Source organism: Pseudoduganella sp. R-31 (assembly GCF_049913235.1).
In the GTDB taxonomy this organism is placed as follows: domain Bacteria; phylum Pseudomonadota; class Gammaproteobacteria; order Burkholderiales; family Burkholderiaceae_D; genus Rugamonas.
Genome location: NZ_CP183986.1, coordinates 1241405 through 1356747 on the forward strand (window position 1 = coordinate 1241405; position 115343 = coordinate 1356747).

Consider the following 115343-nt stretch of genomic DNA (forward strand, 5'->3'; position numbering starts at 1 on the left):
AAGAACGTCACCGACTTCGCCCTCAACTACAACCTGATGCCGAACGTGACCGTGTCGTTCAACGTCAACAACGTGTTCAACACCACCCCTGAGTGGGAGTTCAAGGCCCTGAACGCCGAAGGCCAGAAGATCATCGACGACCCGAACGCCAAGGCCATCCAGCGCAACCTGATCACCTTCAACGGCCGCTACGACATGGTGACCTACGACGGTTCGCATTTCAGCCAGCTTGGCCGCACCTATGCCGCATCGCTGAACTACCGCTTCTAAGCCGCAATCCGCTTGCTGCGAAAACCGCCCCCCTGGGGCGGTTTTTTTATTGTAAAGTGGATAATCAACGGTGAGGGGGAAACCATGCTTTCGATGCGGCGGGCAATCACAAGCGGCGCGCAGCACGTAAGGCCCGTTATTGACGACGCTGTGCTTGCCCGTTACGTCGAAAACGGCCTGGCGGTGCGCGAAGCGTTCCGCAAGAAGGAGCTGCGCGACACCCTGATCGCGCGCCTGAAGCCGCATCGGCGCCTGATTGCAGGCTGCGTACCGGCAGGCATCCAGCAGCACGGCATGCTGCCGGAGCGAGCGCCTTCGCACGGGCTGGCCGAGATCTCCGACGCGGATCTGGCGCAATGGCTGGTCGACGATGGCCGCCTGATTTACGGCGAATTCACGCAGCAGGAACTCGACAACTATTTCGAAGCGGTGGCACCCTGGCTGCCCCTGCACGGCCATTTCATCGACCTTGGCAGCGGCCTTGGCAAGGTCGTCCTGAGTGCGGCGCTGGCCTTGCCCGGCATGCGCTGCACGGGCGTCGAGCTGCTTGGCTACCGCAATGACATGGCGCAGGTGCGGCTGGCGCAGATGCTGGCGGCCGGCGTGGCGGAAGATCCCGCGGCGGCGGCCAGGGTTGCGGCCCGCGTGCGGCTGCTGCACCAGGACATGTTTGAAGCCGATGTCTCGGACGCGAGCATGGTCTATATCTACAGCACCTGTTTCGCGCCAATGATGGACCGGCTCGCCGGCAAGCTGGCGCGGGAGTTGCCGGAAGGGGCCCTGGTAACGACGGTCACGTTTCCGATGCCGCACCCGGCCTTCGAACTGGTGAAGCAATTCGCGCCGCCCAGCGTGGCTTGGACGACGGTGTTCCTGTATCGACGGCGTAGCGCGCTGGAAGCGGCGACGCCGGCGGCGGCCAACTTCCTGTACGAACAGGATAGCGCTGCATGGGAATATGCAGTGCGGGCCGCGTTTGCGGCTTACGATGCGGAGGATGGAGCCTGATATGGATATTCGTGCGATGACCCTGCCCGAGCTGGAAATGGTGCTCGATTGGGCCGCATCTGAGGGATGGAATCCCGGACTGCAGGATGCAGGCAGCTTTTATGCCGCCGACCCGGACGGCTTCCTTCTCGGCAAGATCGATGGCGAGCCGGTGGCCAGCATCTTCGCGGTGCGCTACGGCGCCGGATTTGGTTTTATCGGCGGCTATATCGTGCGGCCGGAGTTTCGTGGCAAGGGCCATGGCATGGCGCTTTGGCGCGCCGGCATGGCGCGACTCGAAGGGCGCAACGTGGGACTGGACGGCGTGCCGGCCCAGCAGGCCAACTACGCGCGTTCCGGTTTCAGGCTGGCGCACCGCAATGTGCGCTATGAAGGCCGGGGCAGCGACGTTCCCGCTGCCGATCGCGTGCTGCCGCTGGGACCGCACGATATGCGCGATGTGCTGGCGTATGATCGCGTCTTCTTTCCCGCCGACCGTGAGCAATTCATGCGCTGCTGGTTGCAGCAGGAAGGCAGCGTGGCGTTCGGCGTGCGTGAAACTGGCGGCGCGCTGCTTGGCTATGCCGTGCTGCGGCCGTGCCGCGCGGGCTTCAAGATCGGCCCGCTGTGCGCAGCGTCGCCGGAAGTGGCCGAGGAATTGATGCAGGCGCTGCGTGGCCGCGTGCCGGCCGGGGAACCGGTATTCCTCGACGTGCCCGAGCCGAATGCCGCAGCCGTGGCGCTGGCGGAGCGGCACGGCATGCATGCCTGCTTTGAAACGGCGCGCATGTACACTGGCGAAGACCCTGGCTTGCCGCTGGCGCAGCAGTACGGCATAACAACTTTCGAACTGGGATGAAAAAGTGCTTGACCATGACGTCGCGTCAACCTTGAGGATGGCTGCATGTTCACCGTAAAACAGCTCTCCGACATCACCGGCGTCACCGGCCGCACGCTGCGCTACTACGACAGCATCGGCCTGCTCAAGCCTTCGCGCATTGGCGACAACGGCTACCGCTATTACAACGAAGCAGACCTGCTGCGGCTGCAGCAAGTCCTGTTCTACCGGGAGATGGACGTGCCGCTGGCCGCCATCTGCGACATCATGTCGCAACCTGGCTTCGACGTCCTGGCGGCGCTGCAAAGCCACAAGCAGGCACTGGCTGCCCGGCTGCAGGAATTGCAAGGGCTGATTTCCACGGTGGACAAGACCATCCTCCACCTGAAAGGAAAACACAGCATGAAACCAGTACAGCTCTTCGACGGCCTGCGTGACAAGCACGACAAGCACCAGTTGGAAGCGGAACAGAAATTCGGCAAGGAAGTCGTGCAGGATTCGGCCCGCCAATGGCAGGGCTACGGCGACGGCAAGCAACAAGCCCTGATCGATGAAGGCAACGCCATCTACGCCGAGCTGGCGGTCGCCATGCCGCAAGGCGCCGGCAGCGGTGCAGTGCAGGCCCTGGCGGCGCGCTGGCACGAACACATGCGCCACTTCTGGCCCGCCGAGCGCGAACACCTGCCGAGCCTCGCCGCCACGTATCGCGACGACCCACGCTTCCGCGTCAACTTCGACAAGATCCACCCCGACCTCGCACCTTTCATGGTCGAAGCCGTGAGCATCTACGCCGCCTGAGCACAACGCTTGCCCAAGCGCAAAACGCGCCGCCTGGTGCGGCGCTACTCTCGCTTTTGTGCGACGCTACCGGCTGCGGGGATTCGGTGATGAAAGATCAGCTCTTGCTTTTGATATCAGCCATTGCCTGCGCGTTTGGCGCGTGGGCATTTTGGCACTACCTGGATGCAGACGCGGTAGTCGCGTTGATGACGCTTGCATTGGTGTCGTCTGTGGCGGATAACCTGCGTTTGCGACGCAAGTTGCGCGAAACGGAGCGGCGCGGTTGACAGGGCGGCGCGGCGGCGCGGAGAATGGCCCTTCCACAACCCTGCTGGATAAGGAGGAAGCCATGAAGCTCCGTCGTGTCGCGCAGTACCTGGTTGTTGTTGCAGGATTCACCCTGGCCGGCGCCGCCCTCAGCGCTGCACCGGAAAAGAAAAAGGCCGCTGCGCCGCCTGACGACAAGGCGGCAATGGAGGCGATGAATAAAGCCGCCATGCCTGGCGAAGCACACAAGAAGCTCGATGCATTGGCCGGCAAGTTCACGGTCAAGTCGAAAATGTGGATGGACCCATCCAAACCTCCGGAGGAAACTGAAGGCTCCACAGAACGCAAGTGGATCATGGGTAACCGCTACCTGCAGGAAAACTACCAAGGCAAGTTCATGGGTCAGCCTTTCGACGGAATGGGCATCCAGGGCTATGACAACGTGACGAAGAAGTATTTCGGCAGCTGGATCGATTCCGGCAGCACCGGCATGACCCTGTCGCATGGCAGCATGAACGGCAATACCATCAAGTACAAGGGCATGATGTCCGATCCCATGAGCGGCAAGGAGGTGCCTTACACGATGAGCGTGGCCATCACCGACAACGACAACCACAAGCTGGAAATGTGGGGGCCGGGGCCGAACGGCAAGGACATGAAGTGGATGGAGATGAGCTATACCCGCATCAAGTAAGGAAAGGCCCCGCGAGGGGCCGGCGCACCGGCGCTACGCCACGCGCAGTGGCGCGCGGTGCGCAACCTCCAGCAAGATTCCCCAATCAGTGCGGCAATAGAAGCCCGGGCCGCCGCGCATCTCCTGCAACGGTGACAGCCCGTTCACGTCCGCGGCCTCCAGCTCCGCATGCTTGGCGCTGACGGCGGCTGCATCGCCGACGAGGAAGCCGATGTGGAAAGTCTTGGGATAGCTGGGCTCAGCGTGGCGGGTCAGCACGAGTACCACGCCGCCGTCGCCGGCCAGCACGGCCATGCCATGGTTGCCTTTGGTTTGCAGCAAGGTAAAGCCGAAATGGCGGGACAGGAAAGCGGAAGCCGCAGCCACGTCGGGCACGGACAGGTCGAGATGATTCAATTGCATGTGAACTCCATGGTTGGTGGGCCCAACGGGAGTGCCAGCGAAGATCGATCGGCCACGCCCAGACGAGCCCGAGACGCACGTGCGCCGGGATCGTCGTGGGTTCTCATGCAAGACTGCACATGGAGCAGAGCTCTCCGGAGAGGAGAGGGACTGGGCTTACCTTGAACCGGTCCTGCCTTTTTCGACAGGCGGGATCATAGCACGATATCAGCTGCGGCCAAGGCGCGGCGTGCGCCGCCCGGGTACGGCGGACGGTTCGGCATCGACGCGGAACACGCCAACGGCCTGCAGCAGTGCTGCCGATTGCTGCTGCATGCTGGCTGCAGCGGCGGCAGCCTGTTCGACCAGTGCGGCGTTCTGCTGCGTAACTGCATCCATTTGCGAAATCGCTTCGTTGACCTGGGCGATGCCCGCGCTCTGTTCGTTGGAAGCGGTGCTGATCTCGTTGATGACCTGGCGCACACGGTGCACGCTTTCCACCACTTCCTGCATGGTGCTGCCGGCCTGCGCCACCAGGGAATTGCCGACGCCGACCGTTTCAACAGAGGCGCCGATCAGGTCCTTGATCTCCTTGGCCGCCGCTGCACTGCGCTGCGCCAGGTTGCGCACTTCCGATGCCACGACCGCGAAGCCGCGGCCCTGTTCACCGGCACGCGCCGCTTCCACCGCCGCATTCAGCGCCAGGATATTGGTCTGGAACGCGATGCCATCGATCACGCTGATGATGTCGACGATCTTGCGCGAAGAGCTGTCGATCGAGGCCATGGTCTCGACCACTTGCGACACCACGGCGCCGCCTTTCTGCGCCACTTCCGAGGCATTGGCCGCCAGCTCGTTGGCGGTACGCGCATTGTCCGCATTCTGGCGCACGGTGGACGTCAGTTCTTCCATCGACGCCGCGGTTTCTTCCAGCGAGCTGGCCTGGCTTTCGGTGCGGGCCGAGAGGTCGCTGTTGCCGGCGGCGATCTCGCTTGAAGCGGTGGCAATGGTATCGGTTGCGTTGCGCACCGAGCTGACGATGCGCGCCAGGTCGTCGCGCATGCCCTTCAGCGCGTTGACCATGCTGCTGTGGTCATCGCGCTTGACGTCGATCGGCACGGTCAGGTCGCCGCCGGCGATGCTGCGGGCGATCGAGGAAGCGTAATCGGGTTCGCCGCCCAGCTGGCGCAGCATGCCGCGTGCGATGAACACGCCGATGCCGAGCAGCACGGCAGCCAGTACCACGGCGCCCGCGGCGAAGGTGACGGCGCGTCCGCGCACGGTGGCGTCGACGGTGTCGACGTACACGCCGGAGCCGAGGATCCAGCCCCAGGGCTCGAAGCCCTTGACGTAGGATACCTTCTGCACCGGCTTGTCGCTGCCTGGCTTCGGCCACATGTAATCGACCGGTCCGGCGCCTGCCTTCTTGACCATGTTGACGAATTCGACAAACAGGAATTTGCCGGTCGGGTCCTTGTTGCTGCTGAGGTCTTTGTTGTCGAGCTCAGGTTTGATCGGGTGCATGATCATCTTTGGCTGCATGTCGTTCAGCCAGAAGTATTCGTTGTTGCCGTATCGCAACACCTTGATCGCGTCCATTGCCTTCTTCTGCGCTTCCGCGCGCGGCAGGGCGCCGCTGGCTTCCTGCTTCTGGTAATAGTCGAGCACGCCGTAGGCCGTTTCGACAGCCTGTCGCACATTGCTGGTTCTTTCCTCCAGGATGAGGGTGCGCTCGGAAATGAGGAAGATGGCTGTAAGGATGATGATGCCGAGGATGGCGCCGGCATTCAGCACTGCGAGTTTCTTGGCAATGCTCATCGACTGCGTGAAGTTCATGGTTTGTCTCCAGCTAAAACGATCCTTTTTGTGAAGCCAGCATGGCACGCCTCGCAGAAAAAGAAAAGGCCCTCCGTGGAGAGCCTTGACTTGAGTTTGCCTTTTTATTTAGATCGTTTTGCTGCGCTTTGGTCGCGTACCGTGCGGAATTCGGAGTCGCTCGACCAGTTCGGCCAGTCCTTCGATTCGGCCAGGTCGCGGCCAAGGCCGTACAGGACACCCAGGTCGCGCGCCATGCCGGTGAAGGGCCACTTGGCATCCCACTCGTCCGAAGGCTGGTGGTAGTTGTTGTTGGTGTAAGCTTCCTGCGCTGCCTTGCCGGCAGCGACGCCGCCTTGTTCCCAATCCTCGCCGGAATCGAGCGAGAACGCAGGCACGCCGCGCTTGGCCATCGGGAAGTGGTCGGAGCGGAAGAAGTAGCCGGCTTCGGTGTGCGGGTCAGGCGTGTAGCTCACGTTGATCGCCTTGAACCTGCTGACCAGCATATCCAGCAAGTCCAGCTTGGCGCTGCCGGAAATCGTGAAGTTGCGCGCCGGGCCGTACGGGCTCAGTGCATCCATATTGATCATGCCGACGGTGGTGGCCAGCGGATAGACCGGATTGGCTGCATAGTACTCGGAGCCGAGCAAGCCTTTTTCTTCAGCCGTCACCGCCAGGAACACCACGCTGCGCTTGGGCGCTGGCGCCTTGCCGTAGGCGCGCCCCAGTTCCAGCAGGGCGGCGATGCCGGTGCCGTTGTCGATGGCGCCGTTGTAGATCTTGTCGCCCTTGGCGTCAGGCAGGCCAACGCCGAGGTGGTCCCAGTGGCCGCTGTAGATCACGGTTTCGTCTGGCGCCGTCGTGCCTTCGCGCATTGCAATCACGTTTTTCGACTTGATCACTTGCGCGTCGACCGCGTAGTGGGCCGACAGGCTAACGCCTTTCAGCTCCACCGGCTTGAACTCGCGCGTTTGCGCCTGCTTCTTGAGCGCGTCGAAATCAAGGCCGGCGCGCTTGAACAGGTCGGCCGCCACGTCGCGCTGGATCCATGCTTCCATCGGCGCGTGCGATTTGCCTGGTTCCTTGCGCACGATGTCGTACATCACGTTGGTATTGGAGTTCTTCACCGTCGCCCAGCCGTAGGAGGCCGGTGCGGTTTCGTGCACGATCAGCGTGCCAATGGCGCCCTGGCGTGCCATCTCCTCGTACTTGTAGGTCCAGCGGCCGTAGTAGGTCATGGCCTTGCCGCCGAAATCGCCTTCGCCGGTTTCGAAGTCCGGATCGTTGATCAGCACCACCGCCAGCTTGCCCTTCAGGTTGACGCCCTTGAAGTCGCTCCACTTGCGCTCAGGCGCGGTCACGCCGTAGCCGACGAAGACCAGCGGCGCCTTGTCGAAGTCGACCCGCTTGGCGCCATTCATCGCGGCGCGCACCGCCAGCTGTTCGCCTTGCGCGAACGGGATGCTGTCCTTGCCGGCGTGCGCGTTCAGTACTACCGGACCCTTGATCTCGAAGCGCCCCAGCGGCACTTCCTGGTACCAGCTGCGCTTGCCTTTCACCAGGTCGCCGCCGGGCTTCAGTCCGGCTGCTTCGAATTGCTTGGCGATGTATTCGACGGTCTTTACTTCGCCGGCGGTGTTGGGGCCGCGGCCTTCGAATTCATCGGATGCCAAAGTTTTAACGTCCTGCGACAAGCGCTGCGGATCGATCTTCGGCACGTCCTGCGCTTGCGCTGCGGCTGCAGCCAGCAGCACGGTGGCCAGCATGGAATGTTTCACTGGTTACCTCCTGGTTGGGGTGAATGGATCTAAAACCCGGCAAGTATCGGTCTTGCAGGGCTGCAGGTCAATTGCCTGGCCCGTATGTAACTTAGTGTTGCTCGCTGGGCTGCGGCGGCCACGCGCAGAGCTGGCTGCGGCATACTGCCGTAAGCATTTTTTTCACCGGAGTCATCACATGAAACGCACAATTCTCGGCGGCCTGATTTTTGGCCTGGCATGTTCGCACGCCTTTGCGGCGGACCTGGGTTCAGGCATCGACGCTGCAGGCATCGACCAGCAGGTTCGCGCGCAGGACGATTTTTTCCGCTATTCACAGGGCAAGTGGCTGAGCGGCGTCGAGATCCCGGCCGATCGTTCGAGCTGGGGAGCGTTCAATGTGGCGCAGGAAAACGTGGAAGGCCAAGTGAAATCCATCATCGAAAGCGCGGAACGCGACAAGTCGCGCAAGGCAGGTTCCGATGCGCAAAAGATCGGCGATTACTACGCCAGCTTCATGGATGAAGCGCGCCGCAACGCCCTGGGCCTGAAGCCGCTGAGGGCGGAGCAGGCGCGCATTGCCGCCCTGTCCGGCAAGCAGGGCATTGCTGCCCTGGTGGCGCACCTGAACCGCATCGACGCTGGCGGCCCGCTCGACATGAGCGTGCGCCAGGATGCCAGGGACTCGACGCGCTATGTGCTTGGCATCCGCCAGGCCGGCCTGGGCTTGCCGAACCGCGACTACTTCTTGTCCGATAAGGATGCGCGCCTGAGCGAGATCCGCACCAGGTACCAGCTGCACGTGGAGAAAATGCTGGCGCTGGCCGGCCATGCGCAAGCGGCGCAGGAAGCGGCGCAGATCGTGGCGCTGGAAACCGGGATCGCCCGTGCCCACTGGACTGCCGTGGACAACCGCGATCCGGTGAAGACCTACAACAAGCTGTCGCTGGCAGAACTGAAAGCGCTGATGCCGGGCTTCGACTGGGACGCCTACCTGAAGGGCGTTGGCGTGGCAGGCAAGATCGATTCCGTGATCGTCAGCCAGCCAAGCTACCTGTCCGCGCTGGACAAGCTGATCGAAGCGACGCCGCTGCCGGTGTGGAAGGCCTACTTCGAGTTCCACATGATCAGCTCTTTCGCGCCGTACCTGTCGCAGCCTTTGGTCGACGAGGACTTCGCCTTCCGCGGCGCGGTGCTGGCTGGCACCAGGGAAAACCGTTCGCTGCAAAAACGCGCGATCGCGGAGGTGAATCGCGCGCTGGGCGAAATGGTGGGCAAGGCGTACGTGAAGGAGTACTTCCCCGCTGAACGCAAGCAGCAGGTGGCCGAGATGGCGCAGAACTTCATCGCCGCTTTCCGTGAAGGTATCGACACGCTCGACTGGATGAGCCCTGAGACCAAACTGCAGGCGCAGGCCAAGTTGGCCAGGATCAACGTCAAGATTGGCTATCCGGACAAATGGCGCGATTACTCCAGCCTGAAAGTGGCGCGCGACGACCTGGCGGGCAACGTGCTGCGCTCGCGCGAATTCGCGCACAACTTCAGCATCGACAAACTGGGCAAGCCGGTGGACCGCTCGGCATGGAGCATGACCCCGCAAACCGTCAACGCCTATTACAGCCCGTCGCTGAACGAAGTGGTCTTCCCGGCGGCGCGCCTGCAGTATCCGCTATACGACGCCAAGGCGGAGCCGGCGGTCAATTACGGAGCAGTCGGCATCTCCATCGGTCACGAAATCAGCCACGCCTTCGACGACAAGGGTTCGCAGTACGACGGCGACGGCAACCTGCGCAACTGGTGGACCAGGGAAGACGGCGAACAGTTCGCCGCGCGCGGCAAGATGCTGGTGGCGCAGTACAACGGCTACAGCCCGGTGCCGGGCTATCGCGTAAACGGCGAGCTGACCTTGGGCGAGAACATTGCCGACAACGCAGGCCTGATCATGGCCACGCGCGCCTACAGGATCTACATGAAAGGCCAGCCTGGCCCGGTGATCGACGGCTATACCGCCGAACAGCGCATCTTCATGGGCATGGCGCAGGCACGCCGCGGCAAGGGCCGCGAAGCGTTCCTGATCCAGCAGGTGAAATCCGACCCGCACTCGCCATCCGAATTCCGCGTGAACGGCAGCCTGAAAAACCACCCGGGCTTCTACGATGCCTTCGGCGTGAAGGAAGGCGACAAGATGTACCTGCCTCCCGAACAGCGCGTGATCTTCTGGTGATTTATTTGCGCCCGGGTGTTGTATTTTGGTTGGAAAGAAAGAAACTGTGAGAATTTGAAAATGTTTATTGCCATACCATAAGCCCTTTTTCCTGAGGGTTTTGTTATGCATCCAATCATTCGGGCTACCGCGCCCCTGCTGATGGCGCTGGCCTTGGCTGCTTGTGGCGGCGGTGGCGGTAGTCCGGGCGCAAGCTCGAGCGGTAACTCAAGCGGTAGCTCCGGCGGAACTGTCACGAACCCGGACGGCAATTGGCTCTCCTTCACGCCAAATCCGGTCCAGGTATCGGGCTACGAAGGAGAGTCGATTCCGTTCAAGATCACTGCGACTTCCAGCCGCACGTTTACCAAACCGTTCAACGTCGCCATCGTCGACACATCGGGCACGATTACTACCGACGTACAGATATCGGCCCTGAACGAGATGACCTATCAAGCTAGCCTGAGCACCTCACCCAAGCTTCCCGCAGGTCTCACCCAGGTCAATCTTGAAGTCCGCTTGTGCGAAGATGCGCCGCTGACCTGCAGCAAGCCGCTGCCTGGATCGCCATGGAAAGTACCGCTGAAAGTCAACGTGAAGTCGACGACGGAGGCGGCTAAGCGTCTTGCACTGTCGGCGCAATCACTGCAGGCAGTAACCTATGCTGGCGAACAGGTTCAACTGAACCTGGATGGCACATTCACGGGCGACCTGCTGGGTACGCAATTCCTGGTTGGCGTGTACGAGAAGGGTGGCTTGAGTAATGTCAGCTATACGCAAAGCGCGCAAGGCTTCAATGCAACGCTGAAATCAGCTGCCACCTTGCAGCCGGGTGAATACAACAGCAATGTGGAAGTTCGCTTGTGCCGCGACGATCCGGCAACCTGCCGCCTGCCGATACCTGGTTCTCCCTGGATAATCCCTCTGAAATTGACGGTCAAGAATGCAAGCAACCTGACCACGCTTTTGCGTGTGCCGGGTGTTGGCGCCTGGTCTAGCTTCCAGGGCAACGCTTCGCACAGCGGATTCATTGACGCAACGTTTGACGCGACTAAGTTCTCGCGGCGTTTCAGCTTACCGGCCAGCGCTGTGACTGAATCCACGAATAGTGTCGCCACCGATAATGGCAAGGTGTTCATGACTCTTGGCAAGAGCTTCGACAGCGAATTTGAACTGCTTGCCATCAGCGAAGCCGACGGAAGTATCTTGTGGCGCAGCAGCCTGGGCAAAGTCAATCGCGCCAACTCGCCGGCTGTCGGCAATGGGTTTGTGTTCGTGGTCACTGTCGATGTGCAGAGCAACCTTTGGGTATTTGACCAGCAGAACGGCAACCTGGTCTCCAAAACCGCATTTGGCTCGAATACGGGTTCCCGCGCACCGACTGTAGCTGGCACCGACGTGTTTTCGATGGATGGTTATGACTATGACCGCAGCATGACAGCATTCTCATCCTCGCTCTTGAGCAAGCGTTGGTCCTCTCCCATGCCAAGCGTGATGCGTTCGAGCCCTACGCCGGCTGTAGACCTTGAAAATGTTTATGTCTTCCTGGACGGGAAACTTCGCGTGCTCGATACCAGTAATGGCAATCTGAAGTGGGCGGTGTCCGGTCCCGACGCCAATACCTTGGGCGGACAGAGTGTTACGTTGTCCGGCAACCTGGCCTTGACCTACGGTTCGGTCATCAGCGCTTATGACCTTACCTTGCGCACAGTCGCCTGGTCGGTGGCGAACAGCAATGTCGTCGATATGGCTGTGGGTAACAGCATGGTGTATTCCGTAGCCGGCATGAGCACTGTGCTGGAAGCACGCTCATTGTCTGACGGCAAGCTGCAGTGGACTTCAGAAAGCCTGGGGCAGGATAACTTCCGGAGCGTAGTCGTAGTACGCAACCTGGCTTTCGTCAGCGGCAGGCTGAGGACGGTAGCGGTTGACCTCGCGACCCATAAAGTAGTGTGGAGCTACCCGCGCGGCGGCAATCTTTCGATCTCCAGCAACGGCGTGCTTTACATTATGGAAGACAACCGCTCTGTATCGGCGATCAACCTGCAGTAATCAAAGATAGCGCGACAGCAGTGCGCCATCCAGCCCTTCTTCGAGCTGGATGCGCACGATGTGGCCGCTGCCGGGCGCGATCGTGATCTCGCTGCCATCGTCCGCCAGCATGCGGGCGATGGTGATATCGCGGTTGCCGCGCGGGTGCATGACTTCAATGCGGTCGCCCACCGCGAAATGGTTCTTCACATCGACGCGGGCCCAGCCGCCGTCGATTCCCAGCACATCCCCCACATACTGGCTGCGGTCGGTCTCCGAGGCACCGCGCATGTAGTTCTGGTGCTCCTGCGTGTGGTGGCGCTGGTAGAAACCATCCGTGTAGCCGCGATTGGCCAGGCCCTGCAGCTGGCCGAGCAGGCTTTCGTCGAACGGGCGTCCGGCCACCGCGTCGTCAATGGCCTGGCGATATACCTGCGCCGTGCGCGCTGCGTAATAGGCCGACTTGGTGCGGCCTTCCACCTTGAGCGAGGTGACGCCGATCTTCACCAGGCGCTCGACGTGCTCCACCGCGCGCAGGTCTTTCGAGTTCATGATGTAGGTGCCGTGTTCATCTTCGAAGATCGGCATCAGTTGGCCCGGGCGCCCGGCTTCTTCCAGCAGGTAGGTCTGGTTGGCCAGCGGGTGGCGCGGCTGCTGGTGCAGCACCGAGATGTCGCCGATCGCGTCCTGGCAGCCTTCGCCCACCTTGTAGTCCCAGCGGCAGGCATTGGTGCAGGTGCCCTGGTTGGCATCGCGGTGGTTGAAGTAGCCTGACAGCAGGCAGCGGCCGGAGTAGGCCATGCACAGCGCGCCATGCACGAAGACTTCCAGTTCCATGTCGGGACAGCGCTGGCGGATCTCCTCGATCTCGTCGAGCGACAGCTCGCGCGACAGGATCACGCGCGTCAGCCCCATGCGTTGCCAGAACTTGACGTCGGCCCAGTTGACGGCATTGGCCTGCACCGACAGGTGGACCGTCATGTCCGGCCATTCTTCGCGCACCATCATGATCAGGCCAGGGTCGGCCATGATCAATGCGTCGGGTTTCATGGCGATGACGGGCGCCATATCGCGCAGGTAGGTCTTGAGCTTGGCGTTGTGGGCGAAGATATTGCTGGCGACGAAGAACTGCTTGCCGCGCGCATGGGCGCCGTCGATGCCTTCCTGCAGCGCCTGCAGGGTGGAGAAGTCGTTGTTCCGCACGCGCAGGCTGTAGCGCGGCTGGCCCGCATACACGGCGTCGGCGCCGTAGTCGAATGCGGCATTCATTTTCGCCAGGGAGCCGGCGGGCAGGAGGAGTTCGGGGGCGGTCAGCATGGCAGGCAAAATCCGCCAGCGTAGCCAAGCCGCCGCTGTCCGGCCATGATCTGGATCAAGTCTCGCGTATGATGTCGGCCATGATGATCGACTGGTTCTCGCCGGCGCAGTGCGTCGGCTACGTAGCGTTCGTGCTGGGCGTGGGTTGTTTCCTGCAGTCCGACGACCGGCGCTTCAAGCTGTTCATGGCGGGCGAATGCCTGGCCTACATCGTGCATTTTGCCTTGCTGGGCAATCCCACGGCGGTGGCCAGCACCTCGGTTTCCCTGTTGCGCTCCTTGCTGGCGCTGCGTACCCGCTCGCTGTGGGTGGTGGCGCTGGTGATTGCGCTGAACGTTGGCCTTGGCCTCGCCTTTGCGCGGCAGCCGGGCGATTGGCTGCCGCTGGCCGCATCTTGCCTGGGGACGCTGGCCCTGTTCCTGTTGCAGGGCATTCCAATGCGGCTGGTGATGCTGTGCGGGACCTGCCTCTGGATCGTCAATAACATCAGCGCCGGCTCCATCGGCGGCACGGCGCTGGAAGTGATCGTCGCCGGCGTGAATATCGCGACGATCCTGCGCTTACGCCGCGTGCAGCTCGCCGTATAGGGCGAGGAACTCCTGGCTCAGCTTGTGGCTGCGATCGAGGTGGATCATCGGAAGGTTGCGCTCGTGCGATTCGCGGATGCGGATCGAGCTTGAGAGCTTGTTTTCAAACACCGGCAAGCCTTCTTCCTTGAGCTGGTCCACCATGCGCTGCGGCAGCAGGGCGCGCGGCTGGAACTGGTTGACCACGATGCCTTCGATCTGCAGCGCGGGATTGTGGTCGGCCTTGATCTCTTTGACGTTGTTGACCAAGGTGTAGAGGGCCTGGCGCGAGAAGTCGTCGCAGTCGAACGGGATCAGGCAGCTGTCGGCCGCGATCAGGGCCGACTGGGTGAAGAAGTTGTAGGCCGGGGGCGTGTCGACGTAGATCTCGTCGTATTCCTTTTCCAGCTCGTTGAGCGTGTCGCGCAGCTTGTAGATCTTGTGGCGCGATTCCAGCTTCGATTGCAGGTCGCCCAGTTCGGGATGGGCCAGCATGATGGACAGGTTGGCGAACGGCGTGGCATGCACGTATTCGCCGGCCGGCCTGGCGAACATGCTGAAACTGAGCATTTGCTCGAAGTAGGCGCCGAGGGTAGGCGCCAGGCCTTGGGTTGCCGCGCCGAGCAGGTAGCGGCTGCTGTTGCATTGCGGGTCGATATCGATCAACAGTGTGCGTTTGCCATGGTGCGCCGCGATGGCCGCCAGGTTTACCGCAATGGTCGATTTACCGACGCCGCCCTTCTGGTTGAAGATTACGCGTTTCATTTGCTGGCCCCCGCTGTGGCTAAGATTGCAACGATTCTAGCATGATGCGGCGCAGCAAAAGCAAGCGTTTATGCGTGTTTATGCCTTCATGCAGGCATTTGAATCCATGAGGCCGCGCAGGTAGCCACGGCGGACCTTGCCTGCCAGGATCGCGCTTTGCGCTTTCCTCGATTGGCGCTCGGCGCCGCTCAGCTTGCGCAGCCAGCCGCGGAAGGGAATCGCGCCTTCCACCGTGCGCGCCAGGGCGCCGGTGGCCGCGTCACCGATGGCTTCCTTGGAGGCGTCCAAATGGCTCTGCTTTTCTTCGGGAACGTCGAAGTCCGGGCCCAGCTCTTCATCGAGGTCTGCAACTTGCGCCAGCAGGGCCGGGCAGCTCTTGTCGGAAGGCGCCTTGTACGGGTTGCCCATGGCGTCGCGCAGGACGTCCGGGATTTCGACCTTGGCGATATTCAGGTCGCGCAGAGGGGTGGTCGAAATTTCCTGGATGCGGTTTTGATCCTTGGTAGCGCACGCGCTCAGGGCCAGCGCGGCAATGGCCAGTAACACTCGTTGCATAGCTTTTGCGGTTAAAAAAAATGCAAGTATAACTAAGTCGGCGCGATTCGTTCCACAATTGTTTTGCGGTAGCGGCGGCTCATGCGCAGGTGCTGGCCGCCTGCCAGCACGACTGCATACTCGCCGTCTTCGCGCATTTCGAGCGAGCGCACGCTTTCCAGATTGACGATGGCGGAGCGGTGGATGCGCTGGAAACCGTAGGGCGCCAACTCCCCCTCGAGCTCGGACAGGCTGCGGCGCAGCATATGCGCCCGGCCGGCGGCGTGCACGGTGGCGTAGTAGTCGCTGGCCTCGATCCAGTCGATGTCGACAAATTTCACCACGTCCAGGGTATTGCCGTTCCTGATGATGAAGCGGCGCGTTTCTCCCGGCACGCGCAGGCGCTCTTTCACGCGTTGCAGCACGTGCTCGAAGCGCTGGTCGTCGAAGGGCTTGAGCAGGTAGTCGAGCGCGCCGACTTCGAAGGCGCGCAGCGCAAACTGGTGGTGGGCGGTGACGAAGACGATGGCAAACGGCGGTGCTGTGCCCAGGCGTTCGAGCAGCCCGAAGCCGTCGCATTCCGGCATTTCCACGTCGAGGAAGACCAGGTCGGGCCGGGCCGCCGGCAGCGCCGCCAGCGCTTCTTCCGCCGAGCCGCACTGTCCGACCACCGTGATTGCTGGATCGCGCGCCAGCAGCAGGGCGACATTGCTGCGGGCCAGGGGTTCGTCGTCGATGATCATTGCGCGCAGCATCAATGCTCCCGGTAGGGCAGGGTGAGCGTGGCCTGCACGCCATGCTCCATGTCATGCAGCGCCAGCGACTGCCGCTCGCCGTACAGCGCTTGCAGGCGCTGGCGGGTGTTGGACAGGCCGACGCCTTCACGCAGTTGCGCCGCCAGTGCCGGACCTTCGTTGGCAACGGACAGCACCAGCATTTCGCCCTCCCTGGCTGCCGTCACGCGTAGCGTCCCGCCCTTGGCGCGCTTGGCGATGCCGTGCTTGATGGCGTTTTCCACCAGCGGCTGCAAGACAAGGTCCGGCACCTGTGCGGCCGCGATTTCGGCCGGTATGTCGAGCTGCCAGCGCAGGCGCTCGCCGAAGCGCACCTGCTGGACTTCCAGGTATTTGCGCTGGAAATCAGCTTCGCTTGCCAGCGGCACGAGCTGGCGTTCGGAGCGGTCCGTCACCCGGCGCAACAGGTCGCCGAGGGCGGCAATGGTGGCGATCGCTTCGCTGTCCTTCTTCTCGCGAATCAGGCCGCTGACGGCGTTCAGGGCATTGAAAATGAAATGCGGCTCGAGTTGCAGCCGCAGTGCCGCCAGTTGCGCCTGCGCCAGCAGTTCGCGCTGCTGCGACAGGCGCTTGCGGGTGGCGAAGGTGACGCTGAGCGCGGCAATCGCGCCGTACAGGATCACGTCGCCCACCAGGTTGCCGATGAACTTCGATTTCCACAGCGGCAGGAAAGGATCGGGGCCCTTGGGATAGGCGAAAGGATTGAAGGCATGTTCCAGCATGGCCGCCCAACAGGTCCAGGCGGCACCGATCGCCAGGCAGGCGCAGGCATGCACGGCCCAATTGCCCGCAGCGCGGGACGGCAGGGGAAAGCGCCGCAGCAATGCAAGCGCTACCGGCGTCGCGGCTGCCCACGCGCCCCACGACGCGACGATCACGAAGAACAGCGTCCACCAGTCATGCTGCATGCCCATGGCGTGCATGGAGACCACGGTCTGGGTGGCATCGAACAAAGCCAGTGCCAGCCAGGCGAGGAAGGGGGCGATTGCGGTCATGGCCGCAATGATAGGGGAATTCAGGGCGCCGGGCGATGGCTTTGCAGCGAAACCACGGCGCGCTGCAGCGAACTGCATCGCGCCGGGCAATGGGGCGATGGGAGACTACAAGCCTTGACAATCCAACGAGGCGAGACCATGAAAAGACGAGAGCTGTTCCGCATTTCCACCGCAATGGGCCTGGGCGCCGCGCTGCCCGCGCTGGCCGGGACCAAGGTGCCCCAAGCTGGTGCGCCGGCACCCGCGGCGCCACTGAAACCGCCGCCGGAAGGCAGCATTCCAGTGGCCTTCCTGCTGTCCGATAACGCCGTGGTCATCGATTTTGGCGGACCATGGGAGGTGTTCGCCAACGCCAGCGTGCAGGGAAGGTCGGGTGAAGCGGCGTTCCAGCTGTATACGGTTGGCGCGACGGCGGCGCCGGTCACGGCATACGGCGGCATGAAGATCGTGCCGAACTACACCATCGCCAACGCGCCCCCGCCGAAGGTAATTGTGGTCCCGGCGCAAACCGTGGGCGATCCTGCCGTGCTGGAGTGGCTGCGCCAGACCTCGCGCACGGCAGACTTGACAATGTCGGTCTGCACCGGTGCGTTCATCCTGGCCCATGCCGGCCTGTTGGACGGAAAGTCGGCAGTCACCCACCACGGCGCCTTCAAGGAATTCGCCATGAAGTTCCCGCGCGTTCGCCTCAAGCGCGGTGCGCGTTTTGTCGAAGAGGGCAATATCGCCACTGCCGGCGGGCTGTCCTCCGGCATCGACCTCGCCCTGCGCGTGGTGGAGCGCTATTTCGGCCGCGCTGTGGCAAGCAGCACGGCCTATACCATGGAGTACCAGGGCCAGGGCTGGCTGGACCCGAACTCCAACAGCATTTACGCCATAACGCGCCGCTCAACCGAGCAGCATCCGCTGTGCCCTGTTTGCGAAATGGACGTCGACAAGTCGGCCTCCTTGTCCACCACTTACCGCAAGCGCAACTATTACTTCTGCATGGAGGAGCACAAGAAATTGTTTGATGCGAACCCGGCGGGCTTTATTGCGTCGCTTCCCTGAGCAGCCAGTCGCGGAAGGCCGACGTCGGGGGCAGGCCCGCGCAATCGGCACGGTGCATCATGTAACTGTTGTTGGACGAATGAGGGTATATCATGCACTTAGTTTCAACGATTGGACTATGCATGCTTATAGCGACTCACAGCGGCAAGTTCCACGCAGACGACGCGTGGGCTGTCGCTGTATTAAATGTTTTATATCCCGGCGCCGACATCATCCGCACGCGCGACCAGGCCATCATCGATACGGCTGACTTTGCAGTCGACGTGGGCGGTGTGTGGGATCCGGCCGCGGGCCGCTTCGACCATCATCAAAAAGGCTTCGATGTGGCGCGGCAGAGTGGCGTGCCTTATGCCAGCGCCGGCCTGGTATGGCGCGAGCATGGCGCGCGCTGCGTGGCTGCGCTGGCCCTTGCCCATACCGGGCAGCAGCTGGCGGAAGCGCAGGCACGCGAAATTGCTTATGCCATCGATGCGGACGTGGTGCAGTACCTCGACCTGTCGGATGTGGGCGCCGCGAAGAGCGCGCCGGGCAGCTATGGCTTGTCGGCGGTGATTTCCGGCTACAACAGCAACTGGCTCGACGAGCAAAGGCTCGGCTATGGCGGGCCATCGGATGAATTCCGGCTGTCGCAGTTCCGCCGGGCGATGGACGTGCTGACTGACGTCATGGTCAATGCCGTCAAGTACCGGGTCGGCGCCTTGCTGGCCGTGGAGCAGGTGCGACAGGCAGAAGTGCTGGAGGGCGGCAAGGTCCTGTTCCTGAAAAATGGCGCGCTGCCGTGGAGCCAGGTGGTGCGCAAGGAGATGCCCAAGGTGCTGTTCGTGATCAGCTACAGCATCGCCGAGCAGCGCCACCTGCTGCATACGGTTCCGCTCAGTACCGAAAATTTCGATGCGCGGGCAGACTTGCCGGAGTCCTGGGCGGGCTTGCGCGATGCCGAACTGGCGGCAGTCACCGGCGTGCCGGACGCCGGTTTTTGCCACAACGGCAGGTTTATCGCCTCCGCCAGGTCGTACGAGGGAATCCGCGCCATGGCATCCCTCGCCCTGCAAGCCCTGAACCCCGCCTAGTTGTTGCAGCCCATGCTATGGAGGCGGTCATAGGCGGCCTTGGCTTGCACCAGGCCATAACCGTAGTACGGGTCGCGGCCGGCCGCGCCCAGGTCAAGCGCGGTCTTGTCCAGCGTGCTGCGGATCTGGGCCGCGCTGCATTTCGGGAAGTAGCTCCACACCAGCGCTGCCACTGCCGACACGTGCGGGGTTGCCATTGAGGTGCCGTTGAAGAGCGCGTAACTGCTTGCGTTCACTTGCAGCACCGCCGGCTGGCCCAGTTGCTGCAGCAGGCTGGCGCCCACCGTATCCGATACGCCGACCGAAGGAATGCTGGTGGCCGATCCACCCAGCGTGCCATTCAGCTCGCCCGCCACGTTGTTGTACACGACCGCGCCAATGCCGCCGCTGGCCTGGCAGTTGGTGACCTTGGCCGCGAACGAGACCGAGCCGCGCTGGATCAGGCAGATCTTGCCGGCCATGGCGCCATCGACCGCCGTGCCGAGCCCGAAGTTGGCCAGCATGCCCGAGGCGGTGCCGGGCGGCGTGCCATCCATCGGAATCGGCGTGTAGACGACATCGCTCACCTGCAGGGTGGCGCTGCGGCCGCTGCCCATCGGCACCGTCGACAGCACGCTGACGCCCGGCGCCGACAGTTCAACCTTTGGCGTGAACTGGGAGAAGCTGGCGACCTGCCGGTTTTCGTCCAGGGCGCCGATCGACATCACGCTGCTGTAGCCGGCTGGGTAGGACTGGGTATTGTTGCCGTCATTGCCGGCGGCGGCAATCGATAGCACGCCGCGCTTGGCCAGCCCGGCGAAGGCGAGTTCTTCGGCGATGCTCGGGTCGCCGCCGCCAAGCGACATGCTGATCACATTGGCGCCGGCCGCGCCGCACTTGTTGGCGGCGCCGATCAGGGTCGAGGTATAAGTCCATTCGTCGGCACTGAACACCTTGACGATGTGGATGTTCAGCTGGCGGCCTGGATTCACGCCGACCACGCCGACGCCGGCATTGTTGATGGCGGCGATGGTGCCGGCGACGTGGGTACCGTGATGCAGTTCGTCGGTGCTCCAGTTACCGGTGCCGGGATTGCTGTTGCCGGTGAGGCGGTTGCCGTTCAGGTCTTCATGTGCCCGGTCGATGCCGGAGTCGATGATGCATACGGTGCGGTTGCTGGCATAGGTGTCGGGCAACTGGTCGGCCTGGACCATGCTGATGCCATACGGGACCTGCTGGCCCAGCAAATAGGGGCTGCCGGTGGACGGCGTGCTGACGGCGAAGGGATAGCGTTTCCTGTCCTCTTCCACGAATTCGATCTGTGCGTTCTTGCGCAGCGTGGCCACTTCGCTGCCGGGAACCTCGGCTGCCGTGGCGTTAATCTCCGCCAGGTCCTGTACCACCTTGCCTCGCGCTGCCGCGATCGCTGCTTTGGCGCCTGACGCGCCGCCGGCCTTGAAGCCGATGATGACGCGCACGTCGCCGGTCGCGGCGCCGGCAATGGAGAACTGGGCACTGACGGCCGCCGCCAGCACGGTCATGGCGAACCTGGCGCGGGAATTTCTGCTCTGTTTTTTGAACATGATGAGTCCTGGGATCGAGTGTTGAATGAGTGGCCTTGGACAACAGAAAAAGACAGCCGCTGGTGGCGGCTATCGAAAGTGATGCTAGGTTGCTTCAATCGCAAGGTCAACCGGAATACTGGCTTTCTTCGCAAAACTGACCTGGAAACCACACAAATTCCATGCAGAAACAGGCAAAAAAAAACGCCACCCGAAGGTGGCGTTCAGCCTCAGGAGGAAGCTTAGAACTGGTTCATGGTGTTGTCTTTGCCGGCCGCTTTCAGGGCAGCCTCGCCGCTGAAGTATTCCTTGTGGTCGTCGCCGATGTCGGAACCGGACATGTTCTGGTGCTTGACGCAGGCGATGCCCTGGCGGATTTCCTTGCGCTGCACGCCGGCCACATAGCCCAGCATGCCCTGGTCGCCGAAGTATTCCTTGGCCAGGTTGTCGGTCGACAGGGCCGCGGTGTGGTAGGTCGGCAGTGTGATCAGGTGGTGGAAGATACCGGCTTCGCGGGCTGCATCAGCCTGGAAGGTGCGGATCTTCTCGTCGGCTTCGATCGCCAGCGGGGTGCCATCGTATTCAACGCTCATCAGGGCGGCGCGGTCGTAGGCCGACACGTCCTTGCCTTCCGCTTTCATGCGGTCGTAGGCTTGCTGGCGGAAGTTCAGGGTCCAGTTGAACGATGGGCTGTTGTTGTACACCAGCTTGGCGTTCGGGATTACCTTGCGGATTTCGCTGACCATGCCGCCGATCTGGGCAATATGCGGTTTCTCGGTTTCGATCCACAGCAGGTCGGCGCCGTTCTGCAGCGAGGTGATGCAGTCGAGCACGCAACGCGCTTCGCCGGTGCCGGAGCGGAACTGGAACAGGTTGGAAGGCAGGCGCTTTGGACGCAGCAGCTTGCCGTCGCGCTTGATGATCACGTCGCCGTTGCCCAGGGCGTCGGCCGACACTTCGTCGCAATCCAGGAAGGAGTTGTATTGGTCGCCCAGGTCACCCGGTTCCTTGGTGACGGCGATCTGCTTGGTCAGGCCGGCGCCCAGCGAGTCGGTACGGGCCACGATGATGCCGTCGTCCACGCCCAGTTCCAGGAAGGCGTAGCGTACCGCGCGGATCTTGGCCAGGAAGTCTTCATGCGGCACGGTGACTTTGCCGTCCTGGTGGCCGCACTGCTTCTCGTCGGATACCTGGTTTTCGATCTGGATGCAGCAGGCACCGGCTTCGATGAACTGCTTGGCCAGCAGATAGGTCGCTTCGGCGTTACCGAAACCGGCGTCGATGTCGGCGATGATTGGCACCACGTGGGTCACGTGGTTGTCGATCTTGTCCTGGATGGCTTTCTTGGCGTCGCCGGTGGCGGCGTCCAGTTGGCGGAACAGGCCGCCCAGTTCACGCGCGTCAGCCTGGCGCAGGAAGGTGTACAGCTCCTTGATCAGGGCCGACACGGCGGTCTTTTCGTGCATCGACTGGTCAGGCAGCGGGCCGAACTCGGAGCGCAGCGCGGCGACCATCCAGCCCGACAGGTAGAGGTAGCGGCGGTCGGTGCTGTTGAAGTGCTTCTTAATCGAGATCATTTTTTGCTGGCCGATGAAACCGTGCCAGCAGCCCAGGGACTGGGTGTACTGGGACGGGTCGGCATCGTAGCGGGCCATGTCGGCGCGCATGATCTTGGCGGTGTAGCGGGCAATGTCCAGGCCGGTCTTGAATTTGTTCTGGGCGCGCATGCGGGCGGCCGCTTCAGGGCTGATGGCGTTCCAGGCGCTGCCGTTGCGTTCCTTCAGGGCTGCGATGGCTTGAATGTCGTCTTGGTAGTGGGACATGGTCTATTCCTAGCAAAAAAGCGGATTAAAAAAGGCGAAGCACTTGGAATAATGATAGGCCGTTCTTTTGCGTCGCACCATGTCTTATATAAGACATATAAGCTATATTTTTTCCTTTTTATTCAAATAGTTAATTTTAATTTGTCATGATATGAAATCGCTTTTCGCAAAATGAACTGTTCGGTATGGTGCGCCGCCAAGCAATTTTCTACGATATGAGATCTGGTTTTCGCAATGTGGAATATGCTCACTTGGGCAGCACGGGCATCACGCCATCCTGGTGCTCGCCTTCCTCGACGTTACCGAAATGGACGTTGAGGTCCTTGGCCGGGCGGAAGTTCGCCAGGCGCACTTGGTAGGTGAGCGCGTTGATCTTCTTGAACGTGCCGGGGAAGCACAGGCTGACCAATTCATCCGGCTTGCGCTTGATGATGTTGAGGGTGAAATCCTCGATCCCGTTCTTCCAGGTGTTTCCCGTCTTGAGGATGTAGGACACGTTATGGGTATTGACGTAGCCATTGCTGCGCGCCGCGACCTTGGCACGGGCATTCAGGTAGCCCTGGTCGGTGCAATAGGTCGCCGCGAAGCCGTCGTACATGGCCGTCGCACCGGGGCCGCCTTCGAAAAAGGGGCGGTAGTCGTGGTGAACGCGCACGATCTTATTGGCCGGGAATTTCTGGTGCCAGACGTAATTGACTTCCACCGTCCAGGTCGGGTCCCGGCTCTCCTCATCCAGCAGGCCCAGCTTGATCAACTGCCTGGCTTGCTGCTCGGTGAAGGCAGCGACCTTGCCGGAGGTTTCTGCAAACGCTGGCGTGTAGGCGATCTCTTTGTTGCTGAAACCGAGTTTCTTCAGCTGCGCGGTGACGTCCTCGCCTTCGGGCGAGCGGGCCACCAGCCTGCTCTGGAAGGTAACAGGTTTGCCGTCAACGCGGATGGAAAATCCGTCCGGCTGGCCATAATACGTGTCACTGCCCTGCATTGCGGCAGGGTAGGGCGGCAGGGGAAACACAATGGTTTCCTCGACATCGTTAGCCGACTCATTCAGGAATTCGTAGTCGACGCTGATCAGGTCATGGCTGATGTTCAGCACTTCCTTTTTCATCGCAATGGCGTCGGTTTTGCCGAACACAATGCCGCCAACGCTGACCGAGGCAATGCCGTCGTTGGCCAGGACCGTCGCTGGAATCGTGCATGCCGCAAAGGCGAACTGGAAGATTCTTTTCATGGATTAATTACCTATTGGAAACTCAGAGAAGTGCGGCATATTATATTGATAACGCGCGGTGGGGCGTACGCAACACCGGCCAACCGCTTCGATTGCCGTACGGCATTTGTGTTACATCTCTGTGGTAATCTGTTTGCACTTGCCGCGCTCGCGGCCTTCGGTCCCCGACCGTATCGTTTCCCCTTCCTCGCCCCCGAAGGTCCGTTTTTCACATAGATCAAGGGAAATCATGATTTCTCTCTTTGCCAGGACACGCACAATACTGGCCCGGCTTGGCCTGCCCGCCGCAGTTTTTGTGGGCGGGGTGCTGGCGTCAGCTTACCTGTATGTCGCAACCGTCCAGCATAGCCAGGAGGAGCAGCTCGCTGACTTGCAGGAAAGCGCCAGGTATTACGAGGCACTGTTGCGACATCGACTGGGGCAGTACATGGACGCTAGCCGTTCGATGGGTGCGTTCTTCAGTGCATCGGGCCGCGTCGACCCGGAAGAGTTTGAGAAGTACATGGCAGCCAGCCGCTTGTTCGAACGGCTGGAAGGCAGCAGTTCCTTCGGTTACCTGCCGCGGGTGGAGGCTTCCCAGCTTCAGCGCTTCGAGGCCGAGACGGCGCAGACGTTTGCCGGCTTCCGCGTTTCCAGTCCGCGCTACGGTGCCGATGCTTTTTATCCCCTGCTGTATGGCCAACATGCGACGGATGCAAATCGCGCAGACCGCTTGCGCGGCTTTGACTTCTCGTCGGTCCCGGACCGTTGGCAAGCGATGCGCGAAGCGGATATGCGCGATGCACCGGTGGCCAGCAGCCGCCATTCGGCTCTGCAGCATGCCGGAAGGGCCCAGGTTGTCATGCTGTTTACGCCTGTCCGGGGCGCGCGCGCCGGAACGAGCGCGAAGCCTGGCGCCGACCTGAAGGGATTCGTCTTTTCATCCATGTACGTCGATCGCCTGTTCCAGGGTTTCGACCATGGACGCCTTGCCCAGCTCTTCGACCTCGAGGTGTTTGAAGACCGCGTGGCCGAGAGCACGGTGTTGTTCGACGCCGACCAGGTGCCGCACGTGCTGCAGCCTGAATCGGCCCACGTGCTGGCACACCGGGTGGAATTGCAGTTTGCAAACCGCAATTGGTTGATCTTTTTCTATGCCAAAAAGGCTGTGCTCAACCCGAAAGCGACGCAGGCGGGGGCGCAAATGTTTGCCATCGGCCTGCTGCTCTCCCTGGTCGCCAGCTATGTCGCGGCTGCGTGGCCGCGTTACCTGGTGCGCAAGCGCGCGAGGCGCGACTTCAGCGAACGCTTCGCCGGCTTTTTCGAAGGCCATCCTTTCGCCGTGTATGCGCTGGACACCGAACGGCGCATCATCCACGCGAACCAGCAGCTGGCGCGAGAACTCGGCGTGAGCCGCGAAGCCCTGGTCGGGGCCTCTGTGGACAGCTTCATCGTGGACGAAAGCCGCGCAGTCGCGGCAAGGCGTTTCGAGGAAGTCCTTGCCGGCAACGCCGTGGCCTATACCAGCCGGGTCGTTGCGCCCGATGGCCGCAGCTCGGACATGTCGATCGTGCTGATACCGATGAGTGCAGGCGGCACCTTGACCCATGTACTGGGCTTTGCAGAAAACATCACTGAGCGCAAACAGGCGGAACTGGCCCTGCACGAGTCGCGCCAGATGCTGCGCCACATCATCGACAATATTCCACAGAGCGTATTCTGGAAGGACCTCGACAGCGTCTTCCTTGGCGGGAACCGGTCCTTGCTCGAGGATGCCGGCCTGGACAACGTGGACGAGCTGGTTGGCAAGACCGATGCCGACTTGCGCTGGAAGGACCAGGCCGAGCACTTCAGGCAGGTGGACCTCGACGTGATGCGCTCCGGCCTGCCACGCCTGAAAATGCAGGCAACCGATCATCGTCGCGACGGCTCGCCGTGCTGGATCGAAACCAGCAAGATCCCGCTCAAGGACGAGCAGGGCAAAGTGGTCGGGGTGCTGGCAGTGACCGAGGACATCACCGCGCGCAAATACATGGAGCAGGAGTTGTTCCGTCGCGCGAATTACGACATCTTGACCGGCCTGCCGAACCGGGGCTTTTTCGATAGCCACCTGGGCGAGGCTGTCAAGCGGGCACAGCGGCAACCAGGGCTGGCGCTGATGTACTTCGACATTGATCGTTTCAAGCACATCAACGACAACTATGGACACGATGTCGGGGACGAGGTGATCCGTATGTTTGCCAGCCGCACGCGTGCGGTGCTGCGCGAGTCGGACTTTATCGCTCGTCTTGGCGGTGACGAATTCGTGCTCGTGATCGAAGGCCTGGCCGAAAGGGAAGATGCCGCCGTGATTGCGGAAAAGCTGGTTCTTGCAATGGTGCCGCCGTTCCTTTTGCCTGGCGCGCAACTGCAGGTGAGTACCAGCATCGGCGTGGCCTATTACGAAGCCGGCATGGCGGCCGAAACCTTGGTCAAGGCCGCCGACCAGGCCATGTACCAGGCCAAGCGCGCCGGCAGGAATTGCTTCCGGCAGGCAGAAGCCCAGCGTGCCTGAGACGCGCCAGGAAGTGGCGCTCAGGGGCGCGCAAGCCGAGGTCGGCAAGTTGCAGCGCAATAGGACGGGGAACGGTAACGCCGCCTTATGGCATTTGGCGCTACATTGACCGGGTCCCGCGCCAAGCGGATTCTTGATGAAGGAGCCCGGCCATGACTATCAAAGGACGTTGCCACTGTGGCGCCGTTGCGTTCGAGATCGATGGCGAAATTCCCGCCCAGCTCACACGCTGCACCTGTTCGTTTTGCGCCAAGCGCGGCGCTTTGCTCGCCTATTTTTCGCCTGACCAGTTCCAGCTGGTGCCGGCGCCGTCGGGCGATAGCGCCTACCGCTGGAAAACCAGGGCGGTAGCGCACCATTTCTGCCCCTTGTGTGGCTGCGCGACCTTTTCCGATTCACCAGCCTTCGAGATGGATGGCAGTTGGGATGGCCATACCCGCCGCATAGGTGTCAATGCGCGCCTGTTCGACGATTTCGACGCCGCCACGGCCGACGTCACGGTGATCGACGGCAAGCACTTATGGTGATGCGCGGGCGGCCGACTTAAAAAAATCATCACGGCAAGTTCCGGTTATATAATTTATAACCTTTATGTTTATATAGGATCTACCCAGAGTGAAGCTACTTACCGCCATCATGCTCAGCGCAGGGATCCTGTCGCCAGCGTTCGCCGCTGCGCCAGCCATCCCCGTCAAACCTGCCGCAAGCAAGGCTGCCGCAGTCGAGGTCACCTCGGTCGAGGGGATTACCGAATACCGCCTGGCCAACGGCCTGCGCGTGCTGCTGTTCCCCGACGCGAGCAAGCCGACCCTGACCACCAACATCGTCTACATGGTGGGTTCGCGCCACGAGAACTATGGCGAGACCGGCATGGCGCACTTGCTGGAACACCTGCTGTTCAAGCCGACCGCCAACTTCGGCATCAAGAAAGGCAGCAAGACTCCGGTGGAAGTGCTGAACCAGACCGGTGGCCGCTTCAACGGCACGACCTGGTACGACCGCACCAATTACTTCTCGACCTTCCCGGCCAACGACGACAACCTCAAGCTGATGCTGGAGCTGGAAGCCGACCGCATGGTCAACTCGCCGATCAGCCAGGACGACCTGTGGAACAACAAGACCCAGAAAGGGGAGATGACGGTCGTACGTAACGAATTCGAACGCGGTGAAAGCGATCCGTTCCGCGTCACGCTCGAGCGCACCATGTCGGTCGCCTTCGACTGGCACAACTACGGCAAGTCGACCATCGGCGCCCGTTCCGACATCGAAGGCGTGAACATCGAGCGCCTGCGCGCGTTCTACCAGCGCTACTACCAGCCCGACAACGCGATCCTGATGGTGGCCGGCCGCTTCGACGAAGCCAAGGTGCTGGCCCAGATCAACGAACTGTTCGGCAAGATCCCCAAGCCAAGCCGCGTGCTGGCCCCGACCTATACCGCCGAACCGACGCAGGACGGCGAGCGTGCGGTCACCATACGCCGTAGCGGCGGCACCCAGATCGTGGCTGCCGGCTACCACGTTGCCCCGGCCAGCCATCCGGATGCGGCGGCCCTGCAGGTGCTGGGCCGCATCCTGTCCGAGGCCCCAAGCGGTCGCCTGCACAAGACCCTGGTGGATGCCAAGCTGGCGTCGTCCGTGATGGATCTCGACTTCAACCAGATGGAACCGGGCTACCACCTGTTTGCTGCCGTGGTGCCGAAGGACGGCCAGACCATGGCGGTGGAAGAGGCGATGCTGAAAGCGCTGGAAGACATCAAGTCCAATCCGGTCACCGAAGCTGAAGTGGAGCGCGCCAAAGCCTCGATCGCCAAGGACATCGACCAGACTGTCAACGACACTGCCCGCTTTACCATCGCCCTGACCTCGGCGCAAGCGGCGGGCGACTGGCGCCTGTTCCACCAGCGGCGCGACCAGGTTGAGAAAATCGACGTGGCGGCCGTGCAGGCCGCGGCACTGAAATACCTGAAACCTGCAAACCGTACGCTGGCACGCTTCATCCCGACTGACGCTGCCGACCGTACCGAGGTGCCGAAGACGCCGGACGTCGCCGCACTGGTCAAGGACTACAAGGGCCGCGCGGCAATCGCACAGGGCGAAGTGTTCGATCCCAGCCCCGACAATATTGAAAAACGCACCCAGCGTTCGGTGCTGGCCAACGGCATGAAGCTGGCGCTGCTGCCAAAGAGCACCAAGGGCAACACCGTCAGCGCGTCGCTGCAACTGCGCATGGGAACGGCCGAGAACCTGATGGGCAAGGCCGTCATCGGTGACCTGGCCGCCTCGTTGCTGTTGAGCGGTACCGAGCGCCTGTCGCGCCAGGAAGTCAAGGATGCCCTCGACAAGTTGAAGGCAAATGTGAACGTCAACGGCGGCGCCGAAGGCGTGACTGTCAACGTGACCACCACGCGCGACAAGCTGGCGGCAGTACTGGACCTGCTGGGTGAATCGCTGGTCAAGCCGGCATTCACGGCAAAGGACTTCTCCGAGCGCCAGCGCGAGATGATCTCCGGTACCGAACAGCAAATGACCGAGCCGCAACCATTGGCCGGCAACGCCATGCAACGCCTGACCAATACTTTCCCGGCGGGCCACGTGCGCTACACCATGACCTTGCCGGAGCAGCTGGCGGAACAAAAAGCCGCGACCCTGGAGCAAGTCAAAGCCTTCCACAAAGCCTACTACGGCGCGGGCAACGCGAGCCTGTCCGTGGTGGGTGATTTCGACGCCGCTGCCGTGCAGGCGCAGGCTGCCAAGCTGTTCGGCAACTGGAAGGCGGAGCAGCCCTACGTCCGCATCGCCAGCGAACTGAAACAGGTGGCGGGCCAGAGCATTTCGCTGGAGACACCGGACAAGGCCAACTCGGTCCTGTTCGCGATCCAGCCGGTGCCGATGAAAGACGACGCTGCAGCCTACCCGGCCCTGTTGATGGGTAACTACATGCTCGGCGGCGGCGCCCTGCGCAGCCGCCTGGCCGACCGCATTCGCCAGAAGGAAGGCCTGTCCTATGGGGTGGGCTCGCAACTGTCCGTGCCGGCACGCGATCCGGCCGGCTTGTGGCTGGCCTTCGCGATCAGCGCTCCGCAAAACACCGTCAAGGTGGAGGCCGCGCTGCGTGAAGAGCTGAACAAGGCGCTCAAGGAAGGCTTCACGGAAACCGAACTGGCCGACGCCAAGAAAGCCTGGCTGCAATCGCAGCAAGTGGGCCGTACCGGTGACGCGGGCCTGGCTGGCCGCCTGGCCAACTACCTGAGCTTCGACCGCACCATGGCCTTCGAAAAGGACCTGGAAGCCAAAGTCAGCGCGCTGACCGTGGCCCAGGTCAACGAAGCACTGCGTGCGAACCTGAAGCCGGAAGCCGTGTCGGTCATCAAAGCCGGTGACTTTGCCAAGGCAGCGGCGGGCGCGGCTGGTGTAACGCCAGCCTCCAAGCCGTAAGTGATGCCACCCCCGCCGCGCTGCGCGGCGGGGCTTCCGTCAAGCGCTGAGCAGCGCTTCCAGCTTGTCAAAGGACCCGCTCCATCCCTGCGTCATGCTGGCACGGTGTTCAAGGAAGGCTGCCAATTCTGCCGCCGTGGCTTTGCCTTCCACTTCCCACGTCACGGTAACCCTGGTGCGCTCAGGGGTTTCGGCAGCGAATTGCACCGTGGTGCGCATGGTTTCCGGCCATACCGGCGCCATCGGGTGGCGTGCGATCTTCTCGTTCTCGTCGCAGAATTGCTGGGTGTAGACCAGCAGGTTGGGGCGGCGGATTTCCTTGTAATGGGCGCGGCCATACATGGTGATGGCCGCATTGCTCATGCAGTAAAGCGACTCGCCTCCGGTGCGGATGTCTGCGCGCAGGAAGCGCATTTCCATGCCGGTTGGCGGAAGCCAGCGGGCCAGGTGCTCTGGCCTGGTCCACATGTCGAATACAGTCTCCAGTGGCGCTTCGAAGCTGCGATTGATGACGAACTTGTCTTCGTCCGCCAGGCGCTTGCCCAGGTATTCCGCCAGCCGGTCCCAGGTCGAATCGCCGTTGGCGTGCCTGATGAACTGGCGGGTCTGGGCGGCGGCTTCCGCATCGGCCAGGGCCATGGTCATGTCCATGCGGGTCCTGCCATCGACCTCGGCGAACAGCACCGTGACGCGGAACAGCGGCGGCGTGTCGTCCGTGGCGCCGTGGTCGTAGACCAGCTTGTGCAGCGGCTCCACCACATGGTAGGTGGTCTTGTTCGGGAAATCGGTACCGTCCGGGCCGTGCATGGTGTAGCGCCACGTGCCGCCGACGCGCAAGTCCTTGCTGTGCGTGGTCAGCGTAAAGCCGCGCGGCCCCCACCATTGCGCGACCTGGGCCGGATCGGTCCACGCATCCCATACCGCCTGCACCGGCGCGTCATAGGTGCGGATAATGCGAATCTCATTCGGGGCGCTGAATTCAGCCATTTTCGTCTCCTTTAGGTGGGTTTTTTGCGGTAACGGTTTTCAGGTAGGCATCGAGGCGGTCGAAACTCTCTTCCCAGAACACGCGGTATGGCTCCATCCAGTCGGCGGCATCCTTCAGGCCATCGCCATTGATTTTGCAGGAGCGCCACTGCGCCTTGCGCGTCTTGGTAATGAGGCCGGCTTTTTCCAGTACCTGCAAATGCTTGGTAATGGCGGGCAAGCTCATCTCGTCCAGGAAGGGCTGGGCCAGGTCGGAAACGTTGGCCTCACCCTGCGACAGCCGCGCCAGCATGGCACGCCGTGTCGGGTCTGCCAGGGCAGAAAAAGTTTGGCTGAGCGCGTCTTGCATCGAATTTCACCAATCATTTAATTAACCTATTGGTTTAATATAAGTCGGAGAGCGGGCGCCGTCAAGAAAGAAAAACGCCGATCGCGAGGATCGGCGTTTTCAAGGAGCGTTCAGCTTACTTGCGAGGCTTGCGGCGCGAAACGGCGATTCCCGCCAAGCCCAGGGATAGCAGCAGCATGCTGGCTGGCTCTGGTACGTCATTCGGCGTCGTGGTGTTGGTGAAGGAGAAGCTCAGGTCGTTGAACTCGAACGGACCGTTGTCCAAGTCTTCGAAGCTCACCAGCGTGGTGTTGGGAAGCCAGTTGCCCTGGACGCGCGCATGCAGCGCGCCGTCCGGATTGCGGCTGGCCAGGCCCGTGAAAAAATCCGTGTTGGTATTGTTGACGTGCAAGCGGAAGACGAGTTCGCTACCCGTGGCAAAGCTGCCCAGGTTCACAGTCGCGCCAACGGCGGAGCCATGATTGTTGAACAGGAAAATGTCATTGCCGGCGATGCCGTCGTCGGTAAAGAGGTAGAGGTCGTTGCTGTAAGAAGCGGAATTGCCTTCGTACCGGGCGATGATGTTGGCAGTATTGCCGACCAGCACAGGATTGCCCTCGGTACCGGAAGCTGCAATCGGGAGAGCAAAGGCGGAAAGTGGGGCAATCAGTGCGATGGCAGCCAGGAGCTGACGAACAGGTTTCATATTGAGTCCAAAAAGTTAAAAAAGACTCAACAGGCTTAGCACATATCGCGCCATAACAACAACATTACCGTTTTCACTTGTAGTTACAAGCGGTCACGATTTGTTTTACTCGTGAAATTCGTTGCTTTACAGTTAATGTGTAAAGTTTTCCGACACCTTCGCCCACGCTCGCGGACCGGGGCGATTCGCGAGTGATGGGCGAATGCCGATTCACATCAGAAGTAGTAGTTGCCCGAAATGCCAACGTGGTTGGCTTTCACTTCAACTTTGTTGTAGCGGTTCTTGACTTCAAATTTCTCATTCACGTAACGCAGTTTGATGCTGATGTGCGGCGTGAACAGGTACTCCCCTTCCACCACAGCGCTCAGGGTGTTGTCGAACTTCACGTCCTCGATTTCGGCCGCGCCGCTGCCGCTCAGCTTGGCGCCAGTGACGTAGCGCAGGCCGGTGCCAATCTTCCATTGCGGGTCGATATGGTAGAAAGCCAGGGCTTCGATCGGGAAGCGGTTGAAGTGCAGGTCGCCGTTGCGCGCAGACTGGTTATCCACGTGGAAGTTGACGCTGGTTTGCGCCGAAAACTGCTCATTGATGCGGAAGTCCAGGCCGCCGGTGAAATAGACGCCGGAGCCGGCACGGATGCTGGCGGTATCGCCATTGGTGTACTCGGCAGTGGCCAGTTTGTCGCCGCCAGCGCTGGCGCCGAGGCCGACGAAGGGACGCACGGTTTGAGCCGGGGCAGCAGCGTCCTGGGCGTAGGAGGAGGAGGCGATTGCCAGTGCGGCGAGGGCGAATACAGCTTGTTTCATGCTAAAGATCTCTTGTTTTGAAAGTGTGGGAAAAGGCATTACCCAGGGGTACTGAGGTAGCTTGCCATCCGGCATATCGGTCATATTATTTGCCGGGAGGAAAGTAAGCGCGAGATAGTATCATGTTGATACCTTTGGAAAATGCGCTAATTCTCACAAAGTCAAAAGGCGGGCGCACAAAACGAAAACGCCGACCACTAGGGTCGGCGTTTTCACTTTTTATTCTTGGTGGCCCGGGGCGGAATCGAACCACCGACACAAGGATTTTCAGTCCTCTGCTCTACCAACTGAGCTACCAGGCCAAGAGGCAGCATTATAGCAGGGAATCCTTGGTTTGCAATAGCCTTTTTCCATTGAGGGAAAGCTATAATGCGCGGATGAACAAGCCCACGCATCACCATGTGCAGACCGCGGTCTGCATCGTCGGCAATGGCGCCATAGCCAAGACGGCAGCCCTTGCGTTTGCCCAGTCCGGATTGAGCGTAACTGTGCTTGGCCCACCCCCGGCGCCGATGCGCCCGGACGAGGCGAGCTGGGACGTCCGCGTGTTCGCCCTCAACCATACTGCCCACCGCCTGCTCGATTCGCTGAAAGTATGGGGAGCGATGGATCAGTCGCGCATCGCCCCGGTCGACGCCATGCTGGTCAATGGCGACGGCAGCAAGGCCGGCGCGCTGAACTTCGATGCCTACGGCGCCCACACCGGCACCCTGTGCTGGATCGTGGAAGACCGCAACCTGAACCAGGCCCTGGATGCAGCGCTGCGTTTCGCGCAGAACGTGCATTTCGTGCAAGGCAAGGCCGTCGCGCTGAAGCATGACGAGCAGGGCGCCGTGATCACCCTGGACGATGGTTCCCACCTTGGCGCTTCGCTGGTGGTTGGCGCCGACGGCGCCCAGTCCTGGGTGCGCGGCCAGTGCGATATCGGCCTGGATTACCGTCCTTATAACCAGAGCGGCGTGGTGTCCAACTTTGCCTGCGAATTGCCGCATCACGGTGTCGCACACCAGTGGTTCACCGGCGAGCAGGGCATTGTCGCCTTGCTGCCGCTGCCGGGCAGGCAGGTCTCGCTGGTATGGTCGGCGCCGGACATGCTGGCCGATTCCCTGTGCCGCGAAGGTGCTACAGCGCTGGCCGAAAGGCTGGCTGCTTTTGCGCAGGAGAAGCTGGGCAAGCTGACCCCGCTGCAGCCGGAAGTCGTCAAGGCCTTCCCTTTGCGCTTGATGCGCCCCCATGCGATGGTGGCGCCGCGCGTGGCCCTGGTGGGGGACGCCGCCCACGTGGTGCACCCGCTGGCCGGGCATGGCATGAACCTGGGCTTCGGCGACGTGCAGGAACTGGTCAAGGCCGTGGCGGAGCGGGAAGAACACCGCTCCATCGGCGATGACCGCGTGCTGGCGCGTTATGCCCGCGCACGCAAGGAAGAAGTGAGCCTGATGCTGGCCACCACGGATGGCCTGGAGCGCCTGTTCGGCACCGATCTCGAACCGGTGCGCGCAGTGCGCAATTTCGGGCTAAACTTGCTGGATAAATTGCCGGGCGTAAAGCGCCGGCTGATTTCACATGCCCTCGGAAAGCTGTAAAGCGGAGAACTTAATGAATAAGAGTAAGCTGGTATTGGCATTGGCTTCGGTCATGCTGATGTCCTGTGCGGATGCGCAGAACGCAAAAGAAGAAGCGCAACTGCGCAAAGCCCTGGCCGAGCGCCTGAACGGCGTCAAGATCGACTCCGTCAAGAAGTCTCCGATCCCTGGGATGTACGAAGTCGCCATCGGCAATGAGGTGCGCTACGCGGACCCGACCGGGCGCTACCTGGTGGAAGGGCATATCCTTGACCTGCAGACCCGGACCGACCTGACCCAGGCCCGCATCGATGACCTGAACAAGATCAAGTTCGACGACCTGCCGTTCGAACTGGCGCTGAAGACCGTCAAGGGCAACGGCAAGCGCGTGATGGCGATCTTCGAAGACCCGAACTGCGGCTATTGCAAGCGCTTCCGCCAGACCACGCTGGCCAATATGGACAATGTGACCGTCTACACCTTCCTGTACAACATCCTGTCGCCGGATTCATTTGCCAAATCGCAGAACATCTGGTGCTCGGCCGACCGCAACAAGGCGTGGGATGACTGGATGTTGAACGGCAAGGCCGCGCCGGTTGCGCCGAACGGCTGCACCGCGCCGAACGACAAGGTACTGGCCCTGGGCCAGAAAATGAGCATCAATGGCACGCCTGCGATCTTCTTCGCCGACGGCAGCCGCATTGCAGGAGCAGTTGACCAGCGTACGCTGGAAGCAAAGTTCGCCACCATCAAGTAAAAACGCGGGCTCGGGTCCGGCAACCGGACCTGTACCCGGAGATACCTTAACTAGGGAGCTGGCATGGTCACATTGAACATCAACGGGCGCGACGTGCAAGTCGACGCCGACCCTTCTACGCCTATCCTGTGGGCCTTGCGCGACAACCTCAATATGACCGGCACCAAGTTCGGCTGCGGCATGGCGATGTGCGGTGCGTGCACAGTGCATCTGGAAGGCCAGGCAATCCGCTCCTGCGTGACGCCGATTTCGGCGGCGGTGGGCCAGAAGATCACCACCATTGAAGCCATGTCTGCCGACAAGGTGGGCAAGGCGGTGCAGGATGCCTGGGTCAAGCACGATGTACCGCAATGTGGCTACTGCCAGAGCGGCCAGGTGATGAGCGCAACGGCGCTGCTGCGCACCAACAAGGCGCCGACTGACAGCGATATCGACAATGCCATGTCGGGCAATATCTGCCGCTGTGGTACCTATCAACGGATCCGCGCCGCCATCAAGGACGCCGCGAAATCCATCGCTTGAGGGAGACGGCCATGCGCAAAGAATGGTTCATGGCAGCTCAAGCGGACGGCGTGGCTTCTGAAGGAGTGTCGCGCCGTACTTTCCTCAAGGCCGGCAGTGGCCTGATCCTCGGCTTCTACGTGGCCAGCAACGGCGGGCGCTTTGCCCGGGCACTGGCCGCCGATGCCCCGGCCAAGCCGCCAGTGGCGCCCAACGCCTTCCTGCATATCGCACCGGATAATACCGTCACCATCCAGGTCAACCGGCTCGAATTCGGCCAGGGCGTGCATACGGCGCTGCCGATGCTGATCGCCGAGGAGCTGGATGCGGACTGGTCGCAGGTGCGCTCTTCGCTGGCGCCAGCCGGCGACCCCTATAAAGACCCCAACTTCGGCATCCAGATGACGGGCGGTTCCACCGCCGTCAAGCATTCCTGGCAGCAGCACCGTGAAATCGGCGCCCGTGCGCGCGCCATGCTGGTTGCCGCGGCGGCCGAGCAGTGGAAAGTGCCAGTTTCGCAGGTACGCGCGTCGAAAGGCTTGCTGACCGGACCATCCGGCCAGAGCGCGACGTATGGCGCGATGGCCGATGCGGCGATGAAGCAGCCGGTGCCGACCGAAGTCAAGCTGAAAGACCAGAAGGACTTCACCATCATCGGCAAGCCGACGCCGCGCCTGGATGCGCGCGCGAAGTCGACCGGCACGCAGCAATTTGGCATGGACTTCAAGCCGGAAGGCACCAAGGTTGTGGTGGTGGCGCGTCCGCCTGTCTTTGGGGGCAAGGTGAAGAAGTTCGATGCGGCCAAGGCCAAGGCCATTCCGGGCGTGATCGACGTGATCAAGGTCGATACCGACCGTGGCGGCAGCGGCCTGGCCGTGGTGGCGAATGGCTACTGGCCGGCCAGGCAGGGGCGCGAGGCCCTGGTGGTCGAATGGGATACCGAGGGCCTGGAAAAAGTCAGCAGCAAGAAGCAGCTGGCCGAGTACAAGGCCCTGGCGAAGAAGGCCGGAATGCCGGTGAAGAAGGCCGATATTGCGGCCATCGCCAAGGCGCCGAAAAAGATCAGCGCGACCTATGAATTCCCTTACCTGGCGCACGCGCCGATGGAGCCTTTGAACTGCGTGGTCGACCTGAAGGGCGACTCCTGCACCATCTGGGCTGGCAGCCAGTTCCAGACGCTGGACGCGGTGGCAGCGGCCAAGGCGGCCGGCCTGACGCCGGACAAGGTCACGTTGAACACCATGATGGCCGGCGGCGGTTTCGGCCGCCGCGCGGTGCCGACTTCCGACTACATCGTGGAAGCCGTGAACGTGGCCAAGGCTTGGGGCAAGGGTCCGGTCAAGCTGATCTGGAGCCGCGAGGACGATATCAAGGGCGGCTACTACCGTCCTTCGCATGTGCACCAAGCCGATATCGGCTTCGACGCCAAGGGCAATATCGTGGGCTGGAATCATGTGATCGTTGGCCAGTCCATCATTACCGGCACGCCGTTCGAGCCGATGATGGTCAAGGACGGCGTGGACGCGACGATGGTCGAGGGCATGGGCGATCCGTACTCGGTGCCGATGAACCTGAGCGTGCATAACGTGAAGGCCAATGTGCCGGTGCTGTGGTGGCGCTCCGTGGGCTCGACCCACACCGCCTTCGTGATGGAGACGCTGATTGACGAAGCGGCGCATGTCGCCAAAATGGACCCGGTGGAGTATCGCCGCAAGCTGATCGATCCCAAGCATGCGCGCCAGTTGGCGGCGCTGAACCTGGCGGTCGAGAAGTCGGGCTACGGCAAGACCAAATTGCCGAAAGGCCAGGCCTGGGGCGTGGCGCTGCATGAATCGTTCGAAACCTCGGTGGCCTACGTCGTGGTGGCGTCCATCAGGAATGGCCAGCCCAAGGTGCACAAGGTGACAGCAGGCGTGCATTGCAACCTGCCGGTGAACCCGATGACCATCGAAGCGCAGGTGCAGGGCGCCGCGCTGATGGGACTGGGCACCACCTTGCCTGGCGCGGCGATCACGCTGAAGGATGGCCTGGTCGAGCAGTCGAATTTCAGCGACTACACGGTAGCGCGCATGACGGACATGCCGGTGGTGGAAGTGTTCACCGTCGCATCGACCGACAATCCTACCGGCATGGGCGAACCGGGCTTGCCGCCGCTGGCGCCGGCGCTGGCCAACGCAGTGTTCAAGCTGACCGGCAAACGCGTACGCAAGCTGCCGTTCGACCTGGCCAAGGCGTAAGGCAGGCATAGCACGTGGCCGCTCCCGACCCCGCCCACGCGTCCGCCGCTGCTGCGGACGCTGGCGCTGGCGCCGTTGCAGGCATCTTGCTGGCTGCAGGCCGCGGCAGCCGTTTCGATCCGACCGGCGAGCGCTATAAGCTGCTGCAGGCGCTGCCGAATGGCGAGCCGGTCGTCGTGGCCAGTGCCCGCGCCTTGCAGGCCGCGGTGCCGCGCGTAATAGCGGTAGTTCGCGCGGAAGACGCGGCCACGGCCAATCTTTTACGCGGCCTTGGCTGCGAAGTTGCCGTTTGCGAAAACGCGGGCGAGGGCATGGCCGCCTCGCTGGCATGCGGCGTGCGGCGCGCGCAGGACGCCGGGGGCTGGCTGATTGCGCTGGCCGACATGCCTTATGTGCAGCCGGCCACGATGGCGGCGCTGGCGGATGCCGTGACAACCGCAACGACGATCGCAGCGCCGGTGCACGATGGCCAACGCGGCAACCCGGTTGCCTTCGGCCGCGTCCACCTGCATGCCTTGCTGGCGCTGGCCGGAGACCAGGGCGCCCGCAGCATCTTGAAGAACAACCCGGTTAACGAACTGATGGTGGACGATCCCGGCATCCTGCAGGACATCGACACGCCATCCGACATCCAATGAAAAACAAAAAAATCAGCTACACCATCGCCGCCAAAGACCCGGCAACCCATATGTTCCAGGTCACGATGACCATTGAAGCGCCAGCGGCGGAAGGCCAGGTCCTGGTGCTGCCAGCTTGGATCCCCGGCAGCTACATGATCCGCGAATTCTCGCGCAACATCGTGCAGATCCGCGCCGAGGCAGGCGGCCAGCCGGTCGAACTGTCGAAGCTGGACAAGCACTCGTGGCAAGCCGAGCCCTGCAAGGGCAAGCTTACCGTGCATTACGAAGTCTATGCCTGGGACCTTTCGGTGCGCGCCGCCCACCTTGACCAAACGCACGGCTTCTTCAACGGCACCAGCGTGTTCCTGCGCGCCCTTGGTCAGGAAGGCGAGCCGCACGTGGTCGACATCCAGCGGCCTGCCCATGAAGCAGCGTCCAAATGGCGGGTTGCCACCGCATTGAAGGAATTGAAAGCCAGGCGCTACGGCTTTGGCACTTACGTCGCGCAGGACTACGACGAATTGATCGACAGCCCGGTGGAAATGGGCACGTTCGAGATGGCCAGCTTCAAGGCGCTAGGCGTGCAGCACGACGTGGTGTTCACCGGACGCGTGCCAAACCTCGACATTGCCCGCGTTTGCGCCGACCTGAAGCAGATCTGCGAGACGCAGATCGCCTTCTTCGAGCCACGCACGAAGAAGGCGCCGATGGACCGCTACGTGTTCATGACGATGGTGGTGGGCGACGGCTACGGCGGCCTGGAACACCGCGCCTCCACGGCGCTGTTCTGCTCCCGTGCCGACTTGCCCACCACAGCGCAGAAAGGCAAGGAGCCGAGCGAAGGCTATATGAAGTTCCTGGGCCTGTGCAGCCACGAATACTTCCACACCTGGAACGTCAAGCGCATCAAGCCGGCGGTGTTTGCTCCTTACGATTACCAGGCAGAGAACTACACTCCGCTGCTCTGGCTGTTCGAAGGGTTTACCAGCTACTACGACGACCTGTTGCTGGTGCGTGCCGGCCTGCTGTCGGAAGAAGGCTACTTCAAGATGCTGGGCAAGACTGTCGGCGCCGTGCTGCGCGGCAGCGGCCGCACCAAGCAAAGCGTGGCCGATTCCAGCTTCGACGCCTGGGGCAAGTACTACCGCCAGGACGAGAACTCGCCGAATGCCATCGTCAGCTACTACGCCAAGGGCTCGCTGATCGGCCTGGGCCTGGACCTGACCATTCGTGCCAAGACTAATGGCAAGCGCTCGCTGGACGACATCATGCGCGCGCTGTGGCAGAAGTTCGGCCGGGATTTCTACAACGGCAAGCCGCGCGGCGTGACGCCGGAAGAAGTGGAAGCGCTGTTCGACAACGTGGCTGGCTTCAAGCTGAAGACTTTCTTCGACAAATACATCCGCGGCACCGAAGACGTGCCGCTGGCCAAGCTGCTGCCTCAATTCGGCGTGGGCTACAAGGACGAACGCAAGGCGTCCAAGCCTGGCCTGGACGTCAACCTCGGCCGCGAGGGCACCGACTGCAAGCTGAGTGCCGTGCATGATGGCGGCGCCGCGCAGAAGGCCGGCCTGTCGGCCAACGACCTGCTGGTGGCCATCGACGGCCTGCGCGTCAGCGGAAACCCGTCCAACGTGGATGGCCTGCTGTCGCGCTACAAGGTCGGCGAAACCGTGCAGGTGCATGCCTTCCGCCGCGACGAGCTGATGGCCTTCGACGTGGTGCTGCAAGGCGATCGCGTGCCGGGCATCACCATCGCCGTGGAGCAGCAGAAAACCAGCCTGCGCCGCCCGACCGCCTGATGGCGCCGTGACGTTCGCGCTGGATCCGTTCACCATCCTGTTCACCACCACGCTGGCCTGCGCGTGCTGGCGGTAGGCATGGTATTCCATGCTTGCGAGCTTCCGGCGCGAGGTCGCCGGCGTTGGGCACTGGGCCTGCGGGCTGCTTTGCATGGTTGGCGCAGGTGGGCTGTTCCTGTCGCGCGGCATGCTGCCCGACGAAGCGGTACTGCCTGCGGCCAATACCTTCCTGATGTGGGGCATCGGCTTGTCGATGGTGGGGACGCGGCGCTTTTTCGGCGAGCCGCCGGGATGGACGATATTCCACGCGGCGTGGCGGCCATGTTAATCAGCGGCCAGGCGGCGGACCCAGTCGCAATTGCAGGAATGTTAACAGCCGGGATTTCCAAATTGCACAATCAGCATCGGTATTGCCAGCCAGCAAACTTTGGGTGAGTCCCTTGACAGCTTGTCGTCGCGCGCCGACGCCGCCCTGTACCGCGCCAAGGCAAACGGGCGCAACCGTACTGAAATCGCGGCCCCTACACCTTTGGCGGCCTGACTGTCGCCACGTTGGCGGCTGTCGTTTTCATGCCGCACAGACTATTCTTTTGCTCGCCGGTAATTTACCATCACTCATTACGAGTTTGGCTACGTTTAATTTATGACTTATCTACTGCACATCGTCGCGCGCGAAGTTCCCGCCAACGATGCGGAAGTTCTCCCATTCCTGGAACAGATTGCCGGCGCAACCATCAGTATTGCGCCATCCCAGCAGTTGAAGAGTTTTCGCGACGCCATCCTGAAGCTGTTCCCCTGCCTGACCAGCTATGGCGCCGGGGACAAGGCCGTTGAGAACTGCCCCTGGGCGGACGGCCCGCTGGCAGACAATTTCAAAGGCGGTTATGGCAGCGTGGCGATCTCGCGCCGCCATGACGAAGTGATTCCTCACGTGCTGCGTATCGCCAGCGACCTGGGCGTGACCGTGGTGGACGAGCAAAACGGTGCGGTGCACCGCCCGCAGGCTTACCAGGTCGTGCTGGAAGGTCCGCTGGAGGGCGTGGAAGTCGAAACCGCCGCGACCCAGCTTGCGGAGTTGATGAACCAGCCGCTCCCGCAGATGGTGCTGCTGCTGCATTCGCGCCGCCGCACCCTGGTCAAGAAGGGCCTCACCCGCGCACAGGCCGAAGTCTATGTGACCGCCTTGCGCGAGCGCGCCAGCTGCCGTGCCACGGTTTCGGCGGAGCCGCGCAAGGCCGCGGTCAAGTCCGTTCACAAGGCCCCGGGTCACGTTGCCTCGAGGGCGCCAAGTCCGCCGCCGGCGCGCGTGGCGCAAGTGCCTCAGGCGCCCACCTTCGACCAGCCGGAAATCGTCGGCATCGAGCCTGACGAGCAAATGTTCCAGGCCGCCGAATCCCAGCGCATGGCCGCCGCATCGCTGGTTGGCAGCATGGTCCTGCTTGTGCTGGTCATGGTCCTTCGCATCAAGTCGCCGTTCATGATGTCGTTCGCGCTGGCGATGAGCGCGCTGGGCGCCATTGCGGTGGTCCGGCTTGCCCAGGCGATCGGTTCCGGCCTGCTTCGCACCCTGGTGTTTGCGATGCTGGCATTCGTACCGGGCCCGGGCACCCTGATGGTCGCGTGGACCTATTTCCGCGCGGCGGGTGTCTTGAAAGAGAATGGCCTTACTACCCGCAACTCCTTGCTGGATGCGGACGAGGTGCGTGAGCTGGGCGGCCGTGACGGCATGCTGCCTTCCACCAAATTACTGCTCGCACTGCTGGTTCTCGCAGCAGTTGGGGGCTACGCCTTCATCAACCAGATTCTTTGAGATCGCGGTGGCTGGCCAGCGTTACGCGGCCAGCCGTTCCTGCTTTCGCAGCGCATGAGTTACCAGATTCAACTGGCGTCGGTCGCCACCCCGGAAGCGGACCAGGACGTTTTTCCCTTCATGAACAGGTTGCGGCAAGAAAGCGGTGAGCAGCCGCCATCCGCCTTGTTGAAGCGCTTTCACGACAAGCTGACAGCCCTTTTTCCGGACACGCCCTGGTCGGATTGTCATTTCGCCGGTGATACCGGCCGCTTGACCGTGGACTACCGCAAGCAGGAAGTTGTTCCGCATGTGCTTTACCTTGCCGGCGAATTGGGCCTGACCGTGGTGGACAACCAGTCTGGCGCAGTGCATCGTCCCCCGACTTACCAGGTAGTGCTGGAAGGGCCCGCGCCGGGCGTGGCGCTGGGCGAAGCTGCCAATCGCCTTGCCGCTTTGATGCAAAAGCCGGTAACGGAAATGCTGGCGCTGTTGTCCGGAGGACGGCGCAAGATCGTCAAAAAAGGGGTACTGCGAGCCCAGGCCCAATACTATGTGCTTGCGCTGAAGGAGCGCGCTGGCTGCCAGGCGACGATGGCGCTTGAGCATGACCGCGTGGTGCATCCTGAACCCCCGCCGCCAAGCGCGCCCCCGGCGCGGCCTGCCGCTGCAGGGAAAGCTGCGGCAGCGCCGGGCGTATCCCTGGCACCGGTCGACGTCAGGCCGGCCATGCCGCCGCGATCGCGCCGCGAGCCGGAACCGGAGCCGGAAACCTGTTCCTTGGCCGGCGCCGACCCGCGCCTCTTCATGCTGGCCGATGGCCTGCGCCTGACGGTGTACGCGACCGTGCTATACCTTGTCACGGGATACTTTTTCCGCGACCTGGCCGGTTGGCCGAAGCTCTTGCTGGCGCTGGGCGTTACCGCCCTGGCAATGGCTGCCGTCTACCGCCTGGCCAAGGGAGCAGGGTCGAATATCGTGATGCGGATCCTGGCGATGGTCCTGATCATCATCCCGCTCGCCAATATCCTCGTGCTGCTGCTGATGATACGGCGCGGTAAAGTGGCCTTGCGTGAAAATGAAATCGGGGCCGGCTGGTTTGGCGCCGCCTACGACGACATGGTCCGCTTGCGCGGCGGAGACAGCGGCTTGCTGCCGTCGACCATGACCGGCCTGCTCGCCGCTTTGGGCGTGGCTGGCTTGATCGGCGCCGGGAAGCAGGCGGCTGAAAAATATATCGACGCGGCGCTTGGCAGCCATCCGCAGCCTTGCGCTATCGTCGGCATATGGGAGTCCAGCAAACTTGGCCCGAATGGCAGGGTGGTGATGCGGGATGACGGCAACTATTCCGTTCTGCCGCTGCAAGGCCAGGAGGACAAGGTCAAGCAGGAGCAGGGCGAATGGGCTGTGCGCAACCGCAGTTTTGTTTGGCAGGTGCCACTGGCGGACAAGCCCTGGATGAAGGTTGAGCACATCGAGACCTTCAAGCTCAGTCTCGATGGCCAGACCCTTACCATTTTCGAGCCAAGGTCGATGGGCCTGTTTACTGAATGGCGCCGCGCGGGCGCCATGAAATCGCAGCGTTGCGGCTTTAATTGAACAGCTTGCGCAGCTCGGCTCCCGGATCGGGCGCGCGCATGAAGGCTTCGCCGACCAGGAAGGCGTGCACGTTGCGTTCGCGCATGCGCTGCACGTCGGCTGGCGTCATGATGCCGGATTCGGTGATGACCATGCGTTCTTGCGGAATACGCGACAGCAGGTCGAGCGTGGTGTCCAGCGTCACGTCGAAGGTGCGCAGGTTGCGGTTGTTGATGCCGATCAGGCGGCTCTTGAGGTCCAGCGCCGCGGCCAGCTCGTCGCCATCGTGCGATTCGATCAGAACGTCCATGCCCAATTCGTGGGAGCAGGCTTCCATTTCCGCCATCAGGCCATGGTCCAGCGCGGACACGATCAGCAGGATGCAGTCGGCGCCCATGGCACGCGCTTCATAGATCTGGTACATGTCGACCATGAAGTCCTTGCGCAGGACGGGAATGTCGCAGGCAGCGCGCGCCTGTTTTAGGTATTCGTTCGAGCCCTGGAAGAAATTCACGTCGGTCAGTACCGACAGGCAGGCCGCGCCGGCACTGGCGTAGCTGCCGGCGATTTCGGCTGGGCGGAAGTCTGGGCGCAGCACGCCTTTCGATGGCGATGCTTTCTTCACCTCGGCGATCACGCCGGCCTGGCCGGCTTCGATCTTGCTGCGCAGGCTGGCTTCAAAGCCGCGCAGGCCGGCGCGCAGTTCCTTGTCGCCTTCGACTTCGTCGCGCAGGGATTGCAGGCTGCGGTGCTTCTTGGCCGCCGCTACTTCGTCGGCCTTCACGGCAAGGATTTTGTTCAGGATGTCGGACATGATGATTCTTTAATGTTGTTCGGCCAGGGCCAGGCGCGCGCCAAGCGCGATGAACAGGCTGCCGGTCGCGCGGTTCAGCCACAGCGCCACCAGTGGTTTGACCTTCAGCCGCGCGCTTGCGAAGGCGGTGAAGATGGCAAGGCTGTTACACCACAGCATGCCGTTGAAATTGAAGATGCAGCCAAGGACCAGGAAGGCCAGCGGCTTGTTGGCCGCGTCCACGTCGATAAACTGCGGCACGAATGCCAGGAAGAACAACGCGACTTTCGGGTTCAGGACATTGGTCAGGAAGCCTTGCGCGAAGATTTTGCGGTAGGGCAGATTCGCCTGCGGCGCAAACCGGTAGGGCGGTGTCTGACCCAATGGGTCAGACACCGGTGTGCCGGTTTTATCGGCCTTAAGCCGCGCCCGCAGCATGCCGATGCCGCACCAGACGATATACGCCGCGCCCACCCATTTGACAACGGTGAAGGCGGTGGCGGAGGTAGCCAGCAGGGCCGACAGGCCAAGCGCTGCCGCGCCGATGTGCAGCATGGTGCCCGCGCCGACCCCCAGCGCCGCAGCGCAACCAGCACGCCAGCCCTGGCTAGCGCTGCGCGCCATGATCAGCAGCGAATCCGGTCCCGGCATGATGTTCAGCAGCAGACCGGAGATCACAAACAGCGTCAGGTCATGGATGCCGAACATCGCTTAACCCTCCCGGCCGAGTTCCTGCGTGACGCGAACGAACTGTTCCAGCTTGGCCACCGCGGCGCCGGACGACACAGCCGTTCGTGCCCGCGCCAGCCCGTCCTCGATGGACGAGGCTACGCCGGCCGCATACAAGGCGGTGCCAGCATTCAGCGCCACGATATCCGACGCAGGCCCCGGTTCGCCGTGCAGGGCTTCCATCACGCGCGCCTTCGATTCGGTGGCATCCGCCACCTTGAGGTTGCGCGAAGCGATCATCGACAGGCCGAAATCTTCAGGATGGATTTCATACTCGCGGATTTCGCCGTTGACCAGTTCACCCACCATGGTGCCTGCGCCCAGCGACACTTCATCCATATTGTCGCGGCCATAGACGACCACCGCATGCTGCGCGCCCAAACGCTGCAGCACGCGCACCTGGATACCCACCAGGTCCGGGTGGAACACGCCCATCAGGATGTTCGGGGCGCCGGCTGGATTGGTCAGCGGGCCAAGGATATTGAAGATGGAGCGCACGCCCAGTTCGCGGCGCACCGGCGCCACATGCTTCATCGCAGCGTGGTGATTTGGCGCGAACATGAAGCCGATGCCGGTCTGCGCGATCGACTGCGCGATCTGTTCCGGCTTCAGGTTGATGTTCGCGCCCAGCGATTCGATCAGGTCGGCGCTGCCCGAGGAGGACGACACGGAGCGTCCGCCATGCTTGGCCACGCGCGCACCGGCGGCAGCGGCGACAAACATCGAAGCGGAAGAAATATTGAACGTGTGCGCGCCATCGCCGCCGGTGCCGACGATATCCACCAGGTTGGTGGTATCGGCCATCGGGACCTTGGTCGAGAACTCGCGCATGACCTGTGCCGCAGCGGTGATCTCGCCGATGGTTTCCTTCTTGACGCGCAAGCCCATGGTCAGGGCAGCCACCATGACTGGCGACATTTCGCCCGACATGATCTGGCGGAACAGGTACAGCATCTCGTCGTGGAAAATCTCACGGTGTTCGATGCAGCGAACCAGTGCTTCTTGATGCGTGATAGGCATGATGCTTCCTTCTCTTATTTGCGATCGAGGAAATTCTTCAGCAAGGCGTGGCCGTGCTCGGACAGGATGGACTCGGGGTGGAACTGCACGCCCTCGATGTCGTATTCCTTGTGCCGCACGCCCATGATTTCGCCGTCGTCGGTCCAGGCTGTGACTTCCAGGCAGGAAGGCAGCGAGGATCGCTCGATTGCCAAAGAGTGGTAGCGGATTACCGTGAACGGGCTGGATAAGCCCTGGAACACGCCCACACCCGTATGCGCGATAAGAGAAGTTTTGCCATGCATGACTTGCTTGGCGCGGATAACTTTGCCGCCAAAGGCTTCGCCGATGGCCTGGTGTCCCAGGCAGACGCCCAGGATAGGTTTCTTGCCCGCGAAGTGCTTCAGCACTTCCAGCGAAATGCCCGCCTGCGACGGGTCTTTCGGACCCGGCGAGATGCAGATGCGGTCGGGATTCAATGCTTCGATTTCGGCGATGGTGATTTCGTCGTTGCGGTGCACGCGCACGTCTTCGCCCAGCTCGCCGAAATACTGCACGATGTTGTAGGTGAAGGAGTCGTAGTTGTCGATCATCAGCAGCATTTCAGAACTCCCCATCCAGGCCATCTTGCACTTGCTCGGCCGCGCGCAGCACGGCGCGCGCCTTGTTTTCAGTTTCCTGCCATTCCATTTCCGGTATCGAGTCGGCGACGATGCCGGCGGCGGCCTGCACGTACAGCATGCCGTCCTTGATCACGCCGGTGCGGATCGCAATTGCCACGTCCATTTCGCCGCCGAAGGACAGGTAGCCGCAGGCGCCGCCGTAGATGCCGCGCTTGCAGATTTCCAGTTCGTCGATGATTTCCATCGCACGCACTTTCGGCGCACCGGTCAGGGTGCCGGCAGGGAAGGTGGCGCGCAGCACGTCGAGGTTGGACATGCCTTTCTTCAGCTTGCCCTCCACGTTGGAGACGATGTGCTGCACGTGCGAGTACTTCTCGATCACCATCTTGTCGGTCAGCTTCACGCTGCCGGTTTCGGAGATGCGGCCCAGGTCATTGCGGGCCAGGTCGATCAGCATCACGTGTTCCGCCACTTCCTTCGGATCGTTCAGCAGTTCTTCGGCCAGCGCCGCATCGCGTTCCGGCGTATTGCCGCGCGGGCGGGTGCCGGCGATCGGGCGCAGCGTGACTTTCTTTTCGCCGTCAGCCAGGGTCTCGTTGCGCACCAGGATTTCCGGCGACGCACCAACGATCTGCATGTCGCCGAAATTGTAGAAGTACATGTACGGCGACGGGTTCAGCGAACGCAGGGAGCGGTACAGCGTGAGCGGCGAATCCACGTATGGCTTGCGGATGCGCTGGCCGATCTGCACCTGCATCAGGTCGCCCGCCAGGATATATTCGTGTGCCTTGGCGACGGCCTTCAGGTAATCCTCTTTGGCGAAGTCGCGGATGGTCTCGGTGCGTACCGACGGCGTGGTGACCGGCGCATCGACACCGCGCCGCAGCAGGGCGCGCAGGTCTTTGAGGCGCTGGCGGGCCTTGGCGAAGGCTTCCGGCTGCTGCGGATCGGCGTAGACGATCAGGTACAACTTGCCGGACAGGTTGTCGATGACGGCCAGTTCCTCGGTCACCATCAACTGGATTTCCGGCAGGCCCAGGTCGTCCTTCGGCTGCGTCCTGGCCAGGGTCTTTTCAATATGGCGCACGGTGTCGTAGCCGAAGTAGCCGGCCAGGCCGCCGCAGAAGCGCGGCATGCCGGGACGCACGGCTACTTTGAAGCGCGCCTGGTATTGCTCAATGAATTCGAGGGGATTGCCCTCGTGGGTCTCGATCACCTGGCCGTTCTTGACGATCTCGGTCAGCTTGCCGGTGCTGCGCAGCAGGGTATTGGCAGGCAGGCCGATGAAGGAGTAGCGGCCGAAACGCTCGCCGCCCACCACCGACTCCAGCAGGAAGGTGTTCTTGCCGTAGTTCTGGGTCTGGGCCAGCTTGAGGTACAGGGTGAGCGGGGTTTCCAGGTCGGCGAAAGCTTCCGCGATCAAAGGAATACGGTTGTAGCCTTCCGCGGCCAGGGATTTGAATTCGAGTTCGGTCATGTTTCTCTCCATTCCGCCATGGATGTGGTGGTGGCGGTTCGGTTACAAAAAACCTGCCGGAGCAGTGACACGCACGTGCGCCGACAGCAATCGGGACTAAGTCAGGATTGCCAGCGTCGCCACAGCCAGGCCTCAATCGAGCCCCGGTGGGTTACATTGTGTCTTTTGTTGAGAAACATTTCGGTCAGATAGCGTCGTTTTGCGTGCTAATCAAGGCAGCTGCATGAAGCAGCGTGTCAACTATACCATCGGAATCTGTTTCGTGTATACCCACGCCGTGGTTATATCCATATGGCACAGTCAGCACAGGACAGCCAGCCGCGCGGGCCGCTTCGGCGTCGTTCGAGGAGTCGCCAATCGCCACCACCTGCGCCGGCGGCAAGTCGAAAAATTCGCAGGCCTTCAGCAAGGGCAGGGGGTGGGGTTTCTTCTTTTCGAAGGAATCGCCGCCGAACAGCACTTCGAAGTAGCCGTCCAGGCCCTTCAGCGCAAGCAGCGGCTCGGCGAATGCCACCGGCTTATTGGTCACGCAGGCCAGGCGCAGCCCGTCCGCACGCATGCGCTCCAGGCCCGCCACCACGTCGGCATATACTTCGCTGTGCCGGCCATTGATGACCAGGTAGTGGCGCTGGTAGGCTTCCATCGCGGCCGGGAAGTGCTGCTCGACGCCGGCATCGTCGTGGTCCAGTGCGAGCACGCGCCGCACCAGGTTCTCCGACCCTTTGCCGACCATCAGTTCGATCTGCGCGACCGTAATGGGCGCCAGCCCCAGTTCTTCGCGCATCAGGTTGATGGCCACTTCGAAGTCCGGCATCGTGTCGAGCATCGTGCCGTCGAGGTCAATGATGGCGGCCCTTACGCCGCGCAGGACCGCCGCCATTCTTACAGCGAAGCCAGTTGGCCGCGCATCGCGTCAATCACGGCCTTGTAGTCAGGCTGGCCGAAGATCGCGGAACCAGCCACGAAGGTGTCGGCGCCGGCTTCTGCCGCGGCCTTGATGTTGTCGATCTTGATGCCGCCGTCGACTTCCAGCATGATGTCGCGGCCGGATTCGTCGATGCGGCGGCGCGCTTCGGCGATCTTCTTCAGCGCCTGCGGGATGAAGGACTGGCCGCCGAAGCCCGGGTTCACCGACATGATCAGGATCATGTCGATCTTGTCCATCACGTGATCCAGGTAGCTCAGTGGGGTGGCAGGATTGAACACCAGGCCAGCCTTGCAGCCGTTGTCGCGGATCAGTTGCAGCGAACGGTCGATGTGGTCGGACGCTTCCGGATGGAAGGTGATGATGTTGGCGCCAGCCTTGGCGAAATCAGGGATGATGCGGTCGACCGGCTTGACCATCAGGTGCACGTCGATCGGCACTTGCACGTGCGGGCGGATCGCCTGGCAGACCAGCGGGCCGACGGTGAGGTTAGGCACGTAGTGGTTGTCCATGACGTCGAAGTGGATGATGTCGGCGCCAGCGGCAACTACGTTGCGAACCTCTTCACCCAGGCGGGCGAAGTCGGCGGACAGGATGCTCGGAGCGATACGGAAAGTGGTCATGGCTGGTCGGCTGAGAAAAAAAGATGCGTTATTTTACGCTGCTGTGCGGACGCTGTCCGATTGCTTGGACTAGAATTGCCCAATTGTTATGAAGGAAACCCTTATGGCCCAGTATGAGTTTGCGGTCGAGGTACGCACGCAGTACCTGCCGGAACAGTCCAATCCGGACCGCACCAATTTCGTGTTCACTTACACGATCACCATCAAGAACACCGGCACCGTGCCGGCCCAGCTGATCTCCCGTCACTGGGTGATCACCGATGCGAACAACCATATTGAAGAAGTACGCGGCCTGGGCGTCGTCGGCCATCAGCCATTGCTGGCGCCGGGCGAGGTGTTCGAGTACACCAGCGGCACGCAGTTGCGCACGCCGCAGGGCTCCATGTATGGGGAATATTTCTGCGTGGCTGAAGACGGCCACCAGTTTGAAACCAAGATTCCTGAATTCGTGCTGTCCTTGCCGCGAACCCTGCACTAGTTACTTCTCGCCGTCCTTCTTCTTTTTGTTGGGCGGCAGCGTCCACCAGACGATGAATACCAGAAGGAAGAGCGCCACCAGCGCTTCAAGCATCAGATAAATCATAGACAACACCTCATGTTTTTGACACGCCGTAGTTTACCCGTTTGCGCCACCGCCGTCGCGTTAGTGCTGGCCGGTTGCGTCACTCCACCACCGCCGCCTGCCAAACCGTCGCAGCCTGCCCCTGTCACGCCGACTGCGCCTGCCACGCCGGCCCAGCCGCCGGTCCAACCCACCGTGCCGGCCGCACCGACCCCGCCTGCCAAAGCGGAATTCATTCCCGCCCGCTTCTCCGACTTGCCGGGCTGGGATCGTGACGACCTGCGCGCTGCATGGCCGGCCTTCATGCTGTCCTGCTCCAAGCTGGCAAGCGGAGCAGACTGGAAGGAACCCTGCGCGATCGCCAAGACCGTGGACGCCAATAGCCAGGCTGCCATCCGCCTGTTCTTTGAATCCTTCTTCGACCCGCACCAAGTGGTCGCGCCGGATGGCAGCAATACCGGCCTGATTACCGGCTATTACGAACCGCTGCTGCGCGGCGCCCGCAAGAAGGGCGGCCCTTACCAGACACCGTTGTACAAGGTGCCGGACGATATGGTCATCATCGATGTCGGCTCGGTCTATCCCGAACTGGCGGGCAAGCGTGTACGCGGCCGCCTGAAAGGCAAGCGCGTCGTGCCCTATCCGGCGCGAGAAGAAATCAGCCGTACGGGCTTGCCGGGCAACGAGCTGCTGTGGGTGGACGATTCGGTCGAGGCCTTCTTCCTGGAAGTGCAGGGTTCCGGCCGTGTGCAACTGCCTGACGGCGATACCGTGCGCGTTGCCTATGCCGACCAGAATGGCCGGCCGTACCAGTCGATCGGCAAATGGCTGGTGCAGAAGGGTGAGCTGACCGCTGAACAAGCCACTGCGCAAGGCATCAAGGCCTGGATCGACGGCCACCCGACGCGCCAGCAGGAGCTGTTCAATGCCAATCCAAGCTACGTCTTCTTCAAGGAAGAAAAGCTGCCCGACCCGAAGGTCGGCCCGAAAGGGACGCTGAACGTGCCGCTGACGCCGCAGCGTTCCGTGGCGATCGACCGCAGCCAGCTTCCGCTGGGAGCCCCGGTCTACCTGAATACCACGCTGCCTGGCGACGATGAGCTGCCGCTGCAAAGGCTGATGCTGGCGCAGGATACCGGCGGCGCCATCAAGGGCGCCATCCGTCTTGACCTGTTCTTCGGCTTTGGTTCGGAAGCTGCCGATTTCGCCGGCCGCATGAAACAGCGCGGCAGTATCTGGGTGCTGTTGCCCAAGCTCGCCCGCTAACGCTTGCCCTGCGCATCGGGCACATTCAGCGCGCGCATGATCTTGCCGATATCGGCAGCATACATGCGCGCGCTTGCCTGGTAGGGAGAGCGGCAGGGAACGGGCAGCGTAGCGCCGTCCTTCAAACCCAGCACCACTTCATGCCGCGCGGCGCATGCCTGCGAGATGGCCGGCAAGGCCTGCATGCCGCCAAACAGCGGCTTTCTCTCGACCTGCACCACTTCCACATCCTGGCGCAAGGTCGTGCACGAAGGCAGGGTATCGACCAGGATGCTGGTGCTGGTGGGCGTCATGCTGCGCTTGCCCTTGCAGTCTTCGCGCACCAGCTTGGTCAGCGCCCGCAGCATCATCGCGTCGGTCTGGCGCTGCGTCGGCGCCACCGGCTTGGCCAACCCTGTCTGATCGAGCACGCGCGACCATTCGTCGCGCATTGCGCCGGAGCCATCCAGCACTGCCGGGAGCACCATTGCCTTGCAGGCCTGGCTTCCGCATTCCATTGCCTGGGCCAGGTCCGGCTTGGCGCCATTGCGAAGCTGGCGGTAAAAGTCGTCGATGCGCGCGACGGCGTCACCCTTGCCCTGGCGTGCCGCCAAGGCGTAAACAAAGGCCGGCAGGCCACATTCGTACTCCAGGCGCGTGCCGCCGATCTCCGCGGGGGAGATAGCATGCCAGCGGCGGTCGTCGGCGATCAGCATGCAGGCGGCGAGAGCATCATCCAGTTCGTTCGCGGCTTCCTGCGGCGTCAACCAGCCTTCGTGCACGGACACCAGCCAGCGCAGGAATTCGCCGATACCCTCGTTGATCAGGCGCGAATCGTCGTAGATGTCCACGGCGTCGCGGATCTGGAAGCGGTGGCTCATTTCATGCGCCACCAGCTTGTTGGCAAGGCGGGATACCTCCGGCGATGGCTCGGCAGGCCAGTTGAACAGCGCCAGATGGAGGATGTCGCCGGCGCTTCCGTCAATATTCGGTCCGCCCGGCTCCTTTGCCATGGTGGCAGCAATGATCGGGCGCCTGAACTGTGCTCCCGGCATGCGGTTGTTCAGCCACTTCGCAGTGCGGTCGGCCCGCTCGCGCAATTGCGTCACAGTGGCGGGCGGCAGCGCCGGATCGTAGTAGTCGAGGCTCGTGCCTGCCGCCGGCAAGCGGGCCGGGAACAGCAGTGCCGGCGCATCGGCGTGGGCAGTTGCGCTTCCTTCGTGCCGCGCCAAACCTGTCAGTATGCTGCCGGGCGCAGCAAAGCGGTAAATCACCGCTCCACAGGCCTCGGTGACAGCATAGTTCGACATATGCGCGTAGATACCTTCGCCGGTAGGGAAGGAACCGGGATATCCCTCGACCTTGTTGGTCGTGGCAGGGATGAGGAAGGCGAGCGCCTTGCAATTGTTGGCGCCGCGCGCCAGTGCGTCACCGCCAGCTTTGCCGCACTCGCCGACAGCTTGCCAGTGCGAGCGTATCTCGGCAGCGCCGGCGCCAGTCTTCAGGAACGGCAGTTGCGTGCAGGCGGCGGGCAGCTCGTAGCTGACTTCCAATGCGTCGGGAGCCGCCAGGCGGACAGTGACGTGTACGTTTTCGGCAGCGGCGCCAGACATCGCCAGTGCCAGCCCTGCCAGTAAGCCGAGGTGCTTCATTCTGACCCTTGATCAAGTTGTGAATTCGATAAATATTACCAAATTCGCAATAAGATCAGGGGTCAGCGTAGAACGAGCACCGGCAAATGCGTATGTGCGAGAACCTTCTGGGTTTCGCTTCCAAGGAATAGTTTATTCAGGCCCTTGCGGCCATGGGACGCCATCAGGATGATGTCGCAATGCCGCTCTTCCGCGGTCTTGACGATGACCTCGTAGGGGTTGATTGCCTCGCCCAGCACGGCATCGCACTCGATGCCGGCTGCGGTGGCTGCCGCAAGCACCTTATCCAGGCCAGCCTGGACATTGCTCCGTACTTCGCGGTCAAAGACGCCGGGGTCTGGCAGCACGGCCGCATCGGCCAAGGGTACGAAGGGGAGGGGCTGGACCACGGAGACCGCAGTGATGCGCGCGCCATGGATCTTTGCGAATTCGATCGCAGTCTGGGTGGCCCGTTCCGAAAGTTGCGAGCCGTCGGTGGGCAGCAAAATCGATTTGAACATGGCAGTTCTCCTGACAAATTCTCCAGTCCAGTGTAGGTCTACCCCTGATTCATCGGCGCGCGCTTCGTGCACAACAGCTACAATTGCCCGATAGCTAACCGACTGGAGGAGAATAAATGGAATACCAGGACCTGCTCGTAGAAGTTCACGACAAAGTGGCGCTGATCCGCCTGAACCGTCCCAAGGCCCTCAACGCCCTGAACGACAATATGATGAATGAGCTGGGCGAGGCTTTCGCCAAGTTCGAAAAAGACCCGGCGATCCACGTGATCGTACTGACCGGCAGCGAAAAGGCCTTTGCCGCCGGCGCAGACATCGCTGCGATGAAGGATTACACCTACCAGGACACCCACCGCGACAACTATATTGGGCGCAACTGGGAGCACATCCTGAAAGTGCGCAAGCCGGTGATCGGCGCCGTGGCCGGCTTCGCGCTGGGTGGCGGTTGCGAACTGGCCATGATGTGCGATTTCCTGGTTGCAGCCGACACCGCCAAGTTCGGCCAGCCTGAAATCAAGGTCGGCGTTACTCCGGGCGCCGGCGGCACCCAGCGCCTGCCGCGCACCATTGGTAAGGCGAAAGCGATGGATATGCTGCTGACCACCCGCATGATCGATGCGGCCGAAGCGGAGCGCATTGGCCTGGTCTCGCGCGTAGTCCCGGCCGACAAGCTGATCGAATCCGTGCTGGAGATCGCCCAGGGCATCGCCCAGATGCCGGTTTCCGTCGCCATGCAAATCAAGGACTGCGTGAACCGCGCCTTTGAGACCACGTTGTCGGAAGGCGTGAATTACGAGCGCCGCCTGTTCCACGCAGGCTTCGGCACGCCGGCCCAGCGCGAAGGCATGTATGCCTTCCTCGAAAAGCGCTTGCCAAACTTCGAGGGGCTTTGATATAGTTCGGTCCCTCGCAACGCAGCGTACTTAACGCAACGAAGCGAGAGAAGAAAAAGAGGGGTTGACGAGTTGCACGCTGTACCGCATAATCTCGCTTCTCTGCTGCTGACAAACACAACGCTTTGTCAACGATAAGGCAGCGATCTTTAAAAATCAACAGTCGATAAGTGTGGGCGTTTGACGATATGCCCGAGCCTTCGGGCTCGATGCTCAAAATATACGTTATAACGCTCGCACAAAATTAAACGTAAATCTCTTTATGAGATTTCGTCAGTATTTTGAGTGAGTGACCTGCCGCAGAAATGCGGCAAAAACAGAGATTGAACTGAAGAGTTTGATCCTGGCTCAGATTGAACGCTGGCGGCATGCTTTACACATGCAAGTCGAACGGCAGCGCGGGCTTCGGCCTGGCGGCGAGTGGCGAACGGGTGAGTAATATATCGGAACGTACCCAAGAGTGGGGGATAACGTAGCGAAAGTTACGCTAATACCGCATACGATCTAAGGATGAAAGCAGGGGACCGCAAGGCCTTGTGCTCCTGGAGCGGCCGATATCTGATTAGCTAGTTGGTGAGGTAAAGGCTCACCAAGGCAACGATCAGTAGCTGGTCTGAGAGGACGACCAGCCACACTGGAACTGAGACACGGTCCAGACTCCTACGGGAGGCAGCAGTGGGGAATTTTGGACAATGGGGGCAACCCTGATCCAGCAATGCCGCGTGAGTGAAGAAGGCCTTCGGGTTGTAAAGCTCTTTTGTCAGGGAAGAAAAGGGTCTGGCTAATATCCAGATCTGCTGACGGTACCTGAAGAATAAGCACCGGCTAACTACGTGCCAGCAGCCGCGGTAATACGTAGGGTGCAAGCGTTAATCGGAATTACTGGGCGTAAAGCGTGCGCAGGCGGTTTCGTAAGTCTGTCGTGAAATCCCCGGGCTTAACCTGGGAATGGCGATGGAGACTGCGAGGCTAGAGTTTGGCAGAGGGGGGTAGAATTCCACGTGTAGCAGTGAAATGCGTAGAGATGTGGAGGAACACCGATGGCGAAGGCAGCCCCCTGGGTCAAAACTGACGCTCATGCACGAAAGCGTGGGGAGCAAACAGGATTAGATACCCTGGTAGTCCACGCCCTAAACGATGTCTACTAGTTGTTGGGTCTTAATTGACTTAGTAACGCAGCTAACGCGTGAAGTAGACCGCCTGGGGAGTACGGTCGCAAGATTAAAACTCAAAGGAATTGACGGGGACCCGCACAAGCGGTGGATGATGTGGATTAATTCGATGCAACGCGAAAAACCTTACCTACCCTTGACATGGCAGGAATCCTGGAGAGATCCGGGAGTGCTCGAAAGAGAACCTGCACACAGGTGCTGCATGGCTGTCGTCAGCTCGTGTCGTGAGATGTTGGGTTAAGTCCCGCAACGAGCGCAACCCTTGTCATTAGTTGCTACGCAAGAGCACTCTAATGAGACTGCCGGTGACAAACCGGAGGAAGGTGGGGATGACGTCAAGTCCTCATGGCCCTTATGGGTAGGGCTTCACACGTCATACAATGGTACATACAGAGGGCCGCCAACCCGCGAGGGGGAGCTAATCCCAGAAAGTGTATCGTAGTCCGGATTGTAGTCTGCAACTCGACTACATGAAGTTGGAATCGCTAGTAATCGCGGATCAGCATGTCGCGGTGAATACGTTCCCGGGTCTTGTACACACCGCCCGTCACACCATGGGAGCGGGTTTTACCAGAAGTAGGTAGCTTAACCGCAAGGAGGGCGCTTACCACGGTAGGATTCGTGACTGGGGTGAAGTCGTAACAAGGTAGCCGTATCGGAAGGTGCGGCTGGATCACCTCCTTTCTAGAGTCGGCATCAGACTCAAACGTTCACACTTATCGACTGTTGTAATACGAAGAACAGCAATGTTGGGGCTGTAGCTCAGCTGGTTAGAGCACCGTGTTGATAACGCGGGGGTCGTTGGTTCGAGCCCAACCAGCCCTACCAAACCAATGGGGGATTAGCTCAGCTGGGAGAGCACCTGCTTTGCAAGCAGGGGGTCGTCGGTTCGATCCCGTCATCCTCCACCAAGTTTTCAAACGTAAGCGTAGCCGCTTAGGTTTGAACGCTTAAATGTTCATCGTTCTTTAACAATCTGGAAGAAGTAAAAGTTTTATTAAGCGATATCGAAAGATATTACTTAGGGTAGTAGTAAAACTCATCAAACACAGTAGTAAGTGCTTGAACCTGTAGCCGTCAAGGTTATAGGGACAAGTGAATAAGTGCACATGGCGGATGCCTTGGCGATTACAGGCGATGAAGGACGTAGAAGTCTGCGATAAGCTTCGGGGAGCTGACAAACAAGCTTTGATCCGAAGATTTCCGAATGGGGAAACCCGGCCTTATAGGTCATCACTCACTGAATACATAGGTGTGTGAAGCGAACGCGGCGAACTGAAACATCTAAGTAGCTGCAGGAAAAGAAATCAACCGAGATTCCCAAAGTAGTGGCGAGCGAAATGGGAAGAGCCTGTACGTGATAGTCGTTTGGATAATGGAACAGATTGGAAACTCTGGCCATAGCGGGTGATAGCCCCGTACATGAAATCCAAGCGGTGGTACTAAGCGTACGACAAGTAGGGCGGGACACGAGAAATCCTGTCTGAACATGGGGGGACCATCCTCCAAGGCTAAATACTCGTAATCGACCGATAGTGAACCAGTACCGTGAGGGAAAGGCGAAAAGAACCCCGGGAGGGGAGTGAAATAGATCCTGAAACCGTGTGCATACAAACAGTCGGAGCCTCGTAAGGGGTGACGGCGTACCTTTTGTATAATGGGTCAGCGACTTACATTCAGTGGCGAGGTTAACCAGATAGGGGAGCCGTAGAGAAATCGAGTCCGAACAGGGCGCCAGTCGCTGGGTGTAGACCCGAAACCAAGTGATCTATCCATGGCCAGGTTGAAGGTGCGGTAACACGCACTGGAGGACCGAACCCACTAATGTTGAAAAATTAGGGGATGAGCTGTGGATAGGGGTGAAAGGCTAAACAAACTTGGAAATAGCTGGTTCTCTCCGAAAACTATTTAGGTAGTGCCTCAAGTATCACCGACGGGGGTAGAGCACTGTTATGGCTAGGGGGTCATCGCGACTTACCAAACCATTGCAAACTCCGAATACCGTTGAGTGCGAGCTTGGGAGACAGACATCGGGTGCTAACGTCCGGTGTCAAGAGGGAAACAACCCAGACCGCCAGCTAAGGTCCCAAAGATTGGCTAAGTGGAAAACGAAGTGGGAAGGCTAAAACAGTCAGGATGTTGGCTTAGAAGCAGCCATCATTTAAAGAAAGCGTAATAGCTCACTGATCGAGTCGTCCTGCGCGGAAGATGTAACGGGGCTAAGCCAGTCACCGAAGCTGCGGATATCCGCAAGGATATGGTAGGAGAGCGTTCTGTAAGCCTGCGAAGGTGTCTTGTAAAGGATGCTGGAGGTATCAGAAGTGCGAATGCTGACATGAGTAGCGATAATGCGGGTGAAAAGCCCGCACGCCGTAAGCCCAAGGTTTCCTGTTCAACGTTCATCGGAGCAGGGTGAGTCGGCCCCTAAGGCGAGGCAGAGATGCGTAGCTGATGGGAAGCAGGTTAATATTCCTGCACCGTCGTATGATGCGATGGGGGGACGGATCGCGGAAGGTTGTCTGCCTGTTGGAATAGGCAGTTTCTGGTTCATAGAAGGCGCTTAGGCAAATCCGGGCGCGTAATTCAAGGGACTGGGACGAGCGAGCTTGCTCGCGAAGCAATCGGAAGTGGTTCCAAGAAAAGCCTCTAAGCTTCAGTCATACGAGACCGTACCGCAAACCGACACAGGTGGGCGAGATGAGTATTCTAAGGCGCTTGAGAGAACTCGGGAGAAGGAACTCGGCAAATTGGTACCGTAACTTCGGGATAAGGTACGCCTCGGTAGCTTGACCACTTTACTGTGGAAGGGCGAAAAGGTTGCAATAAACTGGTGGCTGCGACTGTTTAATAAAAACACAGCACTCTGCAAACACGAAAGTGGACGTATAGGGTGTGACGCCTGCCCGGTGCTGGAAGATTAAATGATGGGGTGCAAGCTCTTGATTGAAGTCCCAGTAAACGGCGGCCGTAACTATAACGGTCCTAAGGTAGCGAAATTCCTTGTCGGGTAAGTTCCGACCTGCACGAATGGCGTAACGATGGCCACACTGTCTCCTCCCGAGACTCAGCGAAGTTGAAGTGTTTGTGATGATGCAATCTACCCGCGGCTAGACGGAAAGACCCCATGAACCTTTACTGTAGCTTTGCATTGGACTTTGAACCAATCTGTGTAGGATAGGTGGGAGGCTTTGAAGTAGGGACGCCAGTTCCTATGGAGCCATCCTTGAAATACCACCCTGGTTTGTTTGAGGTTCTAACCTTGGTCCGTAATCCGGATCGGGGACAGTGCATGGTAGGCAGTTTGACTGGGGCGGTCTCCTCCCAAACGGTAACGGAGGAGTTCGAAGGTACGCTAGGTACGGTCGGACATCGTGCTAATAGTGCAATGGCATAAGCGTGCTTAACTGCGAGACCGACAAGTCGAGCAGGTACGAAAGTAGGACATAGTGATCCGGTGGTTCTGTATGGAAGGGCCATCGCTCAACGGATAAAAGGTACTCTGGGGATAACAGGCTGATTCCTCCCAAGAGTTCATATCGACGGGGGAGTTTGGCACCTCGATGTCGGCTCATCACATCCTGGGGCTGTAGCCGGTCCCAAGGGTATGGCTGTTCGCCATTTAAAGTGGTACGTGAGCTGGGTTTAAAACGTCGTGAGACAGTTTGGTCCCTATCTGCCGTGGGCGTTGGAAATTTGAAGGGGGCTGCTCCTAGTACGAGAGGACCGGAGTGGACGAACCTCTGGTGTACCGGTTGTCACGCCAGTGGCATTGCCGGGTAGCTAAGTTCGGAAGAGATAACCGCTGAAAGCATCTAAGCGGGAAACTTGCCTTAAGATGAGATTTCCCGGAGCCTTGAGCTCCTTGAAGGGTCGTTCGAGACCAGGACGTTGATAGGTCAGGTGTGGAAGTGCAGTAATGCATTAAGCTAACTGATACTAATTGCCCGTACGGCTTGTCCCTATAACCTTGACGGTTATGTAGCACTTACCGTGTTTGAGAACACTACCCCAACTTTACTTCTTCCACGATTGTTGACAAGTCATGCCTGATGACCATAGCAAGTCGGTCCCACCCCTTCCCATCCCGAACAGGACCGTGAAACGACTCTGCGCCGATGATAGTGCTGCAACCAGTGTGAAAGTAGGTTATCGTCAGGCTCTTATTAGAAAAGCCCGCCAGGCATGAATGCCGGCGGGCTTTTTGCTTTTCTACTTCAGGCTCCCGCATGCAGCGTCAGTGTGAACTCGACGCCGCCAGCCACATTGCGCACAGCTACTGTGCCGCCCATCTTGGCCATATAAGTCTTGACGACGAACAGGCCTTGGCCGCGATTGGCGCCTTCTTCCTGGCCCGATACGCCATACTCGAATACCTTGTCGATCAGCGCCGGCGCGATCGAGGCGCCTTTGTTATGGATTGCCAGGCTGGCTGTGCGCTGGTCTGACGTCAACGTCATCGTGATCGGGGTGCCCGGCGTTCGGTGGCGGTTAGCGTTGTTCAAGATGTGGGTCACCACATCTTCCAGCGAATAAGGATCGGCGCGAACCATGGCGGGCGTTCCGCCCTGGTAGCTTACGTCGGCAATGCCGACACAAGGTGCGTTGGCTGCCACATCGCGCAGGAAGGCGTCGAGGTCCAGGGTTTCCAGCTGCAGGGTGGTCGACTGAAATGCCTCGCTGGGTGATGCTTGTCCATAAAGTACACGTACTGCCTGCTGCATGCGGTGAATATAGCGCCCACTTGGGTCATGCTCGCCACCGTGCAGCGCCATCAGCGACTGTAGCGGCGACATGATTTCGTGGCCGACTGCGTGCCACATGTCTCGCTCCTGCTCGGCGCGAATCGCTTCCTTCTCCACGTCCTCGCGCACTCGCCGCAGCAGGTCGTGCAGGCAGTTGGCCAGCACACCCAATTCGTCGCGGCCGCGCAGGTCGGACAAGTCAAATTCATCGAGCGCTCCGGCAGTCTTGACTGAGCGTGCTACTTTGTCGGCGCGTTTGGTCAGGATGCTGATTGGGCGGATGATGCCAGCTTCCACTACAAGCCAAGCCACCAGCAATGCACCAAGGATGGCGCCGACAAACCAGGACACACGGGTGGCCACCACGCTCAAGGTGTCGCTGACGCTGCGCGCATCTCCGCTCAATTCAATTTCGAAATTGCCAAGCGGTGTAGGCACGCTGGCGTGGGTTTGCAGTGCCTTGACGGTGGTGTCGACTGGCAGGTGGCGCACCAGGGTAAGCAGGGCGTGCCAGCTCTGGTCGCCACTGCTGCTGGCTGCCGAAAGGGTCAACACTTCCTTGCCTTGCTCGGTGCGGATGCGCAGGGTTTCACCTGGCAAAAGCAGCGACTGCAGGTCGCGCAGGGAAAACAGCGGCGTGGCCTGGTCGCGTGTCGTGTCCAGCAGCGCAGGGCCATCGCCTGGCGGCAGTACTGCCAAGTCAACGTTGATGTTGGCCAAGTCCGCTGGCGGCCAGGCTGGCCGGGGCTTGGCAAAAAGGGCGTCTTGCAGCACCCCGACCGGCAGCCGGACAGAGAAGAACGTGCTGTGCGCGCAGCCAGGCGTGCCTTCAGGTGCGCAAATCGGGCTTTGCCAGATCCAGCCGCGGAAATCCTTGACCGGACGGGCATGCGGCTGGCCTGCATCGGCCGCTGTGTAGCCGGTCAGGCGGCCGCGTATGCCGCCGTTTGCCGGGTCGCCGGTCTGTTCGAAAGGAGCGATCCAGTGGTACTCCTGGCCACGCAAGCTTACCTTCACGTCGACGCGGTGAGCCCCTTCGATTGACTCTTCGCGTATCGGGTGGGCCGCAAGCAGTGGAGCATGGAAGGTCCCGGCGACGTAGATAAAGCCGCCTGCCCAGGGATTGTTCCCGATGCCGACACAAAGCGTGCCCTTGTCGCTGCGCGGTGCAGCGCAGCCGGCCATGGAGATCGCTTGCTGCACCTTGGCCTGGTCGTCGAAATCCAATGCGGCATAAGGCAACAGTACCGGATGAAGGCCGGGGTTCTGACCCACAGTTGGATTCAGCAGGGCGAGCTGCCCGGTTGGATGGCGCAGCGTAGCGGCGATCTGCTCGCGTGTCTTGTGGAAGGAGTGCTCGTAAGCCTGGTAGCTGAGCTGCTTCTCCTGCTGCAGCACGGATACCGCCAGGCCGACTGTGGCGACTCCCAGTAGCGGAAAGGCCATGCGCAATACGATGCGCAGTCGGTATGGCGTCAGCAGGGAAATGGGGTTCATGCCTGGTCGGTCCAGCGGAAACCGCGCATCGGGATGTTCTCGATGCACTCGAAGTCCGGATCGATTTCGCGGAAGGCGTCGCGAATGGTGCTCACATGCTTGCGGATATTGTCGCGGTTGCGCCCACTTTTCACCACTTCAAACAGGTCTTCGTAGGACACCACCTGGCCGCGCCGCTCGAACAGTGCTGAGAGGATGCGCTGCGCCGTCAGCGGCAGGTTGATGCGTTGTCCGCGCCAGGTGGGCGTGCGCTGGCGCAGCGGATCCATCGCAAGCTCGCTGGCCGGGGCGGCGGGCTTGCTGTCTTTTGCAGCGCGCAGGATCTCCAGGAAGGTTTCGATGAAGTCGGCTTCTTCGAAAGTGGTTTTTTGCAGGTAATCCCAGGCGTCCAGCGCTTTCATGATCGAGCGGTAGATAGCTGCCGGCATGGCCGACACCACCAACACCGGCGTCGCATGGCGCTTGTTGATGGCGTTGATGACGGCGACGCCGGCGTGGCGCTCGCGTCCCAGTTCAATGTCCAGTACCACCAGGTCATAGCGTTCACGGGCGATGGCTGCCTCGGCGTCGTCGCGGTTGAACCACTGGTCGACCTGGATGCCGGGGCGGGCCGCGGCAATCCAGCCGGCAAGCTGGTTGCTGGTGGGGAGATCGTCTTCAATGATGGCTACGCGTGTCATGCAGGAAGTATTACCCAAAAGCCCGGCCGCCGGCGTGAATTTTTCTTCACAGGCCGGAAGGGAGTGGGCAGGCGGCAGCATTGAACGTTCGCGGCCTGCGGCCGGAAGATTGCTGCACCGGCGCGGTGCCGGGCCAACCAACCAGAAAGGCAATCATCATGAACAACCGGATCAGTACGATGCTGCAGGCGATTCGCTCGACGCTCGGCCGTGCTGCCAGCAGCATTCATTTCCCTTCCGGCGCCCGCAAGGGCGTCGTGCTGCTCGCCGTGACCGGCGCCGCCGCTTACGGTTTGTACCAAGTCCCTCCAATGCGCACGGTTGGCCGCGGCGAAGTGGCGGTGCGTACCAACCACCTGACCGGCGATACGTCGATTGTGCGCGAAGGCCTGGCGCTGGACCTGCCCGGCATCCATGAATTGCGCCTGCTGTCGCTGCGCGACCAGACCTATCGCCCGGCTGCTGCCGGCGAGACGCCCTTCCAGTCCGGGGAAGGCCTGTCTCTGGGCCTGGACATGTCCGTGCGCTATGGCCTGGACCAGGCCCGCCTTGAGCAATTCGCATCCAAACTGCCGGCCGATATCTCGCGCGACGTGGTAGCGCCCGATGTCGAAGGCGTGATCTACAAGATACTGACGCGCTACACGGTGCGTGAAATCTTCTCTTCCAAGCGCGCCGAAATCCAGCAGGCCATCGAGGCTGAACTGAAGCCCAAGCTGGCTGCTGACGGCCTTGTGCTGCGCAGCGTCACCATCGGCAAGGTCGTGTTGCCGGAAGACTTCAAGGCCGGCATGGAGAAACTGCTGGCCGAAGAGCTGGCGTCAGAAAAAATGCGCTACACGTTGGAACTGAAAGAAAAGCAGGTGCGCCAGACCGCGCTCGAAGCCGAGGCTGAAAAAGTGGCGCGCGAAAAGGCCGCCGAAGCTGCCGCTTCCGAACAGGTGATCGCCGCCAGGGCCCAGGAAGAAGCCATGCGCCACGTGCTGCCGTTCAAGGAAAAGCAAGTCAAGCAACGTGAACTGGAGGCAGAGGCTGAAAAGACGGCCCGCATCAAGACTTCGGAGGGCAATGCCCAGGCCCGCATCATCGAAGCTGCCGGCGAAGCGGATTCGCGCCGCAAGCTGGCCGACGCCGAAGCCTATCGCCAGGAACTGGTGGGCAAGATCGCCAGCGCCCAGATGGAGCGCGACGGCGAGCTGCTGAGCAAGCATCCGCTGCTGATCCAGAAGACCATGGCCGATAAGCTGTCGGACAAGGTGTCGGTCATCATCGCGCCGCCGCCGGCCGATGGCGGCTTCATTGGCTCGACGCTGGTGGGTGCGCCGAAGACCGCGCACGCCGAGCGTATTGCTGCCACCGCTGGAGAATAAGCATGGCCGCCTCAATGCTTGCCGCCACCCTGGCCTTGGCCATCGTCGCCCAGGACCAACTCCCGCTGCGTGCGGCGCCGCGCGAATCAGCCCAGGCCCAGGCCGTGCTGTGGCAGGGCGACGCGCTGGAAGTGCGCGGCACCCGCGGCGATTTCCTGCAGGTGTACGACCATCGCCGCGAGCGGGCCGGCTATGTGCGCGCGAGCCGCGTGCGGCAAGTCGGCTTGCAGCCTGCTGCCGCGCCGGAGCTGCTGTCGGTGCTGCGCTTCCTGCGCGATACGCCGGGTTCCGAGGCGCTGGGCATCAGCTACGGTGCTGCCTACCTGAAGGCCGCCGCACCGCAAGCCATCGATGCTGAACCGTTTGATGCGATCGGCAGCATGGCGGAGCGGCTGGCGGCGCGTGCTTCTTCCAAACTGGCGCCGCAGGCCGAGACGGCGCTGGCCGCCCACCTGGAAGTGGTGGCCAGCTATGGCGTGGCGATGCGCAGCTACGAGAATGACGGCAAGATGCGGGTCTGCTACGACGGCGACGCTTTTCGCCGCGTGCTGGCGGTCGCCGCCAGTGCCGAGCAACGCTACCGCGCGGCGCTGGCGTTGAGCAACGGCGCCTGCATCGATCCAGCGCTGGGCGTCGTGCAGCGCGCCGAGCATGACCGCTGGCGCGCCGAACTGCTCTCCACGGTGGACCTGGCGCGCCTGCCGGAACACATGAAGAACCGCATCCATATGCGGCGCGCGGCAGTCTGGTCGAGCGTGGCGTTCCAGCGCGCGCGCAAGGGCGAGGATGCGTCGCAGGCAGCCGGCCGCGCGGAGCAGGCGCTGGCGGCAGTCAACAAGTCGGAACTGGCGGACGAAGACAATGCTGCGTATGCGGAAGCCGGCGTGCGGGTCGGCGCGGTGCGCTGGGCGCTGGAACCCACCCCGGCGCCGGCGCAGGGCAAGACGGCGCCCCAGCTGGCAGTGACTTCCGCCGCGGGCCGGCCGGGCGAAACTTGCGTCAGCTTGCAAGGCGGCGGCAAGCAGCTCGCGAGCCGCTGTACCTGGGGTGTGGCGTGGATGGCGTCGGCGCGCGTACATCCGCAAGGCACGGCGTTGGCATTGGCGGTGCAGCCGCTCGATGGCTGGCGCGAAATGTGGCTGTTTCGCCGCCAGGGCGAGAGTTGGGTGATCGACGTGCTGCCGCCGGCCTCCAGCGATCCGGACATCGGCTACGCGGAATTCGCGGGCTGGGTGCCGGGCACCGCCAAGATGCTGGCGGCGCGGGAAGTGCGCGCCGAGGGCAAGTTCCGCCGCAGCTTCGAGCTGCTGGACATGGCCACGCTGGCAACTGAACGCGGCGCCGACAGGCCGGAATCGCTGTCCACTTTCTACAAGTGGCAGGACCCGGCCTGGAAACGCCAGACGGTCAGCCTGCGCTGATTACTGCGGACGGTAAGTCACCTTCAGGTTATAGGTCCCGGCGCTGTAGCCGTTCAACATGACGTAGACGTCGCCATTGGCCGTGACACTGGTGCTGCAGGTCTCGGTCGCAGTGGAGCCGTCCGACTTGCAGCTGTAGCTGCTGGTGGTCGGCAGCGAACCTTTGCGGACATACAGGTCGATGTCGCCGGTGCCAGTGGTTTCAGCCTTGAAGGTGCCAACGCCTGCCTTGAACGGGCCGAAGGTTTTCTTCTGGTTCAGGGTCAGGCTGCCGCTGAAGGTTTCGACCGTGTCCGGCTGAACGATGACAGGACCGTCGCTGCCAAGTTCCACCGCAAAAGCGGCAGCCAGCTTGGCGAACTTCAGCGCATGGTCGGCCTGGTTGCCTGAATTGGCGTAGGTGTCGTTGGACGTATGGATGTAGGGGTTATCTTCACCCATCAGCGTTTCGAACGGTATCGAGGCCGGGAAGCCCTGATTCTGCCAGGAGGCATGGTCGGAGCAAGCGTAACCGCAGGAGCTGTAGCCCACGGTGACGCTCGGCTGGTAGGTCGACATCAGCGAGGCCAGGAATGTGTTCTGCTGGCTGTCCGTGTAGTCGGTGTAGATCCAGACGTCCTTGGCCGAACCGCGGTAGTTGGTCATATCCAGCTGCAGCACGCCGACCACGTTGACGTTGTTGGCCTTGAAGTTCGCCGCGATATCCTTGGAGCCGAGCAGGCCGGCTTCTTCCGCCGCATAACCCATGATCTTGATGGTACGGCGCGGCTTGTAGCCGGCGGCGATCATGGCGCGCACCGCTTCGGTCAGGCTGGCGATGCCGGAAGCGTCATCGTCGGCGCCGGGCGAGCGTGAGGTCTCGCCATTGCCGCTCATGTTGATGCTATCCAGGTGGCCGCCCATGACAATGACTTCGGAAGCATTGTCAGTGCCGTTGATGGTCATGATCACGGACTTCTGGTTATAGCCCGAGTGCGTGTACTGGCTCACGCTGATGTCGCTGCGGCCTGCAGCCATGCTGGTCCACTTCTGCGCCAGCCAGTTGGAGGCATTGGCGCCATTGGTGGTGCGGTAGTAGCGGTTCGCGAAGTTCGACATGTCGATGATAGTCTGCGCAATGTTCGAGGCCTGCATCGTCGGCAGAATCCCGTTGACGGCGGTCTGGTTATCGATGGCGTAGCTTGGGCGGCTGACGGCCAATGCCAGCGGCTGCACGGTGCCTGCCTTGACCAACGCCTGGCGGCCTTCCTCCTCACTGGCATGCACGATGAAACCACCGCAGCGCTTCAATTCCTTGTGGATGGCGGCCGACAGTTTCAGCATGGTTTCTTCGTCGATTTGCACCAGATGGACTTTCTCCTTGCCCTGGCCTTGCTTGCTCTGCTTCGCAACGGCTTGCGGCGCGGCGGCTTGCAACTTGGCGTAAGCGGCGTCGCCGAGGGTAATCCAGGTGGGGGCTGCATTTGCTGCGCTGGCTGCAAAGAGTCCTGCGGCCAGTACGACTGGGGTGAATCTCTTCATGTCTGCTCCTTTGCGCAAAAAAAAATGCACCCGGGGCGGGTGCATTTGTCAAAAATCTTAGCAGATTATTGGTTTCGCACGATTGTGTACCAATTTGATTTGCCTCAACTGTCGCAGAAATGCCGCGCACATCATGGAAGCGTGCACTTTTCTGACGGGGGAGGCAGACCATGAAAGCGCAACTGCTGGCCGCATGTGCGGCCATATTCCTCACTGCCTGCAGTGGCAAGGGCAGTAACGGCGGCACGCCGGCACCACAGTTTGCCGCGGAAGTCACCCGTACCAGCTATGGCGTGGCGCATATCCAGGCCAAGGATTTCGCAGGCGTCGGCTATGGCCTGGCCTATTCTTTTGCCGAAGACAATATCTGCATGTTGGCCGACAGCTTCCTGACGGTGCGCGGCGAGCGCTCGCGCTACTTCGGACCGGATGCCCACGCGACAAAGCCCCTCAACGGCGAATATGGCGCCGCCCTTGATTTCATGGATTTGCGCAACGAAGATAGCGACTTCTTTTTCAAAGGCTACCTGGATATCGAGAAGCTACGGGCCGGCTATGCCGCCGGTTCGAGCGAAATCCAGCAACTGCTGCGCGGCTATGCCGCCGGCTACAACCGCTATCTGCGCGAGCATGGTGCGCGCCTGCCCGAGGCCTGCAGGAATGCGGCCTGGGTCAAGCCGATCAGCTTTGACGACGTGATGCTCCTGATCGCGGAGAAGGCATTGCATGCCACGGGTGAAGTGTTTGCCGCCGAAATCGTGGCCGCAGCGCGCGATGTAGGCGGCAACGTTACCCTGGCTTTGCAGGAAGGCCCGGTGGATGCGCCACCATCGGGCGAGCCGTACGTCATGCCAACCCAGGGCGCGATGGCCAGCAACGCACTGGCAATCGGCAGGGAAGCCAGCAGCAACGGCCGCGGCATCCTGTTGGGGAATCCACATTATCCATGGACCAGCACCGACCGTTTCTACCAGCTGCACGTCACGGTGCCGGGCAGCTACGATGCAATGGGCGTGAGCCTGGGCGGCCTGCCGCTGGTGGTCATCGGCTTCAACAAGGACCTGGCCTGGACCCATACCGTGACCAAGGCGGTGCATTTCACCACTTTCCGCCTGCCCCGCGACGGCGCCGATCCCATGCGCTACGTGATCGACGGCGTGCCGCAATGGCTGGAGACCCGCACGGCGGCAATCGATGTGCTGCAGCCGGATGGCAGCTTGCTGAAAAAGAGCAAAGCCTTCTACTTCAGCAAACTGGGCGCCGTGCTGGCGGTGCCTGGCAGTCCGCAGGGGCAGGGCGGCCTGCTGGTGCTGGGCGACCCAAATCGCAACAACACGCGCTTGATGGAGCAATGGCTCGCCATCGGTCGCGCCAGCAGCGTGCAGGACTTGCAAAAACAGCTCGGGCGGCTGGTCGGCCTGCCTTGGGTGAACACGGTGGCCGCAGACAGGAACGGCGGTGCTTTCTATGCCGATGCCAGCGTCGTGCCGCACCAGGGCGCCGATCAGTTCAGCGGCGATTGCCTGTTGCTGGCGACACTGCTGATGTTCGACGGGGCGCGCTCATCCTGCGCCTGGGGGCACGATGACGATGGCACGCCGGACGGCATATTCGGCGGCGCCAATGCACCAAGCATGCTGCGCGCAGACTATGTGGCAAATTCCAACGACGGCTATTGGGTCACCAATGCGCGGCAATTGCTGGTCGGGCCGACGCCGCTTGGGTATTCTCCCTTGTATGGCCCTGTGGGTGTGGCGCAGCACCTGCGCACGCGCAGCGGCTTTATCGGCATCGAGGACATGCTGGCGCAGCGCGGCCATGTCGGGCAGGAGGACCTGCAGGCGCTGATGTTCGCCAATCGCGTGCTGGCGGCGGAACTGGTGCTGCCGGAACTGGTCCCGGCCTGCATGGCCAGTACCGACGACTTGCTGCTGCAAGCTTGCACCGCGCTGGCGACATGGGACCGCAAGGCGGAGCTGGACAGCCGCGGCGCCGTGCTGTTCCGCGAATTCTGGAACAGCGCCGCCAAGCTGCCGGCGATATGGTCGCAGGCATTCGATGCAACCGATCCGCTGCACTCGCCGCGCGGCGTGGCGCCGGCAGCAATACCTGCCATGCTGGCGGCGCTGAAGGACGCCGCTGTGCGATTGCGGCAGCTTGGCGTGCCGTTTGACGGGCGCCTGGCCGATTTCCAGGTAGAGCCGCGCAACGGCCAGCGCTTCCCCATCCACGGCGCGATTGGCGATATCGACGGCAGTTACAACTCCATCCATATGGCCGGCGTGCTGGGAACTTCGGGCTACGAGCGGGTGACCTGGGGCACCAGCTATATCCACCTGGTCAGCTTCGACGAAGATGGGCCGCAGGCGCGCGGCCTGCTGGTCTACGGGCAGTCCACCGACCCGCGCTCGGCGCATTATGCCGACCAGCTGCCGCTTTACGCCGAAAAGCGCCTGCCCCTGCTGCCCTTCACGGCAGCCGCCATCGCCGCCGACCCGGCGCGCCGCGTCAGGCAATTGCGAGAATAGTGACTTAGTGCAACTCCGCACACCGGGCTTGCCAGTCACCGGGCATGGGCATACGATGGGCGCATGAGCCCACAGCGCATCGAGCCGCCGGCGCTGCTCTTCATCGAGGGCGACCTCACGATCCGGCGCGTGCAGGAAATGAAGGACGTGCTCCTGGCACGCCTTGCCCAGTCACAGGCGCTGGAAGTGGACCTGGCTGGCGTGACGGAGATCGACACGGCCGGCGCCCAGCTGTTGCTGATGGCGCGCCGCGCCGCTCAAGCCAGCCGGAAGGAGCTGCGGCTGGTCGCGCACAGTCCCGCTGTCGTCGCGCTGTTCGAGCTGCTGCGCATCCAATAGGAAGGCACCCCCATGGACCTGGACGAGGGCTTGCTGGCGTTTGTCACCGAGGCGGGGGAGTTGCTGGCCGAGATGGAAGCCGGCTTGCTGAAGCTGGGCGAGCCTGCCGTGCAGGAGGAAGCCGTCAATGCCATTTTTCGCGCGGCTCACACCATCAAGGGAACGGCGGGACTGTTTGGACTGGATTACGTCGTGCTGTTCACGCATGCAGTGGAAAGCGTGCTGGAAGAAGTGCGCAACGGTGCCCAACCGCTCGATGGCGAACTGGTAGCGCTGCTGCTGGAATGCGCCGACCAGATTGGCGCGATGGTGCGCGATGTCGAGCGAGGCGGACGGGGCGAGCTGGGCGAACGGTGCCGCCCGCAGCTCGATGCACTGCATGCCTATCTTGCCCCGGCGCCCGCCCTGTTGCCGATGGCGGCGTCCTTCGGCGCCGCGGCCGATATTGGTGAAAGCGGCCGCTGGCTGGTGTCGCTGGAGTTCGGGCGCGATGTCTTCCGGCAGGGCATGGACCCGGCTTCCTTCATCGCCTATCTCGGCCGCCTGGGGCGAATCGTGGCGCTGGCCACGGTCGATGGCGGTTTGCCCCCGCCGGGGCAGATGGACCCGCAAAGCTGCTACCTTGGTTTCGAGATCGTGCTGGAAACGGCGGCAAACGCCGAACAAATCAGCAAGGTGTTCGAGTTCCTGCACGATGAATGTATTTTGCGGCTTCTGCCGCCCGGCAGCGGCAATGAGGACTTCCAGCGCCTGGCCAATATCTTGCCGCTGCACGGCGCCGCCATCGCGGAAGTGCTGCAGGCCAGCGCCCTCGGGACGGTGGCGCCGCCGGTTGCAGCGCCACCGGCGGCGCCTGGCGTTGCCGCAGCAGCGGCGGGGCCGCGAGAAAGCCGTACCATCCGCGTCGACGCCGAGCGTCTCGGCCAGCTGATTACGCTGGTGGGAGAGTTGATCATTGCCAGCGCACGCACCCAGATGATAGGCGGCCGCTTCAAGGACGCCGACCTGCAGGACAGTACTTCCGCGCTGGCTGGCCTGGTGGAGCAGGTGCGCGACAGCGCCCTGCAATTGCGCATGGTGAAGATCGGCGCCACGTTCAACCGTTTCCAGCGGGTGGTGCACGATGTGGCGCGCGAAATCGGCAAGGATATTCGCCTGGTCCTGGGCGGCGAGGACGTGGAGCTGGACAAGACGCTGGTGGAGCGCATCGGCGACCCGCTGACCCACCTGGTGCGCAACGCCATCGACCACGGCATAGAGGCGCCCGAAGTACGGCGCCTGCGTGGCAAGCCTTTGCAGGGGACCGTGTTCCTGAACGCCTTTCACGACTCGGGCAGCATCGTGATCGAAGTCGGCGACGATGGCGGCGGCCTGCAGCGCGAACGCATCATTGCCAGCGCCATCGAGCGCGGCCTGCTCGGTCCGGAGCAAAGACCCGGCGACAGCGAAGTGTTCGCGCTGATATTCGAGCCGGGCTTCTCGACCGCCAGTGCGGTGACCAGCCTGTCGGGGCGTGGCGTCGGGATGGATGTGGTCAAGCGCAATATCGAAGCGCTGCGCGGCAGCATCGCCATCGACAGCGAAGCTGGCCGCGGCACCACGGTACGGGTGCGCTTGCCGCTGACGCTGGCCATCATGGACTGCATGCTGGTGACGGTTGGCAGCTCGCGCTTCGCCATCCCGCTCGGCACGATCGAGGAATGCGTGGAGCATGAGCGTGGGGAACGGCGCGGCTTCGTCGACTTGCGCGGCGAGGTGCTGCCAACGGTGGCCCTGCGCCGGTTATTTCGCCTGCAAGGCGTAGCTCCCTGCCGCGAAAGCGTGCTGGTGGTGCGGCACGCCGGCCAGCGCGCCGGGCTGGTCGTCGATAGCCTGCAGGGACAATGCCAGGCGGTGATCAAGCCCCTCAGCCCAGTGTTCAGCGCCATCTCCTGCCTCAGCGGGTCGACCGTGCTGGGCAGCGGCGACGTGGCATTGATCCTGGACATACCGGCCCTGCTCAAGCAACTGCAGGCAAGGCAAGCTGGAAACCTGGCGGCATAGGAGCACGACGATGCGGCGAAAACTGACGGTGGGTATGCGCCTTGGCTTGCTGGTCGGGGTGCTGGTGATGATGATGGCGGGCATCGGCTACGCCGGCATGCGCGGCATTGAGTTCAGCAATGCCCGCCTGAAAACAACTTATGAGGACCGGACGGTGGCATTGATCTACCTTGGCAAGGTCAATGAATACATGCTGCGCACCCGCCACCGCATGGTGATGACCGCCGCGGCCGCCAGCCCGGCCGAGGTGGAGGCTGCCCAGCAGGGCGATGCCTCGCACCAGGAGTTGATCCGCAAGAACTGGAGCGCGTACATGGCTACCTCGCTGACGCAGCAGGAGCAGCAGCTGGCGGCGCAGTACACGGTAGCCTGGAGCGGCTGGCAGAACATGCGCAGCGCCATCATCCAGAAGGCGCGCGCCGGCAAGCATAAGGATGCGCTGGAGGATGCGCGCGGCGCCGACGTGCAGTTCCGCGCCGTGCTGGCAGCCATGGGCAAACTGATCGACTTGCAGGAGCGGGTAGCGCGCGAAGAATACGAGTCGGCCATGGCGCAGGCCAAGGCCACCATGCGCACCAACGCCATGCTGTTGGGCGGCGGCCTGCTGGCGGGCATCGTGCTGTCGGTGTGGATGATACGGGGCCTGTTGCGCCAACTGGGCGGCGAGCCGGATTACGCGGCCCACATCGTGCAGGAGGTCGCCGAGGGCAACCTGGCAGTGCAAATCAAGCTGCGGAAAGGGGACAAGGCCAGCCTGCTCGCGTCCATGAAACAGATGGTCGACAAGCTGTCCGGCGTCGCCTCGGAAGTGAGCAACGGTGCGCTGGCGCTTGCAGCGGCGTCGGAGCAAGTCAGCGCCACGGCGCAATCCCTGTCGCAGGCGGCCAGCCAGCAAGCGGCCAGCGTGGAGGAAACCAGCGCTTCGGTGGAAGAAATGAGCGCCTCCATCGGCCAGAACACGGACAATGCGCGCCTGACCGACACTACTGCCTCCAGGGCGGCTGGCGAGGCGGGAGAAAGCGGCGAGGCGGTGCGCAGCACGGTGAGCGCCATGCGCGATATCGCCAAACGCATCGTGATCATTGACGATATCGCTTACCAGACCAATTTGCTGGCGCTGAATGCCGCCATCGAAGCGGCGCGCGCCGGCGAGCATGGGCGGGGCTTTGCCGTTGTCGCGGCGGAAGTGCGCAAGCTGGCGGAGCGCAGCCAGGTGGCGGCGCAGGAAATCGGCGACCTGGCCAGCGGCAGCGTACAGGTGGCGGAACGGGCCGGCGGCCTGCTCGACGCCATGGTGCCGGCCATCCAGCAGACTTCGCGCCTGGTGCAGGAAATCGCCGCCGCTTCGATCGAACAGGCGACGGGGGTGGGCCAGATCAACATGGCAATGGGGCAGTTGAACCAGTCGACGCAGCAGAATGCCGCCGGAGCGGAGGAGCTGGCGTCCACCGCAGAAGAAATGAGCAGCCAGGCGGAGGAGTTGCAGCAGCTGGTGCGCTTCTTCCGCGTCGCCCATGACGAAGCGCCGCGCCGCACTGTTGAGACGAAGCCCCCGGCCGGCCAGCGGGCGCCGCAGCGCCGGCTGGCGCGGGTGCCGCCGCTGGATGAAAGCAACTTCACGCGATTCTGAGGGCAGGGCATGGAAGCAGAACACCAGTACTTGAGTTTCCGCCTTGGCGAGGAAACGTTCGGGCTGGGGATCCTCGGCGTGCGCGAGATCATCGAGTACGGCGGCGTGACCGACGTGCCGATGATGCCGTCCTGCGTGCGCGGCGTGATCAACCTGCGTGGCGCCGTGGTGCCGGTGCTGGACCTGGCCGCGCGCTTCGGGCTCGCCCCGTGCACAACAGGACGGCGGAGCTGCATCGTCATCGTCGAATGCGGGCAGGCGCCGGAGCAGCAGGTGCTTGGCCTGCTGGTCGACGCGGTGAATGCGGTGCTCGACATCGACGCAGGGCAAATCGAACCTGCGCCCGGCTTCGGAGCGGGGCTGCGCAACGACTTCATCACTGGCATCGGCAAAGTCGATGGTAAATTCGTCATCCTGGTCAACCTGGAGGCCGTGCTGAACGTGCCGGAGATCGCCGCAATGGCGGGAGATGTGAATTGATGCAGACAGTTGCTCCCCTGACGGATCGCGAATTCGTGCAATTCCAGCGCTTCATCCACGAAGCGGCCGGGATTTCGCTGTCGGAGGCCAAGAAGCCGCTGGTGTCGGGACGCCTCGCCAAGCGCCTGCAGCACCTGCAGTTCGATAGCTACGGCTCCTATTTCGCGTTCATCGCCAGCGGAACGGCGCCGGAGGAAACCCAGATCGCGATCGACCTCCTGACCACCAATGAGACTTACTTCTTCCGCGAAGCCCGCCATTTCGAGCATTTGCGCACCGTGCTGAAGGAACGCCGGCAGGACGGGGCGCCGTTCCGGGTCTGGAGCGCAGCCTGCTCCACAGGGGAGGAGCCGTATTCGATCGCCATGGTGCTGGCCGACCTGCTGCCGCCACAAGGCTGGGAGGTGCTCGCTTCCGACGTCAGCGCGCGCGTGCTGGAGACGGCGCGCCGGGGCCACTACCCGATGACGCGCGCCGCCCATGTTCCGCCGGAATACCTGCGCCGCTTCTGCCTGAAGGGCATCGACGTCGAAGACGGTACGCTTCTTGTTTCACGCGTGCTGCGCGAATGCGTGGAATTCGCCCAGATCAACCTGAATGCGGCGCGCCTGCCGGCGCTGGGCAGGTTCGAGGTGGTATTCCTGCGCAATGTGCTGATCTACTTTGACGGCGAAACCAAGCGGCGCGTGGTGCTGCGCGTGCTCGATTACCTGCGCCCGGGCGGCTACCTGTACATCGGCCACTCAGAGAGCCTGCACGATATGGGGCTGCCGGTACGCGGCGTTTCCCCGGCAATTTATTGCAAGGAATGAGATGAAAACGGGCGCCGGCTTCGAGGTCTACCTGCTGCCCGGCGAGTACTTCGTCGGCGATGCGCGTTACCGCATCCGTACCGTGCTGGGCTCCTGCGTGTCGATCACCTTGTGGCACCGGCGCTTGCGCATCGGCGCCATGTCGCACTTCCTGCTGTCGGAGCGCGAAGCGGGGGCGGACGGCGAGCCGGAAGCTGGCTTGAGCGGCCGCTATGGCAAGGACGCGATGACGTTGATGGTGGCCCAGCTCAAGGAGCGCGGCGTGCCCGCGCGGGAATGCGAGGCGAAGGTATTCGGCGGCGGCACCATGTTTCCATCGATCGAAGCGGGCCGGCAAATGGGAATCGGGCACCGCAACGGTGTCGCGGCGGAAAAGCTGTTGGCTGAGTACGGCATTCCCGTGGTGTCGGAAAGCCTGTTCGGCACGGGCCACCGGCATATCCTGTTCGACGTGGCCACCGGCGATGTCTGGGTGCGCCAGGGAGAGCTGGCGGAAAAGGGCGAGGCATGAAGCAGATCAAGGTCATGGTGGTGGACGATTCGGCCGTGGTGCGGCAAGTGCTGAGCGGCCTGCTCGGCCGCGAGCCGGACATGCAGGTCACGCACGCCGTGGCCGACCCGATCCTGGCCGGGGAGCGCATGCGCCTGCAGTGGCCGGATGTGGTGGTGCTGGATGTCGAAATGCCGCGCATGGATGGCATCACCTTCCTGCGCAAGATCATGGCCGAACGCCCGACGCCGGTTGTCATCTGCTCCTCGCTGACGGAGAAGAGCACCCGCATATCGATGGAGGCGCTGGCTGCCGGCGCCGTTGCGGTAGTCGGCAAGCCCCGGCTGGACCTGCGCCAGTCGCCGCACGAGGGCTGCGACGATCTGGTAGCTGCGGTGCGCAGCGCGGCCCAGGCCAGGCTGCAAGCTCTTCCCGCCGTCCGCCTGTCGGCGCCGCCCCAGGTACCGCCGGCCAAGCTGAGCGCGGACGCCATCCTGTCCCCGATGGGCGAGCGAGAACTGCCCGCGCGTGGCAATGAGCGCGTCGTGGCCCTCGGCACGTCGACCGGCGGCACGCAAGCGCTGGAACGCGTATTGAGCGAGCTTACGCCGGCTGCGCCGGGCATCGTCATTGTGCAGCACATGCCGGAACAGTTCACCGCTGCTTTCGCCGAGCGCCTGGACGGCCTGTGCCAGATCGAGGTCAGGGAAGCTCGCAATAACGACCCCGTGCGTCCGGGCCAAGCATTGATTGCTCCAGGCGGCCGCCATATGCTGCTGCGGCGCGGGCCATCCGAATACTTCGTCGAAGTGGTCGATGGACCGTTGGTTAACCGTCACCGACCCTCGGTCGACGTGCTATTCAGGTCCGTGGCAAAGTGTGCCGGCGCGAGTGCGCTCGGCATTATCATGACCGGAATGGGCGACGATGGCGCTGTCGGCCTGCTGGAAATGCGCCAGGCCGGCGCCCGCACGCTGGCGCAGGACGAACAGAGTTGCGTGGTTTACGGCATGCCGCGGGAAGCGGTGAAGCGCGGCGCGGCGGAGCGCAGTGTCGCGCTGGGTGCAATAAGCCGCGAAATCCTGCAATATGGAGGTGTCGAACGGAGGGCGAATGAAGGACTTTAGCGCAAGCACGGCCTTGATCGTCGAGGACAGCGCAGTGCAACGCGAGCACGTAGCAGCGTTGCTGCGCCAGATTGGCTTTGGCACTGTCCTGGTCGCGAACGACGGGATCAATGCCTTGCTCACGCTGGAGCAGCGCGCCGCCCCGGTGGACCTGGTATTGACGGACCTCGACATGCCTGGCATGGACGGCGTGGAGTTGATCCAGCAACTGGCCAAGCGGCGTTGGGCGGCCAACCTGATCGCCGCATCGGCCAACCAGCCGCGCCTGATGGAAGCGGCAAGCAGCCTGCCTGCAGGCAGTGCGATGCGCCTGCTGTCCACCATGCCCAAGCCGGTGCGGCTGGAAGCGCTGCAGGCACTGCTGCACGACGCATCGATGCTGGCGCTGGCCGAGCTGGAACAGGACGTCGCGCCGGAAGTTCCCAACTTCATGGAGATTGAGGCCGGCCTGGCGGCCGGAGAATTCATATCTTTATATGCGCCGCGCGTCGCCCTCGATAGCGGCCGGATGGTGGGCATCGCGGTGCAGGGCACTTGGCGCCGCCCGGGGCGTACTGCAATCGATGTCGCCCGCCTGCTTCCTGCGCTGGCGGGCGACAGTGAAACCATCGGCGCCATCTTGCTGGCGCTGGCAACCCAGTCCGCAGCAGACTTGCACGGTTGGCAGGAAATGGGGCTGTCAGCGATCAAGCTGTCGCTTCCGCTGCCGGCCGAACTCCTGGAAGACCTGGGAGAGCTGGGGCGGCTGGTGGCCGGCATCCAGGCGCAGGACGTCAAGCCGGGCAGCGTTTGCTGGGAGATTAGCGAGGCGGTGATTGCAGCCTGTGAGCCGGAAGCGCTGCACAATATAGGCCGCCTGAGCTTGCGCGGCTACGGCGTCGGGGCAGTCCACTGCGGGCGCTATGAGGCAAAAACGCGCGACTTTGCCTGCTTCCCGCTGGCGGAGATTTCGATCGCCCCCTTGTTCGTGCACGAGGCGGCGCAGCGCAGCCATCGCAGGCCGTTGTTCGAGGGCCTGCTGGCCATGGCCGGCAAGCTTGGCGTGCCGGCTTGCGCCGACGGCATCGAAAACGTCGAAGACTGGGCGCTCATGAGGGAGATGGGCTGCAGCACTGGACAAGGCCCGTTGATTGCCGCCCCGATGGAGGGAGGCGAATTCGTCGAGTGGTACAAGGACAGCCGCCAGCGATTGCGCGACTGCGCGGGCCATCATCTCAGTGACGCGGCGCCTCCAGCGGCAGGGACAGGGTAAAGCAGGTACCGCAGCCCTCCTCGCTGCGTACGGTAATCCGTCCGCCCAGGATGTCGGAGACGATACTGTGCACGATATGCAGGCCGAGGCCTGAACCGCCGACGCCCATCTTGGTGGTAAAGAAGGGATCGAAGATGCGTTCCTGGTTGCTGGCGCTGATGCCGTTGCCGTTATCGCGCACGTGCAGCGCAATCCAGTCGGCCTTCTCATACTCAGCCACCAGTTCCACCTTGCCCTCGCTGCGGCCATCAAAGGCATGCATGATGGCGTTGTTGACCAGGTTGGCGATTACCTGGCCGAGCGGGCCGGGGTAGCTGTCCATCATCAGCTCGTCCGGGACGGACTGCACGACCTCGAACGGGGTGCGCCTGATCGATGGCAGCAGGGTCAATACATTCCCTGAAACGACTTCCGACAGCAGGAAGGTGCGGCGCTGGGTGCTGGTCTGGTCCACCGCCACTTGCTTGAAGTTGGTGACCAGGTCGGCGGCACGTTGCAGGTTGCGCATCAGGATCTCGGTCGTGGTGCAGGCATTATCCAGATAGCCGACCAGTTCCGAGCGCCGCATGTTTTCGCCCTTGTTGAAGTGCTCGCGAATATCCCCTGTTTGCGCCTCGAAGGTGCTTGCCACCATCAGGCTGTTGCCGATCGGCGTATTCAGTTCATGTGCAATGCCGGCAACCAGGGAACCAAGTGCCGCCAGTTTTTCATGGTGCACCAGGTCTTCCTGGGCCCGCGCCAGCGATTGGTAAGCCTGCTTCAACTCATTATTCGCGCGGCGCAGCGCAATGTGGGTATTGATGCGGGCCAGGACTTCTTCGACCTGGAAAGGCTTGGTGATGTAATCGACGCCGCCAACTGCGAAGCCGCTGACAATCTGTTTGGCGTCGCTGAGGCCCGTCATGAAGATGACCGGCACGTCTCGCGTATCGGCATCGGCCTTCAGGCGGCGGCATGCCTCGAAGCCATCCAGGCCAGGCATCACAATATCCAGGAGGATGAGGTCAGGTTCGGCCAGTGCCGCCCGCATCATGCCTTCGCGCGCATCGTGCGCCAGCACGACCAGGAAACCATGGTGGCTCAGGTGGTCGAGCAGGGCGAGCAGCAGGGTGGGCGAATCGTCGACGACCAGGACTGTTGGCGGGCGTGGCTGAGCTTGTTTAGATGGCATTCCAAACCTTTTTCACGTGTGGCCCTTGTCAGAGTGAATCTGGCTTGCTATAGTTCTGTCCCTCGCAACGCAGCGCTGACAAATCAGCGAAGCGAAACGAGAAAAAGATGGGGTTGACGAGTTGCACGCTGTACCGCATAATCTCGCTTCTCTGCTGCTGACAAACACAACGCTTTGTCAACGATAAGGCAGCGATCTTTAAAAATCAACAGTCGATAAGTGTGGGCGTTTGACGATATGCCCGGACCTTCGGGTCCGATGCTCAAAATATACGTTATAACGCTCGCAAAAAATAAACGTAAATCTCGAAAGAGATTTCGTCAGTATTTTGAGTGAGTGACCTGCCGCAGAAATGCGGCAAAAACAGAGATTGAACTGAAGAGTTTGATCCTGGCTCAGATTGAACGCTGGCGGCATGCTTTACACATGCAAGTCGAACGGCAGCGCGGGCTTCGGCCTGGCGGCGAGTGGCGAACGGGTGAGTAATATATCGGAACGTACCCAAGAGTGGGGGATAACGTAGCGAAAGTTACGCTAATACCGCATACGATCTAAGGATGAAAGCAGGGGATCTTCGGACCTTGTGCTCCTGGAGCGGCCGATATCTGATTAGCTAGTTGGTGAGGTAAAGGCTCACCAAGGCAACGATCAGTAGCTGGTCTGAGAGGACGACCAGCCACACTGGAACTGAGACACGGTCCAGACTCCTACGGGAGGCAGCAGTGGGGAATTTTGGACAATGGGGGCAACCCTGATCCAGCAATGCCGCGTGAGTGAAGAAGGCCTTCGGGTTGTAAAGCTCTTTTGTCAGGGAAGAAAAGGTCGTGGCTAATATCCACGACTGCTGACGGTACCTGAAGAATAAGCACCGGCTAACTACGTGCCAGCAGCCGCGGTAATACGTAGGGTGCAAGCGTTAATCGGAATTACTGGGCGTAAAGCGTGCGCAGGCGGTTTCGTAAGTCTGTCGTGAAATCCCCGGGCTTAACCTGGGAATGGCGATGGAGACTGCGAGGCTAGAGTTTGGCAGAGGGGGGTAGAATTCCACGTGTAGCAGTGAAATGCGTAGAGATGTGGAGGAACACCGATGGCGAAGGCAGCCCCCTGGGTCAAAACTGACGCTCATGCACGAAAGCGTGGGGAGCAAACAGGATTAGATACCCTGGTAGTCCACGCCCTAAACGATGTCTACTAGTTGTTGGGTCTTAATTGACTTAGTAACGCAGCTAACGCGTGAAGTAGACCGCCTGGGGAGTACGGTCGCAAGATTAAAACTCAAAGGAATTGACGGGGACCCGCACAAGCGGTGGATGATGTGGATTAATTCGATGCAACGCGAAAAACCTTACCTACCCTTGACATGGCAGGAATCCTGGAGAGATCCGGGAGTGCTCGAAAGAGAACCTGCACACAGGTGCTGCATGGCTGTCGTCAGCTCGTGTCGTGAGATGTTGGGTTAAGTCCCGCAACGAGCGCAACCCTTGTCATTAGTTGCTACGCAAGAGCACTCTAATGAGACTGCCGGTGACAAACCGGAGGAAGGTGGGGATGACGTCAAGTCCTCATGGCCCTTATGGGTAGGGCTTCACACGTCATACAATGGTACATACAGAGGGCCGCCAACCCGCGAGGGGGAGCTAATCCCAGAAAGTGTATCGTAGTCCGGATTGTAGTCTGCAACTCGACTACATGAAGTTGGAATCGCTAGTAATCGCGGATCAGCATGTCGCGGTGAATACGTTCCCGGGTCTTGTACACACCGCCCGTCACACCATGGGAGCGGGTTTTACCAGAAGTAGGTAGCTTAACCGCAAGGAGGGCGCTTACCACGGTAGGATTCGTGACTGGGGTGAAGTCGTAACAAGGTAGCCGTATCGGAAGGTGCGGCTGGATCACCTCCTTTCTAGAGTCGGCATCAGACTCAAACGTTCACACTTATCGGCTGTTGTTAGGTACTGGTCAAACGTAAGCCTTCGGGTTTAGGTTTGAGTAGTAACGTTCTTTAACAATCTGGAAGAAGTAAAAGTTTTATTAAGCGATATCGAAAGATATTACTTAGGGTAGTAGTAAAACTCATCAAACACAGTAGTAAGTGCTTGAACCTGTAGCCGTCAAGGTTATAGGGACAAGTGAATAAGTGCACATGGCGGATGCCTTGGCGATTACAGGCGATGAAGGACGTAGAAGTCTGCGATAAGCTTCGGGGAGCTGACAAACAAGCTTTGATCCGAAGATTTCCGAATGGGGAAACCCGGCCTTATAGGTCATCACTCACTGAATACATAGGTGTGTGAAGCGAACGCGGCGAACTGAAACATCTAAGTAGCTGCAGGAAAAGAAATCAACCGAGATTCCCAAAGTAGTGGCGAGCGAAATGGGAAGAGCCTGTACGTGATAGTCGTTTGGATAATGGAACAGATTGGAAACTCTGGCCATAGCGGGTGATAGCCCCGTACATGAAATCCAAGCGGTGGTACTAAGCGTACGACAAGTAGGGCGGGACACGAGAAATCCTGTCTGAACATGGGGGGACCATCCTCCAAGGCTAAATACTCGTAATCGACCGATAGTGAACCAGTACCGTGAGGGAAAGGCGAAAAGAACCCCGGGAGGGGAGTGAAATAGATCCTGAAACCGTGTGCATACAAACAGTCGGAGCCTCGTAAGGGGTGACGGCGTACCTTTTGTATAATGGGTCAGCGACTTACATTCAGTGGCGAGGTTAACCAGATAGGGGAGCCGTAGAGAAATCGAGTCCGAACAGGGCGCCAGTCGCTGGGTGTAGACCCGAAACCAAGTGATCTATCCATGGCCAGGTTGAAGGTGCGGTAACACGCACTGGAGGACCGAACCCACTAATGTTGAAAAATTAGGGGATGAGCTGTGGATAGGGGTGAAAGGCTAAACAAACTTGGAAATAGCTGGTTCTCTCCGAAAACTATTTAGGTAGTGCCTCAAGTATCACCGACGGGGGTAGAGCACTGTTATGGCTAGGGGGTCATCGCGACTTACCAAACCATTGCAAACTCCGAATACCGTTGAGTGCGAGCTTGGGAGACAGACATCGGGTGCTAACGTCCGGTGTCAAGAGGGAAACAACCCAGACCGCCAGCTAAGGTCCCAAAGATTGGCTAAGTGGAAAACGAAGTGGGAAGGCTAAAACAGTCAGGATGTTGGCTTAGAAGCAGCCATCATTTAAAGAAAGCGTAATAGCTCACTGATCGAGTCGTCCTGCGCGGAAGATGTAACGGGGCTAAGCCAGTCACCGAAGCTGCGGATATCCGCAAGGATATGGTAGGAGAGCGTTCTGTAAGCCTGCGAAGGTGTCTTGTAAAGGATGCTGGAGGTATCAGAAGTGCGAATGCTGACATGAGTAGCGATAATGCGGGTGAAAAGCCCGCACGCCGTAAGCCCAAGGTTTCCTGTTCAACGTTCATCGGAGCAGGGTGAGTCGGCCCCTAAGGCGAGGCAGAGATGCGTAGCTGATGGGAAGCAGGTTAATATTCCTGCACCGTCGTATGATGCGATGGGGGGACGGATCGCGGAAGGTTGTCTGCCTGTTGGAATAGGCAGTTCCTGGTTCATAGAAGGCGCTTAGGCAAATCCGGGCGCGTAATTCAAGGGACTGGGACGAGTGAGCTTGCTCACGAAGCAATCGGAAGTGGTTCCAAGAAAAGCCTCTAAGCTTCAGTCATACGAGACCGTACCGCAAACCGACACAGGTGGGCGAGATGAGTATTCTAAGGCGCTTGAGAGAACTCGGGAGAAGGAACTCGGCAAATTGGTACCGTAACTTCGGGATAAGGTACGCCTCGGTAGCTTGACCACTTTACTGTGGAAGGGCGAAAAGGTTGCAATAAACTGGTGGCTGCGACTGTTTAATAAAAACACAGCACTCTGCAAACACGAAAGTGGACGTATAGGGTGTGACGCCTGCCCGGTGCTGGAAGATTAAATGATGGGGTGCAAGCTCTTGATTGAAGTCCCAGTAAACGGCGGCCGTAACTATAACGGTCCTAAGGTAGCGAAATTCCTTGTCGGGTAAGTTCCGACCTGCACGAATGGCGTAACGATGGCCACACTGTCTCCTCCCGAGACTCAGCGAAGTTGAAGTGTTTGTGATGATGCAATCTACCCGCGGCTAGACGGAAAGACCCCATGAACCTTTACTGTAGCTTTGCATTGGACTTTGAACCAATCTGTGTAGGATAGGTGGGAGGCTTTGAAGTAGGGACGCCAGTTCCTATGGAGCCATCCTTGAAATACCACCCTGGTTTGTTTGAGGTTCTAACCTTGGTCCGTAATCCGGATCGGGGACAGTGCATGGTAGGCAGTTTGACTGGGGCGGTCTCCTCCCAAACGGTAACGGAGGAGTTCGAAGGTACGCTAGGTACGGTCGGACATCGTGCTAATAGTGCAATGGCATAAGCGTGCTTAACTGCGAGACCGACAAGTCGAGCAGGTACGAAAGTAGGACATAGTGATCCGGTGGTTCTGTATGGAAGGGCCATCGCTCAACGGATAAAAGGTACTCTGGGGATAACAGGCTGATTCCTCCCAAGAGTTCATATCGACGGGGGAGTTTGGCACCTCGATGTCGGCTCATCACATCCTGGGGCTGTAGCCGGTCCCAAGGGTATGGCTGTTCGCCATTTAAAGTGGTACGTGAGCTGGGTTTAAAACGTCGTGAGACAGTTTGGTCCCTATCTGCCGTGGGCGTTGGAAATTTGAAGGGGGCTGCTCCTAGTACGAGAGGACCGGAGTGGACGAACCTCTGGTGTACCGGTTGTCACGCCAGTGGCATTGCCGGGTAGCTAAGTTCGGAAGAGATAACCGCTGAAAGCATCTAAGCGGGAAACTTGCCTTAAGATGAGATTTCCCGGAGCCTTGAGCTCCTTGAAGGGTCGTTCGAGACCAGGACGTTGATAGGTCAGGTGTGGAAGTGCAGTAATGCATTAAGCTAACTGATACTAATTGCCCGTACGGCTTGTCCCTATAACCTTGACGGTTATGTAGCATTTACACAGTGTTTGAGAACCCTACCCCCACTTTACTTCTTCCACGATTGTTGACAAGTCATGCCTGATGACCATAGCAAGTCGGTCCCACCCCTTCCCATCCCGAACAGGACCGTGAAACGACTCTGCGCCGATGATAGTGCTGCAACCAGTGTGAAAGTAGGTTATCGTCAGGCTCTTATTAGAAAAGCCCGCCCGGCATGAATGCCGGCGGGCTTTTTGCATTATGATACGGCACGCAATTCTTTATAAAGGAATAACGATGCCGATTACGAAACTCCTCAGCGGCCTTACCCTGGCCCTGCTTTCCCTGCACGTCTCCGCGGCGACCGAGCCGGCTTGGGTTACCAAGAGCAATGAGAACGCCAAACTGCTGCTGAACCTGCAAGCCAAGTACTCTCCCGAAAGCGCCAGCAGCCTCGGCGTCGATGGCTATGACGAGCAGATCACCGACATGTCGCGCGACCTGTTCGAAGCCACCGCCAGGGATACGCGCGCTGTCGTCGCCGAACTTCAAAATCGATTGAAGGCTGAGAAGGACCCTAAAGTCAGGCAAGACCTGGAAATCCTGATCGGCGCCGCAGAAGACCAGCTGCGCTCGGCCGCAGTGAACCGCAAATACCTGCTCCCATTCACCGACGTGACCCAGCTGATGTTTGGCGTGATGCGGCAGACGCTGGACCCGCGCATCCCGAAAGAACGCCAGAAAACCCTCCTGGTGCGCATGCAAAAATACGCCGGCATCACCAAGGGCTACCGACCGATTACCGAGCTCGCCTATGAGCGCTACCTGGAACGCCAGAAAGCCGACAAGAACCTGCTTGGCCCGTACAAAGGCGAAGTGGAGCAGGCACTGAGTGCTGCGCCAGCCCTGATCAAGGGCATGAAGGAATTGCTCAGCAAGAGCGAATTGAAGGGCTGGGAGCCGGCATTTGCCGCGATCGAATCGCAACTGACTGCATACAACGCCAAGATCAAGGACCAGATCCTGCCGAAGGCACGTGCCGACCATCGTCTGCCGGCGGAAGTCTATGCGGATAATTTGCACCAGTTCGGCGTAGATATCGCTCCCAAAGAACTGATTGCGAAGGCCTTGACGTCGTTTGCGGAAATTCGCAACCAGATGGCGATCACTGCCAGCCTGATCGCCAAGGAGCGCAAGCTGCCGGACGCAGACTACCGCGTCGTCATGCGCGAGTTGAAAAAACAGCAGATCCCGGTGGAACAGGTGATGCCACTATATGGCGAGCGCCTGTCGCAGATCGAATCTGCCGTGCGTGAGCAAGGCATTGTCACCCTGCCGGACCGCAAGGCGGTGATCCGCCTGGCGAGCGAGGCGGAGAACGCACAGCAGCCTGCGCCACACATGAGCCCACCGCGCCTGATCGGCAACACCGGCGAGTACGGTGAGTTCGTGCTGACCACCGGCATGCCGCCTGATGCGAGCGGCAAGAAGCTGGCCTTCGATGACTTCACCCACCAGGCCGGTAGCTGGACCCTGACCGCGCACGAAGCACGTCCAGGCCACGAGCTGCAGTTCGCGAAGATGATCGAAATGGGCGTGTCGACCGCGCGCGGCGTCTTCGCCTTCAATAGCGTGAACGTGGAAGGCTGGGCACTCTATGCCGAAGCGGAAATGCAGCCTTACGAGCCGCTCGATGGCCAGCTATTCGCCCTGCAGCACCGCATGATGCGTGCGGCTCGTGCGTTCCTGGATCCGATGGTCAACCTGGGGGAGATCACGCCAGAAGGCGTGAAATCGTTCCTGGTCGATGAAGTTGGGCTGTCGGAAGGCATGGCAACGCAGGAAATGCAACGCTATACCTTCCGCGCGCCGGGTCAGGCGACTTCGTACTTCTATGGCTACCAGCGCCTGATGGAAACCCGCCAGGCTGCCGAAGTGGTCTTGCGACAGAAGTTCAATCGCAAGGCCTTCAATGACTTCGTGCTGGCCCAGGGGATGTTGCCGCCTGTGCTGCTGCGCAAGGCGGTGATGGAAGACTTCGTCCAATCCCAGCGTTAAACGCCCCAAACGATATCGTGTCCGCCCGTCTGGGCGGCACGCAGCATTTCCAGCAGGGGGAAGGCGCGCTGCGCAAAGCCAACCTTCTGCGATTCCGCATATGCCGCATCGGCATCATCTTCCGGCAGCGCATGGCTGGGCATATGGGCGGCATGTTCGGAATCGACTTCCGGATGCAGCTTGCTGAGCGCAACTTCCTTCTCGAGCAGTTGCAGCGCCTGGGAAGCTTCCGCTGCCGTGATGACGCCCCGGGTGGGGCTCTTTTTCAGCAGGTCCATGATGCGTTCGACATGCTCGTGAGCCATCATGACTTCCGGTGACGAAATGGATTTAAATTTGATCAACATGGCGCGCTTCCCTTAGTTTGTTGATGTGCTAATACGATAGCACGAGTGCAGTCGCGCGCGTCGTGCCTACTTAATACAATTTAAACGAACTCAAGAATGTATCAACCGTATCCGCATCAAAATGTTTCTGGTTCCCCAGAATGACGACCTGATATACGCGTTTATCCTTCGCCAGGAAGCGGCCATGCATGGCCAGCGGGGCGCCATTGGGCGCGGCGCCGCGTGCTTCCACTTCAAATGCACCGTCCCTGGTGCTTTCCCTGGTAATAGTACCGCCGATATTGCGCACCATGGCAAGCTTCATCGCCTGCACGGCCTGCGCGGCCTTGGCTGCGTCCGGTAGCTCGGCAGTGCCGACGGCAAACATGGTGCCTTCGACTTCCGCTGCGGACATGGTCATCTTCACTTCCTGGCCATCGAGGTTGACGGTGCGGGTGTAGGTGGCGGCTTTGCCGGGCAACATGACGGTGTATGGCGCGTCGGTGCTACGGAAATCGCGCCAGTCGAATTTTGGGCTGCAGGCTGCGAGCGTGCCTGCAGCGAGCAGGGCTGCGAGGGCTTTGTCCAGGGTGAGTTTCTTCATAAGCCGAATGTTAGCACCTCGCGCGCCGCTCACACTCCGCCGGGGCCCATGCCCGGACCCATGCCGCCGCCAGGTGGCGGCCCCATGCCTGGTCCGCCTGGTCCGCGCATGCCGCCTGGCTCGTGGTCTGGGCCTCCTTCGCGACGTGGCCCGGGCGAGCTGCCGAAACGGTAGGACAGGCCGACGTAGATGATGCGGCCGTCGAACTCGCGCAGCGAGCGTTCGCGCAGTGCATAGGTGTCGGTGACGGTCGACATCTTGTTGCTGTTGAAGACGTCGGTGGCATTGACCATCAGGGCCAGTTGCGGCGTGATGGCGTGGCGCCAGGTCAGGTTCAGCGTGGTGTTCGGCTCGCGGTAGCCCTGGCCAGTCAGCATCTTGCCTTGCGCCTGCACTGCCGCCTGCAGCATGTCGGTGCTGGTCGCTTGCCAGTTCAGGCGCAGGCGGCCGCTCAGCGAGGAGGCCGTGCGTTTGGTCTGGTCGCCATTCATTTCGAGCACGCTCTGTTCGAAGCGCGCTACGTTGCCGCTCAGGTTCAAGGCAAGCGTTGGCAACAGCTTGCCGGTCAGCGTGAATTCCATTCCGCCCGAGCGGGTACTGCCGGCATTTTCGCGGGTGGTCAGCAGCACCGTGTCGCTGATGAAGTATTTGCGGTCCAGGATGGAATCGGTCTCGTCGCGGTAGTAGCCGCGCAGGTTGGTCTCCAGGCCGAACATGCGGGTCTCGTAACCGAGTTCGAAGGAATCGGTTTGGGCTGGCTTCAGCTTAGGGTTGCCGGAAGAGACGTTCAGTTCATCGCGGTAGACCACGAAAGGATTCAGGTCCTGCGCATTCGGGCGGCGCAGGCGATGCGCGTAGGCGAAGCGCATTTGCGAGTTTTCGCCCATCTTGTAGGTGGCGAAGAAGCTCGGGATCAGGTTGGTGTAGCTGTTGCCGGCGACGACCTGGCTGGTGAGCTGGTCAATCTCCATTTCGGTATGTTCGGCGCGCAGGCCGGCCATCAGTCCCCATTGCTCGTTGAGGCGCATCTGGTAGGAACCATAGGCGGCGTAGATGGTTTCCTTCATATCGAAGGCATTGCTGCGCAAGGCGTTAGGCGAGCCTTCCTGCGTGATCGGGTCGATGTTGGTGTAATCGATGCTTGAATCGTTGCGGTTCTGGACGATCTTGTAGCCAAGCTTGGTCACGCCGCCGAACAGGTTTGCTTCGTAGTCGCCGGTGAAATCGATGATCTCGTTCTTGTTGCGGTTCTTCTGCGCGCTGTCGGACTGGCTGCCGACGGGCGGACGTACCACGTAGGTGTTGCGGTAGGTGTTGTCGGAATCGTTGGTGGCGGTCGACACGCGCAAGTCCATCTTGAAGCTCTCGCCCGGCGCATCGCCTTTGTGGTCCCAGCGCGCATTCCACGAGTAGTTCTTGCTCTCGCCTTCGCGCACGGTGCTGCGCAGGTAGTTGTCGGTGATGGCGCCGTCGGGATCGGCCGACAGATAAGTGTCGGACGCGCGCGCATCATTGGTGCGATGGGAGTACGCGACCTGGGCGCCGAGCGTATCGTTGGCGCCCAGATTGTAGGTGACGCCGCCGTTCAGGCCTGCATTGTCATTCAGCCCGTTTGACTGCGATTGCTGCTCGCTGTGCGACAGCGCACCGGTGCGCGGGTCGATGCGGTCTCGCACCGTTTCGCCAACGGAGTTGCGGCCGTCATGGCGCACGTTGATGCCGCCCTGGAAGCCCCACAAGCCTTCGTTGTAGGTGCCGGACAGCGCACTGTTGTAACGGCCTGCCGTGCCGTAGTTGGCGTTGGCCACGCCAAAGCCGCCGGGCTTGCGGGAGCGTTTCATGACCAGGTTGATGATCGGGCCGCCGCCGCCTTCGTTGCCGAACTGCGCGCCGGGGTTGTTGATCACTTCCACCGATTCCAGGTCTTCGGCCGGAATCGACTGCAGCGCCGGGCCGCGGTTATCGCCCTGCAGCATGGCCGATGGCTTGCCGTCGACGTAGACCTGCACATTGCTGCTGCCGCGCAGGGTCAGCGAGCCGTCCGGGTCGACGTTTACGGAAGGCACGTTGTTCAGCGCATCGGCGGCGGAGCCGTTGCTGCTAGACGCGTCGGATTTCACATCGTAGACCTGGCGGTCGATGCGGTTGGTCGGGCGCTCGGCGGCCACCGTCACGCTGGCGATATTGCCTGCTTCAGGCGGGACTTCCTTTCTTACGGTTGCTGGCGCGGCGTCGGCCTTGGCTGGCTGGGAGGTCTGGGCTTGGGCAGCGGCGCTGCCGCAGCACAAGATGATCAGGAGAGGGCCGGCGCAGTAGCGCGAGTAACGGTATTGGGTAGTCATGGTGGCGGCAATTCTAGCGAAGAAACCGCCGCTAAAACCACGCATTTACGTGGAATTACATTTGAAACTTAGAGTTGCCGAAGGGCGCGGCGCAAGTTGATCGCTTCGGAGACATGCTTGCTGCCGATCTGCTTCTGCCCGTCCAGGTCGGCCACGGTGCGGGCCACACGCAATACGCGGTGATAGGCGCGGGCCGACCAGTGCAGCTTGTGCATGGCCGCTCGCAGCACAGCCTGGCCGCTGGAATCCGGCTTGCAGAAACGGTCGATTTCCCGTGGCGTCAGTTGCTGGTTGGTTTTGCCCTGGCGGGCGATCTGGCGCTCGAAGGCCGCGTGCACCCGGGCGGCGATGGTTTCTGATAGTTCACCCACTGCGTCCGCTTGCAGGATGTCAGGTGGTACGGGGCCGACTTCGATCTGCATGTCGATGCGGTCAAGCAGGGGCCCCGATACGCGGCTTTGGTAGCGCAGGATCTGGTCGGGAGTGCATTGGCATAGACCGGCAGGGTGACCGAGGTAGCCGCAGGGGCAGCCTTTTGCAGAGTTACATCTCTGTTCAAAGCCTTCAGGAGCAACACAAGCTATTGATTTCAGAGCGTTTCGGGAAGGACGTTGAGGTCGGATTTGAACAACTCACCGTGAACAACTCTTCCCTAAACGCTTAACACATGCCCGGCCAAAAAGTGTTAAACGCCATGTGCCTTAAGAAATGATTGGAGATTATATTTGCGCCCGGCTGTACTGTACGTGGAAATCTGTGAGTATCCTTCTGGAAAAAACGGCTGATAATAATTCTTCCGTCTGCGGGGTACACAATGATCGAATCCATCGATGTTCAGAATTTCGGCTCATATAACGGCTTTGTGTGGGCTCAAAACGTGGTTGACCAGCGAGGGCAGGTACCAAGCTTCCGCAAACTCAATATTCTTTATGGACGAAATTATTCTGGGAAGACGACGCTGTCCCGAATAGTGCAATGTGTCGAGAGGGGACGACTCCCAGAGAAGTACGCCGAACCAAAATTCCGGATCAAGACTGCCAACGAGGTGATCACTGAAGCGGATGTAGCGAATACCAATTTGTCGGTTCGCGTCTTCAACAAGGACTTTGTCGATCTCAACCTTTCATTTTTGCGAGAAAGCCAGGGCACCGTTCAGACATTCGCGATTCTTGGAGAGCAGAATGCGGAATTACTTGCTTTAATCGCGAGTGTCGAGGCCGAACTTGGAAGTGTTGAAGAGAAGACCGGCTTCCGATTCGAGTTTTACACTAATCGCCAGCTATTGGAGAAGGCTAATAGGGAGCACGAGCAACTGCAGACGCAGTTGGATCAAAAGCTCGCGGAGAAGGCCAACAAGCCTCAGAGCGGCATTAAACACAATCCACTCTTTCGTGATCCTAACTACGACATTCGAAAAATCCGACTGGATATCGTCTCAGTATTGCAGACAGGCTTTGTCCCATTAGATGAAGGAGCGGTTGGCGCCACAATTGCTTTACTCGATGAGAGCCCGATGTCCGACATCGGGAAGCCCGGCGCATACCGTGCTGGCCTTCGCGAGATCTTTAGCAAAGCTGATGAATTGGTAACTCGCCGAATTTCACCCACGGCGCCAATTAAGGCGCTTCTGGAAAATGGTGAGCTTCAAAGCTGGGTCAAGGCTGGTATTGATCACCACAGACACCATAGAAGTGACTGCGCGTTCTGCGGAAACCAATTACCGGACGACCTTTGGGCCAAGCTTGACGCCCATTTCAGCAAGGAGTCCCAGATTCTTGAAGACGAGATTAGAAGAGCATTGCAAACCGTCGAGGCGGAGCGCTTGAGAATACTGCGACATACCAATGTTCAAGTTACTCAGTTTTACTCGTCTCTGCGGGAGGACGCGACGGCTTCTCTCAACGAAATGACGAAAGCACGGCAGTTCTACATTGATCAGTTGGAAGCCATATTAGAAGCCTTAAAAGCGCGAGCAGCGAACATTTTTAGGCCATCTGTTCTATCCGTTAGCCTTAACGCTGACGAGGCACACGCCGCTGCCTTAGCGGCTTTCGAAGCACTCATTGATGCGCACAACAAAAAGACAGGTTCGATTGCTAGCGACCAGCTTGCGGCCCGAAAGAAGTTGCGTCTCCTTGAGGTGTCTAAGTTCGTCTCTGACATCGGTTATCAGGATTCAATGCGGGCTCTGGAGGAAAAGAAGCAAGAGGTGAAAACGCTTGAGGAGTCTCAGCAGAGATTGACTGAGGTCGGTAAGAACACAGCAAAGCGCCTCGAAGACCTTCGTATCCAGCTGCGGGATGAGCGACAAGGTGCGCAACGGGTTAATTCCTATCTCAATCACTATTTTGGGAATCAAACAATCCGTCTGGACGCAATTCCGGATGCGGATAGCCCCAATGTCTATCGCTTCAAGATACTCCGTGGGGACGAAGATGCTCACAATCTTAGTGAAGGGGAATGCAGTCTAATCGCCTTCTGCTACTTCTTGGCGAAATTGGACGAAATTGATACCAAGGGGAAGGAGCTCATCATCTACATAGACGACCCAATCTCTAGCCTAGACAGCAATCACATCTTTTTCGTTTACGGTTTGATACATAGGGTATTGATGTCTCCACTCGCTGATGCAGCTGGAAATCAGATTCGGGACGCAACTGGAGCGTTGAAATATCCGTTCAAGCAGCTGTTCATATCCACACACAACTTGGAGTTTTTAAAATACTTGCGTCGGCTGCCGATCGAAAAAAAGGGTGAGCGAGAAAACTTTATGGTCATGCGGCGTGACCGCTCAAGTGTTATCAGCTTGATGCCGCGCCATCTAAGAACTTACGTTACTGAGTTGAATTTCCTGTTTGGCGAGATATGTGTTTGCGCCGACCCAAGTAACATTGCGACGAACTACCAAGCCTTTTACGGCTTTGGAAATAGCTTAAGAAAGTTTTTGGAGGGATATCTCTTCTTTAAATATCCCTCGGAAAGCATAGATTACGACAAGCGAGTGCACCTTTTCTTCGATGATGGATCCGTGGTTGAGCCCATTGTGCAAAGGATTACAAACGAGTTCTCACATCTTGGAGAGTTCGTTGATCGAGGTTCTGTGCCGATAGATGGAGCAGAGATATCTTCCGTGGCAAAGTTTGTCCTATCGAAATTAAAGGCATCCGATTATCAGCAATATACTCATTTCTTGGATAGCGTGGGTGTCGCAGATCCCATCAATTAATTGGCAAGCTGCAGGGGCGGCAAATGTACTCAACATCGGTCGGAAATAGTTCGCCGCAAGTCGATACGATGGGGCGGCTCGTCACTCGTCTTGAGGTGTTCCCATGAACCATAATAGCGAAAAGAAATGGGTACTGCCTGCCCAGATCCCGTTTGCCGAGCTTAAAGCGCATGACCTAGAGGAGTGCGTCTATTGGCTTCTCGATGCTATGGGAGCGCGTGACTTGGAGTGGCGCACCGGAAGCCATGGCACTGGTGCCGCCGACGGCGGGCGGGACTTGGAGGCTTCGTTCTATCAGCCGTCGCCTGACGGTGAAATGGAAGCGCAGCGCTGGTGGATCGAATGCAAAGGACGCGGTAAAACGGTCGAGCCTGAAGCGGTAAAAAACGCGGTCATAAACGCAAGTGTGAAGCAAGGACTGGCCTCACTGGTTATCGTTACCAATACAACGTTCTCCAATCCCACGCGAGATTGGGTAAGCGATTGGCAATCGAAAAATTCATCGCCGAAAGTTAGGTTATGGGACAAAATTTCACTGGAAAGGTTTCTGTCCGAGCAACCTACTGTTGTGCTTCGCCTTTTTTCTAGCGCGTTGAGTATTGACGGACAACTGCAGGCCGCTCGCGAGCGCTTTTGGCAAAAATTGGAATATGTTCCTGTTAACGTCCTTCAGGGGTTTTGGAGCAAGAGAACTACCCTCCATGTAGGGCCAATGGAGCGAATTGCATTGATTGCCAATGAGCTCGCACACGGTAGTCTTCCCGATCGCCCTTGGGGCGCTTTCGCAAGTGCAGAGGAGGTTTGGAATTCGCTTCAGATGCTTCTGTTGAATCTTCCATATCTTGTCATTCGATCCAGCAAGGCAGGCGTGGATCAAGATCCAATCATCGCAGCCGCCGCACATCTGTTGATGATCACATTGCGGAAACAGCCAATTGAGGCGATCATTGGATTGGTTCATCACACCGCCACCCGCGATGGTAAAGTTTTTCCTGAGGACGTATTGGATGTACTTTGGAGACCGATTCTGGATCTCCTGTTGTCCGAGCTTCAGGATGTCTGCTCCTCTGATTGCGACAGGTTTTATAGCAACAACCGTCGCACTCTGCTGGTAGGGCGCGACCCCGTCGAGACCTATTGGCAACGTTTCAATAAATGCGGGGCAGCTGCAAGCTCGAGAAGGAACTGGGTAGGTCTTGAAAATACCGCAGCCCCTTGTAAAGTCGGCTTCAAAATAGCGGATGGCGGAGGCTGCCCGCTCTTTGAGATTGAACCTCACCTCGGAGATCTCATCACGCTTCTCAAACTGACGAAGCGCGTCTTGGATTTCAGGGTTACGGACATGGCCGGCAAGGGTTAAGAGCATTGGCGCTCCCCATTGAATACTTGGCCTGCTGCTTTAGGTTGAGTATGCGGCTTCCTTTGTCTATCTGAATTTTCTTACGTATTCTTTGTATCGAGGATCTGACTTCATATGCGTGTGCATAGGTTCTTCCGCGTGACATCCGATGCAAAGAACCTCTAAATTGGAATCAGAATTGTCGTACTTAAGCGCGTTGCGGTGGTGAGTATCCACGAAGCGTGAATCCGGCCCAATGAACCGCTTTAGGCATTTTTCGCAAGTGTAGTTCCGCGCCTTCTTTGTCCTGTCGCTGATCTCCTTCCAGTTGAATACATAGTCGTTCCTTGGTGCGGTGTCTGACGTGTGATCAGGCTTGACCGCGAGGAGATCGCGCGGATACTTCTCGAAGAACTCGCTGAGAGCGAAGTCGTTGACGGCTTTTGTCCGAGACACCTTATCCATTTCAAAGCGGAATTTCTTCCATGCGATCTCTGCCAGGCACATCTGACAAACGTTTAATGGCACGGTTTTCGACACGCCCTGATCCGTAAGATTGATCTTGAACTTTCCATCGTCCCGATTGGCAACAACATACTTGGACCATCGATTGTTTCGACGCATTTGCTCAAGCTTCGTGCAGTACGTGATGTGGAACTTCGGCAGTTCACTCCGACGCCCGTACGTTGGAACGTCGCGGATGTACACCAGAACTCGGTAGCCTTTGTACCCAAGAGTGCCATCCTCCAGTACTTGGATCTCGTCGAAAGCGACATCGATCCCCTCGCCATGCAAGCGTTCCGGTATCGGTGGTAATGCAATCTCTTTGGTTATTAGCTGCTTGCCGAATCGCTCTGCGAGTGGAGCTCCCATTGTTTGTCTGAGCTGATTGAGATGTGCCCAATCTATGAAGTTTGGAAGCTTGATCATTGCTCGCGAAGCTCTCGTGCGATTTGATCCATACGGTCGCTGGCGTTAGTCACGATCCGAAATTCGACTCGCTGATTTGCCAGCATGGCGGCAGGTTTAATAGAGTCAGAAACTGGGCGCGACGATGATAGACCATTGGCGGTTACGTGTTCGATCAGCCACTCTTCATGCTTCTGTACTGGCCCCAGGCTTAATACATACTCCAGCGCACTTCGCGTTCGGGCTTGAGAAAGCCCCATGTTCAAGAAGTAGGCGTTTCGTGGCGACGTATCCTTGGTCCATTGCACACTTGTGTGTCCTTCTATTCGAATTTCTTTGACCGTCGCTTTGTATTTCTCCGATGTTAGAAGCGCGACGTAGCGCGGAAAGAATTCCTTGAGTATTGCCTTAAACTTCGGTTTGAGTTCTGCGGATCCTGTATCGAAAAGAACGGTGGGGTCGTTGAACCTGATCGTCATATCCCCGAGCAGCTCTGCATTCCATTGCTTGAGGTCAGTCGCAAATTCCTTCTGAAGCGCCTGCAGCATATCGCTCTTGGTTTCTTCGAACTCCTTGACGACAAGCGTCGTAGTTTGTTCGACGCGAAGCATGAACGCGGCTGTGAGCAGCATGAATACCATCATCAGACCTGTCATCAGATCGGCGAGCGGAATCCAATGTGATTGATTACTTTGTTCGACGTCCATGACTTACGCGGCCCCCGCGATCCTAACAACTTCACGCAGTCGATCTGTGAGTGGCGAGTAATCGGCCACAAACTTTTCCGAGAGGGAGGCCAGTTGTTGTCCAAGAGTCTCAAGGCTCTTCGTGAGTTCCTCATTTAAACCCTTGTCCAGGGTGATAACTCCCTGTCGAATTGTGTCCAGCGACTTCAGAAGCTCGTCGTTCACGTCCTTCTGCGACTTCTTGATCGTGTCGGTCAGGAGCTGCTTCATTTCGGCGGAGCTGCTTTGTGTGAGGGATCCGAAGTTGCGTACGATCTCACTTACATCACCCTGAACGCGCGCAACACCCAGCTTCATACTGTCGGCGAGCTCGTCGAGCTTCGCTGCAAACTGGGGCGCAACATCCTTCATTTCAATCAGCACTGTAGCTAGTGACTGTTGCGAATGTTCGATAAGCTTGTACTGCTGCGCCAAGCCGTGCAAAAGCGTTTCCAGTGCAGCAGCGGTTTCGGTGTAGGCTTCGGCACGTTCGGCAGCTACGGATAGCCCCGCAGCCGATTTGCGAAGATCTTCTGCCGACGAACGTTGAACTTCCTGAAGTTTGTCCAGTTCGTCCCTATACTGCTGCTGCCAAATGACCAGCTTTTCAACGGCCGCGTTAAGCTGCTTGAAGTTGTCTCCAAACTGTTCGCTAATCTTGGCGTTAAAGTCCCGGATTACCTCCTTCAACGCTTCGATTAAGGCTTTCGAGTTGTCTGCAGCCATTTTGTTTGCAAAGTTTTCGAACGAGCTCCTCAAAGCCTGCAACTGATCGGATTGATCGCTTCGCATCAGTTTCAGTTGAGAGAGCAGGCTGCCGTCCTCTTGGCCCGAAAGGCTCTTTTGGAGCGATTGCAGAGCACCTACGACATCGTCAAGGTTTGCCGACTTTGGAGCCCCTTCGCTTTGCTGAATTGGGGTTTTTTGAAAGTGGTGGCGGAAACGAATTGCCAGTGATCCGAACACGCCGCTTACGGAAGCCCAAAAAGCTGTCTTTACGCCTTCCAGCAGCTCGGGAACGCTTGACGAAACATGAGCTGCGTCGAACTTCAGAAGCGCCACGGCAATGCCCAGGAAACATCCGAAGATGCCGACTGTGGTCAAGACTTCAGGCCCGTGCTGGACTGAAAATCGGTTGAATTTGTGAAACGTGAAGTACCAAGTCAGGAAGAGGTTAATTCCGATAAAGGTAACTGTAAAGCCATCGGACCATAATGCGGCAAAAGCGGAGGCTGCGAAGGCGCTAGTACAGAATAGCGCCAGAACTAGCGCAGTTAAGGTGCGAATCATATAGTGAAGTGAGTTATTGATTGATCAACAGGTGTTTCTACTTTAACACCAGAGAGTATCAGTTACTCACTTCAGCGCCAATCTTTTACTGTGCTCAATTTGATTTAAAACGCGACCTCATGGAAATTGATGAGAATTGTCGCCGGATCGTCTGCAGTCTATGCACTTATGCTACGAATTCTTGAAGTCTTTCGACGGCGGAGAGGCTCAGCAAGTATTCGAACAGTACTTTTGAAGGATAGGCCGCACTTCAACAAATGTGCGGAAGCAGCGTATCGCCCGGATGTGTCAAGGATTTCTAGAGCAACGCGGATTGCGTCTTCCTCAGCGTATAAGACCGTGGTCGAGTTGTTTGAGGGATCTGAGCTTTTCATAGCACCTCCTCTGGACCTGATCTTACTCAATCCGTTCGACGCCATGTTGAGGTAGATCAAATGCCAAGCAGGAAGTTGCTTTTCGGTCGTGCGGGACTGTCACTCACCTTCGACGAGCGCTTCAACAAGTTCGATCATTCTAGAGGGTTGAACGCCTAGAGCATCTCCTAACTTGAAAATGACTCTAATACTTGGCTGATTAACGCCGCGTTCGATCAAGCTCACAAAGTTGCGCTCGACCTCAGCTGCAAGCGCAAGCTGTTCCTGCGTTAGCCCAGCATCGCGCCGCAATGAGCGAAGTACCTGACCAAATGCAGCTGCTGGATCCAAACATTCCTCCCAATATATTGGTAGAAATGGTGGGCTTCAGCTATCATTTGGTCTTCACAATATATTGGTAATTTTGTTAAATTGGCTTCAAATATCCGCAGATATTGTTGCTTTAATGTTCATGTGGCTTGTTTGAGACTTGTTGAGGAGCATTGATTGGAAACGGCGATTTGGGTTGTGCTGGCTCTGGGTGTTGCCGGTTGGGGGCTGGTTGAGCTGCATAAAAAGGGAGTCGCCAATTTCTGGCGTTTTCTCGCGGAGACAAACAAGCTTCATGGCACCAAGTTTGGTACCGCCCCAGAGGACAAGGCGACCGTGGTTGGCGTCAGTTTGTATAAAGGCGGGGTCCTGGCATTCGACCAAACGAACCGCAAGATCGCCTTCATGACAAAAGGTGGTAAGTCCATCGAGATCCTTAGCTATGAATTCGTACAGTCTTGGCGGATCACCTGGCGCGAAAGAACGAGCGCTGGCGGCGCTCAATTCGGCGTTGTGGCTGTGGGGTCCGCAGAAACGAGGTACGACAATGTGGTCCTTGAGATCACGACGAATGACGTGAAGCGCCCAATCATCAAATTGCCCATGTCGTCTTTGCGCTATGCCGAAGAGACGTCCGCTAGACTCAAGATCATGATCAACGCGAAGAGCTGAATTCGATGCAGCGGGAATCAAATAAGTACGCCGCTGGCCCGTCCGACCTCCGCCAGCATTTTCATAACTATTTTGAACTTTTGCTGGGCGCAGAACGTAGCAAACTGCAGCAGGCGATTGGCTCGTTTGGCGAAACGCATGAACAGCGCGAACTCTTAGCCGAAATCGACTGTAGGATTGATTATCTTCGTGGTGCAGTAAGAATGGGAAGACTCCTATGCCTAATTGACCAAGATGAGGCCAAGTCCAACTTTGGGCTGTTGTCTGCTGAGCGCGATCGCTTACGTGCCCGCGCGCTCGCGGAACCAGACGGCAAGTACTCCGAGCCTTCGCAGGAGCCTGCATCTTCACGACTTGCTTCAATCCGAAATTCACTTCGATCAGCCGCACAAACGTAAGCCATGTCACTGCGAAAGACCAAGCAGACTTGGATCCCGCTGCCATATGATGAAGAACGGCGATGTGATTAGCAGCGCAATCTTCGAGATTCGCTGTCTCGAAAGTTCAGGTACATAAGCAATGGGTAGCGCCTCACGTGTCATCAACGAATCGAAAGCTCGGTATGAAAAATCGCAGAAAAAAACGACAACGCGTTATGAATCGGCGGGCAATGGAAAGTTCTTCTACACGGCTTGTTCGTACCGCTGAAGAACAGGCATGGCTCGACACCACGCCAGTCGGACGAGAGTTTGGCAGTAGGGACTTCGATAAATATGTATGGCAGTCTGACGGGACTGTGCGGCTGAAACTGTAAGACTGCGGTCCCCTGGATCCCTTACCCGACTAAGAGTGCCTAATATGTAGTAACTCTGATTTGACCTGTCGAGGTTTGTCAGATGGGTTCGAGTCCCCCAACATCAGTGCGAGGTGACGGTTCTCCTCCATGGCGCTTTGCGATTTTGGGCTGCGGTAGTCTGAGCACATGTCGCGTCGTACGGACCATGCCACTGCTGAAAAATTGTCCATTATTCTGCTAACAAAGTCGGCGTTTGGGCAACGAGCCGGTATGCGTGCTGCGCTCCTATATGGTGTTAGTCCGACTCTCGTCGAATCGGTCTTTAAGCGACCTCCATCGGAGGTCCGCACTGACATGCCCGTAACTTCTCCAACGAAGGACAGACGGAAGACCGAGAGGTGACATCCACTTTGACTTTTCTCAATACCAACGCTTGCTGACCGGATTAGGCTGGCGCAGTGACCTATTTCTCATCCCAGCGATACTCGAAAGATGCCTACGCACGATTTCGTGCAGAGTTGGCCTTAGATTTCTTCCTTTCGGGAGCAATCGACTCACGGCGCAAGAGTTCAGCCAGGTGGGCAAGAGCATGGTTATTGGCCGCCAAAAGCGATAAAGCTGAAGAGGCAGAGCCGCAGTTCCGTGGATATGTTAGCGCGGTTGACGGCGGCGCTCGACTTCAACCATTAGGTCCGCGACATCCCTCCTGACCTCGCCCTTTGTCCTCGCGAAGATGTCAGTGACCAAGGAGTCAGGCAATTCGTAATGCTTTGCCACATGCACACCAGCATCCAAGCCGAACGCCGCTTTGGTAAGCAGTGCCAACCTTACTTTCTCAGCTGTTTTGCTATCAATGCGCCTATTCATTTGAAATAGACTAGGCGCATAACGAGCAGTTGATAGTGCGGTGCCTAACGCACAGCAGAAGAACCTGTTGGTTGCGATAAATGCAATGAAGCATACCCCTCGCTCAAGGCAGAAGTTTAATCAACGGGGGCTCGGGGCGTGTCAGCGCAGCTCTTTAAGCTTGCCCCAGATCGCCTTGTCGATCTCCACTACCGACCCATGGGACCTTTTGCCAGCGCCCAGGCGACGCGCTTTTTTTGCGAACAGTGTGAGCTGAAACTTGGTGCCTGCCCGTTGAGGTCTATCCCGATCTGCAGCGCGGCGTGGCGGTCATGCGGCCGAACGAGGTGTGGGGTACGAACCTGACGTATATCTGACTGGCGCGCGGCTTCGCCTATCTGGTGGTGATAATCGACTGGTACTCGCGTCGGTTGCTGGCCTAGCGCATCAGCAACAGCATGGACGCGTCGTTTTGCGGAGACTGCCTTGTGTACTGGCGACTTAGATGCACTAGACGTAACGCAGAAGCAAAGAGAAGGACATCTCCGGTTGTCTACCGCCTAAATCGTTACTCGGTCAACGTTCCTAACTTGAACCCCATTCATTTCAAAAAAAGCGTCTGCAACCATGTCGTCAACGGCGCCCATGAAGACATCTGCAACGATGTAATGGTAGCCATCATCCAGGTCGCATATCGCATTTACAATCTGCGACTTCGTTGGTGGCTGAGAGCTTGCCACTGTAACCAACCCCCAAGTTCCATCGCGCCGCAAAAACTCAACGCTCCAAACGCCTATTTCGCTCGTCATTCGTTTCATATGTCCTCCGACCTAGAAGAAACGGTCCGGCAAATCATCGCCTTCAACAGATGCTACCCCGTTTTTATAGGAAGCTATCCACGCGAATTCAAACTTCCCTGACATCATGCGGTCTCTGGTTAGGTTACTGGAACCCGAACACGCCATGACCGTGGCATCGGTGCTGAATCTATTGTTTTGGTGCAGATAATGTCGACGCTCGGCTCAACGTCTTTCTCACGCCACTCGGCCTGCAGCGGCACCGCGCATTTGTAGACCATCGTGGATGCCGATGGATATCCCGCTTCCTGGTTTGCTCGGTTACGATTCGGTTCCGAACGAATGAACTTCAGTGCGGCTTCGTGGATGTCGTAGTTCCGCTGCAGCCTATCACTCCCGATCGACACCGGTAATTCCCAGCCTCGCTCGGGGGCCGATGCGACCGTCCGCCCACAGCTTACCATTACGCTTTTGCGCGACTCAAATATGGTCCACTTGCTGCGCAATGGGACCACACAACGATCAACCACAATCCGAATATCTGGATCAATGGGCCGCCAATCGGTTCGGTCTCGGGCGTTCTGTCGGTCAAGGAAGTCCTTCGCCTCTGCCCGGATCTCATACAGCCCGTGAATTGCATCGTTGCTTCGATACTTCTCAAGCGGATCAATGGCCGCCTCTGTCGTAACGCCTCCAGCGAGCGCAACGCCAGCGGAGAGGGTCGCGAGAATCGCACTACTCAATCGTAACAGTACCGACATACTTCCCTTCCTTGTCACTGCGGTTGGAGATCAGATATTTGTACAGCGCATTCCATTTCGTTAAATCGTACATGGTTACGCAACCTTCAGATAGATTACCGACGTGGACGAAATTGCTGTTTTGGGTAGCCGCGTATTCAATCGGGAACCATACCGTATGAAATTTCAGATCAGGATTCCCACCCGGTGCCGTCACGTAGAAGCTGGTGAAATCTGCACGCTTAGCGACTGACGGCGCCAAGATCCGATAGGTTCCTTTCGGCAGCGGCTGCGAATGCCTTATCTGTTCGTAGTACGGGCTCATAGGATTCGACTCCTTAAAGTCCACATCCGAATCCAACGTGATCATTGCGCTCTGGCCGTCAAAGGTCAGTGTAGCGATCAGTTGATTAAGCACTTCGTTATGACGAGGTCTAGAAGCCAGTTTCTGCCGACCTAAAGTCTTCGCTACGATTTTAGCGCCATTTCCGCGTGAAGCAGCGGCAAGGCAATTTGCTGCGTTCTCTCTTTTAAGACTCGCCGTCTTTCCTTTATTGTCTCCTTCAAGAATCATGAAGTGTGTTCGGCTGTCTTCCTTAATCACCGAGACCTTTACGAATTCTGGCAGGAACACCATTCCTCCAGAGGGCTCTAGCTGGACCTTCAGCCAGCCTGACGTGTCAGGTGATTTCGTGTATTTCGTCGTAACGACTACAGGATGTACGCTGTTCGCGTTGGTGTTGGTGCGAGCCCTCGCAATTACTTGATTCATGAGTCGATGTGTCCTAAGCAAACCTCGATGTACTGCGCATCATCGGTGCGGTACCGACCAGTGCGCCCCGCGTCATCTGTGATGCCGTGAATGCGCTGGCCAGACGGCAGCATTACGGTGTACGGCATTCCGGCCAAGACCAAATCGTCTGCGTCTTTGAGCAAAAACTGTTCATCGTATAGTGCCCAGTTGTCAGCCTGCTCTGCAGCTGAAGGCGCGATTGCAGTGACTGCAGGGGGCTGCGCCAAAACTGGTGCAGCGATAGATGAATCGTCACGCCGTTGCGCCGACGTGGCTGGAGCGGCCTCGATCGTTCTTGAAGAACCACCACCTCCCCAGTCGACGGTGTCGGTAAACTGGCTGGCGATGAGAACTGCGCCGCAAGAGGTCTTCATGCCTGCTAGCGCAACGCCCTTGCCATAAAACGTGGTGGTCAGCACGCCTTCAATAATGGGATAGTCGCCTTTGCACTTCGGACAGTGAACCTTGTGCCCGATATAAGCGATCGGCTTGCCCATGCAAATATCGGTTTGAGATCCTTCAATCACTGTCCCGTCGTGGCTCGTCCTGTCACCCAGGCGAATAATCTCTCCAGCCATGCATCATCCTAAAATTTGCGCAAGCTGAAATTATAATTTTGATCACGCTTTGACGCCGCACTGTTGAGTCATCGCTCAGTTACGTTGCGCCAAAATAAAGGGGGCAGTACATTGTGGATCGCCATGCGAATTGCTCGCCTACGGCCGACCACCCAACTAGTAACTAAATAATGCTCATCTTCCTGGATACGGAATTTACTGACTTCGCACAGCCCGAGTTGATCAGCATTGGACTGGCCGCGACAGGCGTCCCTGATTTTTATGCCGAGCGGAATGACTACCCGCGCGCGCGTTGCACGCCGTTCGTTATAGACGAAGTGATTCCTTTATTGGGACGGGTTCCGAATGCGGCATGCGATGCATCTGAATTGACCACCCGCTTGCGGGCCTGGCTTGACCAGCTACCGGAGTCTGCGATCATTCTTTATGATTTTGAGACTGATTGGGAGCTTTTGTGTAACGCATGCGGCGGTGAGGTACCCGCAAAAGTTGGAGCACACCAGCTGGTTGATCAGAAGATCTTTCGGCACTCGGCATATAAGTTGGGCGAGGTGCTGACCTATAAGGAAGCATGGCCGCCACATCACGCATTAGCAGATGCTCAGGCGCTTCGAGAGGGCTATTTGAGGTGGAAACTAGCTTCCGAAGGCCGACAATGGAATTCCCGCATCTAGTTCATGGAGCGGACGGGTATCTGAATTTTCGAGTTAGCGAGTCCCGAAGTCTCGGCAAGCTTATAACATCACCGTTTCTTACGACGTCGGCGGCGGGACGCAAGTCCTCCGGGTGCACTTCAAAGTATCGAATAGCGCAGTTCATTAGCACCCGCGATTCAATGGGAAAGCGAGACTGAATCACCATCGCAGCGACCCTGAACACGTTCGCCTCGCGACCACCTTTTGCGTCGAGAGGGCTCCCATCGGACCGTGCTACTTCCACACACCGATTAAGCATTAAGTCTTCAAGTTCACGTGGATCCAAAGTATCTCCAGCAACAATTTTTGGCAGCTAAGCGCTCACCATCTCGTGAGACGAAATCGGTCCACTCAATCATCTGGTGGGACCCAGTTCAGAAAAGACTGAATGGTGGGTGATGGACCAAGCAGCCGACGAGCAATCGCGATTTTCGCGTCAAGTATTTTCGTTGACTCCTCATCCAGCCCCCTGGCCATTTCACGGACCACGTGAAGCGTACGCTCGAAACGGTCAGCACGCTCCACTGCCTCGAAAAACGCCAGGAGCGCGGCCTTACTCTCTTGAACCTTCGCTGCTTTTCGATTGACGGCTTCTTCCTCGGCGCGTCGTCGAGCATACTCTTCCTGTTCACGTTTTCGCTGTTCGTATTCGATCTTTCCCCTTTCGCGTGAAGCCTGTATGTCGGTCATTGACCCCTCAATTTCCTTCGCGATTGACACGGCTTTCGCTAGGAACTTACCAGGATCCTTTTCCTTCCATTGTTTCGACCACTTGGCGCTGTAGTGCGAGGAGTATGCGACCAGACAAAGACGACCTGTTGGCAGATCATGAGTTGACGTCCAATACCCATCGTACTTGTGGCTGAACCTACCTGCTTTTACTTCCGACTCTCGGACATAGGTATCGTTGCCGGTGTAGCGCATGAGGGTCGCCTCTGTGACCTCGTATATGACGATCCCGATTGGCACGTCTCCAAAGTATGCGACGGTTTGTCGACCAGGGTGCCACAGGTCTTCATAAAATGGCTGCTTCGAAGGTACGTCGCGAACATCTATTTCCGGTCTCGACAAGTGCACATTGTTTGACGCCAAAACGACGCGATGTCCGCGTCGCTCAAGTGCGTTAAAGAGCGCATTCGCGAACGCTACTGCACCAGCTAGGCCCGATCTCGAAACGTGGATGTCTGGAAGATTTCTTTTCGCAGGCTTCAGGAACTTCACGCGATACGACTCCCGACCTGCGTTGAAGATTGCTTCAATCCCTACTATCAGTGAATGCAATCGAACATTCTGTTCCGAGTTTGACTCTCGAGAGTCAGATGGGTCTTGGGTGCTAACGTCCGACTTGACCAGGGGCGCATCGACTGTGGTTCCGGGAGTCCAGCTCGTTTGTTCCCCTGGTCGCGCACCAGGCAGTGGAGGTTGCGGGGCAGCCTTGCCTACTTCGAGCTTCGCCCAGTATCCCCGACGAGGGCGTGGCACGTTCAGTGTCGTGCATACACGCGCCAAATAGCTCGATGAGACGCCAAAACGCTCAGCGACTTTGATCATCGGCTCTGCCCAGACGAGTTCGAACAGTCTCTCCCGAGTTACCTGATTTTCATTTGAATTCGATCGCATCTTTGCCTCCATTTTCCCCAGTTAACTCTCAAGCTGCTGTCAAAGAAAATGATGATGTAAGATTTGGCGAAACTTGCGTATGCGTGCGGAAAGCTAAGCTGAAGTGTATTCCTGTGTTTCCTTGATCGGAATTCAGGGCTGGAGTCCGCGCTTGTTTTGCGAAATCCTACCTAGACCCGAGTTAGGCCTTTTTATGACACTTAGCACTGATCTTGCCGAAAAATCCGTCCAAGCGGCGATCGCCGCGATAGAAATCTACAACAAACCCAACTTTTCGTATCGTGAAGAAGCTTTTGCGTTACTTATGTCCAACGCGTGGGAGCTTTTGCTCAAGGCAAAATGGCTTCTCGATCATGATGAGTCGCTCGACTCAATTTACGAGTACATCGATGACGGAAATGGCGGTAAGCTGCCAAAGACAAATCGCAGCGGCAACCCACTTTCGCACGGAGTGGGTTATCTCGTGGCAAAACTTCGGGATGACGCCGACTCTGGTCTTGAACCGGCTTGCCACGATAATTTCCTGGCCCTCCTGGAAATACGTGACAACGCGGCGCATTTTATTAACAAAGACCTGTATTTGGGGCGCCGGATATTGGAAATTGGTACCGCTTCTCTTCGCAATTATCTCTGCCTTGCAACTGAATGGTTCCAACTCGACCTGTCAAAGTACAACTTCTTCTTGATGCCAATCTCTTTCTATCATGGCTTCGAAGCTGCCGAGCCGGCTTCGCGGGCCCAGTATCCGGACCAGATACAGCGCCTGTTGACCTACCTCGATGGGCTCGAGGAGACTCCAGCGGACGAAGGCGCTAAGCAGCACGTGGCTCTTCGAATGGAAACCAAGCTCGTGCGAGGAAAGGACACGGCAGCGGTGGCATTTCGCTGGACTGACGATCCGAATGCACCTGCTATAACCGTTCGCGAAGAGGACATTCTCAAGAACTATCCGATGACGTACAGAGATTTAGCGAACACGGTCAAACGCAGGTACGAGAACTTTCTGGAGAATAAGCAGTTCCATAAGATTCGCCAGGCGCTTGAGAAGGACAGCAAGTATGTCATCGTGCGACTACTGCACCCTTCCAATCCTACCAGTTCAAGACAACGTTTCTATAATCCGAACATCTTGCAAGAATTCGACAAACACTACATTCGGCGCAAGAAGAGCAACACGCAGTAAAGAATATTTGCAATTGCGCCAAGATCCACTAAAACTGCCTGTCATCCTTTGCAGAGTCGTAACTTGTTCGAAGATTTGACATGAATTAACGGCCCGGTTGACGAGGAACATGATGAAGACTGGACTCGCCCTGCCAGGTTAAATCAAATGCATGGAAGAACGGCTGACACTTCAATTCTTTCGTGGCGTTTAAAGTTCAGAGCAGGCCAAGCTGGTCGGCTTCTCTGCTATTTAACCTGACCGCGATTCTCTGAACAACTTCACTCGCTTGATCATTATCAAATCTATGTCCCGAGTGCGGTTTGGGGATAACGAATTCCGCAATTTCATCCAAACCAACGAGACGAGAGTAAGTTTCGACGACAACCTTCGCGACGACAACAGCTTCCTTGACGATGTTGATGGCGGCATTCCCGCAATCATCACACGCTGCTTGTGTGCTGTAGCCCTGTTTGTCAGAGGTATCTCGATAGTATTTTGAAGCGATCGGAAGTGCCCATGTCGACTGCTTGGTCGGCCGTACGATTTGAGATTTCGATCTGCCACAACCTGGGCAACGCCAATCATCGGCAACCGAGTTCCAACGCTTATGACTTGTAACCTTTGCGACGTGCTCGATCTGTCCTGGCGTGGGAATCTTCACTCTTTCGTTACTGACTTTTGTCCGCCATGAGGAGGGTTCCTTCTGGGGCTGTTGTCGCGTTGGGCCACACAGTACTCTTAGTGCAAACCATGCGCGCTTGTTATAAGCGATGTTCTCCGCTGTTCTCTTGACGTGATTAGGGTGATGTTGAAAAGGCGTACTTTGATACCAGTGCTCGTCCTTGGCTGCAATCTCCGCGATGCGTGCAACGATCTTCATGCGCAGCTCAAACGTAGCTCGGTTTTCCTCCCAAATCCTTGCTGCAGCTTCTGAATCGATGTGGTGTTCAGCGTTTGGAGTCGCGATGACAAAATTCAGAATCTCGTTGGGCGAATACGAGAAGGATGGATGGGTCTTTGCTAACCGCTTTGCTATCGCATCGGCATTGTTGCAGTCATTGCAGATAACGGTGTTGTCATACGCTGAAACCATCGGCGCACTACGCTTTGCGAACTGCTCTGCGGCTTCGTTCGCCAAAACCCTTTCCAGACCTGCCGAAATGCTTTCGAATTTCTTTAGCAGTAGGTCCTTCATGTGGTCATGGTGCTCCACTAGGCGACACATCAGGTCTCCGTTTTTGTTTCGCCTGGCAATTTCTATCTTCGAGCGTTGGCATGCTGGGCACTTCCACGCCATTGGCGTATAGGCCCAAAGCATATCCATGTCCACGCCCTTGCAGTCGAATGCGGCAACCAACGCCTTGGTTTGCGGTGACATAACACCGTCGAGGATACTGGTCCCGTCTTCGATCGAGCGTAATAGTGCCTCATCGCCGGGGCTGATCTCACTTGTCCACTCCGTCAGCCAATCCCGCCAGCTCGATTCATTGCTCATCTGCGTTCCTCGCGTCCTTGTTCATATGGGGGCGATTGAAGTTACATGCGTGGACGCGGTCCAGACGCGTCGTCGCCATCGACGTCATCGAGATCTAGGCTGTCGTTCTTCGGTTCACTGTTGGCGTGGAACTGCCGCAGCAGTTCGTCTTTCGTTAGCTCCCTGAAGTGAGCCATTATGCTTTCTCTGAGCCGAAGCACCTGCACTTCATTGGAGATGGCGACCGCAAAAAGGTGGCGCGGAAGGTTGAGGGGGGAACCTCCTCCTAAGACATTCATTCCGTCATGAATGTCGACGACGTCAACTCCAATTCCTGAGTTGGACTGAAAAAGGCCAAACGTGAAGAAGTGCATGGCTGCCTCGCCGAGATCATTCACTGAAACAGCGAGCGTTTCTGCATCGATTCCGGAATTGCGCACGGAATCTTGAGAGGCGATATCAAGGGCCGAACAGATGGTTGGCCCTTGAGGTTGATATGGATAAGTTCCGTGGTGATAGAACAGATAGTAGCCAAGCTGCGATCGACGTAAGAGCTTTCGCAACTGCTGCTTAGTGCTTCCTACATCAACTTGGCCTTCGTTCACCTTCTTCGCCTGAAGCAGCGCCACCTTTCGACAGCGGACATCGCCAATGTCGATTTCGAAGTAAATGCCGAAATCAGCGCCCAGAAGCGTTTCCTCGGCGCTGTTGGAAAGTTCAAAGACTCCAGTAAAAGACGTCGACTCCGGATAGCCTAATGCTTGAATCTCCGGCAAAGCGAAATCGGAAAAGCGTCGATTCAGAATACTTGCCACCCAACCGTTGACTACATTCTCGTGCGGCAATCCGTATTTAGATCGAGTAGCAATGTCCTCGCAAGAGAGGAACATCGACCAGAAGAGAATCCAGATGACGTCGCTCTGAAACGAGGAGGCACGAGTCATCTGTTCGAAAGAAAATCGCCACTTCTCAGTCGATGACTTGACTAAGCTCAGTTCATGCCACAAGCGTTCACTGATTGCACCTGCGGCACCGGTAAGCGAGCGCTCAACGACTTTCTCATGCTCAGAGTGGGCTAGAAGCCACGATGCATAGGCCTTTCTCCAAAACGAAGCTTGTCGCGTGCTTAGATGCTCGTAATGCATGTTGTCAGGCTTTCGCTGATAAACGAGGGCCGAGGAGAATATTCGAGCGTCTTCGTATTGGCCTTGCGTTAGTCTTGCTCGGATATACCCAATGTCCGCTTCGAACTCTGTAGAAGTCCATGCGCCATCAGTCGCTGCAGTCAGTGCGGGCTTCAGCTCGTCCGCCAGTCGGCCTAAAGAGTCATGTTCCGCGATGCGGACCCGGTTAAGGATTGAGGTCGCTTCTTGAGAAGTAAGTTTTGTCATCGCCCTGTAACCCAACAACAGCCGAGTGACTTCGTCCCATAGGTGCGCCATTTGCGCAATTTGATGCCTATTTTTCATCAATCCCATACAGTGTTCCGGCGATCAGAAACTTGGTTTTTCGTCATTTTGATTGAGCATATTGCCATACGACAACGTGCTATTCCACCAATTTTCGGCGAATGCGGCCACTTTTCGTTAAATCCGATCGTCATTGCGTAGGAATTCTCATAAGAATTCCAATGCTTTTCAGATCATCCTCGGGCTAGGTTTATGATGTAAGTATTTGATTGGTAAGGAAAATATTTTTCCAAATCTAATATTACGGACTATAGTGAGTAGACGACACTGGATACCTAATGACATCAAGCCAAACGGCAATTTCATTTGGACGCCTACTGAGAAGGTATCGACGCGGGTTAGATTTAACGCTGCGCGAGGTCGCTGAATCAGTGGGATGCAGTCTAAGTTATCTCTCCAAATTGGAGAGCGGGCAGGCCTTGCCCAAGCAAAAAGAAATGCTAGGGAAGTTAGGCGACGCGCTGAACTTGGACTGTCACGAGCGAGCGACCTTCAAAGCCGCCGCGTTATGTGCAACGGGTTCCTTGCAGATCCCCCCAGGCGTTGGCGAGCGACGGTGCTCGATCGCCTATGCCATCGTTAGCGCTCCTAAGATTTCAGAGGAAACCCTAAGCACTATTGAACGGTTACTTTCGATGGAGGACGAAGCATGTCCATGAATTAGAACTTACGAGGGGCAATAAACGAAAGGCCACGTCGGTAAACATGGCCTTTTGCGAGATCAAACAAGTTGATCGGTGAATCAGACAAGTGACTTCACTGTATGACTACCACGGACGGCTGTCAAGTATCCGTAGTGGTTCGTCCTCGCTTTGCCTCCTCATTGCATGCCTTTGCGACTGCCCGTTGGCCGCTACGGACACTGCTTGCCTTTCCAGTTGTTGAAAGCGGCTTTAGTTCAACTCGCCCGCCATGAAATGGCCTAGGCGCTCCTAGAGGGGGACGTATGCGCATTGAAATTTCGCAAGTGAAGGTGGTTGCCTATCTGGAGAATCCTGATCGCCAGGCTGACCATGCAGTCGACCTGAGCTCTCTCAGGCATTTGCTGCCAGCATTAATTCGACGCATCCTTGATGCGACCCAAGCCCGCATCGAAGGCAAGCGATATAAGACCCAAGCAGCCTATCTGCGCAGCTCCGTAGTAACGTTTGGGCGCTTTCTACAGCTTAGGGGGATCTGTTCCTTGCCGATCCACTTGGATGAATGTCAGGCACTGATTCTCGACTTCTACATCTGGTATTTAAGTACAGGTCATTACAAGGCCACGCTGGTCACTAGGACCAGGTCGTGGGATCAAACCATCTCGGGTTGGTTGTGCATGCTAGGAGAGGAAGGAGTTCTTCCACGCGGCCTGATGATACCTAAGACGACACTGCCCAGGCTGGTCGTCGCCAATGGGACTGCGCTCTGGCCCCGCAGCATTGGGGATGGCCCAGCCGTCTCAACCAACTCTGCTCCTGTCGGACGCACGCTATATGGCCAAATTTTCTGGACAACAGACGTCGATGCGATCGAAGAGATCGAACAAGTCATGCGTTCGCGAATCGAGTCGCTGAGTAAATATTGCGACGACTACTGGCACCGAACGGTAAAGGACTTTCACGTAGGATTGAAACTAATTCGGTCAAAATCTGAGTGGATCAAGGCCCGCGCATCGACTCAATTGTGGGGGCCAGATAACGACGCACTCGACTGTCTTAAATGCTTCAGGCCAGGGCTGGCAACGCACCCGAACGTGCCAGGAAGTGAAGCCGCAACGTTAGCGATACTGGGGTACATACTGCGGACTTCGAATGATGTTTCCTGCCTCTCAGCCAAATCGCTTAGTTGCCATCCGGCCTTTTGTTCGAGGTTTGCAAGAAAAAGGGCGTTTTCATCGCAGGATCTGCTTTACGAGCTCAGTTCACTTACCAAGAACCAGCTAGAGCTGCAGACTGTGATGTCAATGTATCTAAGGTTTTTGGGGGTGCTGAGCCCACTAGATATTGCAGTAGCTTGCGCAATCCTGATTCAAGAGCATCCGACCTTGAATCCCGAGTCAATCATTTCCGCAAGACTGCTGAATGTCAAAGGTAAGTCATTTGTTCTCGCAACAGACAGAGCGGGCGGGCTAAGGCTAAGTGTAGATAAACCTCGCGCTGGGTGCCGCAAGTACGCGACTCTTTCCAAGAGGGCCGCTCGGGTGATTAAGCACATCTTAAAGGTTACCGCTCCAGTTCGAGAACTTCTTAGGCGGGCTGGATCCAAATTCTGGCGGCACCTTTTCGTTGGAAGTGGGAGCGGAAAACTGGGGCACCCTGAGGTGTCGTCTAGGCAGCTAAACGGGCATACAAAATACTCTTTGGTGCGCTATTACCCCGAGCTCGAAGAGCTTGGACTGGTGCAGGGGACACTTGACTTTGCAAAGATCCGCAACACGATGGGGTTGCTCACCTGGTTCGAAACAGGATCCTTGGTTCTGGTCTCGGTGAGGCTTGGGAACACATACCGCGTGTCCCTTGAAAACTACATTCCAAGGGAAATCCGCCGCATATGGAATGAGCGAATTGTTCGCCGATTTCAAAACATTTTGCTTGTACTAGCCAGTGCTGGGAAAGAGTACTGCCTTCGGGTTTCTGACATGGCAGCTGTCCAAGAATTGAACTGGTTTCTCGCTCAGATCACTTATGACTTCGCTCCCGGAAGTTCGGTCGTGGCCGATGAGATCTATCGCAAGTATGCGCCAAGATTTCGTATATCGATTGATGAACAATGTAGGTGTGAGACTTCGTTCGATGGGCTATTGTCGGTAATCGTTTCCAAAGACGTTGTGGCGCACTTATACAAACAGCGACTTGATTGGGATCTGGGGCGTCTTCCTATCATTGAGCATGCCGATGGACTCTTAGACCTTGCTCGCATGATCTACATCATTGCCGTGCGCCCCGACGTTGCTGAGCGGTTTATGGGTGTCGCAAATACCGGGCTACTACGCTCAGCGCATAGAGATGCGATCAACGGGTTGATGAATTCGAATATCACGGCGCTGGAACGCAACATCCTTACGAACTGGGAGGTTGTATGAATTCGTTCGAGAAGATGCTCTCTTTGGTTCGGCCAGAGCCTGACTGCCCATTGAACCTAAATGAGATTGAAGAGGTCCGTAGACGCGCTTCTGAGTACATACGAATTGTCAGACCCTACGAGTCCGGGCAAAGGCCTAGTTGGCTCTTGAGTGATTGGTCCGATCACGTTTGGAAAACTTTGGCGGGAAAGAAGACCCGTTTCTTAAACGGGAAGTGGATATCGACACTCGACGTGAACTGGAAGATCCGCTTGCCAGACGGCTCGTTCCTGACGGATGACTCGAACTCGGTAATGCTTGAAACGGTCAAAATGACCGCATGCCTCTATCGTGATGGCTTCGCGGGAAAGCGAGTACCCGCCCTCACGACCTGGATTCACTTCTGCTTTACGCTAAAGTCCATCGCAAACTGGCTCTTCCTCCACAAGAGCCAACTAGCACCAAAGCACTTTGGCTTTGCCTTGCTGGATCAGCAATCCCTGCGAGAACTATTTACGCAGGTGGGAAGGGGCGGATGGACCGAAGCACATTGCTTGGTTCGCCGCTACTTCGAATGCTTTTACATCGGGGCGTTTCAAACGACGGTCGTTCCTGATCTTGATCTCAACGCTCGACTTGGAAATGACATCGTGGGGCCGATTTGTGCGTGGCTCGCCAGCCTGAATGCCTATTCAAAACGCTCGGGAGGGCGTATATCGCGTTCATTCCTGTCTGATCTGTTGGGTGTTGAGAAGGATACTCTCACAGGAGCGTCAGACCGTTTTATGGCATTCCTACGCCAGTTTGAGCCGAAGGCTTGTGATTCTGGTGATTTGCTTCTGAGTGGACAGAAGCGTCGCGAGTTTCCTGGGCATAGAACGATCACGATCGAGGCGGCGCTTCAGACGTCAACCTCATTCAGTCCAGCGGAAATGCTGGCCTCCGAAATCGAGGTGATTCTTCGGCTGTACCCTCACATGCCGGAGCAGCTAATTAGCCCAGAAACAATCAATGTCAAGGAGCTGAAGTCGTTGGCGAGAAAGTACTCTGTGGAAGTTAAGCGAACGCCATTCATGCCTGTCGAGACAGGGATGAAGTATCTAGATACGGCATTAAGCTGGGTGGAGAACTATGGAGACGAACTAGTCGAGCATTTTCTCCGCTCTATGGAGGCTGTCTTGCGTTTCACTGCTCCTTGTGCCGATCACCATTCGGCAAGGAGTAAGTGGATGAGCTCGATCCTTAAAGACATTCCTATTCCCGAAAAACTAAAAGAAATTGGCGGTGGGTTCGGCTCATTGACTCCGAATACACGCCGTGTAAGCTTTGCGAAACGTCGACACTCTCCCTCAATACATGAAGCGATTGAAGTGCTTATTGGCGCGATTGTGGTCATCATCGCCATATTGAAACCATCGCGCAACTCCGAAATCGCTATGCTGCGTAGGGACTGTCTAAAGTTCAATGGATACTATTACCTCCAGTCCGATTTGGCTAAGCGCACTGTGGGGCCATTCAATTCAGAGGCGGAGGCAAAGCCCATCCCTGCGATTGCTGCAAAGGCCATAAAGCAACTGCAGCGGCTAAGCGCAGGACTGATTGCTCAATTCGATGAACGTGACGATTTCTATCGTGACCGTTTGTTTGTTCTTCCGAGCTTTTATCTTGGTGAGCGCAAGACGATCTACAGCAGGATCCTCGACCGCTATCTGGACCTGTTTTGCGATTACGTCAACTTGCCGCCAGACGAACTTGGACGACGGTGGTACGTAAGAATCCACGAACTGAGGAAGTGGACGCTGCTACTTATGTTTTGGAGTGGTAGGGAGAGCGTAATGGACGCCGCCAGTGACCTGGCTGGCCATACGAATGTGGAACATCTCAAAGCCTACATTGAGCTTGAATTTCCGGGTGAGACAGCTGAAAGCTTGGACGCTTTGTACATCGGCGATCGTCTGCGAACTCGGACCGGCTTCAGTGGTAGCGAAGCTGAGTTCGCGGAATTGTACGACCGGGTTCTAAACCATTTCAAAGTTAAAGGCCTTGACTTGGTATCGGAGCGGGAGCTTAGAGCCTACCTCCTCTCCCTGCAGGAACGAAACCTGTTTCATATCGAGAAGTACTACGCACAGATAGATGGGGCGTCGAGGAAGGTATGTGTTGCCTTACGTAAGGGTAAAAGAAAATGAACCGTCTGTCGCACTCAGGTGATTTAACGAAATGGCAGCGTGCTGTGCGTATGCGGTATGTCGCATTGGAACGCGCCGCGCGTGACATGGCGAATGTACCACAAGAGTTTTTGCGTGCATGTCGGTCGGCAGAGGCATTCGCGAAATTCGAAAATGAGGCCATGAAAATTGAGCCAATCGGATCTCGAAATACGCTTTTCAAGCACGCCGACGACCTTCTTTCCGCCTTTTCCGAGCCCAATGGCTGCACTGGAAGGCAATACTTAGATAGCTTTCGACGTCGCATCTACAAGGCATATATTTCGCAGCAACAGAAGCGGAGGGGGGCTGGGAGCGAGTTGGATAAGCTGCGCTATCGGCTTGGTGATATGGAGCACCTGCTTTCGAGCACGCAGAAAGCTATGCTCGCGCAAAGCACGGCGTATGTTGCGCTCTTAAAGGAAGTGGCGGCGATTTCCAAAGACACCAGAATTGGCGAAATTTACATGAGGCGACTGACGAACCTTCTCAATGAACACGATGAGAAGTTCGCAAAGATCTTTTCGCCGGCGATCTTTGCGACTCTGCGTCCTGATAACGTCAGCTCAATGTAGCCATGGAAAACGACCACTTTCGCTCACGCGTTTTCCGGGTCGCTGGCTTCCATATTCCGGAGGCCGTTATACAAGAACGTGATCGTCGCTACGTCACATCACAGACGATCAGATCAGGTGCATTCGTACACTGGCCAAGCGGTCATCCGTGCATCCCGGTGAACCAGTATTTGATCGAACAATCTTATGAATGGACCGGTGGAAGTGCGCAGACATATGCTTTTCAGCTTGGTCAGCTTGTTAGCTATTGCGGACGAAGAGGAAAGGCATTTGGCGAACTGTCAGACGGTGATATCAAGATCTTCATCCGCGAGCTGTCGGAGGAAAAGACTGGAGCAATGACGGGAGGAACCAAACGAAATAACAATACGATCAGGAACATTATTCATCGGTGCATCTGCTTCCTAACCTGGTTTCAAGCAGCGCTGTATCGTGGGGCGAAGCCTCTGATAGGAAGGTCAGGCGAAGGCGCTTCCATTACGGTCACAGAACGTTGGAACAAGTACCTGAATCGAGTGGAATTTGGCCACAGGTACATGCCAGAGCCGGTCAGCACGGAAAGGAAGCTTCCAGTCTCTAGGCAGGTTATCGAGGCATTGGAAGATGCCATTGAAGTCAAGGGAACATTAGAAAGGCTGCATGAGATGACGCGTCGTGCTCATGGGCTCGACGACGAGTTTTCTGGAGCATGCGTAGACTATCTGTGGGCGCGACGTCGCTTCATCCTGTGGCTGCTGCAAGCAACGGGGCTGCGACCGGGCGAGATGATGCTGCTTACATTAAGCGACCTTGAAGCGGTGATTGC

92 protein-coding genes, 3 tRNA genes, 6 rRNA genes and 1 pseudogene (2 of these 102 running past the window's edge) are annotated in these 115343 nt (G+C 59.0%); 58 read left to right on the forward strand and 44 right to left on the reverse strand.

Annotated elements, in window-relative coordinates; translation table 11 throughout:
* From ACN9MY_RS05705 to ACN9MY_RS05730, 6 genes are all read left to right on the forward strand, one after another.
* Positions 1–270, forward strand: the end of a protein-coding gene (locus tag ACN9MY_RS05705; protein ID WP_426321067.1) for a TonB-dependent receptor plug domain-containing protein. It extends 2283 nt beyond the left edge of the window; only the last 270 of its 2553 coding nucleotides appear in the window; its start codon lies off the left edge, out of view; the stop codon is at positions 268–270.
* Positions 271–354: 84 nt separating this feature from the next.
* Positions 355–1278, forward strand: coding sequence for a histone methylation protein DOT1-like protein (locus ACN9MY_RS05710; RefSeq protein ID WP_426336959.1), 924 nt, complete (start codon positions 355–357; stop codon positions 1276–1278).
* Position 1279: 1 nt separating this feature from the next.
* On the forward strand, positions 1280–2116 hold the full coding sequence (locus ACN9MY_RS05715) for a GNAT family N-acetyltransferase (protein WP_426168349.1): 837 nt from the start codon (positions 1280–1282) through the stop codon (positions 2114–2116).
* Between the two features lie 45 nt (positions 2117–2161).
* The gene (locus ACN9MY_RS05720) at positions 2162–2893 is read left to right on the forward strand and encodes a MerR family transcriptional regulator (protein WP_426336960.1); all 732 of its coding nucleotides are present in this window, start codon (positions 2162–2164) and stop codon (positions 2891–2893) included.
* An 89-nt stretch (positions 2894–2982) separates the two neighbouring features.
* Positions 2983–3162, forward strand: a complete 180-nt coding sequence (locus ACN9MY_RS05725) for a hypothetical protein (protein ID WP_426168355.1) — start codon at positions 2983–2985, stop codon at positions 3160–3162.
* A gap of 62 nt (positions 3163–3224) precedes the next feature.
* Entirely contained in the window at positions 3225–3836 is a 612-nt protein-coding gene (locus ACN9MY_RS05730) for a DUF1579 domain-containing protein (RefSeq protein WP_426321072.1), read from the forward strand.
* 33 nt (positions 3837–3869) lie between these two features.
* Here the strand turns inward: ACN9MY_RS05730 and ACN9MY_RS05735 are convergent, their stop codons facing one another.
* The 3 genes from ACN9MY_RS05735 to ACN9MY_RS05745 all read right to left on the reverse strand — a co-directional run bounded on the left by ACN9MY_RS05735 (position 3870) and on the right by ACN9MY_RS05745 (position 7810).
* Positions 3870–4238: a VOC family protein gene (locus ACN9MY_RS05735; RefSeq protein WP_426336961.1), complete on the reverse strand. Its 369-nt coding sequence runs from the start codon at positions 4236–4238 to the stop codon at positions 3870–3872.
* A 207-nt stretch (positions 4239–4445) separates the two neighbouring features.
* A complete protein-coding gene (locus ACN9MY_RS05740) occupies positions 4446–6053 on the reverse strand; it encodes a methyl-accepting chemotaxis protein (RefSeq protein WP_426336962.1) in 1608 nt (535 codons plus the stop codon).
* Positions 6054–6157: 104 nt separating this feature from the next.
* Positions 6158–7810 carry a M28 family metallopeptidase gene (locus ACN9MY_RS05745; RefSeq protein ID WP_426336963.1) on the reverse strand — a complete coding sequence of 551 codons (1653 nt, stop codon included), beginning with the start codon at positions 7808–7810 and terminating at the stop codon, positions 6158–6160.
* A 178-nt stretch (positions 7811–7988) separates the two neighbouring features.
* On the opposite strand from ACN9MY_RS05745, the gene ACN9MY_RS05750 reads away from it, so the two are divergent.
* Together ACN9MY_RS05750 and ACN9MY_RS05755 are read left to right on the forward strand one after the other, a co-directional pair.
* On the forward strand, positions 7989–10013 hold the full coding sequence (locus ACN9MY_RS05750; RefSeq protein ID WP_426321080.1) for a M13 family metallopeptidase: 2025 nt from the start codon (positions 7989–7991) through the stop codon (positions 10011–10013).
* A gap of 105 nt (positions 10014–10118) precedes the next feature.
* Positions 10119–12044 (forward strand): PQQ-binding-like beta-propeller repeat protein, encoded by a 1926-nt coding sequence (locus ACN9MY_RS05755; protein WP_426321082.1) that lies wholly within the window; start codon positions 10119–10121, stop codon positions 12042–12044.
* On the opposite strand, the gene yegQ is transcribed toward ACN9MY_RS05755, so the two are convergent.
* Entirely contained in the window at positions 12045–13340 is a 1296-nt protein-coding gene (yegQ, locus tag ACN9MY_RS05760; RefSeq protein ID WP_426321084.1) for a tRNA 5-hydroxyuridine modification protein YegQ, read from the reverse strand. It lies immediately after the preceding gene.
* A gap of 80 nt (positions 13341–13420) precedes the next feature.
* Between yegQ and ACN9MY_RS05765 the strand changes: the two genes are divergently transcribed.
* Positions 13421–13927, forward strand: coding sequence for a YgjV family protein (locus ACN9MY_RS05765; RefSeq protein WP_426321086.1), 507 nt, complete (start codon positions 13421–13423; stop codon positions 13925–13927).
* On the opposite strand, the gene ACN9MY_RS05770 is transcribed toward ACN9MY_RS05765, so the two are convergent.
* From ACN9MY_RS05770 to ACN9MY_RS05785, 4 genes are all read right to left on the reverse strand, one after another.
* Positions 13901–14671 carry a ParA family protein gene (locus tag ACN9MY_RS05770; protein WP_426321088.1) on the reverse strand — a complete coding sequence of 257 codons (771 nt, stop codon included), beginning with the start codon at positions 14669–14671 and terminating at the stop codon, positions 13901–13903. The two genes, ACN9MY_RS05765 and ACN9MY_RS05770, sit on opposite strands and share 27 nt — an antisense overlap.
* Before the next feature lie 78 nt (positions 14672–14749).
* Positions 14750–15226: a hypothetical protein gene (locus tag ACN9MY_RS05775; RefSeq protein ID WP_426321090.1), complete on the reverse strand. Its 477-nt coding sequence runs from the start codon at positions 15224–15226 to the stop codon at positions 14750–14752.
* A 32-nt stretch (positions 15227–15258) separates the two neighbouring features.
* On the reverse strand, positions 15259–15960 hold the full coding sequence (locus ACN9MY_RS05780; protein WP_426321092.1) for a LytR/AlgR family response regulator transcription factor: 702 nt from the start codon (positions 15958–15960) through the stop codon (positions 15259–15261).
* Positions 15960–16994 (reverse strand): sensor histidine kinase, encoded by a 1035-nt coding sequence (locus ACN9MY_RS05785; protein ID WP_426321094.1) that lies wholly within the window; start codon positions 16992–16994, stop codon positions 15960–15962. The genes ACN9MY_RS05780 and ACN9MY_RS05785 overlap by 1 nt, the downstream gene beginning before the upstream one ends.
* A 138-nt stretch (positions 16995–17132) precedes the next feature.
* On the opposite strand from ACN9MY_RS05785, the gene ACN9MY_RS05790 reads away from it, so the two are divergent.
* Positions 17133–18044 carry a DJ-1/PfpI family protein gene (locus ACN9MY_RS05790; RefSeq protein ID WP_426321096.1) on the forward strand — a complete coding sequence of 304 codons (912 nt, stop codon included), beginning with the start codon at positions 17133–17135 and terminating at the stop codon, positions 18042–18044.
* A gap of 122 nt (positions 18045–18166) precedes the next feature.
* Entirely contained in the window at positions 18167–19114 is a 948-nt protein-coding gene (locus tag ACN9MY_RS05795) for an MYG1 family protein (protein WP_426321098.1), read from the forward strand.
* On the opposite strand, the gene ACN9MY_RS05800 is transcribed toward ACN9MY_RS05795, so the two are convergent.
* The 3 genes from ACN9MY_RS05800 to ACN9MY_RS05810 form a co-directional block, all read right to left on the reverse strand.
* On the reverse strand, positions 19111–20676 hold the full coding sequence (locus ACN9MY_RS05800; RefSeq protein WP_426321100.1) for a S8 family serine peptidase: 1566 nt from the start codon (positions 20674–20676) through the stop codon (positions 19111–19113). The two genes, ACN9MY_RS05795 and ACN9MY_RS05800, sit on opposite strands and share 4 nt — an antisense overlap.
* A 221-nt stretch (positions 20677–20897) precedes the next feature.
* On the reverse strand, positions 20898–22478 hold the full coding sequence (locus ACN9MY_RS05805; RefSeq protein ID WP_426168392.1) for an isocitrate lyase: 1581 nt from the start codon (positions 22476–22478) through the stop codon (positions 20898–20900).
* Between the two features lie 247 nt (positions 22479–22725).
* Positions 22726–23706, reverse strand: coding sequence for a DUF4424 family protein (locus ACN9MY_RS05810; protein ID WP_426336964.1), 981 nt, complete (start codon positions 23704–23706; stop codon positions 22726–22728).
* Positions 23707–23935: 229 nt separating this feature from the next.
* Here ACN9MY_RS05810 and ACN9MY_RS05815 point away from each other — a divergent pair, with 229 nt between their 5' ends.
* The 3 genes from ACN9MY_RS05815 (at position 23936) to ACN9MY_RS05825 (ending at position 29674) form a co-directional block, all read left to right on the forward strand.
* Positions 23936–26239 (forward strand): diguanylate cyclase domain-containing protein, encoded by a 2304-nt coding sequence (locus ACN9MY_RS05815; protein ID WP_426336965.1) that lies wholly within the window; start codon positions 23936–23938, stop codon positions 26237–26239.
* Positions 26240–26391: 152 nt separating this feature from the next.
* A complete protein-coding gene (locus tag ACN9MY_RS05820) occupies positions 26392–26766 on the forward strand; it encodes a GFA family protein (RefSeq protein WP_426168399.1) in 375 nt (124 codons plus the stop codon).
* 88 nt (positions 26767–26854) lie between these two features.
* Positions 26855–29674 (forward strand): M16 family metallopeptidase, encoded by a 2820-nt coding sequence (locus ACN9MY_RS05825; protein ID WP_426336966.1) that lies wholly within the window; start codon positions 26855–26857, stop codon positions 29672–29674.
* A 39-nt stretch (positions 29675–29713) separates the two neighbouring features.
* On the opposite strand, the gene ACN9MY_RS05830 is transcribed toward ACN9MY_RS05825, so the two are convergent.
* The 5 genes from ACN9MY_RS05830 to ACN9MY_RS05850 all read right to left on the reverse strand — a co-directional run bounded on the left by ACN9MY_RS05830 (position 29714) and on the right by ACN9MY_RS05850 (position 32803).
* Complete coding sequence (locus tag ACN9MY_RS05830) at positions 29714–30661, reverse strand: SRPBCC family protein (RefSeq protein WP_426321108.1); 948 nt, start codon at positions 30659–30661, stop codon at positions 29714–29716.
* Positions 30654–31010: an ArsR/SmtB family transcription factor gene (locus ACN9MY_RS05835; RefSeq protein ID WP_426168406.1), complete on the reverse strand. Its 357-nt coding sequence runs from the start codon at positions 31008–31010 to the stop codon at positions 30654–30656. The genes ACN9MY_RS05830 and ACN9MY_RS05835 overlap by 8 nt, the downstream gene beginning before the upstream one ends.
* 115 nt (positions 31011–31125) lie before the next feature.
* Positions 31126–31695 carry a PEP-CTERM sorting domain-containing protein gene (locus ACN9MY_RS05840; RefSeq protein ID WP_426336967.1) on the reverse strand — a complete coding sequence of 190 codons (570 nt, stop codon included), beginning with the start codon at positions 31693–31695 and terminating at the stop codon, positions 31126–31128.
* Between the two features lie 215 nt (positions 31696–31910).
* Complete coding sequence (locus ACN9MY_RS05845; protein ID WP_426321111.1) at positions 31911–32501, reverse strand: outer membrane beta-barrel protein; 591 nt, start codon at positions 32499–32501, stop codon at positions 31911–31913.
* A gap of 226 nt (positions 32502–32727) precedes the next feature.
* Positions 32728–32803 (reverse strand) — tRNA-Phe (locus ACN9MY_RS05850).
* Positions 32804–32878: 75 nt separating this feature from the next.
* On the opposite strand from ACN9MY_RS05850, the gene ACN9MY_RS05855 reads away from it, so the two are divergent.
* The 10 genes from ACN9MY_RS05855 to ACN9MY_RS05900 all read left to right on the forward strand — a co-directional run bounded on the left by ACN9MY_RS05855 (position 32879) and on the right by ACN9MY_RS05900 (position 43368).
* Entirely contained in the window at positions 32879–34084 is a 1206-nt protein-coding gene (locus ACN9MY_RS05855) for a UbiH/UbiF family hydroxylase (protein ID WP_426336968.1), read from the forward strand.
* Between the two features lie 13 nt (positions 34085–34097).
* Complete coding sequence (locus ACN9MY_RS05860) at positions 34098–34820, forward strand: DsbC family protein (protein WP_426321115.1); 723 nt, start codon at positions 34098–34100, stop codon at positions 34818–34820.
* A gap of 63 nt (positions 34821–34883) precedes the next feature.
* Entirely contained in the window at positions 34884–35342 is a 459-nt protein-coding gene (locus ACN9MY_RS05865; RefSeq protein WP_426168417.1) for a (2Fe-2S)-binding protein, read from the forward strand.
* Positions 35343–35353: 11 nt separating this feature from the next.
* Positions 35354–37558: a molybdopterin cofactor-binding domain-containing protein gene (locus tag ACN9MY_RS05870; RefSeq protein WP_426321117.1), complete on the forward strand. Its 2205-nt coding sequence runs from the start codon at positions 35354–35356 to the stop codon at positions 37556–37558.
* Between the two features lie 14 nt (positions 37559–37572).
* Complete coding sequence (locus tag ACN9MY_RS05875; RefSeq protein ID WP_426321119.1) at positions 37573–38196, forward strand: nucleotidyltransferase family protein; 624 nt, start codon at positions 37573–37575, stop codon at positions 38194–38196.
* Entirely contained in the window at positions 38193–39980 is a 1788-nt protein-coding gene (locus ACN9MY_RS05880) for a M61 family metallopeptidase (protein ID WP_426321121.1), read from the forward strand. Before ACN9MY_RS05875 ends, ACN9MY_RS05880 begins: the two co-directional genes overlap by 4 nt.
* An 88-nt stretch (positions 39981–40068) precedes the next feature.
* Positions 40069–40308 (forward strand): hypothetical protein, encoded by a 240-nt coding sequence (locus tag ACN9MY_RS05885; RefSeq protein ID WP_426168426.1) that lies wholly within the window; start codon positions 40069–40071, stop codon positions 40306–40308.
* 75 nt (positions 40309–40383) lie between these two features.
* Positions 40384–40521 carry a diguanylate cyclase domain-containing protein gene (locus tag ACN9MY_RS05890; protein WP_426323692.1) on the forward strand — a complete coding sequence of 46 codons (138 nt, stop codon included), beginning with the start codon at positions 40384–40386 and terminating at the stop codon, positions 40519–40521.
* Between the two features lie 102 nt (positions 40522–40623).
* Positions 40624–41790, forward strand: coding sequence for a hypothetical protein (locus ACN9MY_RS05895; protein WP_426321123.1), 1167 nt, complete (start codon positions 40624–40626; stop codon positions 41788–41790).
* Positions 41791–41844: 54 nt separating this feature from the next.
* The gene (locus tag ACN9MY_RS05900) at positions 41845–43368 is read left to right on the forward strand and encodes a hypothetical protein (protein WP_426336969.1); all 1524 of its coding nucleotides are present in this window, start codon (positions 41845–41847) and stop codon (positions 43366–43368) included.
* Here ACN9MY_RS05900 and trpC read toward each other — a convergent pair.
* The 7 genes from trpC to rpe all read right to left on the reverse strand — a co-directional run bounded on the left by trpC (position 43361) and on the right by rpe (position 49516).
* A complete protein-coding gene (trpC, locus tag ACN9MY_RS05905) occupies positions 43361–44161 on the reverse strand; it encodes an indole-3-glycerol phosphate synthase TrpC (protein ID WP_426321127.1) in 801 nt (266 codons plus the stop codon). The genes ACN9MY_RS05900 and trpC overlap by 8 nt on opposite strands.
* A gap of 9 nt (positions 44162–44170) precedes the next feature.
* Positions 44171–44848 (reverse strand): LysE family translocator, encoded by a 678-nt coding sequence (locus ACN9MY_RS05910; RefSeq protein WP_426321129.1) that lies wholly within the window; start codon positions 44846–44848, stop codon positions 44171–44173.
* Positions 44849–44851: 3 nt separating this feature from the next.
* Positions 44852–45889 (reverse strand): anthranilate phosphoribosyltransferase, encoded by a 1038-nt coding sequence (gene trpD / locus ACN9MY_RS05915; protein ID WP_426168438.1) that lies wholly within the window; start codon positions 45887–45889, stop codon positions 44852–44854.
* 14 nt (positions 45890–45903) lie between these two features.
* Positions 45904–46470 carry an anthranilate synthase component II gene (locus ACN9MY_RS05920; RefSeq protein WP_055938512.1) on the reverse strand — a complete coding sequence of 189 codons (567 nt, stop codon included), beginning with the start codon at positions 46468–46470 and terminating at the stop codon, positions 45904–45906.
* 1 nt (position 46471) lies between these two features.
* On the reverse strand, positions 46472–47968 hold the full coding sequence (gene trpE / locus ACN9MY_RS05925) for an anthranilate synthase component I (RefSeq protein WP_426168442.1): 1497 nt from the start codon (positions 47966–47968) through the stop codon (positions 46472–46474).
* 184 nt (positions 47969–48152) lie between these two features.
* Positions 48153–48848: a phosphoglycolate phosphatase gene (locus tag ACN9MY_RS05930; RefSeq protein ID WP_426321132.1), complete on the reverse strand. Its 696-nt coding sequence runs from the start codon at positions 48846–48848 to the stop codon at positions 48153–48155.
* A gap of 2 nt (positions 48849–48850) precedes the next feature.
* A complete protein-coding gene (gene rpe / locus ACN9MY_RS05935; RefSeq protein WP_130315645.1) occupies positions 48851–49516 on the reverse strand; it encodes a ribulose-phosphate 3-epimerase in 666 nt (221 codons plus the stop codon).
* Positions 49517–49619: 103 nt separating this feature from the next.
* Between rpe and apaG the strand changes: the two genes are divergently transcribed.
* Positions 49620–49994, forward strand: coding sequence for a Co2+/Mg2+ efflux protein ApaG (gene apaG / locus ACN9MY_RS05940; protein WP_342115459.1), 375 nt, complete (start codon positions 49620–49622; stop codon positions 49992–49994).
* A 117-nt stretch (positions 49995–50111) separates the two neighbouring features.
* Positions 50112–51344: a murein transglycosylase A gene (gene mltA, locus ACN9MY_RS05945; RefSeq protein ID WP_426321135.1), complete on the forward strand. Its 1233-nt coding sequence runs from the start codon at positions 50112–50114 to the stop codon at positions 51342–51344.
* Here the strand turns inward: mltA and ACN9MY_RS05950 are convergent.
* Together ACN9MY_RS05950 and ACN9MY_RS05955 are read right to left on the reverse strand one after the other, a co-directional pair.
* The gene (locus tag ACN9MY_RS05950; RefSeq protein ID WP_426321137.1) at positions 51341–52975 is read right to left on the reverse strand and encodes a hypothetical protein; all 1635 of its coding nucleotides are present in this window, start codon (positions 52973–52975) and stop codon (positions 51341–51343) included. The two genes, mltA and ACN9MY_RS05950, sit on opposite strands and share 4 nt — an antisense overlap.
* Positions 52976–53037: 62 nt before the next feature.
* The gene (locus ACN9MY_RS05955; RefSeq protein ID WP_426321139.1) at positions 53038–53475 is read right to left on the reverse strand and encodes a universal stress protein; all 438 of its coding nucleotides are present in this window, start codon (positions 53473–53475) and stop codon (positions 53038–53040) included.
* A gap of 116 nt (positions 53476–53591) precedes the next feature.
* Between ACN9MY_RS05955 and ACN9MY_RS05960 the strand changes: the two genes are divergently transcribed.
* The 6 genes from ACN9MY_RS05960 to rrf (ACN9MY_RS05985) all read left to right on the forward strand — a co-directional run bounded on the left by ACN9MY_RS05960 (position 53592) and on the right by rrf (ACN9MY_RS05985) (position 59698).
* Positions 53592–54368, forward strand: coding sequence for an enoyl-CoA hydratase (locus tag ACN9MY_RS05960; protein ID WP_426168456.1), 777 nt, complete (start codon positions 53592–53594; stop codon positions 54366–54368).
* 325 nt (positions 54369–54693) lie between these two features.
* Positions 54694–56224 (forward strand): 16S ribosomal RNA (locus tag ACN9MY_RS05965).
* Between the two features lie 67 nt (positions 56225–56291).
* A tRNA-Ile gene (locus tag ACN9MY_RS05970) sits at positions 56292–56368 on the forward strand.
* Between the two features lie 7 nt (positions 56369–56375).
* Positions 56376–56451, forward strand: a tRNA-Ala gene (locus tag ACN9MY_RS05975).
* A 178-nt stretch (positions 56452–56629) separates the two neighbouring features.
* Positions 56630–59501, forward strand: a 23S ribosomal RNA gene (locus tag ACN9MY_RS05980).
* Positions 59502–59585: 84 nt separating this feature from the next.
* Positions 59586–59698 (forward strand): 5S ribosomal RNA (gene rrf / locus ACN9MY_RS05985).
* Together the 16S, 23S and 5S rRNA genes with 2 tRNA genes alongside form the textbook arrangement of a ribosomal RNA operon.
* Positions 59699–59754: 56 nt before the next feature.
* Here rrf (ACN9MY_RS05985) and ACN9MY_RS05990 read toward each other — a convergent pair.
* Positions 59755–61779 (reverse strand): sensor histidine kinase, encoded by a 2025-nt coding sequence (locus tag ACN9MY_RS05990; protein ID WP_426168459.1) that lies wholly within the window; start codon positions 61777–61779, stop codon positions 59755–59757.
* The gene (locus ACN9MY_RS05995; RefSeq protein ID WP_426321141.1) at positions 61776–62459 is read right to left on the reverse strand and encodes a response regulator transcription factor; all 684 of its coding nucleotides are present in this window, start codon (positions 62457–62459) and stop codon (positions 61776–61778) included. The genes ACN9MY_RS05990 and ACN9MY_RS05995 overlap by 4 nt, the downstream gene beginning before the upstream one ends.
* Positions 62460–62617: 158 nt before the next feature.
* On the opposite strand from ACN9MY_RS05995, the gene ACN9MY_RS06000 reads away from it, so the two are divergent.
* Positions 62618–63829, forward strand: a complete 1212-nt coding sequence (locus ACN9MY_RS06000) for an SPFH domain-containing protein (protein WP_426321143.1) — start codon at positions 62618–62620, stop codon at positions 63827–63829.
* Positions 63830–63831: 2 nt separating this feature from the next.
* Positions 63832–65250: a hypothetical protein gene (locus ACN9MY_RS06005; RefSeq protein WP_426321145.1), complete on the forward strand. Its 1419-nt coding sequence runs from the start codon at positions 63832–63834 to the stop codon at positions 65248–65250.
* On the opposite strand, the gene ACN9MY_RS06010 is transcribed toward ACN9MY_RS06005, so the two are convergent.
* Positions 65251–66771, reverse strand: a complete 1521-nt coding sequence (locus ACN9MY_RS06010) for a M20/M25/M40 family metallo-hydrolase (protein WP_426168470.1) — start codon at positions 66769–66771, stop codon at positions 65251–65253. It abuts the gene before it with no gap.
* 170 nt (positions 66772–66941) lie between these two features.
* Here ACN9MY_RS06010 and ACN9MY_RS06015 point away from each other — a divergent pair, with 170 nt between their 5' ends.
* The 9 genes from ACN9MY_RS06015 (at position 66942) to ACN9MY_RS06055 (ending at position 77472) form a co-directional block, all read left to right on the forward strand.
* The gene (locus tag ACN9MY_RS06015; protein WP_426336970.1) at positions 66942–69299 is read left to right on the forward strand and encodes a penicillin acylase family protein; all 2358 of its coding nucleotides are present in this window, start codon (positions 66942–66944) and stop codon (positions 69297–69299) included.
* 63 nt (positions 69300–69362) lie between these two features.
* Entirely contained in the window at positions 69363–69638 is a 276-nt protein-coding gene (locus tag ACN9MY_RS06020; RefSeq protein ID WP_426168475.1) for an STAS domain-containing protein, read from the forward strand.
* 12 nt (positions 69639–69650) lie between these two features.
* Positions 69651–71681 carry a chemotaxis protein CheA gene (locus ACN9MY_RS06025; protein ID WP_426168478.1) on the forward strand — a complete coding sequence of 677 codons (2031 nt, stop codon included), beginning with the start codon at positions 69651–69653 and terminating at the stop codon, positions 71679–71681.
* A gap of 10 nt (positions 71682–71691) precedes the next feature.
* On the forward strand, positions 71692–73311 hold the full coding sequence (locus ACN9MY_RS06030; protein ID WP_426168480.1) for a methyl-accepting chemotaxis protein: 1620 nt from the start codon (positions 71692–71694) through the stop codon (positions 73309–73311).
* A gap of 9 nt (positions 73312–73320) precedes the next feature.
* Positions 73321–73791, forward strand: coding sequence for a chemotaxis protein CheW (locus ACN9MY_RS06035; protein ID WP_426336971.1), 471 nt, complete (start codon positions 73321–73323; stop codon positions 73789–73791).
* Positions 73791–74603: a CheR family methyltransferase gene (locus ACN9MY_RS06040; RefSeq protein WP_426172117.1), complete on the forward strand. Its 813-nt coding sequence runs from the start codon at positions 73791–73793 to the stop codon at positions 74601–74603. The genes ACN9MY_RS06035 and ACN9MY_RS06040 overlap by 1 nt, the downstream gene beginning before the upstream one ends.
* Before the next feature lies 1 nt (position 74604).
* Positions 74605–75114 (forward strand): chemotaxis protein CheD, encoded by a 510-nt coding sequence (locus ACN9MY_RS06045; protein ID WP_426168484.1) that lies wholly within the window; start codon positions 74605–74607, stop codon positions 75112–75114.
* Entirely contained in the window at positions 75111–76220 is a 1110-nt protein-coding gene (locus ACN9MY_RS06050) for a protein-glutamate methylesterase/protein-glutamine glutaminase (RefSeq protein ID WP_426336972.1), read from the forward strand. Before ACN9MY_RS06045 ends, ACN9MY_RS06050 begins: the two co-directional genes overlap by 4 nt.
* Positions 76207–77472, forward strand: a complete 1266-nt coding sequence (locus ACN9MY_RS06055) for an EAL domain-containing protein (RefSeq protein WP_426336973.1) — start codon at positions 76207–76209, stop codon at positions 77470–77472. The genes ACN9MY_RS06050 and ACN9MY_RS06055 overlap by 14 nt, the downstream gene beginning before the upstream one ends.
* Here the strand turns inward: ACN9MY_RS06055 and ACN9MY_RS06060 are convergent.
* Positions 77435–78643: a hybrid sensor histidine kinase/response regulator gene (locus ACN9MY_RS06060; RefSeq protein WP_426321154.1), complete on the reverse strand. Its 1209-nt coding sequence runs from the start codon at positions 78641–78643 to the stop codon at positions 77435–77437. The two genes, ACN9MY_RS06055 and ACN9MY_RS06060, sit on opposite strands and share 38 nt — an antisense overlap.
* A 372-nt stretch (positions 78644–79015) precedes the next feature.
* Here ACN9MY_RS06060 and ACN9MY_RS06065 point away from each other — a divergent pair.
* The 4 genes from ACN9MY_RS06065 (at position 79016) to ACN9MY_RS06080 (ending at position 85684) form a co-directional block, all read left to right on the forward strand.
* A 16S ribosomal RNA gene (locus ACN9MY_RS06065) occupies positions 79016–80546 on the forward strand.
* A 220-nt stretch (positions 80547–80766) separates the two neighbouring features.
* Positions 80767–83638: ribosomal RNA gene (locus tag ACN9MY_RS06070) — 23S ribosomal RNA — on the forward strand.
* Between the two features lie 86 nt (positions 83639–83724).
* A 5S ribosomal RNA gene (gene rrf, locus ACN9MY_RS06075) occupies positions 83725–83837 on the forward strand.
* Between the two features lie 86 nt (positions 83838–83923).
* On the forward strand, positions 83924–85684 hold the full coding sequence (locus ACN9MY_RS06080) for a DUF885 domain-containing protein (protein WP_426168494.1): 1761 nt from the start codon (positions 83924–83926) through the stop codon (positions 85682–85684).
* Here ACN9MY_RS06080 and ACN9MY_RS06085 read toward each other — a convergent pair.
* The 4 genes from ACN9MY_RS06085 to ACN9MY_RS06100 form a co-directional block, all read right to left on the reverse strand.
* Positions 85681–86031: a DUF1840 domain-containing protein gene (locus ACN9MY_RS06085; RefSeq protein WP_426168497.1), complete on the reverse strand. Its 351-nt coding sequence runs from the start codon at positions 86029–86031 to the stop codon at positions 85681–85683. The two genes, ACN9MY_RS06080 and ACN9MY_RS06085, sit on opposite strands and share 4 nt — an antisense overlap.
* 70 nt (positions 86032–86101) lie before the next feature.
* Positions 86102–86614 (reverse strand): hypothetical protein, encoded by a 513-nt coding sequence (locus tag ACN9MY_RS06090; protein WP_426336974.1) that lies wholly within the window; start codon positions 86612–86614, stop codon positions 86102–86104.
* A gap of 29 nt (positions 86615–86643) precedes the next feature.
* Positions 86644–88956, reverse strand: coding sequence for a TonB-dependent receptor domain-containing protein (locus tag ACN9MY_RS06095; RefSeq protein WP_426321157.1), 2313 nt, complete (start codon positions 88954–88956; stop codon positions 86644–86646).
* A 68-nt stretch (positions 88957–89024) separates the two neighbouring features.
* Positions 89025–89579, reverse strand: a complete 555-nt coding sequence (locus ACN9MY_RS06100; protein ID WP_426337624.1) for an ATP-binding protein — start codon at positions 89577–89579, stop codon at positions 89025–89027.
* A gap of 191 nt (positions 89580–89770) precedes the next feature.
* Here ACN9MY_RS06100 and ACN9MY_RS06105 point away from each other — a divergent pair, with 191 nt between their 5' ends.
* Together ACN9MY_RS06105 and ACN9MY_RS06110 are read left to right on the forward strand one after the other, a co-directional pair.
* Entirely contained in the window at positions 89771–92182 is a 2412-nt protein-coding gene (locus tag ACN9MY_RS06105; protein WP_426336975.1) for an AAA family ATPase, read from the forward strand.
* A gap of 103 nt (positions 92183–92285) precedes the next feature.
* Positions 92286–93542, forward strand: a complete 1257-nt coding sequence (locus ACN9MY_RS06110) for a restriction endonuclease (protein WP_426336976.1) — start codon at positions 92286–92288, stop codon at positions 93540–93542.
* 66 nt (positions 93543–93608) lie between these two features.
* On the opposite strand, the gene ACN9MY_RS06115 is transcribed toward ACN9MY_RS06110, so the two are convergent.
* From ACN9MY_RS06115 to ACN9MY_RS06130, 4 genes are all read right to left on the reverse strand, one after another.
* Entirely contained in the window at positions 93609–94451 is an 843-nt protein-coding gene (locus ACN9MY_RS06115; RefSeq protein WP_426336977.1) for an HNH endonuclease, read from the reverse strand.
* Positions 94448–95137, reverse strand: coding sequence for an OmpA/MotB family protein (locus ACN9MY_RS06120; protein WP_426336978.1), 690 nt, complete (start codon positions 95135–95137; stop codon positions 94448–94450). Before ACN9MY_RS06120 ends, ACN9MY_RS06115 begins: the two co-directional genes overlap by 4 nt.
* A gap of 3 nt (positions 95138–95140) precedes the next feature.
* Positions 95141–96445, reverse strand: coding sequence for a hypothetical protein (locus ACN9MY_RS06125; RefSeq protein ID WP_426336979.1), 1305 nt, complete (start codon positions 96443–96445; stop codon positions 95141–95143).
* 473 nt (positions 96446–96918) lie between these two features.
* Positions 96919–97149 (reverse strand): helix-turn-helix domain-containing protein, encoded by a 231-nt coding sequence (locus tag ACN9MY_RS06130; RefSeq protein ID WP_426336980.1) that lies wholly within the window; start codon positions 97147–97149, stop codon positions 96919–96921.
* Between the two features lie 156 nt (positions 97150–97305).
* On the opposite strand from ACN9MY_RS06130, the gene ACN9MY_RS06135 reads away from it, so the two are divergent.
* Together ACN9MY_RS06135 and ACN9MY_RS06140 are read left to right on the forward strand one after the other, a co-directional pair.
* Positions 97306–97800, forward strand: a complete 495-nt coding sequence (locus ACN9MY_RS06135; protein WP_426336981.1) for a hypothetical protein — start codon at positions 97306–97308, stop codon at positions 97798–97800.
* 1878 nt (positions 97801–99678) lie between these two features.
* Positions 99679–99822, forward strand: a pseudogene (locus ACN9MY_RS06140) (IS3 family transposase); the annotation flags it as partial.
* A gap of 120 nt (positions 99823–99942) precedes the next feature.
* On the opposite strand, the gene ACN9MY_RS06145 reads toward ACN9MY_RS06140, so the two are convergent.
* The 4 genes from ACN9MY_RS06145 to ACN9MY_RS06160 all read right to left on the reverse strand — a co-directional run bounded on the left by ACN9MY_RS06145 (position 99943) and on the right by ACN9MY_RS06160 (position 102290).
* On the reverse strand, positions 99943–100200 hold the full coding sequence (locus tag ACN9MY_RS06145; protein ID WP_426336982.1) for a hypothetical protein: 258 nt from the start codon (positions 100198–100200) through the stop codon (positions 99943–99945).
* Between the two features lie 119 nt (positions 100201–100319).
* The gene (locus tag ACN9MY_RS06150) at positions 100320–100940 is read right to left on the reverse strand and encodes a hypothetical protein (RefSeq protein WP_426336983.1); all 621 of its coding nucleotides are present in this window, start codon (positions 100938–100940) and stop codon (positions 100320–100322) included.
* On the reverse strand, positions 100915–101691 hold the full coding sequence (locus ACN9MY_RS06155; RefSeq protein WP_426336984.1) for a hypothetical protein: 777 nt from the start codon (positions 101689–101691) through the stop codon (positions 100915–100917). Before ACN9MY_RS06155 ends, ACN9MY_RS06150 begins: the two co-directional genes overlap by 26 nt.
* On the reverse strand, positions 101688–102290 hold the full coding sequence (locus tag ACN9MY_RS06160) for a PAAR domain-containing protein (RefSeq protein ID WP_426336985.1): 603 nt from the start codon (positions 102288–102290) through the stop codon (positions 101688–101690). The genes ACN9MY_RS06155 and ACN9MY_RS06160 overlap by 4 nt, the downstream gene beginning before the upstream one ends.
* Positions 102291–102460: 170 nt before the next feature.
* Here ACN9MY_RS06160 and ACN9MY_RS06165 point away from each other — a divergent pair, with 170 nt between their 5' ends.
* Positions 102461–102964: a hypothetical protein gene (locus tag ACN9MY_RS06165; protein ID WP_426336986.1), complete on the forward strand. Its 504-nt coding sequence runs from the start codon at positions 102461–102463 to the stop codon at positions 102962–102964.
* A gap of 372 nt (positions 102965–103336) precedes the next feature.
* Here ACN9MY_RS06165 and ACN9MY_RS06170 read toward each other — a convergent pair whose 3' ends face one another.
* Positions 103337–104206 carry a hypothetical protein gene (locus ACN9MY_RS06170; protein WP_426336987.1) on the reverse strand — a complete coding sequence of 290 codons (870 nt, stop codon included), beginning with the start codon at positions 104204–104206 and terminating at the stop codon, positions 103337–103339.
* A 592-nt stretch (positions 104207–104798) separates the two neighbouring features.
* Between ACN9MY_RS06170 and ACN9MY_RS06175 the strand changes: the two genes are divergently transcribed.
* Complete coding sequence (locus tag ACN9MY_RS06175; protein WP_426336988.1) at positions 104799–105788, forward strand: DUF3644 domain-containing protein; 990 nt, start codon at positions 104799–104801, stop codon at positions 105786–105788.
* Between the two features lie 196 nt (positions 105789–105984).
* On the opposite strand, the gene ACN9MY_RS06180 is transcribed toward ACN9MY_RS06175, so the two are convergent.
* Complete coding sequence (locus tag ACN9MY_RS06180; RefSeq protein ID WP_426336989.1) at positions 105985–107265, reverse strand: hypothetical protein; 1281 nt, start codon at positions 107263–107265, stop codon at positions 105985–105987.
* Positions 107266–107306: 41 nt separating this feature from the next.
* Positions 107307–108722 carry a hypothetical protein gene (locus ACN9MY_RS06185; RefSeq protein WP_426336990.1) on the reverse strand — a complete coding sequence of 472 codons (1416 nt, stop codon included), beginning with the start codon at positions 108720–108722 and terminating at the stop codon, positions 107307–107309.
* Positions 108723–108991: 269 nt separating this feature from the next.
* Here ACN9MY_RS06185 and ACN9MY_RS06190 point away from each other — a divergent pair, with 269 nt between their 5' ends.
* From ACN9MY_RS06190 to ACN9MY_RS06210, 5 genes are all read left to right on the forward strand, one after another.
* Positions 108992–109372, forward strand: coding sequence for a helix-turn-helix domain-containing protein (locus ACN9MY_RS06190; protein ID WP_426336991.1), 381 nt, complete (start codon positions 108992–108994; stop codon positions 109370–109372).
* 287 nt (positions 109373–109659) lie between these two features.
* Positions 109660–111777 carry a hypothetical protein gene (locus tag ACN9MY_RS06195; protein WP_426336992.1) on the forward strand — a complete coding sequence of 706 codons (2118 nt, stop codon included), beginning with the start codon at positions 109660–109662 and terminating at the stop codon, positions 111775–111777.
* A 233-nt stretch (positions 111778–112010) separates the two neighbouring features.
* Positions 112011–113945: a hypothetical protein gene (locus ACN9MY_RS06200; RefSeq protein WP_426336993.1), complete on the forward strand. Its 1935-nt coding sequence runs from the start codon at positions 112011–112013 to the stop codon at positions 113943–113945.
* Positions 113942–114538, forward strand: a complete 597-nt coding sequence (locus ACN9MY_RS06205) for a hypothetical protein (protein ID WP_426336994.1) — start codon at positions 113942–113944, stop codon at positions 114536–114538. The genes ACN9MY_RS06200 and ACN9MY_RS06205 overlap by 4 nt, the downstream gene beginning before the upstream one ends.
* Before the next feature lie 2 nt (positions 114539–114540).
* Positions 114541–115343, forward strand: partial view of a hypothetical protein gene (locus ACN9MY_RS06210; RefSeq protein ID WP_426336995.1) — the 5' portion only. 670 nt of this gene lie beyond the right edge of the window; only the first 803 of its 1473 coding nucleotides appear in the window; it begins with the start codon at positions 114541–114543; its stop codon lies off the right edge, out of view.

Coding starts and splice junctions, on each gene's coding strand:
- ACN9MY_RS06010 (WP_426168470.1), bottom strand. CDS start 66,771: ATGAAGAGATTCACCCCAGTCGTACTGGCCGCAGGACTCTTTGCAGCC.
- ACN9MY_RS06115 (WP_426336977.1), bottom strand. CDS start 94,451: ATGATCAAGCTTCCAAACTTCATAGATTGGGCACATCTCAATCAGCTC.
- ACN9MY_RS06040 (WP_426172117.1), top strand. CDS start 73,791: ATGCAGACAGTTGCTCCCCTGACGGATCGCGAATTCGTGCAATTCCAG.
- ACN9MY_RS05830 (WP_426321108.1), bottom strand. CDS start 30,661: ATGGCTGAATTCAGCGCCCCGAATGAGATTCGCATTATCCGCACCTAT.
- ACN9MY_RS05815 (WP_426336965.1), top strand. CDS start 23,936: ATGATTTCTCTCTTTGCCAGGACACGCACAATACTGGCCCGGCTTGGC.
- ACN9MY_RS05810 (WP_426336964.1), bottom strand. CDS start 23,706: ATGAAAAGAATCTTCCAGTTCGCCTTTGCGGCATGCACGATTCCAGCG.
- ACN9MY_RS05860 (WP_426321115.1), top strand. CDS start 34,098: ATGAATAAGAGTAAGCTGGTATTGGCATTGGCTTCGGTCATGCTGATG.
- ACN9MY_RS05835 (WP_426168406.1), bottom strand. CDS start 31,010: ATGCAAGACGCGCTCAGCCAAACTTTTTCTGCCCTGGCAGACCCGACA.
- ACN9MY_RS06080 (WP_426168494.1), top strand. CDS start 83,924: ATGCCGATTACGAAACTCCTCAGCGGCCTTACCCTGGCCCTGCTTTCC.
- ACN9MY_RS06055 (WP_426336973.1), top strand. CDS start 76,207: ATGAAGGACTTTAGCGCAAGCACGGCCTTGATCGTCGAGGACAGCGCA.
- ACN9MY_RS05795 (WP_426321098.1), top strand. CDS start 18,167: ATGCTTATAGCGACTCACAGCGGCAAGTTCCACGCAGACGACGCGTGG.
- ACN9MY_RS05995 (WP_426321141.1), bottom strand. CDS start 62,459: ATGACACGCGTAGCCATCATTGAAGACGATCTCCCCACCAGCAACCAG.
- ACN9MY_RS05950 (WP_426321137.1), bottom strand. CDS start 52,975: ATGAAGCACCTCGGCTTACTGGCAGGGCTGGCACTGGCGATGTCTGGC.
- ACN9MY_RS05740 (WP_426336962.1), bottom strand. CDS start 6,053: ATGAACTTCACGCAGTCGATGAGCATTGCCAAGAAACTCGCAGTGCTG.
- ACN9MY_RS06050 (WP_426336972.1), top strand. CDS start 75,111: ATGAAGCAGATCAAGGTCATGGTGGTGGACGATTCGGCCGTGGTGCGG.
- ACN9MY_RS06155 (WP_426336984.1), bottom strand. CDS start 101,691: ATGAATCAAGTAATTGCGAGGGCTCGCACCAACACCAACGCGAACAGC.
- ACN9MY_RS06160 (WP_426336985.1), bottom strand. CDS start 102,290: ATGGCTGGAGAGATTATTCGCCTGGGTGACAGGACGAGCCACGACGGG.
- ACN9MY_RS06180 (WP_426336989.1), bottom strand. CDS start 107,265: ATGAGCAATGAATCGAGCTGGCGGGATTGGCTGACGGAGTGGACAAGT.
- ACN9MY_RS05770 (WP_426321088.1), bottom strand. CDS start 14,671: ATGAAACGCGTAATCTTCAACCAGAAGGGCGGCGTCGGTAAATCGACC.
- ACN9MY_RS06045 (WP_426168484.1), top strand. CDS start 74,605: ATGAAAACGGGCGCCGGCTTCGAGGTCTACCTGCTGCCCGGCGAGTAC.
- ACN9MY_RS05785 (WP_426321094.1), bottom strand. CDS start 16,994: ATGACCGCAATCGCCCCCTTCCTCGCCTGGCTGGCACTGGCTTTGTTC.
- ACN9MY_RS06085 (WP_426168497.1), bottom strand. CDS start 86,031: ATGTTGATCAAATTTAAATCCATTTCGTCACCGGAAGTCATGATGGCT.
- ACN9MY_RS05885 (WP_426168426.1), top strand. CDS start 40,069: ATGCTTGCGAGCTTCCGGCGCGAGGTCGCCGGCGTTGGGCACTGGGCC.
- ACN9MY_RS06060 (WP_426321154.1), bottom strand. CDS start 78,643: ATGCCATCTAAACAAGCTCAGCCACGCCCGCCAACAGTCCTGGTCGTC.
- ACN9MY_RS05865 (WP_426168417.1), top strand. CDS start 34,884: ATGGTCACATTGAACATCAACGGGCGCGACGTGCAAGTCGACGCCGAC.
- ACN9MY_RS05855 (WP_426336968.1), top strand. CDS start 32,879: ATGAACAAGCCCACGCATCACCATGTGCAGACCGCGGTCTGCATCGTC.
- trpD (WP_426168438.1), bottom strand. CDS start 45,889: ATGCCTATCACGCATCAAGAAGCACTGGTTCGCTGCATCGAACACCGT.
- ACN9MY_RS05775 (WP_426321090.1), bottom strand. CDS start 15,226: ATGCAACGAGTGTTACTGGCCATTGCCGCGCTGGCCCTGAGCGCGTGC.
- ACN9MY_RS05725 (WP_426168355.1), top strand. CDS start 2,983: ATGAAAGATCAGCTCTTGCTTTTGATATCAGCCATTGCCTGCGCGTTT.
- ACN9MY_RS05800 (WP_426321100.1), bottom strand. CDS start 20,676: ATGTTCAAAAAACAGAGCAGAAATTCCCGCGCCAGGTTCGCCATGACC.
- ACN9MY_RS06190 (WP_426336991.1), top strand. CDS start 108,992: ATGACATCAAGCCAAACGGCAATTTCATTTGGACGCCTACTGAGAAGG.
- trpE (WP_426168442.1), bottom strand. CDS start 47,968: ATGACCGAACTCGAATTCAAATCCCTGGCCGCGGAAGGCTACAACCGT.
- ACN9MY_RS06205 (WP_426336994.1), top strand. CDS start 113,942: ATGAACCGTCTGTCGCACTCAGGTGATTTAACGAAATGGCAGCGTGCT.
- ACN9MY_RS06145 (WP_426336982.1), bottom strand. CDS start 100,200: ATGAAACGAATGACGAGCGAAATAGGCGTTTGGAGCGTTGAGTTTTTG.
- ACN9MY_RS06025 (WP_426168478.1), top strand. CDS start 69,651: ATGGACCTGGACGAGGGCTTGCTGGCGTTTGTCACCGAGGCGGGGGAG.
- ACN9MY_RS06020 (WP_426168475.1), top strand. CDS start 69,363: ATGAGCCCACAGCGCATCGAGCCGCCGGCGCTGCTCTTCATCGAGGGC.
- ACN9MY_RS06035 (WP_426336971.1), top strand. CDS start 73,321: ATGGAAGCAGAACACCAGTACTTGAGTTTCCGCCTTGGCGAGGAAACG.
- apaG (WP_342115459.1), top strand. CDS start 49,620: ATGGCCCAGTATGAGTTTGCGGTCGAGGTACGCACGCAGTACCTGCCG.
- mltA (WP_426321135.1), top strand. CDS start 50,112: ATGTTTTTGACACGCCGTAGTTTACCCGTTTGCGCCACCGCCGTCGCG.
- ACN9MY_RS06005 (WP_426321145.1), top strand. CDS start 63,832: ATGGCCGCCTCAATGCTTGCCGCCACCCTGGCCTTGGCCATCGTCGCC.
- ACN9MY_RS05820 (WP_426168399.1), top strand. CDS start 26,392: ATGACTATCAAAGGACGTTGCCACTGTGGCGCCGTTGCGTTCGAGATC.
- ACN9MY_RS05755 (WP_426321082.1), top strand. CDS start 10,119: ATGCATCCAATCATTCGGGCTACCGCGCCCCTGCTGATGGCGCTGGCC.
- ACN9MY_RS06165 (WP_426336986.1), top strand. CDS start 102,461: ATGCTCATCTTCCTGGATACGGAATTTACTGACTTCGCACAGCCCGAG.
- rpe (WP_130315645.1), bottom strand. CDS start 49,516: ATGACCACTTTCCGTATCGCTCCGAGCATCCTGTCCGCCGACTTCGCC.
- trpC (WP_426321127.1), bottom strand. CDS start 44,161: ATGTCCGACATCCTGAACAAAATCCTTGCCGTGAAGGCCGACGAAGTA.
- ACN9MY_RS05920 (WP_055938512.1), bottom strand. CDS start 46,470: ATGCTGCTGATGATCGACAACTACGACTCCTTCACCTACAACATCGTG.
- ACN9MY_RS06120 (WP_426336978.1), bottom strand. CDS start 95,137: ATGGACGTCGAACAAAGTAATCAATCACATTGGATTCCGCTCGCCGAT.
- ACN9MY_RS05955 (WP_426321139.1), bottom strand. CDS start 53,475: ATGTTCAAATCGATTTTGCTGCCCACCGACGGCTCGCAACTTTCGGAA.
- ACN9MY_RS05715 (WP_426168349.1), top strand. CDS start 1,280: ATGGATATTCGTGCGATGACCCTGCCCGAGCTGGAAATGGTGCTCGAT.
- ACN9MY_RS06125 (WP_426336979.1), bottom strand. CDS start 96,445: ATGATTCGCACCTTAACTGCGCTAGTTCTGGCGCTATTCTGTACTAGC.
- ACN9MY_RS05900 (WP_426336969.1), top strand. CDS start 41,845: ATGAGTTACCAGATTCAACTGGCGTCGGTCGCCACCCCGGAAGCGGAC.
- ACN9MY_RS05990 (WP_426168459.1), bottom strand. CDS start 61,779: ATGAACCCCATTTCCCTGCTGACGCCATACCGACTGCGCATCGTATTG.
- ACN9MY_RS05895 (WP_426321123.1), top strand. CDS start 40,624: ATGACTTATCTACTGCACATCGTCGCGCGCGAAGTTCCCGCCAACGAT.
- ACN9MY_RS05735 (WP_426336961.1), bottom strand. CDS start 4,238: ATGCAATTGAATCATCTCGACCTGTCCGTGCCCGACGTGGCTGCGGCT.
- ACN9MY_RS05840 (WP_426336967.1), bottom strand. CDS start 31,695: ATGAAACCTGTTCGTCAGCTCCTGGCTGCCATCGCACTGATTGCCCCA.
- ACN9MY_RS05845 (WP_426321111.1), bottom strand. CDS start 32,501: ATGAAACAAGCTGTATTCGCCCTCGCCGCACTGGCAATCGCCTCCTCC.
- ACN9MY_RS05720 (WP_426336960.1), top strand. CDS start 2,162: ATGTTCACCGTAAAACAGCTCTCCGACATCACCGGCGTCACCGGCCGC.
- ACN9MY_RS06110 (WP_426336976.1), top strand. CDS start 92,286: ATGAACCATAATAGCGAAAAGAAATGGGTACTGCCTGCCCAGATCCCG.
- ACN9MY_RS05780 (WP_426321092.1), bottom strand. CDS start 15,960: ATGCTGCGCGCAATGATCATCGACGACGAACCCCTGGCCCGCAGCAAT.
- ACN9MY_RS05765 (WP_426321086.1), top strand. CDS start 13,421: ATGATGATCGACTGGTTCTCGCCGGCGCAGTGCGTCGGCTACGTAGCG.
- ACN9MY_RS06090 (WP_426336974.1), bottom strand. CDS start 86,614: ATGAAGAAACTCACCCTGGACAAAGCCCTCGCAGCCCTGCTCGCTGCA.
- ACN9MY_RS06000 (WP_426321143.1), top strand. CDS start 62,618: ATGAACAACCGGATCAGTACGATGCTGCAGGCGATTCGCTCGACGCTC.
- ACN9MY_RS06015 (WP_426336970.1), top strand. CDS start 66,942: ATGAAAGCGCAACTGCTGGCCGCATGTGCGGCCATATTCCTCACTGCC.
- ACN9MY_RS05730 (WP_426321072.1), top strand. CDS start 3,225: ATGAAGCTCCGTCGTGTCGCGCAGTACCTGGTTGTTGTTGCAGGATTC.
- ACN9MY_RS05805 (WP_426168392.1), bottom strand. CDS start 22,478: ATGTCCCACTACCAAGACGACATTCAAGCCATCGCAGCCCTGAAGGAA.
- ACN9MY_RS06195 (WP_426336992.1), top strand. CDS start 109,660: ATGCGCATTGAAATTTCGCAAGTGAAGGTGGTTGCCTATCTGGAGAAT.
- ACN9MY_RS06185 (WP_426336990.1), bottom strand. CDS start 108,722: ATGGGATTGATGAAAAATAGGCATCAAATTGCGCAAATGGCGCACCTA.
- ACN9MY_RS05870 (WP_426321117.1), top strand. CDS start 35,354: ATGCGCAAAGAATGGTTCATGGCAGCTCAAGCGGACGGCGTGGCTTCT.
- ACN9MY_RS05750 (WP_426321080.1), top strand. CDS start 7,989: ATGAAACGCACAATTCTCGGCGGCCTGATTTTTGGCCTGGCATGTTCG.
- yegQ (WP_426321084.1), bottom strand. CDS start 13,340: ATGCTGACCGCCCCCGAACTCCTCCTGCCCGCCGGCTCCCTGGCGAAA.
- ACN9MY_RS05930 (WP_426321132.1), bottom strand. CDS start 48,848: ATGGCGGCGGTCCTGCGCGGCGTAAGGGCCGCCATCATTGACCTCGAC.
- ACN9MY_RS05910 (WP_426321129.1), bottom strand. CDS start 44,848: ATGTTCGGCATCCATGACCTGACGCTGTTTGTGATCTCCGGTCTGCTG.
- ACN9MY_RS06105 (WP_426336975.1), top strand. CDS start 89,771: ATGATCGAATCCATCGATGTTCAGAATTTCGGCTCATATAACGGCTTT.
- ACN9MY_RS05790 (WP_426321096.1), top strand. CDS start 17,133: ATGAAAAGACGAGAGCTGTTCCGCATTTCCACCGCAATGGGCCTGGGC.
- ACN9MY_RS05880 (WP_426321121.1), top strand. CDS start 38,193: ATGAAAAACAAAAAAATCAGCTACACCATCGCCGCCAAAGACCCGGCA.
- ACN9MY_RS05710 (WP_426336959.1), top strand. CDS start 355: ATGCTTTCGATGCGGCGGGCAATCACAAGCGGCGCGCAGCACGTAAGG.
- ACN9MY_RS06175 (WP_426336988.1), top strand. CDS start 104,799: ATGACACTTAGCACTGATCTTGCCGAAAAATCCGTCCAAGCGGCGATC.
- ACN9MY_RS06030 (WP_426168480.1), top strand. CDS start 71,692: ATGCGGCGAAAACTGACGGTGGGTATGCGCCTTGGCTTGCTGGTCGGG.
- ACN9MY_RS06095 (WP_426321157.1), bottom strand. CDS start 88,956: ATGACTACCCAATACCGTTACTCGCGCTACTGCGCCGGCCCTCTCCTG.
- ACN9MY_RS06150 (WP_426336983.1), bottom strand. CDS start 100,940: ATGTCGGTACTGTTACGATTGAGTAGTGCGATTCTCGCGACCCTCTCC.
- ACN9MY_RS05960 (WP_426168456.1), top strand. CDS start 53,592: ATGGAATACCAGGACCTGCTCGTAGAAGTTCACGACAAAGTGGCGCTG.